The sequence below is a fragment of the Sinorhizobium americanum genome (assembly GCF_001651855.1).
In the GTDB taxonomy this organism is placed as follows: domain Bacteria; phylum Pseudomonadota; class Alphaproteobacteria; order Rhizobiales; family Rhizobiaceae; genus Sinorhizobium; species Sinorhizobium americanum.
Genome location: NZ_LNQC01000052.1, coordinates 1 through 112,194 on the forward strand (window position 1 = coordinate 1; position 112,194 = coordinate 112,194).

Annotated in this window: 99 protein-coding genes, 1 tRNA gene, 3 pseudogenes and 1 riboswitch; of the genes and pseudogenes, 53 read left to right on the top strand and 50 right to left on the bottom strand. The window is 62.3% G+C overall.

Annotated elements, in window-relative coordinates:
• The first annotated feature begins 161 nt into the window (after positions 1–161).
• From ATC00_RS13470 to ATC00_RS13480, 3 genes and pseudogenes are all read left to right on the top strand, one after another.
• Positions 162–1,172 (top strand): IS30 family transposase, encoded by a 1,011-nt coding sequence (locus ATC00_RS13470; RefSeq protein WP_064253182.1) that lies wholly within the window; start codon positions 162–164, stop codon positions 1,170–1,172.
• Between the two features lie 116 nt (positions 1,173–1,288).
• On the top strand, positions 1,289–2,662 hold the full coding sequence (locus tag ATC00_RS13475; RefSeq protein WP_064253183.1) for an ISNCY family transposase: 1,374 nt from the start codon (positions 1,289–1,291) through the stop codon (positions 2,660–2,662).
• A gap of 362 nt (positions 2,663–3,024) precedes the next feature.
• Positions 3,025–4,450 (top strand): annotated as a pseudogene (locus ATC00_RS13480) (ISNCY family transposase).
• Positions 4,451–4,784: 334 nt separating this feature from the next.
• Here the strand turns inward: ATC00_RS13480 and ATC00_RS13485 are convergent.
• From ATC00_RS13485 to ATC00_RS13495, 3 genes are all read right to left on the bottom strand, one after another.
• A complete protein-coding gene (locus tag ATC00_RS13485; protein ID WP_037383386.1) occupies positions 4,785–5,291 on the bottom strand; it encodes a GrpB family protein in 507 nt (168 codons plus the stop codon).
• A 114-nt stretch (positions 5,292–5,405) separates the two neighbouring features.
• The gene (locus ATC00_RS13490; RefSeq protein WP_037383388.1) at positions 5,406–5,594 is read right to left on the bottom strand and encodes a DUF6494 family protein; all 189 of its coding nucleotides are present in this window, start codon (positions 5,592–5,594) and stop codon (positions 5,406–5,408) included.
• Between the two features lie 83 nt (positions 5,595–5,677).
• On the bottom strand, positions 5,678–6,433 hold the full coding sequence (locus tag ATC00_RS13495) for an SDR family NAD(P)-dependent oxidoreductase (RefSeq protein ID WP_037383390.1): 756 nt from the start codon (positions 6,431–6,433) through the stop codon (positions 5,678–5,680).
• Positions 6,434–6,781: 348 nt separating this feature from the next.
• Here ATC00_RS13495 and ATC00_RS13500 point away from each other — a divergent pair, with 348 nt between their 5' ends.
• From ATC00_RS13500 to ATC00_RS13530, 7 genes are all read left to right on the top strand, one after another.
• Entirely contained in the window at positions 6,782–7,366 is a 585-nt protein-coding gene (locus ATC00_RS13500; RefSeq protein WP_037383392.1) for a L,D-transpeptidase, read from the top strand.
• A gap of 190 nt (positions 7,367–7,556) precedes the next feature.
• Positions 7,557–7,700, top strand: a complete 144-nt coding sequence (locus tag ATC00_RS13505) for a hypothetical protein (RefSeq protein WP_037383394.1) — start codon at positions 7,557–7,559, stop codon at positions 7,698–7,700.
• A 156-nt stretch (positions 7,701–7,856) separates the two neighbouring features.
• On the top strand, positions 7,857–8,444 hold the full coding sequence (locus ATC00_RS13510) for a hypothetical protein (protein WP_037383396.1): 588 nt from the start codon (positions 7,857–7,859) through the stop codon (positions 8,442–8,444).
• A 77-nt stretch (positions 8,445–8,521) separates the two neighbouring features.
• Positions 8,522–9,109: a protein-S-isoprenylcysteine O-methyltransferase gene (locus ATC00_RS13515; protein ID WP_064253184.1), complete on the top strand. Its 588-nt coding sequence runs from the start codon at positions 8,522–8,524 to the stop codon at positions 9,107–9,109.
• A 10-nt stretch (positions 9,110–9,119) separates the two neighbouring features.
• A complete protein-coding gene (locus tag ATC00_RS13520; protein WP_037383400.1) occupies positions 9,120–9,902 on the top strand; it encodes a hypothetical protein in 783 nt (260 codons plus the stop codon).
• Positions 9,899–10,783: an SDR family NAD(P)-dependent oxidoreductase gene (locus ATC00_RS13525; protein ID WP_064253185.1), complete on the top strand. Its 885-nt coding sequence runs from the start codon at positions 9,899–9,901 to the stop codon at positions 10,781–10,783. Before ATC00_RS13520 ends, ATC00_RS13525 begins: the two co-directional genes overlap by 4 nt.
• A gap of 241 nt (positions 10,784–11,024) precedes the next feature.
• Positions 11,025–11,441, top strand: coding sequence for a DUF4864 domain-containing protein (locus tag ATC00_RS13530; protein WP_064253230.1), 417 nt, complete (start codon positions 11,025–11,027; stop codon positions 11,439–11,441).
• 18 nt (positions 11,442–11,459) lie between these two features.
• Here ATC00_RS13530 and tgt read toward each other — a convergent pair whose 3' ends face one another.
• The 5 genes from tgt to coaD form a co-directional block, all read right to left on the bottom strand.
• Positions 11,460–12,590 carry a tRNA guanosine(34) transglycosylase Tgt gene (tgt, locus tag ATC00_RS13535; protein WP_037383405.1) on the bottom strand — a complete coding sequence of 377 codons (1,131 nt, stop codon included), beginning with the start codon at positions 12,588–12,590 and terminating at the stop codon, positions 11,460–11,462.
• Positions 12,587–13,672: a tRNA preQ1(34) S-adenosylmethionine ribosyltransferase-isomerase QueA gene (queA, locus tag ATC00_RS13540; protein WP_064253231.1), complete on the bottom strand. Its 1,086-nt coding sequence runs from the start codon at positions 13,670–13,672 to the stop codon at positions 12,587–12,589. Before queA ends, tgt begins: the two co-directional genes overlap by 4 nt.
• Positions 13,673–13,748: 76 nt before the next feature.
• A complete protein-coding gene (locus tag ATC00_RS13545) occupies positions 13,749–14,258 on the bottom strand; it encodes a peptidylprolyl isomerase (protein WP_037383408.1) in 510 nt (169 codons plus the stop codon).
• A 23-nt stretch (positions 14,259–14,281) separates the two neighbouring features.
• Complete coding sequence (locus ATC00_RS13550; RefSeq protein ID WP_064253186.1) at positions 14,282–14,854, bottom strand: peptidylprolyl isomerase; 573 nt, start codon at positions 14,852–14,854, stop codon at positions 14,282–14,284.
• A gap of 24 nt (positions 14,855–14,878) precedes the next feature.
• Positions 14,879–15,373: a pantetheine-phosphate adenylyltransferase gene (gene coaD / locus ATC00_RS13555; RefSeq protein WP_037383413.1), complete on the bottom strand. Its 495-nt coding sequence runs from the start codon at positions 15,371–15,373 to the stop codon at positions 14,879–14,881.
• A 226-nt stretch (positions 15,374–15,599) separates the two neighbouring features.
• Here coaD and ATC00_RS33830 point away from each other — a divergent pair, with 226 nt between their 5' ends.
• A complete protein-coding gene (locus tag ATC00_RS33830; protein WP_037383416.1) occupies positions 15,600–15,731 on the top strand; it encodes a hypothetical protein in 132 nt (43 codons plus the stop codon).
• 179 nt (positions 15,732–15,910) lie between these two features.
• On the opposite strand, the gene ATC00_RS13560 is transcribed toward ATC00_RS33830, so the two are convergent.
• The 3 genes from ATC00_RS13560 to ATC00_RS13570 form a co-directional block, all read right to left on the bottom strand.
• A complete protein-coding gene (locus tag ATC00_RS13560) occupies positions 15,911–17,311 on the bottom strand; it encodes an MATE family efflux transporter (protein WP_064253187.1) in 1,401 nt (466 codons plus the stop codon).
• Positions 17,312–17,446: 135 nt separating this feature from the next.
• Positions 17,447–18,748 carry a TCR/Tet family MFS transporter gene (locus ATC00_RS13565; protein WP_064253188.1) on the bottom strand — a complete coding sequence of 434 codons (1,302 nt, stop codon included), beginning with the start codon at positions 18,746–18,748 and terminating at the stop codon, positions 17,447–17,449.
• 166 nt (positions 18,749–18,914) lie between these two features.
• Entirely contained in the window at positions 18,915–19,817 is a 903-nt protein-coding gene (locus tag ATC00_RS13570) for a LysR family transcriptional regulator (RefSeq protein WP_037383420.1), read from the bottom strand.
• Positions 19,818–19,931: 114 nt separating this feature from the next.
• On the opposite strand from ATC00_RS13570, the gene ATC00_RS13575 reads away from it, so the two are divergent.
• The gene (locus ATC00_RS13575; RefSeq protein WP_064253189.1) at positions 19,932–20,924 is read left to right on the top strand and encodes an aldo/keto reductase; all 993 of its coding nucleotides are present in this window, start codon (positions 19,932–19,934) and stop codon (positions 20,922–20,924) included.
• A 40-nt stretch (positions 20,925–20,964) separates the two neighbouring features.
• Here ATC00_RS13575 and ypfJ read toward each other — a convergent pair whose 3' ends face one another.
• Positions 20,965–21,900, bottom strand: coding sequence for a KPN_02809 family neutral zinc metallopeptidase (ypfJ, locus tag ATC00_RS13580; protein ID WP_037383425.1), 936 nt, complete (start codon positions 21,898–21,900; stop codon positions 20,965–20,967).
• 207 nt (positions 21,901–22,107) lie between these two features.
• Between ypfJ and ATC00_RS32570 the strand changes: the two genes are divergently transcribed.
• The 3 genes from ATC00_RS32570 (at position 22,108) to ATC00_RS13590 (ending at position 26,341) form a co-directional block, all read left to right on the top strand.
• Positions 22,108–22,254: a hypothetical protein gene (locus ATC00_RS32570; protein WP_156877932.1), complete on the top strand. Its 147-nt coding sequence runs from the start codon at positions 22,108–22,110 to the stop codon at positions 22,252–22,254.
• Between the two features lie 81 nt (positions 22,255–22,335).
• A complete protein-coding gene (gene carB, locus ATC00_RS13585; protein WP_037383427.1) occupies positions 22,336–25,827 on the top strand; it encodes a carbamoyl-phosphate synthase large subunit in 3,492 nt (1,163 codons plus the stop codon).
• 163 nt (positions 25,828–25,990) lie between these two features.
• Positions 25,991–26,341 carry a DUF6894 family protein gene (locus ATC00_RS13590; RefSeq protein ID WP_037383430.1) on the top strand — a complete coding sequence of 117 codons (351 nt, stop codon included), beginning with the start codon at positions 25,991–25,993 and terminating at the stop codon, positions 26,339–26,341.
• Here the strand turns inward: ATC00_RS13590 and ATC00_RS13595 are convergent.
• The gene (locus ATC00_RS13595) at positions 26,295–27,752 is read right to left on the bottom strand and encodes an MFS transporter (protein ID WP_064253190.1); all 1,458 of its coding nucleotides are present in this window, start codon (positions 27,750–27,752) and stop codon (positions 26,295–26,297) included. The two genes, ATC00_RS13590 and ATC00_RS13595, sit on opposite strands and share 47 nt — an antisense overlap.
• Before the next feature lie 292 nt (positions 27,753–28,044).
• Here ATC00_RS13595 and greA point away from each other — a divergent pair, with 292 nt between their 5' ends.
• Both greA and ATC00_RS13605 read left to right on the top strand, forming a co-directional pair.
• A complete protein-coding gene (greA, locus tag ATC00_RS13600) occupies positions 28,045–28,521 on the top strand; it encodes a transcription elongation factor GreA (RefSeq protein WP_014764680.1) in 477 nt (158 codons plus the stop codon).
• A gap of 137 nt (positions 28,522–28,658) precedes the next feature.
• On the top strand, positions 28,659–29,714 hold the full coding sequence (locus ATC00_RS13605; protein ID WP_064253191.1) for a glycosyltransferase family 4 protein: 1,056 nt from the start codon (positions 28,659–28,661) through the stop codon (positions 29,712–29,714).
• Positions 29,715–29,717: 3 nt separating this feature from the next.
• Here ATC00_RS13605 and ATC00_RS13610 read toward each other — a convergent pair whose 3' ends face one another.
• The 4 genes from ATC00_RS13610 to ATC00_RS13625 form a co-directional block, all read right to left on the bottom strand.
• Positions 29,718–30,740 (bottom strand): glycosyltransferase, encoded by a 1,023-nt coding sequence (locus ATC00_RS13610; RefSeq protein ID WP_037383439.1) that lies wholly within the window; start codon positions 30,738–30,740, stop codon positions 29,718–29,720.
• A complete protein-coding gene (locus ATC00_RS13615; RefSeq protein ID WP_064253192.1) occupies positions 30,737–31,768 on the bottom strand; it encodes a glycosyltransferase in 1,032 nt (343 codons plus the stop codon). The genes ATC00_RS13610 and ATC00_RS13615 overlap by 4 nt, the downstream gene beginning before the upstream one ends.
• Before the next feature lie 19 nt (positions 31,769–31,787).
• Positions 31,788–32,600, bottom strand: coding sequence for a glycosyltransferase family 2 protein (locus ATC00_RS13620; protein ID WP_064253232.1), 813 nt, complete (start codon positions 32,598–32,600; stop codon positions 31,788–31,790).
• Positions 32,601–32,698: 98 nt separating this feature from the next.
• Positions 32,699–33,169: an Lrp/AsnC family transcriptional regulator gene (locus tag ATC00_RS13625; RefSeq protein WP_012708105.1), complete on the bottom strand. Its 471-nt coding sequence runs from the start codon at positions 33,167–33,169 to the stop codon at positions 32,699–32,701.
• Positions 33,170–33,573: 404 nt separating this feature from the next.
• Between ATC00_RS13625 and trxB the strand changes: the two genes are divergently transcribed.
• The 3 genes from trxB (at position 33,574) to ATC00_RS13640 (ending at position 37,179) form a co-directional block, all read left to right on the top strand.
• Positions 33,574–34,548: a thioredoxin-disulfide reductase gene (gene trxB / locus ATC00_RS13630; RefSeq protein WP_037383446.1), complete on the top strand. Its 975-nt coding sequence runs from the start codon at positions 33,574–33,576 to the stop codon at positions 34,546–34,548.
• Positions 34,549–34,662: 114 nt separating this feature from the next.
• Positions 34,663–35,559: a LysR family transcriptional regulator VtlR gene (locus ATC00_RS13635; RefSeq protein WP_064253233.1), complete on the top strand. Its 897-nt coding sequence runs from the start codon at positions 34,663–34,665 to the stop codon at positions 35,557–35,559.
• Between the two features lie 684 nt (positions 35,560–36,243).
• On the top strand, positions 36,244–37,179 hold the full coding sequence (locus ATC00_RS13640; protein ID WP_082912321.1) for a transglycosylase SLT domain-containing protein: 936 nt from the start codon (positions 36,244–36,246) through the stop codon (positions 37,177–37,179).
• An 81-nt stretch (positions 37,180–37,260) separates the two neighbouring features.
• Here the strand turns inward: ATC00_RS13640 and gyrA are convergent, their stop codons facing one another.
• Positions 37,261–40,044 carry a DNA gyrase subunit A gene (gyrA, locus tag ATC00_RS13645; RefSeq protein ID WP_064253194.1) on the bottom strand — a complete coding sequence of 928 codons (2,784 nt, stop codon included), beginning with the start codon at positions 40,042–40,044 and terminating at the stop codon, positions 37,261–37,263.
• A 306-nt stretch (positions 40,045–40,350) separates the two neighbouring features.
• Here gyrA and ATC00_RS13655 point away from each other — a divergent pair, with 306 nt between their 5' ends.
• A complete protein-coding gene (locus tag ATC00_RS13655; RefSeq protein WP_037383455.1) occupies positions 40,351–40,998 on the top strand; it encodes a MarC family protein in 648 nt (215 codons plus the stop codon).
• 151 nt (positions 40,999–41,149) lie between these two features.
• On the opposite strand, the gene ATC00_RS13660 is transcribed toward ATC00_RS13655, so the two are convergent.
• Positions 41,150–41,665 carry a single-stranded DNA-binding protein gene (locus tag ATC00_RS13660; RefSeq protein ID WP_037383458.1) on the bottom strand — a complete coding sequence of 172 codons (516 nt, stop codon included), beginning with the start codon at positions 41,663–41,665 and terminating at the stop codon, positions 41,150–41,152.
• Between the two features lie 283 nt (positions 41,666–41,948).
• Between ATC00_RS13660 and uvrA the strand changes: the two genes are divergently transcribed.
• The 3 genes from uvrA to ATC00_RS13675 all read left to right on the top strand — a co-directional run bounded on the left by uvrA (position 41,949) and on the right by ATC00_RS13675 (position 50,318).
• Positions 41,949–44,870, top strand: a complete 2,922-nt coding sequence (gene uvrA / locus ATC00_RS13665; RefSeq protein WP_064253234.1) for an excinuclease ABC subunit UvrA — start codon at positions 41,949–41,951, stop codon at positions 44,868–44,870.
• A gap of 167 nt (positions 44,871–45,037) precedes the next feature.
• The gene (locus ATC00_RS13670) at positions 45,038–45,841 is read left to right on the top strand and encodes a DUF72 domain-containing protein (RefSeq protein ID WP_064253235.1); all 804 of its coding nucleotides are present in this window, start codon (positions 45,038–45,040) and stop codon (positions 45,839–45,841) included.
• Between the two features lie 691 nt (positions 45,842–46,532).
• On the top strand, positions 46,533–50,318 hold the full coding sequence (locus tag ATC00_RS13675) for a vitamin B12-dependent ribonucleotide reductase (RefSeq protein ID WP_064253195.1): 3,786 nt from the start codon (positions 46,533–46,535) through the stop codon (positions 50,316–50,318).
• A gap of 134 nt (positions 50,319–50,452) precedes the next feature.
• Here the strand turns inward: ATC00_RS13675 and ATC00_RS13680 are convergent, their stop codons facing one another.
• Positions 50,453–51,907 carry an amidase gene (locus ATC00_RS13680; RefSeq protein WP_234782309.1) on the bottom strand — a complete coding sequence of 485 codons (1,455 nt, stop codon included), beginning with the start codon at positions 51,905–51,907 and terminating at the stop codon, positions 50,453–50,455.
• 178 nt (positions 51,908–52,085) lie between these two features.
• Between ATC00_RS13680 and ATC00_RS32945 the strand changes: the two genes are divergently transcribed.
• Positions 52,086–52,250, top strand: a complete 165-nt coding sequence (locus ATC00_RS32945; protein ID WP_132076056.1) for a hypothetical protein — start codon at positions 52,086–52,088, stop codon at positions 52,248–52,250.
• A gap of 83 nt (positions 52,251–52,333) precedes the next feature.
• The gene (locus ATC00_RS13685; protein WP_064253197.1) at positions 52,334–52,762 is read left to right on the top strand and encodes a GNAT family N-acetyltransferase; all 429 of its coding nucleotides are present in this window, start codon (positions 52,334–52,336) and stop codon (positions 52,760–52,762) included.
• Positions 52,763–53,530: 768 nt separating this feature from the next.
• On the opposite strand, the gene ATC00_RS13690 is transcribed toward ATC00_RS13685, so the two are convergent.
• Positions 53,531–54,478: an alpha/beta fold hydrolase gene (locus ATC00_RS13690; RefSeq protein WP_064253198.1), complete on the bottom strand. Its 948-nt coding sequence runs from the start codon at positions 54,476–54,478 to the stop codon at positions 53,531–53,533.
• A 226-nt stretch (positions 54,479–54,704) separates the two neighbouring features.
• Between ATC00_RS13690 and ATC00_RS13695 the strand changes: the two genes are divergently transcribed.
• Positions 54,705–55,076: a hypothetical protein gene (locus ATC00_RS13695; protein WP_064253199.1), complete on the top strand. Its 372-nt coding sequence runs from the start codon at positions 54,705–54,707 to the stop codon at positions 55,074–55,076.
• Positions 55,077–55,128: 52 nt separating this feature from the next.
• Here the strand turns inward: ATC00_RS13695 and ATC00_RS13700 are convergent, their stop codons facing one another.
• Together ATC00_RS13700 and ATC00_RS13705 are read right to left on the bottom strand one after the other, a co-directional pair.
• Positions 55,129–56,106 carry a DUF1775 domain-containing protein gene (locus tag ATC00_RS13700; protein WP_064253200.1) on the bottom strand — a complete coding sequence of 326 codons (978 nt, stop codon included), beginning with the start codon at positions 56,104–56,106 and terminating at the stop codon, positions 55,129–55,131.
• A 92-nt stretch (positions 56,107–56,198) separates the two neighbouring features.
• Positions 56,199–56,588 carry a hypothetical protein gene (locus tag ATC00_RS13705; protein ID WP_064253236.1) on the bottom strand — a complete coding sequence of 130 codons (390 nt, stop codon included), beginning with the start codon at positions 56,586–56,588 and terminating at the stop codon, positions 56,199–56,201.
• A gap of 162 nt (positions 56,589–56,750) precedes the next feature.
• Positions 56,751–56,838: riboswitch (glycine riboswitch) on the top strand.
• A 141-nt stretch (positions 56,839–56,979) separates the two neighbouring features.
• Between ATC00_RS13705 and gcvT the strand changes: the two genes are divergently transcribed.
• Genes gcvT through gcvP form a run of 3 tightly spaced genes read left to right on the top strand, consistent with a single transcriptional unit; the run spans position 56,980 to position 61,362 of the window.
• A complete protein-coding gene (gene gcvT / locus ATC00_RS13710) occupies positions 56,980–58,119 on the top strand; it encodes a glycine cleavage system aminomethyltransferase GcvT (protein WP_064253201.1) in 1,140 nt (379 codons plus the stop codon).
• A gap of 16 nt (positions 58,120–58,135) precedes the next feature.
• Positions 58,136–58,498, top strand: a complete 363-nt coding sequence (gene gcvH / locus ATC00_RS13715) for a glycine cleavage system protein GcvH (RefSeq protein ID WP_064253202.1) — start codon at positions 58,136–58,138, stop codon at positions 58,496–58,498.
• On the top strand, positions 58,498–61,362 hold the full coding sequence (gene gcvP, locus ATC00_RS13720; RefSeq protein WP_064253203.1) for an aminomethyl-transferring glycine dehydrogenase: 2,865 nt from the start codon (positions 58,498–58,500) through the stop codon (positions 61,360–61,362). The genes gcvH and gcvP overlap by 1 nt, the downstream gene beginning before the upstream one ends.
• 98 nt (positions 61,363–61,460) lie before the next feature.
• On the opposite strand, the gene sufA is transcribed toward gcvP, so the two are convergent.
• The 7 genes from sufA to ATC00_RS13755 form a co-directional block, all read right to left on the bottom strand.
• Entirely contained in the window at positions 61,461–61,853 is a 393-nt protein-coding gene (gene sufA / locus ATC00_RS13725; protein ID WP_064253204.1) for a Fe-S cluster assembly scaffold SufA, read from the bottom strand.
• 155 nt (positions 61,854–62,008) lie between these two features.
• A complete protein-coding gene (locus ATC00_RS13730; protein WP_064253205.1) occupies positions 62,009–62,389 on the bottom strand; it encodes an SUF system Fe-S cluster assembly protein in 381 nt (126 codons plus the stop codon).
• Positions 62,390–62,399: 10 nt separating this feature from the next.
• Positions 62,400–63,641 (bottom strand): cysteine desulfurase, encoded by a 1,242-nt coding sequence (locus ATC00_RS13735; protein WP_037383486.1) that lies wholly within the window; start codon positions 63,639–63,641, stop codon positions 62,400–62,402.
• Positions 63,642–63,653: 12 nt separating this feature from the next.
• Positions 63,654–64,931 (bottom strand): Fe-S cluster assembly protein SufD, encoded by a 1,278-nt coding sequence (sufD, locus tag ATC00_RS13740; RefSeq protein ID WP_064253206.1) that lies wholly within the window; start codon positions 64,929–64,931, stop codon positions 63,654–63,656.
• A gap of 22 nt (positions 64,932–64,953) precedes the next feature.
• Positions 64,954–65,709 carry a Fe-S cluster assembly ATPase SufC gene (gene sufC / locus ATC00_RS13745; protein ID WP_064253207.1) on the bottom strand — a complete coding sequence of 252 codons (756 nt, stop codon included), beginning with the start codon at positions 65,707–65,709 and terminating at the stop codon, positions 64,954–64,956.
• 77 nt (positions 65,710–65,786) lie between these two features.
• A complete protein-coding gene (gene sufB, locus ATC00_RS13750; RefSeq protein WP_064253208.1) occupies positions 65,787–67,256 on the bottom strand; it encodes a Fe-S cluster assembly protein SufB in 1,470 nt (489 codons plus the stop codon).
• A 154-nt stretch (positions 67,257–67,410) separates the two neighbouring features.
• Positions 67,411–68,577, bottom strand: coding sequence for a cysteine desulfurase family protein (locus ATC00_RS13755; RefSeq protein WP_064253209.1), 1,167 nt, complete (start codon positions 68,575–68,577; stop codon positions 67,411–67,413).
• A gap of 226 nt (positions 68,578–68,803) precedes the next feature.
• On the opposite strand from ATC00_RS13755, the gene ATC00_RS13760 reads away from it, so the two are divergent.
• Positions 68,804–69,481 (top strand): alpha/beta hydrolase, encoded by a 678-nt coding sequence (locus tag ATC00_RS13760; protein WP_037383496.1) that lies wholly within the window; start codon positions 68,804–68,806, stop codon positions 69,479–69,481.
• Between the two features lie 59 nt (positions 69,482–69,540).
• On the opposite strand, the gene ATC00_RS13765 is transcribed toward ATC00_RS13760, so the two are convergent.
• Positions 69,541–70,737, bottom strand: a complete 1,197-nt coding sequence (locus ATC00_RS13765) for a GGDEF domain-containing protein (RefSeq protein ID WP_037383498.1) — start codon at positions 70,735–70,737, stop codon at positions 69,541–69,543.
• 96 nt (positions 70,738–70,833) lie between these two features.
• Positions 70,834–71,997, bottom strand: a complete 1,164-nt coding sequence (locus ATC00_RS13770) for an anhydro-N-acetylmuramic acid kinase (RefSeq protein WP_037383500.1) — start codon at positions 71,995–71,997, stop codon at positions 70,834–70,836.
• 128 nt (positions 71,998–72,125) lie between these two features.
• On the opposite strand from ATC00_RS13770, the gene tyrS reads away from it, so the two are divergent.
• Positions 72,126–73,379 (top strand): tyrosine--tRNA ligase, encoded by a 1,254-nt coding sequence (gene tyrS, locus ATC00_RS13775; protein WP_037383503.1) that lies wholly within the window; start codon positions 72,126–72,128, stop codon positions 73,377–73,379.
• Positions 73,380–73,428: 49 nt separating this feature from the next.
• Here the strand turns inward: tyrS and ATC00_RS13780 are convergent, their stop codons facing one another.
• Entirely contained in the window at positions 73,429–76,815 is a 3,387-nt protein-coding gene (locus tag ATC00_RS13780; protein ID WP_037385015.1) for a YhdP family protein, read from the bottom strand.
• A 344-nt stretch (positions 76,816–77,159) separates the two neighbouring features.
• Here ATC00_RS13780 and ATC00_RS13785 point away from each other — a divergent pair, with 344 nt between their 5' ends.
• The 5 genes and pseudogenes from ATC00_RS13785 (at position 77,160) to ATC00_RS13805 (ending at position 82,011) form a co-directional block, all read left to right on the top strand.
• Complete coding sequence (locus ATC00_RS13785; protein WP_037383506.1) at positions 77,160–77,636, top strand: peroxiredoxin; 477 nt, start codon at positions 77,160–77,162, stop codon at positions 77,634–77,636.
• Between the two features lie 4 nt (positions 77,637–77,640).
• Positions 77,641–78,466: pseudogene (locus ATC00_RS13790) on the top strand (ferritin-like domain-containing protein).
• Positions 78,467–78,557: 91 nt separating this feature from the next.
• Positions 78,558–79,892: a M23 family metallopeptidase gene (locus tag ATC00_RS13795; protein WP_064253210.1), complete on the top strand. Its 1,335-nt coding sequence runs from the start codon at positions 78,558–78,560 to the stop codon at positions 79,890–79,892.
• Positions 79,893–80,087: 195 nt separating this feature from the next.
• A complete protein-coding gene (locus ATC00_RS13800) occupies positions 80,088–81,593 on the top strand; it encodes a DEAD/DEAH box helicase (protein WP_037383515.1) in 1,506 nt (501 codons plus the stop codon).
• A gap of 10 nt (positions 81,594–81,603) precedes the next feature.
• Entirely contained in the window at positions 81,604–82,011 is a 408-nt protein-coding gene (locus ATC00_RS13805) for an NUDIX hydrolase (protein ID WP_037383516.1), read from the top strand.
• A 10-nt stretch (positions 82,012–82,021) separates the two neighbouring features.
• On the opposite strand, the gene ATC00_RS13810 is transcribed toward ATC00_RS13805, so the two are convergent.
• Genes ATC00_RS13810 through ATC00_RS13840 form a run of 7 tightly spaced genes read right to left on the bottom strand, consistent with a single transcriptional unit; the run spans position 82,022 to position 87,833 of the window.
• Positions 82,022–82,339 (bottom strand): TfoX/Sxy family protein, encoded by a 318-nt coding sequence (locus tag ATC00_RS13810; RefSeq protein ID WP_037383518.1) that lies wholly within the window; start codon positions 82,337–82,339, stop codon positions 82,022–82,024.
• A 3-nt stretch (positions 82,340–82,342) separates the two neighbouring features.
• Positions 82,343–83,959: an NTP transferase domain-containing protein gene (locus ATC00_RS13815; RefSeq protein WP_064253211.1), complete on the bottom strand. Its 1,617-nt coding sequence runs from the start codon at positions 83,957–83,959 to the stop codon at positions 82,343–82,345.
• Entirely contained in the window at positions 83,956–84,660 is a 705-nt protein-coding gene (locus tag ATC00_RS13820) for an XdhC family protein (protein WP_064253212.1), read from the bottom strand. The genes ATC00_RS13815 and ATC00_RS13820 overlap by 4 nt, the downstream gene beginning before the upstream one ends.
• A gap of 4 nt (positions 84,661–84,664) precedes the next feature.
• Complete coding sequence (locus ATC00_RS13825; protein WP_064253213.1) at positions 84,665–84,997, bottom strand: XdhC family protein; 333 nt, start codon at positions 84,995–84,997, stop codon at positions 84,665–84,667.
• A 52-nt stretch (positions 84,998–85,049) separates the two neighbouring features.
• A complete protein-coding gene (locus ATC00_RS13830) occupies positions 85,050–86,348 on the bottom strand; it encodes a vWA domain-containing protein (RefSeq protein ID WP_064253214.1) in 1,299 nt (432 codons plus the stop codon).
• A 4-nt stretch (positions 86,349–86,352) separates the two neighbouring features.
• On the bottom strand, positions 86,353–87,282 hold the full coding sequence (locus tag ATC00_RS13835) for an AAA family ATPase (RefSeq protein WP_064253215.1): 930 nt from the start codon (positions 87,280–87,282) through the stop codon (positions 86,353–86,355).
• Positions 87,283–87,305: 23 nt separating this feature from the next.
• Complete coding sequence (locus tag ATC00_RS13840) at positions 87,306–87,833, bottom strand: flavin reductase family protein (RefSeq protein ID WP_064253216.1); 528 nt, start codon at positions 87,831–87,833, stop codon at positions 87,306–87,308.
• A gap of 159 nt (positions 87,834–87,992) precedes the next feature.
• On the opposite strand from ATC00_RS13840, the gene ATC00_RS13845 reads away from it, so the two are divergent.
• The 7 genes from ATC00_RS13845 (at position 87,993) to ATC00_RS13875 (ending at position 93,936) form a co-directional block, all read left to right on the top strand.
• Complete coding sequence (locus ATC00_RS13845; RefSeq protein ID WP_064253217.1) at positions 87,993–89,081, top strand: branched-chain amino acid ABC transporter substrate-binding protein; 1,089 nt, start codon at positions 87,993–87,995, stop codon at positions 89,079–89,081.
• Positions 89,078–90,082 carry a P1 family peptidase gene (locus tag ATC00_RS13850; protein WP_064253218.1) on the top strand — a complete coding sequence of 335 codons (1,005 nt, stop codon included), beginning with the start codon at positions 89,078–89,080 and terminating at the stop codon, positions 90,080–90,082. The genes ATC00_RS13845 and ATC00_RS13850 overlap by 4 nt, the downstream gene beginning before the upstream one ends.
• A 73-nt stretch (positions 90,083–90,155) precedes the next feature.
• Positions 90,156–90,833: a ribulose-phosphate 3-epimerase gene (gene rpe, locus ATC00_RS13855; protein WP_064253219.1), complete on the top strand. Its 678-nt coding sequence runs from the start codon at positions 90,156–90,158 to the stop codon at positions 90,831–90,833.
• Positions 90,834–90,835: 2 nt separating this feature from the next.
• Positions 90,836–91,573 (top strand): DUF2259 domain-containing protein, encoded by a 738-nt coding sequence (locus tag ATC00_RS13860; RefSeq protein WP_052035514.1) that lies wholly within the window; start codon positions 90,836–90,838, stop codon positions 91,571–91,573.
• Positions 91,570–92,109, top strand: a complete 540-nt coding sequence (locus ATC00_RS13865; RefSeq protein ID WP_064253220.1) for a hypothetical protein — start codon at positions 91,570–91,572, stop codon at positions 92,107–92,109. The genes ATC00_RS13860 and ATC00_RS13865 overlap by 4 nt, the downstream gene beginning before the upstream one ends.
• Positions 92,110–92,178: 69 nt before the next feature.
• Positions 92,179–93,486 carry an adenylosuccinate lyase gene (purB, locus tag ATC00_RS13870; RefSeq protein ID WP_037383544.1) on the top strand — a complete coding sequence of 436 codons (1,308 nt, stop codon included), beginning with the start codon at positions 92,179–92,181 and terminating at the stop codon, positions 93,484–93,486.
• A gap of 144 nt (positions 93,487–93,630) precedes the next feature.
• Entirely contained in the window at positions 93,631–93,936 is a 306-nt protein-coding gene (locus ATC00_RS13875) for a PilZ domain-containing protein (protein ID WP_037385019.1), read from the top strand.
• 39 nt (positions 93,937–93,975) lie between these two features.
• Here the strand turns inward: ATC00_RS13875 and ATC00_RS13880 are convergent, their stop codons facing one another.
• Positions 93,976–94,785, bottom strand: coding sequence for a DUF2189 domain-containing protein (locus tag ATC00_RS13880; RefSeq protein WP_037383546.1), 810 nt, complete (start codon positions 94,783–94,785; stop codon positions 93,976–93,978).
• Positions 94,786–94,945: 160 nt separating this feature from the next.
• Here ATC00_RS13880 and ATC00_RS13885 point away from each other — a divergent pair, with 160 nt between their 5' ends.
• Positions 94,946–95,500, top strand: a complete 555-nt coding sequence (locus ATC00_RS13885) for an RBBP9/YdeN family alpha/beta hydrolase (RefSeq protein WP_037422273.1) — start codon at positions 94,946–94,948, stop codon at positions 95,498–95,500.
• A gap of 22 nt (positions 95,501–95,522) precedes the next feature.
• Here ATC00_RS13885 and ATC00_RS13890 read toward each other — a convergent pair whose 3' ends face one another.
• The 5 genes and pseudogenes from ATC00_RS13890 to ATC00_RS13910 form a co-directional block, all read right to left on the bottom strand.
• Positions 95,523–96,329, bottom strand: coding sequence for an ABC transporter ATP-binding protein (locus ATC00_RS13890; protein WP_064253221.1), 807 nt, complete (start codon positions 96,327–96,329; stop codon positions 95,523–95,525).
• An 8-nt stretch (positions 96,330–96,337) separates the two neighbouring features.
• Positions 96,338–97,374 (bottom strand): annotated as a pseudogene (locus ATC00_RS13895) (FecCD family ABC transporter permease).
• Positions 97,371–98,381 carry a FecCD family ABC transporter permease gene (locus ATC00_RS13900; protein ID WP_064253222.1) on the bottom strand — a complete coding sequence of 337 codons (1,011 nt, stop codon included), beginning with the start codon at positions 98,379–98,381 and terminating at the stop codon, positions 97,371–97,373. The pseudogene ATC00_RS13895 and the gene ATC00_RS13900 overlap by 4 nt, the downstream one beginning before the upstream one ends.
• Positions 98,378–99,736 (bottom strand): MATE family efflux transporter, encoded by a 1,359-nt coding sequence (locus tag ATC00_RS13905; RefSeq protein WP_064253237.1) that lies wholly within the window; start codon positions 99,734–99,736, stop codon positions 98,378–98,380. Before ATC00_RS13905 ends, ATC00_RS13900 begins: the two co-directional genes overlap by 4 nt.
• 37 nt (positions 99,737–99,773) lie before the next feature.
• Positions 99,774–100,772 carry an ABC transporter substrate-binding protein gene (locus ATC00_RS13910; protein WP_064253223.1) on the bottom strand — a complete coding sequence of 333 codons (999 nt, stop codon included), beginning with the start codon at positions 100,770–100,772 and terminating at the stop codon, positions 99,774–99,776.
• Between the two features lie 230 nt (positions 100,773–101,002).
• Between ATC00_RS13910 and ATC00_RS13915 the strand changes: the two genes are divergently transcribed.
• Positions 101,003–101,896: a LysR substrate-binding domain-containing protein gene (locus tag ATC00_RS13915; protein WP_064253238.1), complete on the top strand. Its 894-nt coding sequence runs from the start codon at positions 101,003–101,005 to the stop codon at positions 101,894–101,896.
• A 68-nt stretch (positions 101,897–101,964) separates the two neighbouring features.
• Here ATC00_RS13915 and ATC00_RS13920 read toward each other — a convergent pair whose 3' ends face one another.
• Positions 101,965–103,251 (bottom strand): ABC transporter substrate-binding protein, encoded by a 1,287-nt coding sequence (locus tag ATC00_RS13920; protein ID WP_064253224.1) that lies wholly within the window; start codon positions 103,249–103,251, stop codon positions 101,965–101,967.
• A gap of 143 nt (positions 103,252–103,394) precedes the next feature.
• Here ATC00_RS13920 and ATC00_RS13925 point away from each other — a divergent pair, with 143 nt between their 5' ends.
• The 7 genes from ATC00_RS13925 to lexA all read left to right on the top strand — a co-directional run bounded on the left by ATC00_RS13925 (position 103,395) and on the right by lexA (position 109,601).
• Positions 103,395–104,420 (top strand): LacI family DNA-binding transcriptional regulator, encoded by a 1,026-nt coding sequence (locus tag ATC00_RS13925; protein ID WP_064253225.1) that lies wholly within the window; start codon positions 103,395–103,397, stop codon positions 104,418–104,420.
• The gene (locus tag ATC00_RS13930; protein WP_064253226.1) at positions 104,417–106,270 is read left to right on the top strand and encodes a DUF2264 domain-containing protein; all 1,854 of its coding nucleotides are present in this window, start codon (positions 104,417–104,419) and stop codon (positions 106,268–106,270) included. Before ATC00_RS13925 ends, ATC00_RS13930 begins: the two co-directional genes overlap by 4 nt.
• Positions 106,267–107,277, top strand: a complete 1,011-nt coding sequence (locus tag ATC00_RS13935) for a hydroxyacid dehydrogenase (protein WP_064253227.1) — start codon at positions 106,267–106,269, stop codon at positions 107,275–107,277. The genes ATC00_RS13930 and ATC00_RS13935 overlap by 4 nt, the downstream gene beginning before the upstream one ends.
• Positions 107,274–108,044, top strand: coding sequence for a sugar phosphate isomerase/epimerase family protein (locus tag ATC00_RS13940; RefSeq protein ID WP_037383571.1), 771 nt, complete (start codon positions 107,274–107,276; stop codon positions 108,042–108,044). The genes ATC00_RS13935 and ATC00_RS13940 overlap by 4 nt, the downstream gene beginning before the upstream one ends.
• A gap of 84 nt (positions 108,045–108,128) precedes the next feature.
• Positions 108,129–108,204, top strand: a tRNA-Ala gene (locus ATC00_RS13945).
• A gap of 276 nt (positions 108,205–108,480) precedes the next feature.
• Positions 108,481–108,648 (top strand): hypothetical protein, encoded by a 168-nt coding sequence (locus ATC00_RS32950; protein ID WP_162843165.1) that lies wholly within the window; start codon positions 108,481–108,483, stop codon positions 108,646–108,648.
• A gap of 239 nt (positions 108,649–108,887) precedes the next feature.
• Entirely contained in the window at positions 108,888–109,601 is a 714-nt protein-coding gene (lexA, locus tag ATC00_RS13950) for a transcriptional repressor LexA (protein ID WP_037383574.1), read from the top strand.
• A gap of 436 nt (positions 109,602–110,037) precedes the next feature.
• On the opposite strand, the gene ligD is transcribed toward lexA, so the two are convergent.
• From ligD to ATC00_RS30575, 3 genes are read right to left on the bottom strand one after another with little or no spacing between them, the layout of a single operon-like run.
• A complete protein-coding gene (gene ligD / locus ATC00_RS13955; RefSeq protein WP_064253228.1) occupies positions 110,038–111,012 on the bottom strand; it encodes a non-homologous end-joining DNA ligase in 975 nt (324 codons plus the stop codon).
• A 57-nt stretch (positions 111,013–111,069) separates the two neighbouring features.
• Complete coding sequence (locus ATC00_RS32575) at positions 111,070–111,648, bottom strand: hypothetical protein (RefSeq protein WP_161951908.1); 579 nt, start codon at positions 111,646–111,648, stop codon at positions 111,070–111,072.
• Between the two features lie 56 nt (positions 111,649–111,704).
• Positions 111,705–111,881 carry a DUF3606 domain-containing protein gene (locus ATC00_RS30575; protein WP_064506641.1) on the bottom strand — a complete coding sequence of 59 codons (177 nt, stop codon included), beginning with the start codon at positions 111,879–111,881 and terminating at the stop codon, positions 111,705–111,707.
• Positions 111,882–112,194: the final 313 nt, after the last annotated feature.

A 112,194-nucleotide genomic window follows, 5' to 3' on the forward strand; every position in this document is an offset into this window, starting at 1 on the left:
TGCAAATGGAGTAATAATGAATAGGATGATGTCGCGTTTCTAAGTTGATTACTTTGTCTCAGCTTTAAATAGCTGTGACATGATCTGTAGCCGGGTGGGTTCAAGGATGAAGTGCGACTTGCGATAGATACCAATGGGTTATCACACGCAAGGAATGGCTCATGAGACGCACCTACTCCCAGATCGATATGGATGAACGTCGCAGGATCGCTCGCTGGCGAGCGGCCGGCCTCAGCGCCACCGTCATCGCCGAGAAGCTCGGCCGGCACCGGTCGACGATTTTCCGTGAGCTCAAGCGGAATGCTTTTGACGATCCGCAGATGCCGGATCTGAGCGGCTACTATTGCGTGACCGCCAACGAGATGGCACGTGAGCGCAGAGCCAAGCTGCGCAAGCTCGCCCGGTTCTCAAATGTGCGCCAATCGGTGATCGAGCGGATTATGCATGGCTGGTCGCCACAGCAGATCGCCGGCCGCATGCGGCTGGAGCGCCATCCGATCTGCGTCAGTTATGAGACGATCTACAAGTTTGCCTATTCCGCAGACGGCCAGGCGATCAAGCTGTGGCGGCACCTGCCTGAGCGTCGTGCGAGACGCAGACCGCGGCATGCCCGGCGGCGCCACGGTCGCCGCTTCAGCCCGGAACTCAACATCCTTCACCGTCCTGACGCTGTCGCCGAACGCAAGCAGTTCGGGCACTGGGAGTGCGATCTCATCCAGTTTCGCAAGAAGTTCGGCAAGGCCAACGTGACCTCACTGGTCGAGCGGGTCAGCCGCTTTGCGGTCTTCCTGCGCAACAACGACCGGCAATCGAAGCCGATCATGGACGGGCTGATCGAGGTGCTCCAACCCCTGCCCCACGCTGCTCGACGCTCGATCACCTTCGACCGCGGCACCGAGTTCAGCGAATGGCCGTATCTGCAAGCCGGCATCGGAACGCAGACATGGTTCTGCGACCCGCAGTCGCCCTGGCAGAAAGGCACGGTCGAGAACACCAATGGCCGGGTTCGCAAATGGCTTTCGAGAGAGGTGGATCCCCTGTCGATCACCGACGGTGAGCTGAAGGAGATCTGCGACCGGCTCAACTCGACACCGCGGAAGTGCTTGGGCTACCGAACGCCCGCGGAAGTCTTCCGCAAGAAACTGCTCGCGCAAATGCGACGTGTCGGTTAGCGTTACACGCGCAAGTCGCAGTTCGGCATGAACTTACACCGCAAAGTTAAAGTGTCCTGTTCCTGCAAAGTTGGAATGTCACTCTCCCCGGGTTTTGATGACCTGGGAGATTGCGGATGGGATTGATTGCGATGAGCGAGCGCGACCTGCAGCGGATCGAGATTTTGTCGAAGGTGATCGCCGGGCGTATGACGTTGGTGTCGGCGGCACATGTGCTGGACCTGAGTACCCGCCAGGTGCGTCGTCTGTTGAATCGGATCAGGGCTGGCGGTGCGGCGTCGATCCGGCACAAGGCGATCGGCCGGCCATCGAACAATCGGATTTGTGACGGCGTGCGCGATTATGCCGTGACGCTCGTACGCGAGTGCTATGCGGACTTCGGACCGACATTAGCCGCTGAGAAGCTCGCCGAGCGCGACGGCCTGACGGTGTCGCGCGAGACCTTGCGCCAATGGATGTCGGAGGCCGGCCTGTGGCTGTCGCGCAAGCAGCGGCGGACCTTTCATCAGCCGCGGTTGCGGCGCGAGGCCTATGGCGAACTGGTGCAGATCGACGGATCCGAGCATCGTTGGTTTGAGGATCGCGGGCCGCCATGTTCGCTGCTGGTGTTCATCGACGATGCGACCGGCAAGCTGATGCAGCTGCGGTTCGTACGATCGGAAAGTGCGTTCACGTATTTCGAGGCACTGGAACTCTATCTGAAGGCGCATGGTGCTCCGGTCGCCTTCTATTCCGACAAGCATTCGGTGTTCCGGGTGGCGAAGAAGGATGCCAAGGGCGGCCAGGGCATGACCCAGTTCGGCCGCGCGCTTTCTGAGCTAAACATCGAGATTCTTTGCGCAAACTCGAGCCAGGCCAAGGGTCGCGTCGAACGGATGAACCGGACGCTGCAGGACCGCTTGATCAAGGATCTGCGTCTGGAGGGCATCTGCGGTATGGACGACGGCAACGCTTTCCTGCCTCAGTTCATGGAGCGCTATAACCGCCAGTTTGCCATTCCCCCTGCCCGATCTGACGACCTGCACCGGCCGCTGAACCTTGCCCCGGATCGGCTGCGCGACGTCCTGTGCAAACGTGAGCAGCGTTATGTCGGCACGCAACTGACGTTCTCCTACGAGCGCCAGCGGATCATGCTGGAGGAGACCGAGGTGACGCGCGGGCTGGTCGGTCGCTATGTCGAGACCTATGCCTATGCGGACGGCCGGCTGGATGTGCGCTGGAAGGGGCATTCCCTGCCCTACCAGGTGTTCGACAAAAACCAGCGGGTGACGCATGCAGCGATCACCGAGAACAAAAGGCTCGGTGATGTCCTGGCCTACATCAAGGAACGTCAGGAGCAGCAGAGGAAGCCGGCCGTGAAGACGAACAGCGAGAAGAACGGCTATGTTCGACGCGCGCGCGGCCCGGGACGTCGGAAGGATTTCATGAACGATCCAGCGGTCATTGCCCGACGGCGACAGGCGCTCTCTGACCTCGATGCGGCGGAATGACTGGCTCTCCAACTGTCCAAGCTAGCCGAAGGGGTGCCCTTCAGCCGCCCCCTCCCTTCCCTTGCAACCCGGCCCAGCCGGTCCGGTCGGGGGCTTGCCCAGCGCAAGTGGAGATGCCGAGTGTCGTATTTCTAAGTGGCTGAAGACGTATCCAAAGTGACATTTTAACTTTGCGCCCCGGCGGACAGTTCAACCTGGCCACCACATCGCGTGTAGCAGCATTTTAGAGATGCGACATATGAGCCAGTTAGAGATGCTGCGGCGACAGTCGTCGCCTCTCGGGATGCTGGTCAAACGTCAACGTTTGGAAGGAAGACTGGCGACGTGAAGCGTGGTTGAGACCATGAGCGTTCGGAGTCGTCATGTCTTGTTTGATCACCATGTCGCAGAAGGAATTGCATCGTCTTGAACTGATCCAGCGGATTCGCGGTGGCAGCCTGAGCGTCGTCGAGGCGGCCGCCTTGCTTCGTCTTAGCCGCAGTCAGGTGCACCGGCTGTTGCAGGCCTATGATCTGGCCGGCGCCGATGGTCTCGTCTCGAAGAAGCGCGGCCGTCCGAGCAACCGGCGTTACAGCGAGAATTTCCGCAACCTAGTGCTCGACCTGGTGCGTGAGCATTACGTGGATTTTGGACCAACCTTGGCGGCCGAGAAGCTGCTCGAACGCCACCGGATTGCCGTCAGCAAGGAGACGCTGCGGCAGTGGAGGATCGAAGCCGGCACCTGGGTGTCGCGACGCGAGCGCAAGAAGCGGGTCTCCAGCCGCGCGGCCGGCGCGATTGTTTCGGCGAACTCGTTCAGATCGACGGCTCGCTGCATGGTGGTTCGAGAACCGCGGACCCAAATGCGCCCTGCTCGTCTATATCGACGATGCCATCGGCAAGCTCTTGCATCTGCGCTTCGCCGTATCGGAGAACACCTTCGACTATCTGCACGCGACGAAGGCCTACCTGCAGCACTGGGGCAAGCCGATCGCCTTCTACAGCGACAAGCATGGCATCTTCCGCACCACCCATGCGTCGAAGAAGGACAGGACCAGTGGCCTGACGCAGTTCGGGCGGGCCCTTTATGAACTCAACATCGACATCATCTGCGCCAACACCCCGCAGGCCAAGGGGCGCGTCGAGCGCGCCAGCCAGACGCTGCAGGATCGGCTCGTCAAGGAACTGCGGCTGCGCGGCATCGACACGATCGCGGCGGCCAATGCCTATGCGCCGGAGTTCATGGCCGACTTCAATCGCCGCTTTGGCAAGGCGCCGCGCAATCCGAAGGACATGCACCGGCCGTTTGCCGCGCATGAGAACCTCGATGGCGCCATGTGCCGCAAGGATATCCGCAAGCTGTCGAATTCGCTGACGCTGCGCTATGACAAGGTGATGTTCATCCTCGATCCGACGGATTTCGCCACGGCGCTCGCCGGCAAGAAGCTCATTGTCTGCGACTATCCCGATGGTCGCCTCGAGGTCACCCATGAGGGGACCTCCCTGCCCTACAGGACCTTCGACACGCTGCGCTCGGTGCACCGCTGCGAAGTGGTTGAGAACAAGCGCCTGGACGACATGCTTTCGATTGTGGCCGAGAGGCAGGCCGGACGAGAGCAACAGCGCAGCAAGGGCGGACCGCGCCGCACCGGCCAGACGGACCATATGTTCGGCATTCGCGACGGCAGCCAGAGCAATGGCTATCAGAAGCGTGGCACCAAGCCTGGCCGGAAGACGGATTTCACCAAGGATCCGGTCGTCATCGCCAAGCGCCAGCAAGCCCTTGCGCAGCTGAAGGCGGCGGAGTGATCGGGGTGTCAAAGCCAAAGTTTATTCTGCAGCTGGAGCCATCCGCCGCCGACCGGCCTGCGCAACCCTGACCAGCTCCACCCGGCCGGCGGCTTGCGTCTACGTACTTTGTAAATATAGCAACTTGCAAACGCAGTAATCAGGAATAGGATGATGTCGCATTTCTAAGTTGACGACTTTGTCTCATCTTTAAATAGCTTTGACATGATCTGTAGCGGGGTACATTCTATTTCCAAGTGCGACATGCCATAAAAGCAAGGCTTCGCCTTGGAAATCATTGCACATCGTTTCGCTATTCGCCGCTGACCTCCCCCCCAACTTGCTGCCATTCGCGCTAGCCAGATGCCCGCTGCACGATCTTCGCGACGAAGTCCGATTTGCCGCCGGTGTAGAATTTCCAGTCGCCGTTTGCCTCCGCTGCCAGCTTACGCTTAAGAGCGGCGTACTCGGCAGCGTCGTCCGGATGCCTGCGGAGCCAATCTCGAAACAGCACGCGCCTGACATGCGTTGCGTTCCCTGGGGCGCAGAGGTAGAGCCGAGTGCCATGAGAGCCGCGCCCTGAGGTGAAGGTCCACATGCCATCACCATAGGGATCGCCGTGGAATCTGAAGTTGTCCAGCGATTTCGCGCGCTTAACCGCCTCGACAACCAGCGCATCGCTGCGAAGCACTGCGTCGATGTCAATCTTGGGCTTCGCACAAAGCCCGACGACCGAGGTGCTGCCGACATGGTGAATGTCATCCACCATGTCACTGCCGATCAGCTCCGATATGCGGCGCTTTTCCTCCTCGAACAGGTCGGGCCATGTCGGATCGTAATCGACAACCTCTATCGCGCCCATGCGTGCAATATCCGGTTTTGATTCTCAGCTGAAAGTGCGGTCGGGGATGGTGGACCTCCGAGCTATTCCGCCGGCAGTGCCCCAAGAGGCTCACCCTGCCTTCAAATTCACCGGCTATGGGAGCTCAATTTCGCCGTCCACCACGTGGTTGAGACTTGTGCCTTCCGCCGTCAGCGTCATGCGGACCTTCAGCTTCTTGCCGGTCTGCCCTTCGCGCACCGTCTCCTCGATCTTTCGCTGCGAAGTGACACCGACTTCTTTCAGGAACTTGCGGATCGACATGTTGAAGGCGTCTTCGCTCATCACCGAACTCCTCTGTGTCCGGATAGCATTGTAGGAGAAGGCGAGCAGTCAAGGAAGCCGGGCGTGCTTAGCGGGGGGACCCCTCAGTGAGCCGTGTAGGCGCCGTCCACGAGATGGTAGCTGCCGGTGATGAAACTTGCCTGATCGGACAAGAGAAAGCAGACAAGGGCTGCCACTTCTTCGGGCGTGCCGCGCCGGCCCATCGGCTGCAGGGCTTCCAGCCTTCGGGTCTTCGCCAGCTCGGCATATTCCGATAGAAGCGGCGTTTCGATCCAGCCGGGGCCGACGGCGTTGATTCGGATGCCCATACGAGCATACTCGATCGCTGCAGTCTTCGTCAGCCCGATGACACCATGCTTGGCCGCGGTATAGGCAGATGCGGTGGGCAAGGCGACGGAAGCGAGAATCGACGTCACATTGACGATCGCGCCGCCTCCCCGTCCCAGCATGGCCGCGATCTCGTATTTCATGCAATGGAAGGTGCCGTTCAGATTGACGTCGATGACGCGCTGCCAATTGTCGAGCGGATAATCCCCCGTCGGCTTTCGGACGCCTTCGATGCCGGCATTGTTGACGGCCAGATTTAGACCTCCGCATTCCTTGAGAGTGAAATCGACCAGTTGCTCGACGGCGCCAGCGTCGGCGATATCGACGGTGAAGGGGCGGGCTCGACCTCCATTCCCGCGAATCTCGTCGACAATCTCTTGGGCAGCCGTGGGATTGAGATCGGCAACGACGACTTCCGCCCCCTCGCCGCTCAATTGCCGCGAGATGGCCGCGCCGATTCCCGAACCGCCGCCGGTAACGATGGCGATCTTGCCCTCGAAGCCCAGTTTCATGCTCTCAATCCTTCCTGCCTCTTCCCACTCACAGTCGAGCAGACACGGCTGGCTGCCGCAAGGGTTTAATCTATCCGCCAAGCTGGCGGCCCGATGGCTCGAACACGTCAGCCGGTCGTGGTTCGCGACTCGGATCTGCTGCCGCAGGATTGGCGCAATCGAAAGGGATAACGACAGCGAATCGGGGCATCTGCCCCTTCGTACCGTCCCAAATTGAGTACGCAATCCCCTGATTTCGAAGGCTAAATTCACCTCGTTGTGCCCGCCTGAGATGCGAGGCTTGGCCAGCACGCGCAGCAGTGTTAAACACGCAGTCTGGGGACTCACGAATTTTCTCAGCAGGTGAAGATGGACAAGAAGCACGTTACGCGTCGCATGCTCGTATTGGGTAGTCTGGCCTTGCTGGCCACCGGATGTAGTTCGATCGTTCGACCAATCGAGAGCCCAATCGCTTCTAGGACGCGTATCGACCCGCGCTACCGCAGGCAGGAAGTAGCCTATGACGGGGGCGAGGCACCGGGAACGATCGTCGTCAACACCGAAGAACGTTATCTCTACTACGTCGAAGGCGGGGGCATGGCGATTCGCTATGGCATCGGTGTCGGAGAGGAAGGCCGTACCCTCAAGGGCAGGGCCAGAATCGGCCGAAAGGCGGAGTGGCCGTCCTGGACACCCACCGAAAACATGATGCAACGCAAACCTCACCTGCGTCAGTATGCGGGGGGCGTCTCCGGCGGCTTACACAATCCGCTCGGTGCATCCGCCCTCTACCTCTATCGAGGCGGTGAGGACACGATGTTCCGCCTGCACGGCACGAACGAACCGTGGACGATCGGACAGGCGGTATCGAGCGGTTGCATCCGCTTGACGAACGACGACATCGTCGATCTCTACAGCCGGACCCCGGTTGGAACCACCGTATTGATCATCTGATGGTGTTTGCGCGCGTATTTGGTATAAATAATTAAGCCAGGTGTTTTGAAGTGCCCGTTGAACAGTTCCGCACCGACAAAGCTGATGCCAACTGTGTCCTTCTTGCACTAGGCCTAGGCGCCAATCGCCACTATTACTTGGAGTGTTGCCTTCGATAAACCATTCCGACTATTGAGGAAAGGACTACTTGATGAGCAGAATTCTAATCGTGATGATTGCGTTGCTTTCTGTCGCCGGCCTGACCGCTTGCGACACGATCGGCAAGGGCAAAGGGAAAGCTCCGCCGCCGGTGGCAGCAGAGCCGGCAGTAGAGCCTGCTCCCGTTTACAAGTAAAAGCTGAATTTGCTCCGTGGGAGACTCCAAGAGCCCTCCCACGGGGCGCCTTTAGACCGAATCAGCCCAAGGCAGACGGTCAAACAACGCCACTGGTTGATACAAGCCGGCTCAAATTTTGCTAAAATGAAGTCGGCGACAGAGCGAAGTGACGTGATGACATTTGCAGCAAGCCGTATCTTCCCTGTGTTTCTGGTCGCATTCGCTGCAACGGCGTGCCAGACGCAAGACGAGAAGCCGCAACCCGCCTACGTGTCGAGCAGCCAGACTGGCGGGTCAACCAAGCTCCTCTCTCAGACCCGAGAACAAGGGTATTTCATCGAATTCCGCTCCCGCTATGCGCTGAGCTACGGCCATACTTACGCGGTATTCGGCCGGACCAATGCTTCGGGAGCAATGATCAACCCCGAGGTGGCGGGTCTTGCTCCCGCTACGAACGACACGGCGCCCTATGTTCTGGGACATTTTTTCCCCGTGCCGGCAGAGACGGGAGCAAGCGACGGCGACCTCGAAGAGGAATACAGGTCGGCAAGCTGGCGCATCATGCTGAACGAGGCGGAATACAACAAGGTCGTCGCCTTCATACGAAAGCTGAAGGAAAAGTCGCGCGTCTGGCACGCGTCGGTCTATAACTGCAATGCCTTCGTGGCGGAGATTGCGCGCTCCATGGGGTATCAGACGCCAGGCATCTGGCTAAGGCCGCAAGAATTCATTACAAGGCTCCGTGAAATGAATGGCGGCTGACGCGGTCGGCTCGAGCCCTCCCCCGCTCGCCATTGGCACAATCGAAAATCAAAAGAGCCTTGTACGCTAGGGTGAGCATGTCGATCGCTTCCATAGGCCAAATTATTTGGGTGCTTGGCATCGTCGCCTGGTACTTCATTCGCCGTCCCTACGAGCGCCGTGCGAAGCGGGTCGAGGTCGTCAGCAACCGTCGCTCCCGCTCGGAGACGATCGGCCTTTTTGCGGCCCTGCTTGGCCTCGGAATCATACCGGGTTTTTATGTGGTGACGGGCATCCCCGAGGCGGCCGACTATCCGGCGAGCGCGTGGGCCGTGGCCGTAGGGGCGGCCGTCTTCACCCTCGCCATGTGGGTATTTCGCAGGACGCACAAGGAACTTGGCCGCAACTGGTCCATCACTCTGGAGATCCGCGACCGACATGAGCTGATCAGCCGCGGGCCCTACGCCCTCGTGCGCCATCCAATGTACACTTCCTTCATGCTCATGGGCGTTGGACAGGCCTTTCTGCTGGCGAACTGGCTCATGGGGCTTGCCGGCCTGGTCGGCTTCGCGATCCTGTTTTTTCTGAGGGTGGACGAGGAGGAGCGTATGATGCTGGAGACATTCGGCCCGCAATACAGCGCCTACATGGAAAAGACCAAGCGAATCATCCCCTATCTTTACTAGAGGTGCCCTGATGCGAGGCCGAGCTCTCAAGCTTTCGGCGCCGCGGCGCCTCGTCGGCGATCTGATGCGCTTTTCGATTCGTGTGCCGAGGGTCACCGTGCAGCGGCAGATGAATCTCGGTCCGTTGCTGAAAGCCAGGATGGCACAGCAAGGCAGGCCCTCCTGGACGGTGCTTTTCCTCAAGGGATACGCACTTCTTTCGCTAGAAACGCCGGAGCTGCGGCGGGCTTATGTCAAGCTGCCGAGACCACAACTCTACGAATATCCGGGAAGCATCGCGTCGGTCGCCCACGAGCGCGAGCTCGATGGCGAGCGGGCTGTGCTTCTCAGCCTGATCAAGAACCCGGAGCGTCGGCCGATCACCGAACTCGCCGCCCTGATCGAGGCGGCGCGGACACGTCCCGTCAGGGACGTCAAGGAGTTCCGGCGCGCCCTGAAGATCGCCAAGCTGCCGGCGCCGATTCGCTGGCTGCTCATGTGGTTGGGGCTCAATCTCGGCCGCCCTCGCGGCCGTCATTTCGGAACCTTCCAGTTGTCCGTTTATTCGGGGCTGGGCGCCGAGTCGCTCAATCCCATGACGCCTCTGACGACGATCTTCAACTACGGCCAGATCGACGATCAGGGCTTGGTTACCGTCCGCATCCACTACGATCACCGTGTGATGGATGGCGCCAATGTGGCGCGGGCGCTGGAGCGATTCGAAAGAATTCTGAATGGCGAAATCGCCGCGGAAGTGGCCGGTCAAACAGTAGCAGCCACCGTCGCGGGCGCTGCCGCCTCGGGTGCGGCATGACGGAGCAACTGGAGCTCCGACCGGCCGTCGTCGTGGTGGGCGGCTCGCGCGGAATTGGCAAGGCAATGGCAGGCGCTGCCGCAAGCGACGGCGCAACCGTGGTGTTGGTGGCGCGTTCGCCGGACGGTCTCGCGGCGGCGGCCGCCGATATCAAGGCCGGCGGCGAGGTGTTCACCGTCTCCTTGGATCTCTCGGGAGACGACGCGGCGCGCCAGCTCGAAACGTTTCTCTCGGCCAATGGCCTCTACTGCGATGTCCTGGTCAACAGCGCCGGCTATGGGCTCCGCGGCAGTGCGACGGTGTTGCCGGCCGGTGATCAGCTCGGCATTGTCGATCTCAACATACGCGCGCTGACCGATCTCACCCTTCGCTTCCTGCCTGGCATGGTGTCGCGCGGCCGTGGCGGCGTCATCAATCTCGGCTCCGTCGCAAGCTTCACGCCTGGCCCGTACATGGCTCTTTACTATGCCAGCAAGGGCTTCGTGCGGTCGTTCTCCGAGGCTCTTCACCAGGAACTTCACCGCACCGGCGTAACCGTAACCTGCGTCGCCCCCGGACCGGTATCGACCGAGTTCCTCGAGCGGTCGGGCGCCAACCGCGCGGCGCTGTTCAAGGTCTTGCCGAAGGTCGATTCGCAATATGTCGCCGCATGCGCCTGGCGCGGTTTCAGGTCCGGCCGTCGCCTCGTGATACCGGGTTTCTCGGCCAAGCTCGCGATTCTCATCACCTCGCTTATTCCTTCCGCGCTATTGCTGCCCCTGATCGGCCGCCTGCAGCGCCGGAGCAATGATCCCTGCCCTTGCGGATCCGGCAAGAAATACACCGCGTGTCACGGTGCGCGTCATCGTAGCGCAGAGCGGATAGCCGCGAGGCGGGGATAAGTTTGCGATACTGCGCTCGCGTGGCCCCGCGTTACACGACCGTAGCGTCGAGGCAGTGACGGAGATCACGAAATAGTGACTTCCTCTCAAGCGAGTCGAGATCTCGCCGCTAACGAACTCTAGGCACTGTCTTTTCTGCAGATCTCTCCTATCCCGAAACCACGCCCTCCGCCGAAGGTGGTTGCTTACAATGGGACCGCGGAGCCTATGCTTCGATGACGAAATTCTAATGGAGGCTCCCATGACGCGAGCTTTCTCCATTGCTCTCTGTCTGGTGCTCGCACTCGGTATGGAATGCGCGCACGCAGACCCTGTCGACACAGCAAAATCGGTCATCCGCCAGCAGATCCAGGCCTTTGTCGAGGACGACGCGGAAGCTGCCTATTCCTTCGCCTCCCCCGGCATCCGCGCGAAATTTCCGGATCGGGCGGTCTTCTTCGAGATGGTCAAGAAGAGCTATCAGCACCTGTATCGCCCAGGCAATTTCGCCTTCGGACGGTCGAAGCTGATCGGCGACGAAGTGATCCAGGAGGTGCTCATTTCCGGAGCCGACGGCAAGGACTGGACGGCAATTTACGAGCTCGTGCCGCAACCGGACGGCAGCTATAAGATCAACGGCGTGATGATGGTGCAGACCGCGCCCGGCCCGGCGCTCTGACGCGTTCGGCGTGCCAGCTCATACCGGCGGAAGATCGCCGCGCTGCCAGCCTTCCTGGGTCTCTACCATGAAATCGGCATAACGCCCCTCCTCGATCGCCTTGCGGATGCCGGCCATCAGTTCCTGGTAGTAGGCAAGATTGTTCCAGCTTAGAAGCATGCCGCCGAGAGACTCGTTCGAACGGATCAGATGGTGCAGGTAGGCGCGCGAATAGTCCCGCGTCGCCGGGCACGAGGATTGTTCGTCGAGCGGCCGCAGGTCTTCGGCATGGCGCGCATTGCGCAGATTGATACGGCCGTAGCGCGTGAAGGCCAGTCCATGGCGACCGGAGCGGGTCGGCATCACGCAATCGAACATGTCGATCCCGTGCGCCACCGATTTCAGAATATCGTCCGGCGTTCCGACGCCCATCAGATAGCGCGGTTTTTCCGCCGGCAGGATGGGACAAGTGACGTCGAGCATCTCGAGCATTACCTCCTGCGGCTCGCCGACGGCAAGACCGCCAACCGCATAACCCTTGAGATCAAGCTCCTTGAGAGCGAGGGCCGAACGTTCGCGCAGTTTCGGAAGGTCGCCGCCCTGCACGATTGCGAACATCGCCTTGCCCGGCTGATCGCCAAAGGCAACCTTGCAGCGCTCCGCCCAGCGAATCGACATTTCCATGGCGCGCTCGATTTCGCCGGGCTCGGCCGGCAGCGCGACGCATTCGTCGAGCTGCATCTGTATGTCGCTGTCGAGGAGACCCTGGATCTCGATCGAGCGTTCCGGCGACATCTGGTAGAGCGCGCCGTCGACGTGGCTCTTGAAGGTCACGCCCTGCTCGTTGAGCTTGCGCAGGCTCGAGAGAGACATCACCTGGAAGCCGCCGCTATCCGTCAGGATCGGCCGCTCCCAGCGAATGAAGTTGTGCAGGCCGCCGAGCCGCGCGACGCGTTCGGCGCCCGGACGCAGCATCAGATGATAGGTATTGCCGAGGATGATGTCGGCGCCAAGTTCGCGCACCTGATCGAGATACATCGCCTTGACCGTGCCGACGGTTCCGACCGGCATGAAGGCCGGCGTGCGGATCGTTCCGCGCGGCATCGAAACCTCGCCTCGGCGCGCTTTGCCGTCAGTCGCAAGCAGCTTGAATTGAAACGTCTCGGTCATTGGTCTTTCCGGAAAAGCAGGCTGGCATCGCCGTAGGAGTAGAATCGGTAGCCGGCTGCGATCGCATGGGCATAGGCGGCCCGCATCGTGTCCAACCCGGCAAAGGCAGACACCAGCATGAACAAGGTCGATTTCGGCAGGTGGAAATTGGTCATCAGCATATCGACGGCGCGGAAGCGGTAGCCCGGGGTGATGAAGATGCCAGTCGGCCCCGACCAGGGACGGATCTGGCCTTCCTCTGTGGCGGCGCTTTCGATCAGCCGGAGCGACGTCGTTCCGACGCAGACGATGCGTCCGTCGCGGGCCCGAACCGCACTGAGCCGTGCGGCGGTCGCAGCGTCCACATGGCCGATCTCCTCGTGCATCACATGATCGTCGGTGTCGTCGGCCTTGACCGGAAGGAAGGTTCCTGCCCCCACATGCAGCGTGACGAAGTGGCGCTCGATTCCTGCCTCGTCGAGCTTGCCAAACAGCCGATCGGTGAAGTGCAGGCCCGCCGTCGGCGCGGCGACAGCGCCTTCCTCACGGGCATAGAGCGTCTGATAGTCGGCACGGTCACGTGCATCTTCGGGGCGCTTGGAAGCGATATACGGCGGCAGCGGAATGTGCCCTACCGACATGATCGCTTCGTCGAGCACCGGACCGGAAAGATCGAAGCGAAGGGTGACCTCGCCCGCCCCGCCCTTCTCCTCAACCGTTGCATCGAGCGAACCGAGCAGGCAGGCATTGCCGCCGTGGCCGAAACTGATCCGGTCACCCGGCTTCAGCCGTCGCGCCGGCCGCGCAAAGGCCTTCCAGCGGTCGGGCCCGACGCGCATGTGCAGCGTCAGCGAGACCTGGGTTGCGACGTCCTCTCCGCGTCGGCGAATGCCTTCAAGTTGTGCCGGTATGACCTTCGTATCGTTGAACACAAGCGCATCGCCGGGCCGCAGGAACGAAGTGAGATCGAGCACGCCGTGGTCGGAGAGAACCGGCTCCGCTTCGGGCCGCACGACGAGCATGCGCGCGCTGTCACGGGGGCTTGCGGGCCTCAGCGCAATGGAAGTCTCCGGCAGGTCGAAATCGAACAGGTCTACGCGCATCTGAATGTCGAATAAAAGCAAACCCGCCCCGGCGGGCTCGTGGCCAGACCGGGACGGGTCCGTGCATTAGCGCAAATCAGGCGTCGGCGGCAACCCGCATCGAGACGATCGAGTCGGGATCGCGCACCGGCTCGCCGCGCTTGATCTGGTCGATGTTTTCCATGCCTTCGATGACCTGGCCCCAGACGGAATATTGCTTGTTGAGCCAGGGAGCATCGGTAAAGCAGATGAAGAACTGGGAGTTTGCCGAGTTCGGCATCTGGCTGCGGGCCATCGAGCAAGTGCCGCGCACATGCGAGATGTCGGAGAACTCGGCCTTGAGGTCCGGTTTGGATGAACCGCCCATGCCGGCGCGGCTCGGATTGAAGTGCTCGCCGCCGGTCTTGCCATACTGGACGTCGCCGGTCTGCGCCATGAAGTCTTCGATCACGCGATGGAAGACGACGCCGTCATAGGCGCCCTCGCGCGACAATTCCTTGATGCGGGCGACGTGGCCCGGAGCGACGTCCGGCCGAAGCTCGATCACCACCCTGCCCTTGGTGGTTTCCATGATGATCGTGTTTTCCGGATCCTTGATCTCGGCCATGGTCTTTCTCCTTCTGTCTGATCTTATTTGCCGACCTTGACGCTGATCATGCGGTCAGGGTCCGTGACGGCGCCGTTGTTGGCGTCGTCGCCAAGCTTGATCTTGTCGACTTTCTCCATGCCTTCGACGACCTTGCCGACAACCGTGTACTGCCCATTGAGGAAGTCGCCGGCAGCGAACATGATGAAGAACTGCGAATTGGCGCTGTTCGGGTCCTGCGAGCGCGCCATGCCGACGGTACCGCGCTCGAAGGGAACATCCGAGAACTCTGCCGGCAGGTCCGGCTTCGAAGAGCCGCCGGTGCCGGCGAGCTGCGGCTGAAAGCCGTCTTTCATGTCGCCATACTGCACGTCACCGGTCTGGGCCATGAAACCCTTGATCACCCGGTGGAAGGCAACGTTGTCATACTCGCCCGCGGCGGCGAGGTCCTTGATCTGCTGCACGTGCTTCGGCGCGATGTCAGGGCGCAGCTCGATGACGACGGGGCCGTCCTTGAGCTCGATCGTCACGATATTGTCGCTCGACTGCGCCTGGGCGCCTCCCGTGATGGTGGCGAGCGCCAGAGCGCCTGCAAAAGCGAGTTGGAGGATTTTCATGCGTTCTCCTTGCGTGGTGAAAGCTCAGGCCTTGTGCTTCGCCTGCAGCGCCTGAAAGACCGCTCTGGGCACAAAGGCGCTGACGTCGCCCCCCATGGATGCGATCTGGCGGACCAATGTGGCTGTAATGGGCCGGGATGCTGTCCCCGCAGGCAGAAACAGGGTCTGAATATCCGGCGCCATTTGCCGATTCATCCCGGCCATTTGCATCTCATAGTCGAGATCGGTGCCGTCCCGCAATCCCCGCACAAGAAGGCTAGCGCCATGCTGGCGGGCCGCATCCACGACCAGATTGTCAAAGGAAACGACGGCAATGTCCCCTGCCCTTTCCGGCAGGAATTCGCTCAGCGACCGGCGGATCAGATCGGCGCGTTCCTCGAACGAAAAGAGCGGCGTTTTCCCGGGATGAATGCCGATCGCGACGATCACTTTCGACGCTACGTTGAGTGCTTGGACGAGCACGTCAAGATGGCCGTTTGTCATCGGATCGAAGGAACCGGGATAGAAAGCCGTGGTCATCGCGCCTGTTTCCGTTGGTGAAGCCTTTTGTCACGGACGGCGTCTGATCGCAAGGGCGGGCCGATCCGACTCTCCTAGTTCCACCGGAAACAGCAGCGATCGGAGAATGAATGCTAGATGAATGCGACGTTCAAACTGGTTTCACACCGCAAGTTGTAGCGTGAAACAACAAGTGAACGGAACTTTTCTATGGGGCGCGCCGTTTAGCAGACGAAAGGAGACGGCCATGGGACTTGCTCTGTTTTCGATGGCGATGTTTTTCGCGATGATTTTAGCGACGATCAATGCGCTTCGCAGCGAGGCTCGTGACCGCGTGACGGTCTTGTCGGCAGCAACGGATGGGCTGAGGAGAAAATAACGGCGACTGCGGCGTGATGGTGTCGCCGCTTTGAGATGAAATGCCTCCAGGAAACTTCTGCCAGGAAGTTTCACATTAAGCGGTCTCGTTTCTCCCCTGATGAGGCCGCTCATTCAGAGCCGGACGGCATCCCCTGCCCGTCCGGCTATTCTTTTTGCCGAATGCCTACACCTTGCCATTCAAGCTGCAATTGGAGCGCGCAGCGACTGGATAAGTCGGAAGAAGCGCCAGTTGAGCAGCAAGGCGGCAGCCGCTAGCCCCAACACAAAGCCGAACCACACCCCGACGCCACCGAAGTTCAGCGGAAAGGCGAAAGCCCAGGCGCAGACGAAGCCGATCGGCCAATAGGAAATCATCGCCATGATCATCGGCACCGTCGTGTCCTTGAGGCCGCGCAACATGCCGGCGGCGATCGCCTGGAGCCCGTCCACGAGCTGGAAAGCCCCGGCGATGACGATCAGCGGACCGGCGAAGGCCAGCACCTCGGCAGCATCGGGACGGCCGGTGTCGAGATAGAGCGTCGCAAGCTGATATGGAAGCAGCGCGAAGATGGTGCTGCCGATGGCCGCGAACCCGGAGCCGAGGGCGAGCACGGCGACGGCAGCGCGCCGAACGCCGACCAGATCGCCGCTGCCATAGGCGAGGCCGACGCGCACGGTACCGGCCTGGGCGAGACCGAGCGGGATCATGAAGGCGATCGAGGCGAACTGAAGCGCGATGCCGTGCGCGGCGAGCTCAATGGTGCCGATCGTTCCCATGAGCAGAGAAGCGACCGTGAAGAGGCTCACTTCCGCAAGGATCGTCATCGAAATCGGAACGCCGAGATAGATGACCTCGCGGAAAGCCGGCCAATCTGGCCTCCAGAAGCGCACGAACAGCTCGAAGCGATTGAGTTCAGGCTGGCCGCCTATGTAGCCGATCGTCAGCGCTGCACCGAGCAGCGCCACGCCCAGCGCCGCGACCGCAGCACCGAAAATGCCAAGCGCCGGAAAGCCGAAATGGCCATAGATCAGCACATAGCAGAGCACGGCGTTGAGAACCAAGGTCGCAAGCGTCACGTAAAGAATGATGCCGGCCCGCTCTAGGCCGGCGAGGAACGCCCGCAGCACCATGAAGATTAGGCTGGGAAAGATCGCCCATTGGGCGATGCGGAGATACTCCGCAGCAAGAGCCGAGACCTCCGGCTTCTGGCCGGCGAGAAGCAGGATCGGCTCGGCCATCCAGAGGACCGGCGCGGTGATGAGCCCGTAGAGCAAAACCACCCACATGCCCATGCGCACGGAGCGGCGAACCGAGATCCGGTCTCCTCGGCCCTGGGCTTGCGCGACCATCGGCACAACGGCATTTGCGAAGCCGCTGCCGAAGATGAAGACCGTGAAGAAGAACTGGGTGGCAAGGATGATTGCGGCAAGCTGAACCGCCCCGAGCCTGCCGACCATCAAGACATCAGTGGTATTGATGGCAAGCTGTGCGAGCTGGGCACCGATGAAGGGAACGCCGAGATAGATGCTGGCGCGAAAGTGCGTGCCCCAGGAGTTGTCGGTTTGCGCAGGCACAAGTTCTCGGGTCGCGGTCAGCATGGAACAATCCTCGCTCTGCGGCGCAGCGGGCACAGATCAATTCTAGGAATATGCCGAATTACAGCACCACCGGGACGGGCGCCAGCAACAAGGGCGAAGCTGCTCAATTTTTCATCGGTCTATCAAGAAAATTGATCAATCCGCAGGCGCTTCGGATCGCCGTGCCGACCGCTCCTGCGGAGCATCGGTCGTACTCCGCGCCGCATGCTCGAACGCACCGCCCGGTACGGGCCGCACCCGCAGCAGGAACACGGACAGGCTCGCGACGATCAGGCCTGCCGCCACCGCATAGGGCGCGCCGGAGAACGAATAAACCACTTCCGGCTTGGTGAAGAGCGCGAAGATCTGCGTGAAGAGAAGCGGACCGAGGATCGTGGTTATGCTCGATATGCTGGTGAGAGCGCCCTGCAACTCGCCCTGCGCTGAGGGCGGCACATGGGCCGAAGCGATGCTGCGCAACGGCGGGTCGGCCAAGCTCTCGAGCGCCGTTGCGACGATCACGACATACACCATCCAACCCTGCCAGGCAGCCGCGTAGCCGAGCATGCCAAGCGCCGTGAAGGTGAGGCCAAGCGTAGCCGTCCTCCGCTCGCCGAGCTTCGACACGACCGGCGGCAAGACGAGTGCCATAACGAGCGCGCCGCCGACGCCGAAAATGCCAAGGGACAGTCCGATCTGACCCTCGCTCCAGCCGTAGCGGTAGGACGAAACGAAGGACCAGACGGCCGGATAGACGGCATGAGCGAGCCAGTAGAGAAAGAAGACGAGGCCTACCCAGCCGATCCCCGGATAGTTGCGCATCTGCTTCAGCGCGCCGAGCGGGTTGGCCCGGTGCCACTCGAAGCGGCGCCGGTTTGCCGGGTCGAGCGTTTCTGGAAGAAGGAACAGGCCGACAGCGAAATTGACGAAGGACAACGCTGCCGCGCCATAAAAAGGAACGCGCGGGCCGAGTTCCCCGAGGAAGCCGCCAATAACCGGCCCTAGGGCGAAGCCGGTGCCGAACGCGATGCCGATCAGCCCGAAGTTCCTGGCGCGGTTGGAATCGTCGCTTACGTCGGCGATGAAGGCGGAAGCGGTTCCAAAGCTCGCGCCGCTGATCCCGGCGAGGATTCGCCCGACGAAGAGCGTCCAGTAGCTCGTTGCCACTGCGCAGATCAGGTTGTCGATCGCAAAGGTCAACACCGAGGCGAGCAGGATCGGCCGGCGTCCAAACCGATCGCTCAAATTGCCGATCAAGGGCGCAAAAAGAAACTGCATCCCCGAATAGACGAGCAGCAGCCAACCACCCTCGATGGCCGCCTCGCCGACGCTCGCCCCGGTCAATTCCTGAAGATAGCTGGGCAGCACCGGCACGATGATGGCGATGCCCATGATGTCGAGAAGCAGGATCAGAAAGACGAGGAACAGGCCACGTCGCACAAAGATCTTGTCGAGCATCAAGCTCCTCCCCGCTGTCCGCCGAAACGGAGACAGAACATGAACGATCTCACCAAATAAGGTTTATCGCATCGCTTGCAGTGAAACAATCCAAGAACATTTCAAAGGTTCTTATCGGAATGATCACAGGAACAGATGAGTCTTCGGCTTCTGCGTGTATTCATTGCTATGACTGCCGTTGCCGTGCCCTCAGGAAATCGACAAAGGCACGTAGCGGCGTCGGCAGGTGCTGACGCCCCGCGTAATAGAGGTATGGTCCGGGGAAACCGGTCACCCAGTCTTCGAGGATCGGCACCAGCCGGCCGGCTCTAATTTCGGGCATCACCAATTCTTCAAAGGTCCGGATGATTCCGTGACCGGCAACAGCAGCACTGATCTCGAGATCGATCGAATTGGCGAGGACGGCAGCCGGCGGCGCCACGGTGATTGCCACCTCGCCCTCCCCGAACTCCCAAGGCAGCGCAATCCCGTTCTGGAAGCGGTGACGGATCGTGGCATGGTCGAGGATATCGCGCGGATGCTGTGGCACGCCGTGCCGGGCCAGATAGGCCGGAGCGGCCGCCGTGACGTAGCGCTGCACACGCGGTCCAATAGGGATCGCGATCATGTCCTTCTCCAGACGTTCCTCGTAACGCACGCCCGCATCGAAACCAGCGGCCAGAACGTCAACGAATCCATCCTCGGCGGTGACCTCCAAGGCGATCGCCGGATGCGCTGCGAGAAATGGACAGACGATCGGGGGCAGAATTTCACGCGCAACGATCGTCGGGACGTTGAGGCGCAGCGTTCCGGCCGGGTTGTCGCGTTCGCTCGCCACCTGGTCGAGAGCCCCGGCGATCTCGCCAAGCGCCGGCGCCAGCCGCTCGAGGAGGCGGCTGCCCGCTTCCGTCACGGTGACACTGCGCGTCGTGCGGTTGAGCAGCCTGACCCCCAGCCGGGATTCAAGGCGCCGCAGGGCTTCGCTGAGAGCCGACGCCGACACGCCGCGCTTCTTGGCCGCAGTCCGAAAACTGCGTTCGTGCGCGACGGCGGCGAAGGCGTCGAGATCGGCCAGGGGAAGATCATTCATTGTACTAAATTCCGTACAAGCTGTGTTGTGAATGCCGGATTATCGCACAGATCGAAACGGAGTAAACCTTGCGGCGAAGGAAACGGCAGCAAGGTTTCACCAAGGAGAACTCAGATGCAGATGGTTTCCCTAGGCAAGTCCGGACCCGACGTTTCGGCGATCGGTCTTGGATGCATGGCAATGTCGGGAATGTACGGTCCCGCGGATCGCGCCGAAAGCATGGCGACAATTCATGCCGCTCTCGATGCGGCTGTCACCCTGCTCGACACCGGCGATTTCTACGGTATGGGACACAACGAGATGCTGATTCGCGAGGCGCTCGCCGGCCGGGACCGCGATCAAGTGCAGCTCAGTGTCAAGTTTGGCGCGCTGCGCGATGCGGCGGGCGGCTGGTCCGGCTATGACGGACGGCCGAAGGCGGTGCGGAATTTCCTGGCTTACAGCCTTCAGCGGCTGGGGGTCGACTACATCGATATCTACCGCCCCTCCCGCCTCGACCCGGATGTGCCGATCGAAGAGACGATCGGTGCGATCGCGGATATGGTGAAGGCGGGCTATGTTCGCCACATCGGCCTATCCGAAGTCGGCGCCGAGACGATCCGCCGCGCCGCCGCCGTCCACCCGATCAGCGATCTGCAGATCGAATATTCGCTGATCTCCCGAGGGATCGAGGACCAGATACTCCCCACCTGCCGCGAGCTTGGCATCGGCATCACCGCCTATGGCGTGCTTTCGCGCGGGCTGATCAGCGGGCATTGGCAGAAGGATGCCGCCAAGACCGGCGACTTCCGGGCCATGAGTCCGCGTTTTCAGGAAGGCAACGTCGATCAGAACCTTGCCTTGGTCGAAGCGCTGAGGCGCGTGGCGGCTGGAAAGGACGCGACGGTGGCGCAGATCGCCATTGCCTGGGTCGCCGCTCGGGGTCGCGATATCGTCCCGCTCGTCGGCGCCCGGCGGCGCGACCGCCTCTCAGAGGCGCTTGGCTCGCAGGCTGTTCAACTGAACGCCGATGATCTCGCGGCGATCGAACATGCAATCCCGAAGGACGCCGCAGCCGGCGCACGCTATCCCGAGACGCAGCTGGTCCATATGGATAGCGAACGATGACGGAGGGCCGGGAGCCGGGTCTTGCCCGACTCCGGAACTATCAAACCGAACCGGAGAAGGTATCGCAGTCCGACATCCTGCCGCTGTCGAAGCCGCGCCTGAACCACTTCATCCGCTGCTCCGAGGTTCCGTGGTTGAAGCTCTCCGGCACGACATAGCCTTGCATGCGCTTCTGCAGCGTGTCGTCACCGATCTGGGTCGCGGCGTTGAGGGCCTCTTCGAGGTCGCCGCGCTCCAGCAAGCCCTTCTGCTCGGTGTATTTGCCCCAGATTCCGGCAAAGCAATCCGCCTGCAGTTCGACGCGGATCGACATCTGGTTCGCCTCGGCCTCGCTCATGCGCTGACGCATCTGGTTGAATTTCGGAAGGACGCCGAGCAGGTTCTGGACGTGATGGCCGACCTCGTGCGCCAGCACATAGGCTTGCGCGAAGTCGCCCGCCGCATCGAATTTCTGCGCCAGTTCCTCGAAGAAGGTCATGTCCAGATAGACCTTGCGGTCACCCGGGCAATAGAATGGCCCCGAGGCAGCGGAGGCAAACCCGCAGGCAGACTGGACGGCGCTGCTGAAAAGCACCAGCTTCGGCTCTTCGTATTGTTGGCCGCCAGCCTGGAAGATGCCGTTCCAGGTATCCTCCGTCTCCGCCAGCACCGTCGCCATGAAGGCCTTCATCTCCTCTTCTTCCGCCGAGCCGCGCGGCGCCTGCGAACCATCGCTCTGCTCGAAGCCCGGCATGTTAACCGGCCCGCCCTCGATGACCTGGAGCATGTCGATGCCCATGGCCTTCAGCAGGAAATAGAGAATGACCAGGAAGATGATCGTGCCGAAGCTCAAGCCCCCGCCGGCGCGGCGCATGCCGCCGCCTGTCGGAATGCGGAACCCGCCGCCGCGGCCGAAGGGGCCGCCTCCAAGGCCGCCGGGGCTCGCGCCCCGCTGATCCTCGACGTTGCTGGACTGGCGGCGGCCCTTCCATTCCATGATCTTTCCTCCGGAGACGTCGCTTCTACTTTGGCGCGTTGAACATTTATATGCCTGCGCGGCGATCCATGTAAAACGCAATCGCCGCAGAGGCGGTTTCATCGGCCGGTCTTTTTCCGTAATGTCGCCTATTCATCCTTGGCGATGGTTGACGTCTCTTCGCTTTCAGGTTCCCGTCGCACCGGGGCGCGGCACGGAGGTGCATCGATGAAGACGGTGCTTCCGAAAGTGGTGGGCGATACTCCAAGGCGGTCTTTGATCGAGCACGCAAATATCCTGCGCTTTATTGTCGATTCCGGAATTTTCGGGGTTTCGCTGGCAAGGACATTTGCCTATAAGCCGCTTCTAGCCTGAAAAGACCATTCATTGTGCACCCGGCCGGTGATCTCCCACCTCGGCCGGTTTTTCGCGCAACCAGAAAAGCGGATGAGAACCATGCCGAAGCGCCAAGATATCAAATCGATCCTCATCATCGGCGCGGGGCCGATCGTGATCGGCCAGGCATGTGAATTCGATTATTCCGGCACCCAGGCTTGCAAGGCTCTCAAGGAGGAAGGCTACCGCGTCATTCTCGTCAACTCCAACCCGGCGACGATCATGACCGATCCGGGGCTGGCCGATGCGACCTATGTCGAGCCGATCACCCCTGAAGTGGTCGCCAAGATCATCGCCAAGGAGCGCCCGGACGCGCTGTTGCCGACAATGGGCGGCCAGACGGCCTTGAACACGGCGCTTTCCCTCCGCCGGATGGGCGTTCTCGATCGCTACAATGTCGAGATGATTGGTGCCAAGCCCGATGCGATCGACAAGGCCGAGGACCGCGCGCTGTTCCGCGAAGCGATGGCCAAGATCGGGCTCGAGACGCCGAAGTCGCGGCTGGCGAACGCCACCGACATCAAGGACCAGGACCGGAAGGCGCATGAGGCGGAGCGCGCGGCGCTCAAGGCCAAGTTTTCCGGCGGCGAACTCGACACCGCCCTCGACGAGCTCGAGAACCAGTGGAACCTCGGCGAAGGCGATCGCAAGGCGCGCTATGTCAACCATGCCATGGCGATCGCGGCTCAAGCGCTCGACGACGTCGGCTTGCCGGCGATCATCCGGCCCTCCTTCACGCTCGGCGGCACTGGTGGCGGCATTGCCTACAACCGTTCGGAGTTCTTCGAGATCGTCGGCAGCGGCCTCGATGCGTCGCCGACGACGGAAGTCCTGATCGAGGAGTCGGTCCTCGGCTGGAAGGAATATGAAATGGAAGTCGTCCGCGACAAGGCGGACAATTGCATCATCATCTGCTCGATCGAAAACATCGACCCGATGGGCGTCCACACGGGCGATTCGATCACCGTCGCGCCGGCGCTGACGCTGACTGACAAGGAATACCAGATCATGCGTAACGCCTCGATCGCGGTGCTGCGCGAGATCGGCGTCGAGACCGGCGGATCGAACGTGCAGTTCGCGGTCAATCCCGAAAACGGTCGCCTGGTCGTCATCGAGATGAACCCGCGCGTCTCGCGCTCCTCGGCGCTCGCCTCCAAGGCGACCGGCTTCCCGATCGCCAAGATCGCCGCCAAGCTTGCCATCGGCTATACGCTCGACGAGCTGGAGAACGACATAACCGGCGGCGCGACGCCGGCGTCCTTCGAACCGTCGATCGACTATGTCGTCACCAAGATCCCGCGCTTCGCCTTCGAAAAATTCCCCGGCGCCGAACCGACGCTGACCACCGCAATGAAATCGGTCGGCGAAGTCATGGCGATTGGCCGCACCTTCGCGGAATCGCTGCAGAAGGCGCTGCGCGGGCTTGAAACCGGGCTTACCGGTCTCGACGAGATCGAAGTTCCCGATTTCGACGACGACGGCGATGGTCGCAACGCCATCCGCGCTGCGCTCGGCACGCCGACCCCTGACCGCCTGCGCATGGTCGCCCAGGCGCTGCGCCTCGGCATGACCGAAGCGGAAGTCCACGAGGCCTGCAAGATCGACCCATGGTTCATCGCCCAGTTCAAGGCGATCGTCGACATGGAGGCGCGCATCCGCGAACATGGCCTGCCACAGGATCCCGAAAACCTCAGGATGCTGAAGGCGATGGGCTTCTCCGATGCGCGGCTCGCGACGCTCACCGGCAAGCGCCCGAAGGAAGTGGCGGAACTGCGCAACGCGCTGAATGTCCGCCCGGTCTATAAGCGCATCGACACCTGCGCGGCGGAATTCGCTTCGCCGACCGCCTACATGTATTCGACCTATGAGACGCCGTTCGTCGGCGCCGCCCGCTCCGAGGCACAGGTTTCCGATCGCAAGAAGGTCGTCATCCTGGGTGGCGGCCCGAACCGGATCGGCCAGGGGATCGAATTCGACTATTGCTGCTGCCATGCGGCCTTCGCGCTCAAGGACGCCGGCTATGAATCGATCATGATCAACTGCAATCCGGAAACCGTGTCGACCGACTACGACACCTCCGACCGCCTCTATTTCGAGCCGCTGACGGCGGAAGACGTGATCGAGATCATGCGCGCCGAGCAGGAAAACGGCACGCTGCACGGCGTCATCGTTCAGTTCGGCGGCCAGACGCCGCTGAAGCTTGCCGAGGCGCTTGAGAAGAACGGCATTCCGATCCTCGGGACGGCACCCGACGCGATCGATCTGGCCGAAGACCGCGACCGATTCCAGAAGCTTCTGATGAAGCTCGACCTGAACCAGCCGCGCAACGGCATCGCCTACTCCGTCGAGCAGGCCCGCCTCGTCGCCGCCGAAATCGGGTTCCCGCTGGTCGTGCGCCCGTCCTATGTTCTCGGCGGCCGGGCGATGCAGATCATCCATTCGGAAAGCATGCTGCAGAGCTACCTGCTCGACACGGTTCCGGGCCTCGTGCCGGAAGACATCAAGCAGCGTTATCCGAACGACAAGACGGGCCAGATCAACACGCTGCTCGGCAAGAACCCGCTGCTCTTCGACAGCTATCTGACCAATGCCATCGAAGTCGACGTCGATTGCCTGTGCGACGGCAAGGATGTGTTTGTTTCCGGTATCATGGAGCATATCGAGGAAGCGGGCATTCACTCCGGCGACTCCGCGTGCTCGCTGCCGGTGCACTCGCTCGACATGAACCTCGTCGACGAGCTCGAGCGGCAGACGGCGGCGCTTGCCAAGGCACTCAACGTCGGCGGCTTGATGAACGTGCAGTTCGCCATCAAGGACGGCACGATCTACGTGCTCGAAGTCAATCCGCGCGCGTCGCGGACTGTTCCCTTCGTCGCCAAGACGATCGGCGCGCCGATTGCGAAGATCGCCGCGCGCGTGATGGCCGGGGAAACGCTGGATGATGCGATCGCCGCCTATGGCAAGAAGCCGGATCCGCGCAATCTGAAGCATATCGCCGTCAAGGAAGCCGTGTTCCCGTTCGCCCGCTTCCCGGGCGTCGACACGCTGCTCGGCCCGGAAATGCGCTCGACCGGTGAAGTGATCGGCCTCGACACCGACTATGCGTTGGCTTTCGCCAAGTCCCAGCTCGGCGCCGGCGTCGACCTGCCGCGTGACGGAACGGTGTTCGTCTCGGTTCGCGACGAGGACAAGGCACGGGTGCTGCCGGCCATCCGCGTGCTCGCGGATATCGGTTTCAAGGTGATGGCGACCGGCGGCACGGCCCGGTTCCTGGGCGAAAACGGTATCACCGCCATCAAGGTCAACAAGGTGCTCGAGGGGCGGCCGCACGTCGAGGATGCCATCCGCAACCGCCAGATCCAGCTCGTCATCAACACTACGGATGGTAACAAGGCAATCTCCGACTCGAAGTCGCTGCGTCGTGCAACCCTGATGCAGAAGGTCCCCTATTACACGACCATGGCCGGAGCCGAAGCCGCGGCGCAAGCCATCAAGGCGCTGAAGGCGGGCAACCTCGAAGTGCGTCCGCTGCAGAGCTATTTCGACGCTTGACGAATGCCCCGGGGCGCCGATTGGGTGCGCCGAGGCTCAACTACGCTTCTGAATGCAACCTGAACGTTTTGTTCAGGCTACATTCGGGCGCGGCGTGGTTTGCTTGTCCCCATTGCGAGCGAAGCCGAACTCAACCGGCAACGCATGAGCCCGGGGCAACGACGTGCGGCTGTATTTCTTCGATCTTCACTGGGGCGAGGAACAATTCCTCGATGAGGAGGGAATTGCCCATTTCGACGAGGGGTCGGCCCTTTATTATGCCCAGCGCATTGCCGACAGGATCGGCCGTGACGTCGACTATGGATCACTGCAAGTGAAGGTGCGATCGAGTGAAGGCAAACTGCTGGCGACCGTTTCGGCATCCGCAGGCCGCGGCCGCGAGCAGTTTGCCTTGATGGGCAGACGCAGTCCGGACGTGCTCCGCCATCACCCTCGGAGTGCCGTTCCCTCTGCTGGGCTCGAAACTCTCAATTGCAGCCTGCGGCTCCCGGGCGCGCCAGGCGCAGCGTCCTGAGGGCGAAGAAGACTGATGCGACGGCAATGACGCAAGCCAGTGCAAATACGGCAAGCAGCGACAACGCCAGCACATGATCGCTGGCCCCTTCATCGAAGCCGAAAGCATTGGCCGTTACGCCGAAAAGTGCGGCACCGATCGCATAACCGGCCGATTGCAGCGTCGGGAGCAGAGCCGAGGTCTTGTCGCGTTCCTCTTTGCTCGAAATGTCCATCAGAAACTGGCTGAGCGTTCCCCAACTGATGCCGAAACCCGTGCCGATGGCCGCCTGTCCGATGAACACAAGTCGGTGCTCGTCGCTCCAGACGGCGAGTGTCAGTCCGATGAGACCAAGGCAGAGGATCAGCGGCCCCGTCCACATCAGCCGAACGCGAACAGCGTGCGATGGCAGGCTGGCGACCAGAATTGCCGTTACGCTCCAGGACATCGCCATCAAGGCGCTCGAAAAGCCGGCGGCAGTCGGTCGGAAATCCCAAAGCTGCTGCAGGGAATAGACGAGATAAACCGAGCCGGACGCCTGGGCCAGCGGCATCAACAGGATCACCCAGAGACCGCTGCCAAGCGCGCTTCGGTTCGCGAAAGCGCAGGACGGCAGAATGGAATGTGGCGACCGGCGGTCGGATCGAATCGCGGTGATGAAAACGGAGAGTGCGATCACGAGCAGGGCCGCCGTTCCATAGGCATTGCCTGCCGTGTTCGAGAGCGAGATCAGCACAATGCCGAGGCCGAATGCGAAGAGTCGCAGCAAGGGCACCGCGCCGACAGCGCCGGCGCCTCGCTTCGGCTGACCGACGCTTGCAATGACGAGCGCTATGAAGACGGCCACGGCAGGTATGTTGACGAAGAAAGCGGCGCGCCACGACCAGTATTCCGTGAGCAGTCCGGAAATTAGCGGACCGGCAAAGGCAGCCGACGCCCAGACGATCGCTTCCGCCCCGAACACCTTCGGAACGAGGCGCGGCGGGAAAAGCTCAGGGATTAACGCATAGCAAACCCCGGCAATGATGCCCTCGCCCAGCCCCTGCAGCAACCTGCCGGCGAGCACTTGCGGCATGCCGGTCGCGAGCGTCGCGATAATCGTGCCGGCGGCAAAGACGAGCGCCGCAGCGATCAGCGTATTGCGCGCGCCGAACCTGGCTTTCTGGTTGGCCGTCAAGGCGCCGCCGATGATGGCGAAGACGAGATAGAGCGTGAAGGCCCAGGACAACAGGGCTGCCCCGCCGAATTCCTTGACGGCCGTAGGCAGCGCCGTCGAAATAAAGAATTCATTGAATGCAAACAGCGCGACACCAAGGCACAGGGTCACAGTTGCAGCAAAGTGATCTCTCTTTAGCAACTCGCTCCAGCGTCCCTCGCCTGGCCTGTGCTTCGTCACGCTGGAGGTCCTTGGGCTCTCTTCGAGTAGACTCATCGTGGGTTCCGATCGCTTGTTTATGGAACCCGGACTGATACAACCTCAAGTGCTGTTGAGGTAAAGGGGCTTTTTGCACGGATGGCCAATTTTTTGAAGATCTCGAGGTTGGACGGAGCCTTGGGCCCCGGCGCGGACCGTCGCGAAAAATCTGGCTTTCGCGCTTCCGTTTCTGTTATAAGAACGGTTCGGATGTTTTCGGACGGTTCCGGTGCTTCGGCTCCGGGGACCGTTTTCTTTTGCGTCGGCGCCGCCGGGAGGCGGCGCCGCGTGCTTGATAAAGGACGATGAAATGGTCGACAAAGTTCCGATGACCCAGGGTGGATTCGCCAATCTGCAGGAGGAGCTGCGCTGGCGCCAGCAGGAAGAACGCCCGCGAATCATCGAGGCAATCGCCGAAGCGCGTGCCCATGGGGACCTGTCGGAAAATGCCGAATACCATGCCGCCAAGGAGGCGCAGAGCCATAACGAGGGCCGTGTTTCCGAGCTCGAGGATCTCATCGCCCGGGCGGAGGTCATCGACCTTTCGAAAATGTCGGGCTCGAAAATCAAATTCGGCGCGCGCGTGAAACTCGTCGACGAGGACACCGAGGAAGAAAAGACCTATCAGATCGTTGGCGACCAGGAAGCCGACGTCAAGGCCGGCCGCATTTCTATCTCCTCTCCGATCGCCCGAGCATTGATCGGCAAGGAGGTTGGCGATTCCATCGAAGTGAACGCCCCGGGTGGTTCCAAGGCCTACGAAATCCTCGCCGTTCAGTGGGGCTGATCGCCCGAATCCAGCAGCCAAAACACAGAGAGGCGGCGGGGCATGACCAGGGTCTCGCCCATCTCGGTCGGGGCGTGGCATTCGTTCGGCCCCTCTTCCCCACACCTGATTGCTAGCGGCGCAAGGAGAGCGCTCACGTGGCCAATATCCGGGACATCGAGGTTATTGCGCCCAACCTCAAGCGTCGTCTCTCCGGCGTCACTTCGACGATCATCCAGCTCGTTCCCGTGCAGCGCAATCTTGGACAGAAGATCGCGATCCTCGGGCCCGGGCTCCCCAAGAGTTTGCCGTCGGTCCGGTATCGCGACCTGATCCACCTGTGGCAGAAGCCGCCGGGCCGCCGCTTCCGCGTTTGGCATGCGCGCCGGAATGTCGAGATGCTACCGGCAATCCTCCTGCGCGACCTGTTGCGGATGAAGCTCCGCATCGTCTTCACCTCCGCCTCGCAGCGGCGGCATACCGGATGGAGCAAGTTCCTGATCCGCCGGATGGACGCGGTGATCGCCACAAGCGCCAAAACAGCCGCCTACCTGGAGGTTCCGAGCACGGTAATCCTGCACGGGATCGACACGAAACGCTTCCACCCGCCGGTCGACAAGGCGGCTGCGAAAAAAGCGCTTCGCCTCGACCCGTCGCGGAAATATGTCGGCTGCTTCGGCCGTGTCCGCCATCAGAAGGGGACCGATCTTTTCGTCGACAGCATGATCGCGCTTCTGCCCGGCCGCCCCGAATGGGGCGCGATCGTCGCCGGGCGCGCCACCGGCCCTCACCTTGCCTTCGAGGCTGAATTGAAGGAGCGCGTTGCCAAGGCAGGGCTCGCAGACCGTATTTTGTTCGTCGGCGAGCACACCAACATTCCCGATTGGTACCGCGCGCTCGACCTCTTTGTCGCACCGCAGCGCTGGGAAGGCTTCGGTCTGACGCCGCTCGAGGCGATGGCGAGCGGCGTGCCGGTCGTGGCGAGCGACGTCGGCGCCTTTTCCGAATTGGTTGCGGAAGGACCGGACGAGACCGGACTGATCATTCCGGCCGGGAACCTCGAGGCGATGGTCGATGGAGCCGCCGCCTTCATGGACGATCCAGGGCGGCTTGCGGCTGCCGGCGCAAACGGCCTGGCGCGGAGTTCCAGGGATTTCGCCATCGAGGGCGAAGCTCGGGCGATCGGTGCAGTCTACGACGGCCTGATGCGCTGAAGCTCACCGCTTCGAGGTAAACAGCCTCAGATAGGCGTCGGTGATCGCCTCCTTGGAGAACCGACCGACCAGCGTCTCGTGTCCTCGTTCTGCGAGCGCGGTACCCAAACTGCGGTCGTTGGCAATCCGCTCGATCGCGCGCGCGAAGCCGTCGGCGTCGCCGATGTCGACCAGCAGACCATTCTCGCCGTCGCGCATGAACCATTGCGGCCCCTCCGATCGGCTCGAAACAACCGGCGTTCCCTGCGCCCAGGCCTCCAGAATGACGTTGCCGAGCGGCTCGTGGCTGGAAGCCATGACGAAGATGTCGGCTGCCGCCAGGAACGGTCTCGTGTCCTTCTGCCAGCCGGCGAAGCGGACTTTCTGGATGACGCCGAGATCCGTGGCAAGTTTCCGAAGGTTGTCCGCTTCCTCGCCGTCGCCGAGCAGCCAGAGGTAGGCGCCGGGCACTTTGGCGATCGCTTCGATCAGCGTATGAAAGCCCTTTCGTTCCACAAAACGGCCCATCGACATGACGACGGGCGCGTCCTCCGGCGTGTCGAGCACTGCCCGGCCGACAGGCTGCACCCGTTCGGAGCTGGTGAAGTTCGAGATGATCTCGACATCGCGCTTCCACCCGAGCGAGCGGACATGCTCGGCAATTCCCGGCGTATTGCAGACGAGGCAGTCCGTGTTGCGGAAATAATCGAGGCGTGGCGGATAGTCGCCCAGCCGGGAAATCTTGATGCAGCCCCTGTAGGCCGGCATCAGTTGGCTGGCGCGCGGAGCCCAGGCCATCAGAGCGTCCGGCCTGTCGCGCCTCGCCATCTGCATCACCCTGCGCGGCAGCAGCAGCCGATCCAGCGAAAGGTTGCGGAAATGGCTTTCCGTTATCCTCGCTGCGCCTTCGATCTCCGGACGCCACAGGCGCTGTGGCCGGATGACCGCTGTCTGCTCGACGCCGCGTTCGGCCAGGGCGTTGACGAGGTGGACGAAAAATCGCTCGGCGCCGCCATCCTTGCCGAAGTGAAAGTGCATGACCTTCATCGCTGCGCTGCACCTCTTGCAAAGAGCTCGAGATAGGCGTCGGTGATCGCCTTCTCGGAAAAGCGCGTCTGCAACGTCTCGCGGCCGCCCTCACTTAGTCTTTCGCGCAACTCGGGATCATCGCGCAGCCTGCGGATCGCGTTTGCAAGGCCCTCGTCGTCGCCGCAGTCCACCATCAAGGCATCGCGCTCATGGGTCATCACCCAGGAAGGCCCTTCGGCCCGTGCGGCTATGGTCGGCTTGCCGGCGCCCCAACCCTCAAAGCAAACATTGCCAAGAGGCTCGTGCGAGGAATTGATCCCGAAGACGTCACCCGCGGCGAGATAACCATAGGCATTCGTCTGCCAGCCGGGAAAACGGACGCGCTCGCCTATGCCGAGCGTATCGGTCAACCGCTGCAGCTCGTCCCGTTCGGGCCCGTCTCCGAGCAGCCAAAGATACACGCCCTCGACCTTCTGGACGGCGCGAAGCAGCCCGTCGAACCCCTTGCGCTTGACGAAGCGCCCCATGCCGACGACGACGAAGGCGTCGGCGGGCGTCCGCAACTCAGACCGGGAGATCGGTGCGACGGGCATTGCTCGCGTGAAATTGGCGATCACTTCGATATCGCGGCGCCAGCCGAATTCGCGCACCTTGGCGGCGATGTCCGGGGTGATGCAGACCAATGTCTCGACATTGGTGTAGTAGCCGAGATGCTCCGGATAATCACCGAGACGCGCAATGCGGAAGGCCTTCTTGTAGGAAGGCATGAAGCGGCTGGCGCGCAACTGCCAGGCCATGATGACATCTGGCCGGAACTCGCGGAGAATGCGCGACATCCGCCACTGCAGGAAGAACCGCGACACCGAAATCCGGCGGAAGACACCTTCGTAGATCTTGGCGCTGCCTTCGAGTTCGCCGCGCCAGCTGCGCCCCGGGCGGATCAGCACGCGCTGCTCGACGCCCCGGTCATGCAGGGCGTTGACCAGATTCACGAAGAACCGTTCCGCGCCGCCTTCCTTGCCGAAATGAATATGCATGACTTTCATGGGTCACCTGTCCGGGGGATTAGCGGGAAAGCGCGTCGTCGACATTGGACCGGGCTCTCAGGGCATGCCGCTGATAAATCTTGGCCGCGGTCAGGAACGCGTAGACCGCGCCGGTCATCGCTTCGATGAAGCCTGGAAAGCCGCAGCGCCACAGGCCGTTGCGAAAATAGAGCCGGTAGAAATAGAGCGGCGGGCCGAACAGCATCTTGTAGGGCCGCACCACCCTGCCCTCCGCAAACTGCTGATCCGCCTTGAGCGTTGAATACTTGTTCTCCTTGAGGATCTGTTCGTCGAGGATCAGCGGCCGATAATGCAGCAGGCTGCCGGAACGGGCAGCGCCCACCTGGCCGTCCGGGACGATCCCTTCATGCACCTTCTGGTCCAGGTCGTAGCGACCGCGGCCGCGGCGGATCAGGCGAAGATTGCGTCGTTCGTGCACCTTTTCCGGGGTATAGCCGTAGCCGATCAGATAAGGCCGTCGCGCCACGCGCCAGCCGACGATGTCGTCGGATGCGTTCAGGAGCGACGGCAACAAAGCCTTCAACGCTTCGTCGAACCGCTCGTCCGCATCGATATTGAAGCACCAGGACTGGCCGCACTGCTCCAGGGCGAATTGCTTCTGCCCGGCATAACCTCGCCATGGTTCGTACATGAAGCGGATAGGCCAGCCCTTGTCGATATAGGATTGCACCAGCGCGGCTGTCCCGTCGGTCGAGCCTGAATCGACAATGACGATCTCGGCGCATTGCTCGAGGCTCTCGATGCAATTGCCGAGATAGGCCTCCTCGTTCAAGCAGATGATGAAAGCGGAGAGCGGAAGCTTTGACGTCATGGGGATCTTCTGACCGGCGCCTGCGTGACGCGAAAGGCTCATGTATCGAGATTCTGCTGCCGAGCTCGCCCTGACGAATTGGCTGCGGCGACGCTTCGCTAGATCTCCACCTGGCAGGCGTCCTTCACCTGGCGGATCGTCAGCATCGTGCGTACCGTATCGACGTTGTCGGTTGCGGTGAGTTCCTCAATAACGAAATCCTGAAAGGCCGCAAGGTTTTCGGCCACGCATTGAAGCAGAAAGTCCGATTCACCCGAGACCATCCAGGCCTCGCGGACGAGCGGCCATGAGGCGGTGCGGGCGGCAAAGGCCTTGAGATTGGCGTCCGACTGGTGCTTCAGCCCGACCATGCAAAAGGCGACGAGATCGTAGCCGAGGGCGGAGGCATTCAGGAGCGCCCGGTAGCCTCGGATGACTCCGGCCTCCTCGAGTTTGCGAACGCGGCGCAGACATGGCGGCGCCGAGATGCCCACGCGCTCGGCCAGTTCCACATTCGTCATGCGGCCATTGCCCTGCAACTCGCGCAGGATTTTCATGTCGATTGCATCGAGGTCGACGCGTAGGACCATTTGCCAACATCCCCGTTTCCATGGACCCCGGTGCACGAGGTTCCTGTCGTCCGCCGCAGCCGGTCTCGCCGAGGCGATATTTCTTAGCCTGTGGGTAGCACGTAACCGCATCCCTGAACGAGAGTGCTGCGCCCTGCGTGCACAAAAACCTTTCTGCCGCCGAGGGTGCCCGTGCGATCTGGCCGGTTGCCGGGACATGGAATTGTGTGCGTTTCGGCAAAAGCGATGCAAAAATGCCCGATCTGGTGTCAAATTCATGGTGCGGACGCAAGCACTTGTGTGTATCAGCAGCAGTGGCCTTGAAAGAGCGCGCTGTGAATACCTAAACTAAGGCGATATTTTCCAGCATCGAACCCGAGCCTGACTTCGACCAGCCGTCTCTCCGGCAAATTAAGGACCAAAGCATGACCGCCCGCCACACCAAAGTGCTGATCATCGGCTCCGGCCCTGCCGGCTACACCGCAGCGATCTATACGGCCCGCGCCATGCTTTCGCCAGTTCTCATCGCCGGCATGGAGCAAGGCGGCCAGCTGATGATCACCACCGATGTGGAGAACTATCCGGGCTATGCCGATCCGGTCCAGGGCCCCTGGATGATGGAACAGATGCTGAAGCAGGCGACGCATGTCGGCGCGGAGATCGTCAGCGACATCGTCACCGATGTCGATCTTTCCGTGCGGCCGTTCCGCATCAAAACGGACAGCGGCACCGAATGGACGACCGATGCCCTGATCATCGCGACCGGCGCCAAGGCGAAGTGGCTCGGCATCGAGACCGAACCGACTTTCATGGGCTTCGGCGTTTCGGCCTGCGCCACCTGCGACGGCTTCTTCTATCGCAACAAGGACGTGATCGTCGTCGGCGGCGGCAACTCCGCTGTCGAGGAGGCGCTTTACCTCTCGAATCTGGCCAAGACGGTCACCGTCGTCCACCGCCGGGACGCCTTCCGGGCCGAAAAGATCCTGCAGGAACGCCTGTTCGCCAAGCCGAACGTCAAGATCGTCTGGGACCATGAGGTGGTCGAGTATCTCGGCACGCCGGCAAAGCCGCCTATGCCCGCCTCGGTCAACGGCGTGAAGCTCCGCAACACCAAGACAGGGGCCATTTCGGATATAGCAACGGACGGTGTCTTCGTGGCCATTGGCCATGCGCCGGCCGTCGAACTCTTCAAGGGCAAGCTGCGCCAGAAGCCCAACGGCTATCTCTGGACGGCGCCGGACTCGACTGCGACCGATGTGGCCGGGGTCTTTGCTGCCGGGGACGTGACCGACGACATCTATCGTCAGGCCGTCACCGCCGCCGGCATGGGCTGCATGGCAGCACTCGAGGCGGAGAAATATCTGGCGGGTCATATGCCCGTCGCAATTGCAGCCGAATAGAAGCTGCAAAACGGGGCTAGTGTCGGGAGGCCGGCCCCGTGTGGGAACAGACGCATCGGTGACGCGCGGAGGACTCTACCCTGTTCCTCCGAACGGTCCTTTATGGGGGATTTCATGTCGCTAGACTGGGACAAACTGCGCATATTTCATGCGGCGGCAGAGGCCGGCTCGTTCACGCATGCGGCAGACAAACTCCACCTCTCGCAATCCGCCATCAGCCGGCAGGTCAGCGCGCTCGAACAGGATGTCGGAATCAAGCTGTTTCACCGCCACGCACGCGGACTGATTCTGACCGAACAGGGCGAGATGCTCTACCGGACGGCGCACGAAGTGCTGATGAAGCTCGAGAGCGTCAAGGCGCAGCTCAGCGAAACGACCGACAAGCCTAGCGGCAAGCTGCGCATCACCACGACCGTCGGCCTCGGCCAGGGCTGGCTGACCGACAAAGTCCAGGAATTCATGGCCCTCTACCCGGACGTCCAGGTCCAGCTCATCCTCGACAATGAAGAGCTCGACGTGAACATGCGGCATGCCGACTGCGCCATACGTTTGCGCCAGCCGCAGCAATCGGACCTGATCCAGCGCAAGCTGTTCACGGTGCATATGCACATCTATGCCGCGCCCTCCTATATCAACAAAAACGGCGAGCCGCAGTCGATCCAGGATCTCGACAACCACCGGATCATCACGTTCGGCGAACCGGCACCAAACTATCTGCTGGACGTGAACTGGCTGGAGATTGCCGGCCGAGATCCGGACAATCCGCGCGTTTCGCACCTGCAAATCAACAGTCAAACCTCGATCAAGCGTGCCTGCCTGCTCGGAATCGGCATTGCCATGCTCCCCGACTATATCGTCGGGCGGGATCCCGGCTTGATCCAGCTGCCGATCAGCGCGGCTATCCCCTCCTTCGATACCTATTTCTGCTATCCGGACGAAATGAAGAACGCCGCGAAGCTGAAGGTCTTCCGCGACTTTATTGTCGCCAAGGCGCGCAACTGGAACTTTTGAGTCTCCGAGCGATTGCTCAGTTTCTGGGCAGTCGCCGCGTTACGCCTTCAACTATTTGTTTCCTCTTATAATTTTTCCAATCAACCTAAGAGATGTCCGACGCAAGCATTACTGTGCGATGCAAAAGTATGCAGGGATGCGCAGGCGGCATGGCTGTCATGCATATTAAATGATTGCTCCTCGCCCAAAAAAACAGCATACCAACCCCAGCTGATGCATTTTTGGTGGCTTCTCCTCCCAGTGCCACCGCAGCAGCTGTTCCCCTCTGGAGGTTTTAATTACCTTCACAACTACAAGGGCCCAAGTTTTCTTGTGGCCCTCTTTTTTTGCTCGCAAACTCGCACAGCCATCAGTTGCGAAAATCTGCGGCGGTGCCATTGAACGCCCGCAAGGCACTCCCCATATAGTTTTCAGTTGGTGCATCTGGCGGCTTCCTCCTCCCCGGCCGCCGCATCAGCTGTTCCCCTCTGGAGGTTATGAAACCTTCACAACTGACAGGGCCCAAGTTCGCTTGCGGCCCTCTTTTTTTGCCGCCGCCATGAGAAAGTTGCCCTAGGTCGTCTGGCGCGTCTGAGCAGTTTCTTGCCTTCGGCGAAAATGCTATTGATGGCCACTCGTTCATCGCCGAGGAGCCATATGGTCAGACCGAGCAGAGCGGGCCGGTGCCACATCTGGGGTAACCGAATGGGACGTCTGGCGCGTGCTGCCGGGGCCGGCTTGGCGCTGTACCTGTCCGCAGCCGCCTTGGCCGATGTGACCGAGGCTCGGACCGACGCGCCGGTCACCGCGCGAAAGTGCCTTTACTCCGGCGTCTCTGCGGCAAATCCATCAATCCCGCTCTGTATCACCCGTGAGAACTTCGCGCGGGACGTCTGCAGCATCATCGAGCATTTTGCGGATGCGAACGCCCTGCCGGCGCCGTTTTTCGCTCGGCTGATCTGGCGCGAAAGCCTGTTCCAGCCGGACGCCGTCAGCCCGAAAGGCGCCGAGGGCATTGCGCAATTCATGCCGGGAACGGCGAAGCTGCGCGGTCTCACCAACAGTTTCGACGCCGTCGCTGCGCTCGCCAAATCCGCCGAATATTTGAGCGAACTCAAGCTCCGCTACGGCAATCTCGGTTTCGCGGCCGCCGCCTACAATGCCGGAGAGGCGGGCCTCGAACGGTTTCTCGAGATCGACTGGCTGCCCTATGAGACGCGCGAGTACGTCCTGGCGATCACCGCCCACGCGGTGGAGGACTGGCGCGACAACCCGCCGAAATCGCTCGATCTCGCGCTCGACAAGGACAAGAGCTTCCTGGACGGCTGTGTCGCGCTCGCCAACAGCCGCCGGCTACGGGAAATCGTCGTTGTGGACGAGGCTCCCTGGGCGCCCTGGGGCGTTCAACTCGCTGCCCACCAGAGGAAAACCATTGCGCACCGCTTGTTCCTGAACGCCGTCAAAAGACTGCCGGCGCCGATCAACGGCGAAAAGGCGCTCCTGATGCGCGAGCGCAACGGCAGCTTCGGAGGCAGAACGCGTTATGCAGCCCGCATCGGCCGCCAGACGCGAAGCGAGGCGGACAAGCTCTGCACGACGATACGCCGCAGCGGCGGCGCCTGCATCGTCTTCAAGAACTGACGCCGCGCTGTCGTCCAGACCATGTCTCAACGACAAAGAGCCCGCCATATGGCGGGCTCTTTTCTGTGTAGCGAGAGAGGCTCACTCGTCGGCGTTGGCCGGCGGCTCGGCGACGATGGCCTCGCCGGCCGTGACGATCTCCTCGATCTCATCGTCGCCTTCCGGCTCGCTGATCCGTTCGACTGACACAACCTTCTCGTCCTTGGCGGTCGAAAAGATCGTAACGCCCTTGGTCGCCCGGCTTGCCAGCCGGATGCCGTCAACCGGCACGCGGATGAGCTGTCCGCCGTCGGAGACCAGCATGATCTGGTCGTTGTGCTGGACCGGGAAGGCCGCAACGAGTTCGCCGATTTCCGCAGTCTTGGAGGTATCGGTGGCACGGATGCCCTTGCCGCCCCGGCCGGAGGTGCGGAAGTCGTAGGACGAGGAGCGTTTGCCGAAGCCTCTTTCCGATACCGTCAATACGAATTGCTCGCGCCCCTTCAGTTCTTCGTAGCGCTCGTTGGAGAGTTCGCCGCCATTGGTGACCTCCTCGCCGACCAGCACGATCTCCTCGTCCTCGCCGGTTGCGGCGCGGCGTTCGGCCGCCGACCGTCTCAGATAGGCCGCCCGCTCCCACGGCTCGGCTTCGACGTGAGCGAGGATCGCCATAGAGATGATCCGGTCGCCGTCGGCGAGCGAAATGCCGCGAACGCCGATCGAGTTGCGGCCTGCGAAGACACGGACATCGGAGACCGCGAAACGAATGCATTGCCCGCAGGCCGTCGTCAGCACCACGTCGTCGAATTCCGTGCAGGTATCGACGGAGAGGATCTCGTCACCCTCCTCCTCGAGCTTCATCGCGATCTTGCCGTTGCGGTTGACCTGGACGAAGTCGGAAAGTTTGTTGCGGCGAACGGTGCCCCGTGTCGTCGAGAACATTACGTCCAGGTTCTCCCAGGTCGTTTCGTCCTCGGGCAGCGGCATGATCGTCGTGATTCGTTCGCCGGGTTCGAGCGGCAGCATGTTGATCAGCGCCTTGCCGCGGGACTGCGGCGTGCCGATCGGCAAGCGCCAGACCTTTTCCTTGTAGACGATGCCGCGCGAGGAGAAGAACAGCACCGGCGTGTGGGTGTTCGCGACGAATAGCCGGGTAACGAAATCTTCGTCGCGAGTCGCCATGCCGGAGCGGCCCTTGCCGCCACGGCGCTGTGCCCGGTAGGTCGTCAGCGGCACGCGCTTGATGTAGCCAAGGTGGGAGACGGTGACGACCATGTCCTCCCGGGCGATCAGATCCTCATCGTCCATATCCGGACCGCCATCGGCGATCTCGGTGCGGCGCGGTGTGCCGAACTCGTCGCGGACTGCCGCGAGCTCGTCCTTGACGATCTGCATGATGCGCAGCCGCGAAGAGAGGATTTCCAGATAGTCGCGGATCTCCTCGCCTATCTTGTTGAGTTCGTCGCCGATTTCGTCGCGACCAAGTGCGGTCAGGCGCTGCAGGCGCAGATCGAGAATCGCACGGGCCTGCTCTTCCGAGAGGTTGTAGGTGCCGTCGTCGTTGATGCGGTGGCGGGGATCGTCGATCAGCCGGATCAGCGCATCGACGTCATGGGCCGGCCAGCGGCGCTCCATCAATTGTTCGCGGGCGGTCTGCGGATCCGGCGCGTGGCGGATGAGCTTGATCACCTCGTCGATGTTGGCCACGGCGATGGCAAGGCCGACCAAGACATGCGCGCGCTCGCGGGCTTTGCGCAACAGGAACTTCGTTCTCCGGCTAACGACCTCCTCGCGGAAGGAGACGAAAGCGCGCAGCATGTCGAGCAGCGTCAGCTGCTCGGGCTTGCCGCCGTTCAGCGCCACCATGTTGCAGCCGAAGGAGGTCTGCAGCGGCGTGTAGCGATAGAGCTGGTTGAGGATCACCTCGGCATTGGCATCGCGCTTCAACTCGATGACGACGCGATATCCCTGGCGGTCCGACTCGTCGCGGAGATCGGAAATGCCCTCGATGCGCTTGTCGCGCACCAGTTCGGCCATCTTCTCGATCATCGTCGCCTTGTTCACCTGATAGGGAATCTCGGTGATAATGATCTGCTCGCGATCGCCGCGCATCGGCTCGACATGGGCGCGGCCGCGCATGATGACCGAGCCGCGACCCGTCTCATAGGCCTGGCGAATGCCGGCGCGACCGAGGATCAGCGCCCCGGTCGGAAAGTCGGGGCCTGGAATGATCTGCATCAGTTCCGGCAGTTCGAGTGCCGGGTCGTCGATCAGCGCGATGCAGCCATTGATGACTTCGCTCAGATTGTGCGGCGGAATGTTGGTCGCCATGCCGACGGCGATGCCGCCCGCGCCGTTGACGAGCAGGTTCGGAAATTTCGCCGGAACGACGACCGGCTCCTGCAAGGTGCCGTCGTAATTGTCGCGGAAATCGACAGTTTCCTTGTCGAGGTCATCGAGCAGCGAATGGGCCGCCTTCTGCAGCCGGCATTCGGTATAGCGCTCGGCCGCCGGCGGATCGCCGTCCACCGAACCGAAATTGCCCTGGCCGTCGATCAGCGGCAGGCGGAGCGACCAGTCTTGCGCCATGCGCGCCAGCGCGTCGTAGATCGCCATGTTGCCGTGCGGATGGTATTTACCCATCACGTCACCGGTGACGCGGGCGCATTTGACGTATTTCTTGTTCCAATCGATGCCGAGTTCGCTCATCCCGTAGAGGATGCGGCGGTGAACGGGTTTCAGGCCGTCACGCACATCGGGCAGCGCGCGGGAAACGATCACGCTCATGGCGTAATCGAGATAGGACCGCTGCATTTCCTCTATGATGGAAATCGGCTCGATGCCTGGCGGAGTTTTTCCGCCGCCGGGAGTGCTTTGCTCAGTCAATGTCGATCACGATCTTTGTTCAGAATCAGTCAGTTCTTATAGCCGAATGCAGCTTCAAGCGCCAATTTTGGCCAATGGTTTTGAACAGTCTTTTGCCGCCGGAACGGGCTTTTCTAGGGCAGGCATCGATAATTCGGAAGGCCTTCTCCGCAAGCCTCGAATGCATCCGGCTTTCCTTCGCGTGAAGCCGGTTTAGGCTATCGCGTAGCGCTTGGCTAGCCGGCCCTTCCCAAGCGGTCATCGGTTGCCTAAGAATGCAGCGCCGTACCGGGAAAAGACCCGGAGGGCGATCCGGAGGGGGAACGGATGTTCAATGTCGATCTGTTGATCAATGCGCTGACGACGCTGCTCGTCACGCTCGACCCGCCGGGTCTTGCGCCCATTTTCCTGAGCCTGACGGTCGGCCTGAGCCGGCAGGAGCGTTTTCAGGTCGCGACCCGCGGCTCGTTGATCGCCTTTTTCATCCTCGCCGCCTTTGCCCTCTTCGGTGATGGCATTCTCGGCCTGCTCGGCATCTCGATCGGCGCTTTCCGCATCGCGGGCGGCCTGCTGCTCTTCTGGATTTCCTTCGAGATGATCTTCGAACGACGCCAGGAGAGAAAGGAAAAGACCGGAGAAACGGCGGTGACCAAAGACCACATCCACAATATCGCTGTCTTCCCCCTCGCCCTGCCGCTGATCGCCGGGCCCGGGGCGATTTCGGCGACGATCCTGCTCGGCAGTTCCTTTCCCTCGGTCCTCGAGCGCGTCCAACTTCTCGTCGTCATCGCCGCCTCGATGGCATCGCTCTTCCTGGCGCTGGTGATCGCCGACCGGATCGACCGTTTCCTGGGAGTCACCGGTCGGGCGATTCTCACCCGCCTTCTCGGCGTAATCCTGGCGGCGCTCGCCGTTCAGTTCGTCATCGACGGCGTGCGCTCCGCCTTTCAAATTCCGGTTCAGAGCCTGGGCTGAAAACACAACGGCCCGCAACTGCAAATCGACTTCGATTTCAGGACAAAGACATGCAGCATTTCAAAGTGCTACAGCGACCTTTGCGCGTCTGATAAGACGCGCGGCGCTGTAGAGGCGGGCCGGACCTGTTTCGATCGAGGACGCTGACCGATCAGAACGGAATGTCGTCGTCGAGATCGCGTGAGAAATTGCCGCCGCCCTGGTTCGGCTGGCCGCCGGAGCGGCCGCCGCCCGACGATTGGCGTGGCTGGTCGTAATCCTCGTAACCGCCGCCGCCGTAATCGCTGCCGCCGCGACCGGCCCCACCGCCTTCACCGCGGCCATCGAGCATCGTCAGCGTCGCGTTGAAGCCCTGCAGCACGATCTCGGTCGTGTAGCGGTCGTTGCCGTTCTGGTCCTGCCATTTGCGGGTCTGCAACTGGCCTTCGATGTAGAGCTTGGCGCCCTTCTTTACATATTGCTCGACCACCTTGCAGAGGCCTTCGCTGAAGACGACGACATTGTGCCATTCCGTCTTCTCGCGGCGCTCGCCCGAATTCCGGTCGCGCCAGGTCTCCGATGTCGCAATCCGGAGGTTGGCGATCGGCCGGCCGTCCTGCGTGCGCCGGATTTCCGGGTCGGCCCCGACATTTCCGATCAAGATCACCTTGTTGACGCTACCAGCCATATCGCTTTTCCCGTGTTTTCACCGAACCGCCGGCCCGGCTTTCAAATGCCTCAAGAGCGCGCATCTTAGCGGTGAGCCGCCGCCGATACGCCCCGCATCCTACATAATCCACAGCTCATTTGGCAGGCCGCGGCTCATGTTTGTTCTTTTTTTGTTCTAATATTCCCGTATTATCCTGTCAACCGAATCGCAATTGAGCCGCCTCTTTGCCGATTGCGCCTCGACATGGGCGTTCTCGTCATTACATAGGAGGCTTTCAACCGACATGCAAAACTGGCTTCCGATGAGCGAACTCAAGACCCTCTCCATTCGCGGCGCGCGCGAGCATAATCTCAAGGGCATCGACCTTGACCTGCCGCGCAACAAGCTGATCGTGATGACCGGCCTCTCGGGCTCCGGAAAATCCTCGCTCGCCTTCGACACCATCTATGCCGAGGGCCAGCGCCGCTATGTCGAGAGCCTGTCGGCCTATGCTCGGCAGTTCCTGGAAATGATGCAGAAGCCGGATGTAGACCAGATCGACGGACTGTCGCCGGCAATCTCGATCGAACAGAAGACGACATCCCGCAATCCGCGTTCGACGGTCGGCACGGTCACCGAGATCTATGACTATCTGCGCCTGCTCTTCGCACGCGTCGGCGTCCCGTATTCGCCAGCGACGGGCCTGCCGATCGAGAGCCAGACGGTCAGCCAGATGGTCGATCGCGTCCTGGAATTCGGCGAAGGCACGCGGCTCTACATCCTCGCGCCGCTCGTGCGCGGCCGCAAGGGCGAGTACAAGAAGGAACTCGCCGACCTGATGAAGAAGGGCTTCCAGCGCGTCAAGGTCGATGGCCAGTTCTACGAAATCGCCGACGTGCCGGCACTCGACAAGAAATACAAGCATGACATTGACGTCGTCGTCGACCGCGTCGTCGTGCGTCCCGACCTCGGCACCCGACTGGCCGACAGCCTCGAAACCTGCCTGACGCTCGCAGACGGCCTGGCGATCGCCGAATTCGCCGACAGGCCGCTGCCGCCGGAAGAGACGGCCGCCGGCGGTTCGGCCAACAAGTCGCTCAACGAGACGCATGAGCGCGTGCTGTTCTCGGAAAAATTCGCCTGCCCGGTCTCCGGCTTCACCATTCCGGAAGTTGAACCGCGGCTGTTCTCCTTCAACAATCCCTTCGGCGCCTGCACGACCTGTGACGGTCTCGGCAGCCAGCAGAAGATCGACGAGGCGCTGATCGTTCCCGAGCCGAACCGCACCCTGCGGGACGGCGCCATCGCCCCCTGGGCGAAATCGACCTCTCCCTATTACAACCAGACGCTCGAGGCGCTCGGCAAGGTCTTCGACTTCAAGCTCGGCAGTCGCTGGAGCGAGCTCTCCGAGGCTGCGCAAAAGGCGATCCTGCACGGCACCGACGAGAAGATCACCTTCCACTACCAGGACGGCGCCCGCTCCTACAACACGACGAAGACCTTCGAAGGCATCGTGCCGAACCTCGAGCGGCGCTGGAAGGAGACCGACAGTGCCTGGGCGCGTGAGGAGATCGAGCGCTTCATGTCGGCGGCCCCCTGCCCCGCCTGCGCCGGCTACCGGCTGAAACCGGAGGCGCTGGCGGTCAAGATCGACAGGCTTCATATCGGCGAGCTCACCGAGATGTCGATCCGCGCTGCCCGCGACTGGTTCGAAACGCTTCCTGAGCGGCTCAGCACCAAGCAGAACGAGATCGCCGTGCGCATCCTCAAGGAAATTCGCGAGCGGCTGCGCTTCCTGAACGATGTCGGCCTCGAATATCTGAGTCTCTCCCGCAATTCCGGCACGCTTTCCGGCGGCGAAAGCCAGCGCATCCGGCTTGCTTCGCAGATCGGCTCGGGGCTGACCGGCGTGCTCTACGTGCTCGACGAGCCGTCGATCGGCCTTCACCAGCGCGACAATGCCCGGCTGCTCGAGACGCTCCGGCATCTGCGCGACATCGGCAACACGGTCATCGTCGTCGAGCATGACGAGGATGCTATCCTGACGGCCGATCATGTGGTCGACATCGGCCCGGCGGCAGGCATTCACGGCGGCGAGATCGTCGCCGAGGGCGCGCCCGCCGATATCATGGCCAACCCGAAGTCGCTGACCGGCAAGTATCTTTCCGGCGAACTCTGCGTCGCGGTTCCGAGCGAACGGCGGAAGCCGAAAAAGAAGAAGGAAATCACCGTCGTAGGAGCGCGGGCTAACAATCTGAAGAATGTGACGGCATCGATCCCGCTCGGCGTCTTCACCGCCGTCACCGGCGTTTCGGGAGGCGGCAAGTCCACCTTCCTGATCGAGACGCTCTACAAGGCGGCCGCCCGCCGCGTCATGGGGGCGCGCGAAAATCCCGCTGATCACGACCGGATCGATGGCTTCGAGCATATCGACAAGGTGATCGATATCGACCAGTCGCCGATCGGCCGGACGCCGCGCTCCAACCCGGCTACCTATACCGGTGCCTTCACGCCGATTCGCGACTGGTTCGCCGGACTGCCGGAGGCGAAGACGCGCGGCTACCAGCCGGGCCGCTTCTCCTTCAACGTCAAGGGTGGGCGCTGCGAGGCCTGCCAGGGCGACGGCGTCATCAAGATCGAGATGCACTTCCTGCCCGACGTCTATGTCACCTGCGACGTCTGCCACGGCAAGCGCTACAACCGCGAAACGCTCGACGTGCATTTCAAGGGCAAGTCGATCGCCGACGTTCTCGACATGACGGTGGAGGAAGGCGTCGAATTCTTCGCGGCCGTTCCCGCCGTGCGTGACAAGCTGGTGACGCTGAACCAGGTCGGGCTCGGCTATATCAAGATCGGCCAGCAGGCGAACACGCTGTCGGGCGGCGAAGCGCAGCGCGTCAAGTTGGCCAAGGAACTGTCGAAGCGCTCGACCGGGCGCACGCTCTACATCCTTGACGAACCGACAACCGGCTTGCATTTCCATGACGTAGCCAAGCTTCTTGAAGTTCTGCACGAACTCGTCAACCAGGGCAATTCGGTGGTCGTGATCGAACACAACCTCGAGGTCATCAAGACCGCCGACTGGGTCATCGACTTCGGCCCGGAGGGCGGCGACGGCGGCGGCGAGGTTATCGCCAAGGGAACGCCGGAAGACGTGGTGAAGGAACCGCGCTCCTATACCGGGCAGTTCCTGAAGGAGCTGCTGGAGCGCCGGCCGGTGAGGAAGGTTGTGGCGGCTGAGTAATCGGCGGCGCGGATCCGGCCAGCGACGGTGGGCGGGCTGACCTGTTGGTCCTGACAACGGGTGGCGCTGCTTGTTCGCAGCCGCCATGGTTTGCGTGCCGGTTGCCGCGCGGGATCGGCTTATGGGGATGAGAAGCACGGGTGCGTTCGCGCCGCGAGGAGGAATTGATGGCAGAAACCGGAAAAATCCGCGTCGGCATTGGCGGCTGGAATTTCGAACCCTGGGAGGAGAGCTTCTATCCCTCCGACCTGCCGAAGAAGCGGCAGCTCGAATTCGCCGGCAAGGAACTGCGTGCCATCGAGGTCAACGGCACCTATTACAGCTCGCAGAAACCGGCGACCTTCGCCAAATGGGCATCGGAGGTTCCGGACGGTTTCATCTTCTCGCTGAAGGCCAGCCGCTATGTGACGAATCGCAAGGTCTTGGCTGAGGCCGGCGAATCCATGGAGCGTTTTCTGACGCAGGGTTTGACGGAGCTCGGCGACCGGCTCGGTCCCATACTGTGGCAGTTCGCGCCGACTAAAAAGTTCGATCCGGATGACTTCGAGGGCTTTCTGAAGCTGCTCCCGGAAAAGCAGGACGGCCTCAGGCTCCGCCACGTCGTCGAAGTCCGTCATCCTTCCTTCCAGGTGCCGGAATTTGTCGAGCTCCTCGATAAACACAAAGTGGCGGCGGTCCTCGCCGAGCACGAGGACTATCCGATGATCGCCGACGTCACCGCGGACTTCGTCTATACGCGGCTGCAGAAGGGCAGTGACGATATCCGGACCTGCTATGCGCCCGCCGGACTTGATCTCTGGGCAGAGAGGCTCAAGACCTTTGCCGCCGGCGGCGAGCCGGACGGACTGGAGAAGAGCGCGCCGGATCGAAAGGCCGACAAGGCGGCGCGCGACGTCTTTGCCTTCTTCATCAGCTCGGGCAAGGTGAATGCGCCGAATGGGGCGCGGGAACTGCAGAAGCGGGTGGACTGACGCGCCCGCAAGAGTGCCGGCGTCGCGCCCGCAGTGCCGCATTCAAGCGGTCCTACCGGACTTCGGACCCCAATTCGCGGCCACAACATGTAGTCAGCCGAATCACGAAGGCGTGCGCATCACATTCCACCACGATGCGCAATTGCTAGTAGCACCGCGGAGCGCAACCCACCTGTTTTTTTACCCGTGAAAACTTCGATTTTTTTGTCGCGTCGGCCAGCTGTTGCAAGCCGGCCACCCGAAGTCCCTGATTTTCAACGGATTGGTTGATGTCCCCGTTTTCCACAGTCGATCCACACAAGATATAGCGCTCAAAATTCCGTCACAAACCACCCCTTGACGCCCCAAGGCGATTCACGGTTAATGGATTTCACGTTGCGACGGCGGCGAACCGGAAATGAGAAGCCGGTTCATCTCCCTAAATCGTCGGTTCTGGCATGTGGTTGAAGCGGATGATGCCGCGCGGCCGCAGCGGGAATTCCTGCGCGATTTTTAGGGCGTCGAGACAGCATTAAGTCTGGCGTAAAGAACCTGTTAATACTATATTTAGTGTTTGCGGCCAGCATCACCACAAGATACTGGAGACCCAATTTGGGTTTCCTCTAGAGAACGGAAGCTGAAGCTGGCTGCGAGAGCTCGCGGCCGGGCGGGACAATTGCGCTCGGGGCGCATGGCAACAAAGGACGGGACAATGAAGATCGAACGTCGGTTCACGAAGGCAGGGCAGTCCGCCTATGCCGAGATAGAATTCCGCAAGGCGACGAGCGAGATCAAGAATCCGGACGGGTCGATCGTCTTCCGCCTCGCGGATATCGACGTGCCGGCGCAATTCTCCCAGGTCGCCGCCGACATTCTCGCGCAGAAATATTTCCGCAAGGCCGGCGTGCCCGCCAAGCTGAAGCGCGTCGAGGAGAACGACGTCCCCTCCTTCCTGTGGCGCTCGGTTCCCGACATGGAGGCTCTGAAGGCGCTGCCGAAGGACGAGCAGTACGGTTCCGAAACGGATGCCCGCCAGGTCTTCGATCGCCTCGCCGGCACCTGGGCCTATTGGGGCTGGAAGGGCGGCTACTTCGAAACGGAAGAAGACGCCAGCGCCTTCCGTGACGAGCTCGCCTACATGCTCGCCACCCAGCGCGTCGCGCCGAACTCGCCGCAATGGTTCAACACCGGCCTGCACTGGGCCTATGGCATCGACGGTCCCGGCCAGGGCCATTTCTATGTCGACCCCTTCACCGGCAAGCTGACGAAGTCGAAGTCGGCCTATGAGCACCCGCAGCCGCATGCCTGCTTCATCCAGTCGGTCGGCGACGACCTCGTCAACGAGGGTGGCATCATGGACCTCTGGGTGCGCGAGGCGCGCCTGTTCAAATATGGCTCCGGAACCGGCTCCAACTTCTCGCACCTGCGCGCGGAAGGCGAAAAGCTCTCCGGCGGCGGCAAGTCCTCGGGCCTGATGAGCTTCCTGAAGATCGGCGACCGCGCCGCCGGCGCCATCAAGTCGGGCGGCACGACGCGGCGCGCCGCCAAGATGGTGGTCGTCGATATCGACCATCCCGATATCGAGGAATACATCAACTGGAAGGTCAAGGAAGAGCAGAAGGTCGCGGCCCTCGTCACCGGCTCGAAAATCGTCGCCAAGCACCTGAAGGCGATCATGAAGGCCTGCGTCAATTGCGACGGCAGCGATGACGCCTGCTTCGATCCGAAGCAGAACCCGGCGCTGAAGCGTGAGATCCGCGCCGCCAAGCAGGCGCTGGTGCCGGAAAACTACGTCAAGCGCGTCATCCAGTTCGCCCGCCAGGGCTACAAGGACATCCAGTTCAAGACCTATGACACGGACTGGGATTCGGAAGCCTATCTGACCGTCTCCGGCCAGAACTCCAACAATTCCGTCTCGATCAAGGACGACTTCCTGCGCGCCGTCGAAGCCGATGGCGAATGGCAGCTGACGGCCCGCAAGGACGGCCGGGTGATGAAGACGCTGAAGGCCCGCGATCTCTGGGAGTCGATCTCCTACGCGGCCTGGGCCTCGGCCGATCCGGGCCTGCACTTCAACACGACGATGAACGACTGGCACACCTGCCCGGCGGCCGGCCCGATCCGCGCCTCCAACCCGTGCTCGGAATACATGTTCCTCGACGACACGGCCTGCAACCTCGCATCGCTCAACCTGATGCAGTTCAAGGATGCCGCCAGCAAGCGGATCAACATCGCCGACTACGAGCATGCCGTCCGCCTGTGGACGGTCGTTCTCGAAGTCTCGGTGATGATGGCGCAGTTCCCGTCGCGCGAAATTGCCGAGCTCTCCTATGAGTACCGGACGCTCGGCCTCGGCTATGCCAATATCGGCGGCCTGTTGATGTCCTCCGGCATCCCCTATGATTCGGCCGAAGGCCGCGCCATCGCCGGCGCGCTGACCGCCATCATGACTGGTGTCGCCTATGCGACCTCAGCGGAAATCTCGGCCAAGCTCGGCCCCTTCCCCGGCTTTGGGCCGAACCGCGACAACATGCTGCGCGTCATGCGCAACCACCGCCGCGCCGCCCATGGCGAGACCACGGGCTATGAAGGCCTGTCGGTCAACCCGGTCGCCCTCATCCACACCGATTGCCCGGACCAGGAGCTGATTGCGCACGCCAAGAGCGCCTGGGACAACGCCGTCGAACTCGGCGAAAAGCATGGCTACCGCAATGCCCAGGCGACCGTGATCGCGCCGACCGGCACGATCGGGCTCGTCATGGATTGCGACACCACCGGCATCGAACCCGATTTCGCGCTGGTCAAGTTCAAGAAGCTCGCCGGCGGCGGCTATTTCAAGATCATCAACCGTGCGGTGCCCGAGGCGCTGCGCACGCTTGGCTATTCGGAAAGCCAGATCGCCGAGATCGAGGCCTACGCGGTCGGCCACGGCAATCTCAACCAGGCGCCCGCCATCAACCCGGCGACGCTGAAGGCCAAGGGCTTCACCGACGAGAAGGTCGATGCCGTCAATGCGGCGCTGAAGTCGGCCTTCGACATCAAGTTCGTCTTCAACCAGTGGACGCTCGGCGCCGACTTTCTCAGGGGCACGCTGAAGGTCACCGACGAGCAGCTCGCCGCGATGGACTTCAACCTGCTCGAGCATCTCGGCTTTTCGAAGAAGGACATTGAAGCGGCGAACATCCATGTCTGCGGCGCGATGACGCTCGAGGGCGCGCCGTTCCTCAAGGCCGAGCACCTGCCGGTGTTCGATTGCGCCAATCCCTGCGGCAAGATCGGCAAGCGCTACCTTTCGGTCGAGAGCCATATCCGCATGATGGCGGCCGCCCAGCCGTTCATCTCGGGCGCGATCTCCAAGACGATCAACATGCCGAACGAGGCGACCGTCGAGGATTGCAAGAACGCCTACATGCTCTCCTGGAAGCTGGCACTGAAGGCCAACGCGCTCTACCGCGACGGCTCGAAGCTGTCGCAGCCGCTGAACGCCTCGCTAATCGAGGACGAGGAGGACGAAGAGGCGATCGAGGAGCTGCTGCAGGCGCCGGCCGCTGCGCAAGCGGTCGCCGTCACCGAGAAGATCGTCGAGCGGGTCATCGAAAAGGTGGTGCGCGCCCGCGAGAAACTGCCGAACCGCCGCCAGGGCTATACCCAGAAGGCGATCGTCGGCGGCCACAAGGTGTATCTCCGCACCGGCGAATTCGGCGACGGCCGCCTCGGCGAGATCTTCATCGACATGCACAAGGAAGGTGCTGCCTTCCGCGCGATGATGAACAACTTCGCCATCGCCATCTCGCTCGGCCTGCAATATGGCGTGCCGCTCGAGGAGTATGTGGAGGCCTTCACCTTCACTAAGTTCGAGCCGGCCGGCATGGTCCAGGGCAATGACGCGATCAAGAACGCCACGTCGATCCTCGACTACGTGTTCCGCGAACTCGCCGTCTCCTATCTCGGCCGTCACGACCTTGCCCATGTCGATACCTCCGACTTCAGCAACACGGCGCTCGGCCGCGGCATTCAGGAAGGCAAGACCAACCTCGTCTCGACCGGCTGGACCCGCGGCTACAAGCCGACGATCGTCGGCGGCTCCGGCGACCGCTCGGAGCCGAAGGGTGCCTCGACCGGCGCTCCCGCCCGCGCCTCAAGCGGCGCCACGGTGACCTCGATCAGCGGCAATGCCGTCCGCAAGCTGGAGCCGGCAACCGCCACCTCGGAAGTCGTCGCCTTCAAGCGCGACTATGAGGAGCGCGCCGCCGAGCTTGCCGAGGAGATCGCCGAGGAAGTCGAGCAGGAAGTGACCGCCCTCTTCTCCGACAAGGCCGCGGCGGAAGCCGCCTCCGCCAAGTCGGAAGCCAAGAAGGTCGAAGCCGAACGCCGCGCCCGGTCGATCATGCAGGGCTACACCGGCAACATGTGCTCCGAGTGCCAGAACTTCACGATGGTGCGGAATGGGACGTGCGAAAAGTGCGACACCTGCGGTGCGACGAGCGGGTGCAGCTAATAACGGTTAGTTGCTGCTACTACCACTACCACCACCACTAAAGGTGCACAAAAAGGGTCCCGAACAAAGTCGCGGGACCCTTTTTACGAGATGGGGGCGACAGCGGCCGCCATCACCGAAATGGACCTCCCACGCTACGGAGAGACAGGTTTGCAGAGCGGCGGCTTACGATGGGCCCATGGCCTCGCTCTTTCGAGCTGGCCGGCCAGGCGGAACAACGTCTCCTCGTCGGCAAAGCGTCCCACGAAATGCATGCCGATCGGCAGGTCGTGGTCCGACCAGCAGAGTGGCACCGACATTGCCGGCTGGCCCGTGACATTGAAAACGGGAGTCCAAGGGATGAAGCTGAATGTCTCGGCCGCGAGGCGCTTCGCGATGCCTATCCTTTTTAGGAGCCAGCCCGCCTTCACCCGACCCACAGCGCGAATAATTTTCTTCTCGGCAGCAGACGGCTGAAGCGATCCTATCGGCGGCGGAACCCGCGCCAGCACCGGTGTCATCAGGATGTCGTGTGTTTCGAAGAATTGCGAAATGCCTCTCGCCGCGAGCTTTAGATAGCGTAGCGCAGCCGCAAGTTCGCCTGCCGAAAGTGTCTCTCCAAGCAGACCCATCCCGAGTGTCGAGGGATCGAAGTCCTGAACACGTACCGGAACACCGGCCGCCCTCGCCGCCTCTTCGATGTCGACTTGCAGTTCCGCGGCGATGACGGTCAGAAACGAAAGGGAGAACGCCTCGGCATCGATAGACGGTGCTGCCTCAACAATGTCGTGACCAAGTTCTTCCAGCAGTTTTGCAGTGGCGGAAAAAGCTTGCAGGATCTCCGGTTCTACTTTCCCGCCAAGCATCGGAGCCGCCGATACGGCAATTTTCAGTTTCCCCGGCGGACGTCCCGCCGCTTCGAGAAAGAACCCTGGCGGTGAGGGCAGGTAATGGGGCGTACCGACATCCGGTCCTTGGACAAGGTCGAGCAGAGCGGCCGAATCCCGGACCGAGCGCGTCAGAACATGTTCCACGGCGAAGCCCGCCCAAGGCTCCCCCGCGAACGGCCCGGCGGGCGTGCGGCCGCGAGTCGGCTTCAGGCCGAAGAGCCCGCATGCAGAAGCCGGGATCCGGATGGAGCCGCCACCGTCGCCGCCCGAGGCAAGTGGTACCATGCGTGCGGCGACTGCTGCCGCCGAACCACCGCTCGAACCGCCAGGAGTTCGGTCAAGACCCCAAGGGTTCCGAGTCGGCCCGAAGGCGCTGGGTTCTGTGTAGGGAGTGAGACCGAATTCCGGAGTGTTGGTCTTGCCCAGGACGATCAGTCCCGCCTTTTTCCATCGAGCAACCAGTTCGGAGTCGCCGGTCGCCGGCAACTTCACCAGCAGGCGGTTCCCTTGCGAGGTCGGGATTCCTTCCACTGTTGCGAGCAGATCCTTGAGAAGAAATGGGACCCCTGCAAAGACGGCGCCCGCGTCAACTTCGCCTGCCGCTTTCCGCGCTTCGTCGAACATGGTCAGGATGACCGCATTGAGGGGCGGATTTCGCAAGACGATCCTGTCTATGGCCGTTTCCACGAGTTCCAATGGCGATACCGCGCCTCGCTTCACCAGGTCGGCGAGGCCGAGGCCATCGAGTTCGTCGTATTCAGCGATCAATGAACCACCTTCCAGCTTGAAATCCGATCATTGCAGAGCGGAACACCTGTCAGCCGATGTGAATCCGATGGACTGCCACGTGAGGATACCTCAAGTTGTCCTCGCTCAACGAATCAGAATCGGAGATCTCATGCCCCTCAAACGTCTGATCGCTGCGGCATTGGTGGCCGTGGCCCTATCGGGATGCGCAAGTACCGGCGGTGCCGGCAATACGACCTATGCGCAATGGTACGGACCGAACCCGGTTCCGGATTTCAGCGCCGCGACGCCCGGCGGTGTGCGCATGGCCTACTGACCGAGCTTGTCATCGGACACCCGCGGGGTGTCTGGTGATCGCCGGATCTGCCGCCCTCTCCAGAAAGTCGAGATTGAATCGCCTTGTCCGCTCCCATCCTCGACATCATTCCCGACAACCCCGACCCTGACGACATCCGCGCCATCGTCGCGACGCTCGACGCCTATAACAACGCCAATAGCGGCATGGCCGATCTGCCGGGCTTTGCCGTCATCCTTCGCGATCCGCAAACGCGCGCCGCCGTCGGCGGGCTCTATGCGACCGACGGCTATGGTTGGGCGTTCGTCAGGTATCTTGCCGTCCCCGACCAATATCGCGGCCAGGGGCTCGGCCGTCGGCTGATGGGTGAGGCGGAGAAGATCGCCAAGGCGCGTGGCTATATCGGCCTGTGGCTGGACACGTTCGAGTTCCAGGCCCGCCCCTTCTACGAGAAGCTCGGCTTCGAGTTGTTCGGCGAACTCGAAGGCGGACCGCGCGCCATTCCCCGCTATTTCCTGAAGAAGCGTTTTTGAGGCTTTTGGCGGGCGCTGCCGGCGGGATCCCTTGAAATCCCGCTGGTCGTTCCCATCTATCGGTCACCACCCGTATCGAGGACCGTGCGCCGGCATGCTTGTCGAGCGCCTTCGCGTCTTCCGGGTTTGAAGGGCGCTCCCCGGAAGGGTCGAGCGCCCTTCTTGTTTTCCCGCGCTGTGGTCGGTTCACCCCGGAGACGTTCCCGCGATCAGCGCGGCGGAACGATGCCCTGGTAATACTCGCCTTCACCGCCGACATGCACGGTTTGCGAGCAGGCGGCGAGTGTTGCGAGCGCGAGCAACAATATGATCCTGCGCATCAATCTCGGTCCCTTTCTAAAGGATTGATGGCCATTGATATTCCGGCCTTCGCCAAGGATCAATTCCCTTGTCTGTCCTCTCCCCCACGTTTCGAACAGCAGGCCTCAATCGGCGGAAAGCCGTCTCTTCTCCGCCACGCTCCGTGTCGCGGGCCCTGCGCCTAGAACTGCGTCGGCGGAACGATGCCTGGATAGTAGTCCCCTGATCCGGGCGTATAGGGGGAAACGGTGGGTCTTCCTGTCTGAGAGCACGCGCTGAGAATAGAAAGTGCTATGAGCAGCAGCAAAGCACGCATGGCCCGTCCTTCCTGACTGAGTTCCTGTTGCTCTTAGATTGGCGCGGCATCCGCGCCGGCCTTCTTCGATAAGCTGTGATTGTACATGTCGCTCAACCGTCGGCATAGACCGCCGAAAGACGACGTTGCGCCTGCTGTCGTGCTCACTTGCACTACTTCGCATCCACCTCTTCCGCCCAGCTCTTCGAGCCACTTTCGCCGTTGAGGAAGGGCAGAACAGTCTCGATCAGCTTCGGCGAGACGAAGATGTCGTAGTGGGTCAGATCGGGCAGGATCGCCAGGCGGTTCTTCGACATGTGCTCCCGCATCCAGCCGGCGTCCTTCAGTCCGCCACCGAGCCTGTGATAGAAATCGACGATATGCTCAAGGCGGATCATGTCGCCGTCGCCGTAGACCAGCATGATCGGCATGGTGAGCTTGGCAACGGCGGCGGAGGCGTCATAGTCGCGCCGCATCAGGTCGCCCATCGCGTCCAGCAGTTTCGGGAACTCCGAGGCGTCCGGCGCAACGGCGACATAGGACTTGTACATCGGCGTGTCCTTCATCATCGCGGCCATGCCGGCGCCGACCTGGGCCTGGGCCGCGATCATCTCGGGATAGAAGCCGTCCTTGGCAAACGGAGCGGAGACGATCACCAGTCGACGCACCGTCTCCGGTGCCTGAGCCGCCATATGCAGGCCGACGCCGCCGCCCATCGAGTAGCCGAGCACGTCGACCTGTCTATAGCCGAGTTGCCGCACAAGCACGCCCATGTCTGCCCCAATCGCGGCAAGGTCGATCGGCCGATTTCCGAGCGGCGTGCGCCCATGTCCGTGGAGGTCGACGCCGATCACCTGGCGGCCCTCGGCCAATCTCGCAAGATTCGGTCCCAGCATCTCGATGATGCCGAGACCACCGTGGAGAAGCAGCACCGGCTCGCCCTCACCATAGACCTGATAGTAGTAATTGATGCCGTTGACCGCGAGATGGCCGGTCTTCTTCGGCGTCGGCATGGATTTTTGTCCCGCCACCTTCTGCACCGGTTCCGCGCCATTCGTCGCCGGCGCATATGCGAGGCTCAACACCGTTGCGAATATCGTAAGCAGCGCCGTTTTCAACATCTGTGATCCTCCTGTCAGTCGGTGACCGCCGCCCGGGTGCGAGCGTGTTCATGCCTCAAGGACGATCCCGCCAAGCGTGAACCGACAGCACGAGCAAAATAACTCCCGACTGGATCTCCGAGGCGGGAGAACGCTCGCATTCAAATAAAATCCGACCGCCAGGCTTCACCGGACCGCAAACGGAGTCTGGCAAAAGGAAAGGAGGACGTATTTCAAGGCGAGCAAAGTGACCCAGGTCGTTTCCGTTTCCGCGACGACGGCCGCCTACGCGGCCGAGGCCGTCAAGCCGTCGGGGCCTGTGCGCGGCGACGGCCCGGCCGATGAAGCCATCACCTTGCTCGCGGCACGGCCGCCGGATCAAGCCGCTCGTGCGCCAGCAATCCCCAGGACGAAGGGTGCCCTGTCCTTGGCGCTGATGCTGATCAGCGCCGGAATGCGCCCGCCTCAGGAGAGCGAGGCGGAGACTTTGCGCCGCTACCTTGAATTCATGCAGGACGAAGAAAGCGGCGAGGACCAGCAGGACGACGCGGCCGCCGAAGAGGAGAAGACGGGCGACGAAATCGCCGCCATGCTCGACCAGTTCATCCAAGGGGCCTGACGGCTGGAGCGGGTTCTTACAACCCGCTCCCGAATTCTCAAGCCGAAAAGGCTTACTTATGCTTGTGGCCGGCCGCGGCACCGCCGGCAGCCCCGACCGGCAGGCCATAATTGATCGTTCCGGCCTTCTCAAAGGTGAGCGAGACGGGCACGGTGTCGCCCTCGGCGAAGGGCTTCCCCACCTCCATGAACATCAGGTGCAGTGCGCCGCTTTTCAATTCCACGCTCTTGCCCGCCGGAATGACGATGCCGCCGTCGATCTTGCGCATCTTCATGACGTCGTTTTCCATCGCCATTTCATGCAGTTCGACGCGGCCGGCTGAGGGGCTTTCGACAGCGATGAGCCGGTCGTCAGTGCTGCCGGTGTTCTTGATGACAAAGCCGCCGCCGCCGACCTTGGCGCCCGGCAGCATCGCCTTCACCGCACCGTCCGAGATTTCGAGAGCCCCGACTTCGACCGGACCGGATGCGGCCTGCTGGCCGCCATGCCCGCCATGGGCATGCTCTGCGCTTGCCGGTGTCACGGTAACTGTCGGTGCCGGATGTTCGAGGGCGTGGGCGTCCTCTCCGTCGGCCGGCACCTGGTCCCAGACGACCTTTGCCTCAGCGCCGCAAAGCTGCGTCGTCGGAAAGGCGAGCACCGTTTCATTGTCGAAGCCCGAGACCTTTCCGCGGATGACGAAGGTATCGTAGAATTCATCCGGCAGGCTGCCGCCCTTCCAGCGGATTTCGACCGGGCCCGAGGAAACCTTGGTTCCGTGATTGTCGTAGGTCTTCTGGTAATCGCCCTTGATGATTTCAAGCTCCCAGCCGGGCTTCGGCTGCGGCTTGGCGAAGACGAATCCTTCCGGCAACTTCACCTGCACCTCGGTTGTTGGCTTGCCGTCGCAGCCATGCGGCACCTGCAGGATCGCCTTGAACGTCTTCTCGTTGGACGTGCTGTCGACCTCTAAGGTCGCATGCGCGTGAGCCATGGCGGTGGCTGCGAACGTGAGGCCGGCGGCCACAACGGTCAATCTGATCTTGGTCATATCGTAATCTCCGGACCACATACCCCGAGATGCGGGCGTCGTGGTGAGTACCGCTTCAGCGGCGTGATGAACTTCAAATTCCTGGGAGAGCGTTACGACAGGATTGGCGGCCCGCGCGGGGGCGGTAACAGACGCAAGGGCGTCAGTGCGACCTGTGTTTCGGTGACCGGTGATACGGCGAGCCAGTTGCCTTTGTCGGCCGGCACGCTCGCCTGCGGCGGCTCGGGCAGAAGCACCGAGGCTGCGAGCCTGCATGCCTCGCAAATCGGCGCGAGTGCCGGCGCTTTGCCGTCTTCGTGATCGACGCCCTCGGTGCCGAAGCAGATCTCCGCAAAGGATCCGTCGGGCAGACGATACTCGGCAGCGAGCGCCGCGTTCGTTCCGATGACGAGGGAGGGCCTGTGGGCGAAGGACAGGAAAACGAGCGCGACGGCGGCAAGCAGCCGCACCGCAATTCGCCATTTTTCCCGCTGCCCGATCATCATCGCCTCTCGTCATCTCTTCGTTAGCCACAAGCAGTGGTAAATGCAAAGGCCGATTTGCCGCAGGCGCGCTCGCGAGCGACGATGAAGCCACGGCGACAAAAATATGTTCCAACGCGACATTCGCCCTTGCCAAATTCCGGCCTTCGCCGTTATCTGGAGATGATCTTGTTGGGAGAAACCGGTTCAATCCGGTGCCGAAGGAGCAACCGCCCCGGAAACTCTCAGGCCAAAGGACCAGCAAGGTACCGGTAGGACTCTGGAGAGAAGCGGTTACGCTCGCCGAAGGGATAACAATCTCAGGCAAACGGACAGAGGGGGCTCGAATTTGTCGGCGTTAGACGCCGGTAGTGTGAGCCGGCGCGCCCAGCGCCAGACCTGGAGGCCGGATTTGGAACCTATTTCCCACTTGAATCATACGCCTTTGCACCCCCTGCATCTGTCGCTCGGCGCGCGCATGGTGCCTTTCGCCGGCTATGAGATGCCGGTGCAATATCCCGAAGGCGTGCTCAAGGAACACCTGCACACGCGTTCTGCCGCCGGCCTCTTCGACGTGTCGCATATGGGCCAGGTCGTCATCCGCCCGAAGTCCGGCCGGGTGGCCGATGCCGCCCTGGCGCTGGAAAAGCTGGTGCCGGTGGACGTATTGGCTCTGGCCGAAGGGCGCCAGCGCTACGGGCTCTTCACCAATCCGGAAGGCGGGATTCTCGACGACCTGATGATTGCCAATCGCGGCGACCATCTCTTCCTCGTCGTCAACGCCGCCTGCAAGGAGGCGGATTTTGCGCATTTGAAAGACGGGCTCGGCGATAGCTGCGACGTCACCATGCTCGACGACCGCGCCCTCGTCGCGCTTCAGGGCCCTCGTGCGGAGGCGGTGCTTTGCGAGCTATGGGCGGATGTCGCCTCGATGCGCTTTATGGACGTGGCGGAGGCGGATCTCCACGACGTCACCTGCATCATTTCCCGCTCCGGTTACACGGGCGAGGACGGCTTCGAGATCTCCATCCCCGCCGCCTCGGCGGTGGACGTGACGGAGCGCCTGCTTGAGCACCCGGACGTGCTGGCGATCGGCCTCGGCGCGCGTGATTCGCTCCGCCTCGAAGCCGGCCTGTGTCTCTATGGCAACGATATCGACACCGGCACGACGCCGATCGAGGCGGCGCTCGAATGGGCAATCCAGAAGAGCCGCCGCACCGGCGGCGAGCGTGCCGGCAGCTTTCCCGGCGCCGACCGCATCCTTGCGGAACTTGCCGGCGGAACCAAACGGCGCCGCGTCGGCCTGAAGCCCGAAGGTCGCGCGCCCGTCCGTGGCGGCGTGCAGCTCTTCGCCGATGCGAACGGCGCAGTGCCTGTCGGTTCGGTGACCTCCGGCGGCTTCGGACCGAGCGTCGATTGTCCGGTCGCCATGGGCTACGTCGATGCCGCCAAGGCCGAGAACGGCACACAACTTTTTGCAGAGGTGCGGGGCAAGTACCTGCCTGTCGCGGTTGCCGCCCTGCCCTTCGTCAAACAGACCTACAAACGCTGATCAGGAGAGAGCGCGCATGCTGAAATTTACCGAAGAACACGAGTGGCTGAAGGTCGAGGACGGCGTTGCGACAGTCGGCATCACCGAACACGCAGCCGGCCAGCTTGGCGATCTCGTCTTCGTGGAACTGCCGGAAGCCGGCGCGACCTTCGCCAAGGGCGATTCGGCTGCGACCGTCGAATCGGTGAAGGCAGCGTCCGACGTCTATTGTCCACTCGACGGCGAAATCATCGAGGTCAATCAGGCGATCGTCGACGATCCGTCGCTCGTCAACGGCGATCCGCACGGGGCAGCCTGGTTCTTCAAGCTGAAGCTTGCCGATCCGCGCTCTGCCGATGGTCTGCTCGATGAAGCGGCCTACAAGGAGCTTGTCGGCTGATGAGCATGCCCAAGGATTTTACCTTTACCGACTACAAGCCTTACGATTTCGCCAATCGGCGCCATATCGGCCCCTCGCCCTCCGAGATGGAGGAGATGCTGAAGGTGGTCGGCTATCCGAGCCTCGATGCGCTGATCGACGACACCGTTCCGGCCTCCATCCGCCAGAGGACGCCGCTGTCCTGGGGCGCGCCGATGACCGAGCGGGAAGCGCTCGACAAGCTGCGCGAGACCGCCAATCGCAACGAGAAACTCGTTTCGCTGATCGGCCAGGGCTACTACGGCACGATCACGCCGCCGGTGATCCAGCGCAACATCCTGGAAAACCCGGCCTGGTACACGGCCTATACGCCCTATCAGCCGGAAATCAGCCAGGGCCGGCTCGAAGCGCTGCTGAACTACCAGACGATGGTCTGCGACCTGACCGGGCTCGACGTCGCCAACGCGTCGCTGCTCGACGAAGCGACGGCCGCGGCCGAAGCGATGGCGATGGCCGAGCGCGTCGCCAAGTCCAAGGCAAAGGCCTTCTTCGTCGACGAGAATTGCCATCCGCAGACAATCGCGCTCTTGCAGACCCGTGCCGAGCCGCTCGGCTGGCAGTTGGTCATCGGCGACCCCTTCGCTGATCTCGATGCCGCCAGCGTCTTCGGGGCGATCTTCCAGTATCCGGGCACCTACGGTCATGTCCGCGATTTCTCCCAACTGATCGGCAAGTTGCATGAACAGGGCGCCATCGCGGCCGTAGCCGCCGATCCGCTGGCGCTTGCCCTGTTGAAATCGCCGGGAGAAATGGGCGCCGACATCGCCATCGGTTCGACGCAGCGCTTCGGCGTTCCGGTCGGCTATGGCGGGCCGCACGCCGCCTATATGGCCGTCAAGGATGCCCACAAAAGGTCGATGCCCGGCCGTCTGGTCGGCGTTTCGGTGGACGCACGCGGCAACCGGGCCTACCGGCTTTCGCTGCAGACGCGCGAGCAGCATATCCGCCGCGAAAAGGCCACCTCGAATATCTGCACCGCCCAGGTGTTGCTCGCCGTGATGGCGTCGATGTACGCGGTTTTCCACGGCCCGAAGGGCATCAAGGCGATTGCCCAGAGTGTCCATCAGAAGACGGTGCGCCTGGCGATGGGCCTCGAGAAGCTTGGCTATACGGTCGAGCCTGATGTCTTCTTCGACACGATCACCGTCGAGGTCGGCAAGCTGCAGGGCATCATCCTGAAGACCGCGGTCGCCGAGGAAGTGAACCTTCGCAAGATCGGTGCGACCAAGATCGGCATCAGCCTCGACGAGCGTTCGCGGCCGGTGACACTCGAGGCCGTCTGGCGGGCCTTCGGCGGTGACTTCAAGGTGGAGGAGTTCGAACCGGACTACCGGCTGCCGGAAGAGCTCTTGCGCACCAGCGATTACCTCACCCACCCGATCTTCCATATGAACCGCGCCGAAAGCGAGATGACGCGCTACATCCGTCGCCTGGCCGACCGGGACCTGGCGCTCGACCGGGCGATGATTCCGCTCGGTTCCTGCACGATGAAGCTCAATGCGACGGCGGAAATGCTGCCGATCACCTGGCCGGAATTCTCAGAGATCCATCCCTTCGTCCCGGCCGACCAGGCGCGCGGCTATCAGCACCTGATCGAAGATCTGTCGGACAAGCTCTGCGCCATCACCGGCTATGACGCGATTTCCATGCAGCCGAATTCGGGCGCGCAGGGCGAGTATGCCGGGCTCCTGGTGATCCGCGCCTATCACATCGCCAATGGCAACGGCCATCGCGACGTCTGCCTGATCCCGACCTCGGCACACGGCACCAACCCGGCCTCGGCGCACATGGCCGGTATGAAGGTCGTGGTGGTCAAGGTGAGCGACATCGGCGAAATCGATATGAACGATTTCCGCGCCAAGGCCGAGCAATATGCGGACACGCTCTCGTGCTGCATGATCACCTACCCCTCGACGCATGGCGTGTTCGAGGAGAACGTGCGCGAGGTCTGCGAGATCGTCCACAAGAATGGCGGCCAGGTCTATCTGGATGGCGCCAACATGAACGCCATGGTCGGCCTCTCGCGCCCCGGCGACATCGGCTCGGACGTCAGCCACCTGAACCTGCACAAGACCTTCTGCATCCCGCATGGCGGCGGCGGCCCCGGCATGGGGCCGATCGGCGTCAAGGCGCATCTCGCTCCGTTCCTGCCTGGCCACCCGGAAACGGACGGGAATGACGGCGCCGTCTCCGCTGCTCCCTTCGGCTCGGCTTCGATCCTGCCGATCTCCTGGAGCTACTGCCTGATGATGGGTGGCGAAGGCCTGACCCAGGCGACCAAGGTGGCGATCCTCAACGCCAACTATGTCGCCGCACGACTGAAGGGCGCCTATGACGTGCTCTACAAATCCGCCAAGGGACGGGTTGCGCATGAGTGCATCGTCGACACGCGGCCGCTCGCTGAAAGCGCCGGCGTCACGGTCGACGACATCGCCAAACGGCTGATCGATTGCGGCTTCCACGCGCCGACGATGAGCTGGCCGGTGGCGGGTACGCTGATGACCGAGCCGACCGAATCGGAGACCAAGGCCGAACTCGACCGCTTCTGCGATGCTATGCTGGCAATCCGCGAGGAGGCCCGCGCCATCGAGGAAGGCCGGATGGACAAGGTCAACAATCCGCTGAAGAACGCACCGCACACGGTCGAAGACCTCGTCGGCGACTGGGATCGGCCCTATTCGCGCGAGCAGGCCTGCTTCCCGCCCGGCGCTTTCCGCGTCGACAAGTACTGGTCGCCGGTCAACCGCGTCGACAATGTCTATGGCGACCGCAACCTCATCTGCACCTGCCCGCCGCTCGAGGCCTACGCGGAAGCGGCGGAGTGAAGCAGTGGGGCGTGCCTTGGGCACGCCCACACAAACTGTTCAAAAACAAAGGCCCGGCGAAAACCGGGCCTTTGTTGTTGTTTGGAGGGCGTGCGCAGTCAGTTCGCGCGCACCACTGGATTGCCCTCTGCGGCGAGCGCCGCCAGGTCGGCGGGCTTCAGCTCGACCGATTCGCCGCAGCCGCAGGCGGATGTCTGGTTTGGGTTCCTGAAAGTGAAGCCGGAGCGCAGGGCGGTCACCTCAAAATCCATTTGCGTGCCGAGCAGGTAGAGCACCGCCTCGGGCGCGACCCAGACCTTAGCACCTTGATGTTCGATGAGATCATCCCTGGCATTCGCCTCGGTGACGAGGTCGACGGCATATTCCATGCCGGCGCAGCCGCCTTTCTTGATGCTCAGGCGGATGCCCTTGGCGTCGCCGCCGGCATTCTCGACGATCGACCGGACGCGGCCGGCGGCGGCATCGGTCAGGCTCATTACGGCAAAGCCCATAGGCTCCATCTCCTTCATATCACCGGGTTAAAGGCCCGGTGCTTTCCAGAATCAAATGTAGTGCCCGTATGTTAACGGATCAATATGGGGGTTCGGGCGTGAATCATGGAGCGGGATGCAGGTGGAAAACCGCGAACACTTTTCCTCATCCCGCTCTAATACCAGCCGAGCGCCACCTGCGCTTCTTCCGACATGCGGTCCGGCGTCCACGGCGGATCGAAGGTCATGGTCACCTCGACGCCGGAAACACCCTCTACGGCGCCGACGGCGTTTTCCACCCAGCCCGGCATCTCGCCGGCAACGGGGCAGCCGGGGGCCGTCAGGGTCATGTCGATCTTCACCATCCGGTCGTCTTCGATATCGATCTTGTAAATGAGACCCAGTTCGAAGATGTCGGCCGGAATCTCCGGATCATAGACCGTCTTCAGCGCCGCGATGATGTCGTCGCTGAGGCGCGCCAATTCTTCGGCGGGTATGCCCGAGTGCACGATGCCTTCACGTACATCGACCTTTTCTTGCGCTTCCCCGAGACTCATGTCTGCCTCCTTAGGCAAAGAACTTGCGCGCGTGTTCGAGCGCGTCCGCCAGAGCGTCGACCTCGGCCCGGGTATTGTAGAGGCCGAAGGACGCACGGCATGTGGAGGTGACGCCGAAACGTTTCAAGAGCGGCTGCGCACAATGGGTGCCCGCCCTAACGGCGATGCCGGCCCGGTCGATCACCATCGAGACGTCATGGGCATGAATGCCGGCGATCTCGAACGCAAAGATGCTGCCCTTGCCCGGCGCATCGCCGAAGACGCGCAGCGAATTCACCGAGGACAGGCGCTCGCGGGCATAGGCCGTCAGGTCCGCCTCGTGTGCCCTGATCGCTTCCCGGCCGACCTTTTCCATGTAGTCCAACGCATAGCCGAGCCCGATCGCCTGGACGATCGGCGGGGTGCCAGCTTCGAACCGGTGCGGCGGATCGTTGTAGGTGACGCGGTCCTCGGTCACTTCCTCGATCATCTCGCCGCCACCCATGAAGGGCCGCATCGCCTTGAGCCGTTCGGTCTTGCCGTAAAGCACGCCGACGCCGGACGGGCCGTAGAGCTTGTGGCCGGTCATCACGTACCAGTCGCAGTCGATGTCCTGGACGTCGACCGGCATGTGCACGGCGCCCTGGCTGCCATCGACGAGCACCGGGATGCCGCGTTCGCGGGCAATGCGGCAGATCTCCTTGACGGGAACGACCGTGCCCAGCGCATTCGACATATGCGTGATGGCAATGAGCTTCGTCCGCTCGGTCAGGCAGTTGACGAAATCCTCGATATGGAATGCGCCATCATCATCGACGGGCGCCCAGACGAGCTTCGCCCCTTGTCGCTCCCGGATGAAGTGCCACGGCACAATGTTGGAGTGGTGCTCCATGATCGAGATGACGATCTCATCGCCCTCGCCGAGATGCGGCATGCCGTAGCCATAGGCGACCGTGTTGATCGCCTCCGTCGAGGACTTGGTGAAGACGATGTTGTCGACCGACGGCGCGTTCAGAAAGCGACGCACCTTTTCACGCGCGCCCTCATAGGCGTCCGTCGCGGCATTCGAGAGGAAATGCAGACCGCGATGAACATTGGCATATTCATTGGCATAGGCATGGGCAACCGCGTCGATGACGAGCTGCGGCTTCTGCGCCGATGCGCCGTTGTCGAGATAAACGAGCGGCTTGCCATAGACCGTCCGCGAAAGGATCGGGAAATCCTTTCTTACGGCATCAACGTCATAGGCCGGCACCGGCACAGTATGTTCCATGGTCCTGTCCAATCAGGCGTGTTTTTCGAGCCAGGCCGAGATCACCCCTTCGAGCGCCTCGACCAGCGCCTCGTCGTCTTCCAACTCCTCGACGATCTCGGCGACGAAGGCGTTGACGAGCATGGCGCGGGCCTTGTTCTCCGGAATACCGCGAGAGAGCAGGTAGAAGAGTTGCGTATGATCGATATCGATGACCGTCGCACCGTGACCGCACTGAACGTCGTCGGCGAAGATTTCGAGCTCCGGCTTTGCCGAGAAGTCCGCATCGTCCGACAACAGCAAGGTATTGCACGACATCTTCGCGTCGGTCTTCTGCGCGTCCTGGGCGACCAGAATCTTGCCCTGAAAGACGCCCTTCGCCCGATCGAAGATGACGTTGCGGATGATCTCGCTCGACGTCGTGTGCGGCACGTCGTGGCTGAGCGTGAAGGTCACGTCCGTGTGGCTCTCGCCGCCGAGCAGGTTGATGCCGCGCAGCGTCAGGTCGGATCCCTCGCCGCTCGCCCTGCCGTGCAGTTCCTGGCGCACCAGCTTGCCGCCGGCATTGATGACGAAGACATGCAGCTTCGCGTCCTTGCCGAGATCGAAACGGATCTGGCCGAGATGGGTGTCGGACGCGCCCTGCTGCTGCAGGATGATCCAGATGACGTCTGCCCCTTCGGCAAGCGTCAGATCGGTCACCGAGGAAACGAAGCTCGCATCGCCGTTGGTCGACAGATGCCGCTCAAGCACCGTGGCCTTGGACCCGGGACCGAAAGATACCGGGAAACGGGTATGCGCCTGGCCGTGGCTTTGCGCGACCTGGATTTCGAGCGGCGCTTCAAGCTCGACGCCTTCCGCAACTGCGATCTCCAGACCGCCGCGGACAAGACCGCCATTGATGCGGCCGATGGCGTCGTCGGAGCCGAGGACCGCAAGACCGGCGACAGCAGAACCGTCGAGGAGGCTTTCCGTGTAGGAGCGTGCCGTTAGGCCCTCGGGAAGGCTCTTGAGATCGGCCTCGCCATTGCGCACCGAAAGTACCGTCGCGCCTGCGACAATCGGCTCGACCCGGTCGGCAAAGGCGGACGGATCGGCGGAGGGCACTGCGCGGAGCAGCGTCCTCAAGTCCGTATAGTGCCAGGACTCGACGCGCCGCGTCGGCAGGCCGGCCGTCTTCAGCTCGTGAACCAGCGTGTCGCGCAGCGACAGCACCGCCCCGTCACCCGGCAGATCGCCGATCTGGGCGGTATAGGCGTCGACGAGCGCCGTTTCGGCTGCCGTCATTTTGATGGCCTGTTGCATATTCATTCGAACACTCCTTCAACAGGCGTCAGGCTGCCGCCTCGATGATGTCGGCATAGCCCTTGGCTTCGAGCTCATGCGCCAGCGTCTTGTCGCCCGACTTGACGACCTGGCCCTTGTAGAGAACGTGGACCGTATCCGGGACGATGTAGTCGAGCAGGCGCTGGTAGTGGGTGATGACGACGACGGCGCGATCCGGCGAGCGCAGTGCGTTGACGCCGTCGGCGACGATCTTCAGGGCGTCGATGTCGAGCCCCGAGTCGGTCTCGTCGAGCACGCAGAGCTTCGGCTGAAGCAGCGCCATCTGCAGGATTTCCGCGCGCTTCTTTTCACCGCCGGAGAAGCCGACATTCAGCGGTCGACGCAGCATTTCCGGCGCGATCTTCAGCTCGGCAGCGGCCTCCTTGACGCGGCGCATGAATTCCGGCGTCGTCAACTCGTCTTCGCCGCGATACTTGCGCTGCTCGTTCATCGCCACCTTGAGGAACTGCCTGGTAGCGACACCGGGGATCTCGACCGGATATTGGAAAGCGAGGAAAATGCCCTTGGCCGCACGCTCCGAAGCGTCGAGCTCCAGGATGCTTTCGCCGTTGTAAAGAATATCGCCCTCGGTCACTTCGTAGTCTTCGCGCCCCGAAAGGATGTAGGACAGCGTCGACTTGCCGGAGCCGTTCGGTCCCATGATGGCAGCGACCTCGCCGGCCTTCACGGTCAGGTCCAGGCCGCGGATGATCTCGGTGCCGTCTTCGGCGATGCGGGCGTGCAGGTTCTTGATTTCAAGCATTTCAAATCGTCCTCTTGGGAAACGAATAGTTTTCGCGCGTAGGTCCAGCGCGCCGGTTCAATTGTCAGTCCCAGGCCTCAGCCCACCGAGCCTTCCAGCGAGATGCCGATCAGCTTCTGCGCCTCGACGGCGAATTCCATCGGCAGTTCCTGGATCACTTCCTTGACGAAGCCGTTGACGATCAGCGCGATCGCCGCCTCTTCCGGAATGCCCCGCTGCAGGCAGTAGAACAGCTGATCCTCGGAAATCTTCGAGGTCGTCGCCTCGTGCTCGAACTGTGCGGTCGAGTTCTTCGCCTCGATATAGGGCACCGTATGGGCGCCGCACTTGTCGCCGATCAAGAGCGAGTCGCACTGCGTGAAGTTACGGGCGTTCTCCGCCTTGCGATGCGCCGAGACCTGACCGCGATAGGTGTTGTCCGAAACACCGGCGGCGATGCCCTTGGAAATGATACGGCTCGACGTGTTCTTGCCGAGGTGGATCATCTTGGTGCCGGAATCCACCTGCTGGTGGCCGTTCGACACGGCGATTGAGTAGAACTCGCCGCGCGAACAGTCGCCGCGCAGGATGCAGGACGGATACTTCCAGGTGATCGCCGAACCGGTCTCGACCTGCGTCCAGGAGATCTTCGAGTTCTTGCCCCGGCAATCGCCACGCTTGGTCACGAAATTGTAGATGCCGCCCTTGCCGTGCTTGTCGCCCGGATACCAGTTCTGCACGGTCGAATACTTGATCTCGGCGTCATCGAGCGCGATCAGCTCGACGACCGCGGCGTGAAGCTGGTTCTCGTCGCGCTGCGGCGCCGTGCAGCCTTCGAGGTAGGAGACATAGGCGCCTTCGTCGGCAATGATCAGCGTGCGCTCGAACTGGCCGGTGTTCTTCTCGTTGATGCGGAAATAGGTCGACAGCTCCATCGGGCAACGAACGCCCTTCGGCACATAAACGAAGGAACCATCGGTGAAGACCGCGGAGTTCAACGTCGCATAGAAGTTATCCGACTGCGGCACGACGGTGCCGAGATACTTCCGCACGAGATCCGGATGCTCCCGCATCGCCTCAGAGATCGACATGAAGATTACGCCGGCCTTCTTCAACTCTTCCTTGAAGGTGGTGACCACCGAAACGGAATCGAACACCGCATCGACGGCGATCTTCGTCTTTTCGACACCGGCGAGAATTTCCTGTTCCTTCAGCGGGATGCCGAGCTTCTCATAAACCTTGAGAAGCTCCGGATCGACCTCGTCGAGCGACTTCGGCCCGGTCGTGCCCTTCGGCGCGGCATAATAGTGGATCTCGTTGAAGTCGATCTTCGGATACTTGACACGCGCCCAGCTCGGCTCGTCCATGGTGAGCCAACGCTGATAGGCCTCGAGGCGCCATTCGAGCATCCATTCCGGTTCGTTCTTCTTCTCGGAGATCAGGCGGATGATATCCTCGGACAGGCCCTTCGGCGCCTTGTCCATCTCGATCTTCGTCTCGAAGCCGTATTTGTACTGGTCCACGTCGATCTGGCGGACCTGATCAATGGTCTCCTGCACGGCAGGCATGTCGCTCTCCAATCTCGCCGGATCCAAGGTCCGACGGCTTGTCAATGCGGTGCAATATGTGCGCACCGCTTATGTAATGGCTAAAAGGCGGTTTTCACCCCGTTTGCCAAGCGGAAAATTGCTTTTCCGCAATTTCATTCAAGGCATTCCGCATTCACGCGGCCTGTCCCGTCGAGCGGCGTCGCGACGCCACTTTCACGAAAACTGCCGCACAGCGTTCGATCTCCGCTTGCGTCGTCGACGCACCGATCGACAGACGCAGGGCGCCTTGCCGCGGATCATAGCCCATCGCAGTCAGCACATGACTCTGTCCAACCTTGCCGGAAGAGCATGCAGAACCTGCCGAGAGGGCCACGCCCTCCAAATCAAAGGCAATCTGGCCTGTCTCCGCCTTCAGCCCGGGAAGCGTGAAGAAGGAGGTATTGGCGATCCGCGGCGCATCGCGGCCGTGGATCACCACATCCGGTGCGCTTTCCAGCATCTCAGCCTCGAGCCGATCGCGCAGAGCGGCGATTGCGGTCGTGCGCGCCTCGAGGTTTTCGGCAGCCACCCGCGCAGCCGCCCCGAAACCCACCAGCGCCGGAGCATTCTCGGTACCGGAGCGATGCCCCTTCTCCTGGCCGCCGCCGCGGATCAAGGGCGCCGGCATCATCACCTCGCCGCGGGCGACGACGGCGCCGGCCCCCTTCGGCCCGCCGATCTTGTGCGACGAGACGATGAGGAAATCGGCACCCAGGTTCTCGATCGACAGCGGCAGCCGGCCCGCTGCCTGAACGGCATCGACGACCAACAGCCCGCCATGGGCGCGTACGATCGCGGAAACTTCGGCGATCGGCTGGACGATACCCGTCTCGTTGTTGGCGAGCATGACGGCTACCATGGGCAGGCCCTGCTGGCGATCATGTGCCGAAAGCAACGTCTCGAGCGCAACGCAGTCGACGACGCCGCCGCTTGTGACCGGCACTTCACAGACATCCTCCCGCGCGAAACGTCCGCCCACGCGGACCGCCGGATGCTCGATCGCAGAAACATAGAGCTTGCCAAGCTTCAGCGGCGTACGTCCCATCCGAAAGTCCGGCGTCAGCACCATATTGGCAGCTTCCGTGGCGCCGCTGGTGAATGTCACCGAGGACGGCTGCGCGCCGCAGAGCGCGGCAACGTCACGCCGCGCGCTCTCGATCATGCCGCGAACCGCCCGCCCCTCGCCATGGACGGATGAGGGATTGCCAACCGCATCAAGCGCGGACAGGAATGCCTCGCGCGCTTCGGGCAGAAGCGGCGCCGTCGCATTCCAGTCCATATATATGCGCGGTCCCGGCATTGCTTCCCTCGCTAGAGCGGAGCGGTTCAATCCGTGCAATCGATGCCGTTGCATTTTTCTTGAATTTTCCGCGCCGCTTGTCCTATGAGACGGACGAACGGGGCGGAGTGCCCGCATCGAAGTTTTGAACGGTTCTAAAGTGCGTTCTAGAAAAGCTGACTGCTTTCGTCAAGACAGATTGGTGTCAAGAACGACTATTTGAGCCAAAAACGTTCCCGGAGAACCAATGCCCGAAATCATCTTCAACGGACCGGCCGGCCGCCTCGAAGGTCGCTATCAGCCTTCGAAGCAGAAGAGCGCACCGATCGCGATCATCCTGCATCCGCATCCGCAGTTCGGCGGGACGATGAACAACCAGATCGTCTACCAGCTCTTCTATATGTTCCAGAAGCGCGGCTTCACCACTCTGCGGTTCAATTTCCGCGGCATCGGCCGCAGCCAGGGCGAGTTCGATCATGGTGCGGGCGAGCTTTCCGATGCTGCCTCGGCGCTCGACTGGGTGCAGAGCCTGCATCCCGATTCCAAGAGTTGCTGGGTGGCCGGCTATTCGTTCGGTGCCTGGATCGGCATGCAGCTTCTGATGCGCCGTCCGGAAATCGAAGGTTTCATGGCGGTTGCGCCGCAACCGAACATCTATGATTTCTCGTTCCTGGCGCCCTGCCCGTCGTCGGGTCTCATCATCAATGGCGACTCCGACAAGGTCGCGCCGGAGAAGGACGTTAACGGCCTCGTCGAAAAGCTGAAGGCGCAGAAGGGTATCCTGATCACCCACAGGACGGTTACCGGAGCGAACCACTTCTTCAATGGCCAGATCGAGACGCTGATGACGGAATGCGAGGACTATCTCGATCGTCGTCTCAACGGAGAGCTGGTGCCGGAGCCCGCAGCCAAGCGCATCCGCTGAGCCGCGCCAAACTCATCCCTTCAATCGGCCCGGAGATCGCAATCGGTTTCCGGGCCGTTTTATTTTCGCCCCACTCGAAGGGAACCGACCGGCACGCCGGTTGCCGGCTGTTCGGCACATTCCACCCGGTTCCGGCCGCTGGCCTTGGCAGCGTAGAGCGCCTTGTCGGCACGCTGCATGGCCGCTTCCAGCGACTCTCCGGGACCAATGGAGGCCACGCCGAAGCTCGCTGTTATCGTGACGCTTTCAGGTAATCCGTCGATCCGTGTCGATGCGAGCGCCGCGCGCATCCCATGCGCAAGCAGGCGGGCTTCCACGAGGCCGAGGCGCGGAAGAAATACGGCAAATTCTTCACCGCCCAACCGCGCCGCGACTGCTCGGCTCGGCATCAGCTCCACAAGCACACGGGAGAACTGTCGGATCACGCCATCGCCAGCATGGTGGCCATAGGTGTCGTTCACCAGCTTGAAGCGATCGAGGTCGGCAAGAATGAGGGTACCGGGACCGTCGGCGCCAGCGGTTTCGAGAACAGGCATCAGGCGATCGACGAAGCCACGGCGGTTGTAGAGTCCCGAAAGAGCGTCGAGCTCCGAACTGGCGCGGGCCTCGTCGATGATTTCCTTGACCATTACCCCGAGCATGGCGATGCCGGTCGCAACGATCAGCATGGCTCCGAGGGCCTGCGAAATCAGCGCAAACGGGGTTCCGAGATAGTCCGCCGCCGTCGTGCCCGCCCCGGCGGCAATAGCGGCGTAGATTTTCACCAGATAGTAGACCGAGGTCAGACCCAGAAGACCGCACAGAATCCAGTCGGCCGGGAACCTGCGCTTCGACCTGACGATCGTCGAAGCGGACCATATCTGGATGAGGAAGAACGGCAACTGATAGAAGAAGGCGTGCTTAAGCGTTCCGCGCGGCAGGTCATAGATCAGCAGATCAAGGATCACCGAAGCGAGGAAGAAACCCGCCAACAGAGGCAGGCGCGTCGGCACCCGGTAGAAGAGCCCGAGTGCGACGCGGATCAGAATGAAGCCGGCGAGCACGCTCGCAAAGGCGCCGAAAGCAAATAGCTTCGGCACGACCGAAAAGGGCAAGACGGTCTCGAACACGGCCGAGAGCGAAGCGACAGTGAAGCCGGCGGCGCACCAGATCGCCGGCTTTTTTTCACGGCTCTTCGCCGCGATGATGAGGAAGGCCACCACGAAGATCTGGGCGATGATGAAATTCACCGCCAGCAGGGAAATCGCTCCACCCATCAACAAAATCCGAACAACATCAGGAGCCGACCATATGCTGCGCAATTAAACCGGTCAGAAATGCGCGCAGATTAGCGGCATCGCACGAAGAAATCATTAAACAGACCTGGCGCTTGTGCCCGTCGACGCGGGCGCCGGCCTCGCCAACCGTCCGCCGCTTACCGGCCGGATGACGCCCGTGGTGCCGGGATAGCTCAGCGGCAGCCCGCGCAATGATCTTACGGCCAGGTAGGCCCAGGCTTCGGCTTCCATCGAATCGCCATTCAGACCCAGTGCCTCAGCGGCAAGCACGCGTCCGCCCGCCGCTTCTGTAAGCGAGGCCAGGTCCTTCATGATGACAGGATTGAGGCGGCCGCCGCCGCAGACGATATAAGTCGCCGGCATTTGCGGAAGATGACGTGCGGATCGCAAGATGGCGGCCGCCGTCACATGGGCCAAGGTGCGCGCCCCGTCTTCGAGGCTCGCCTCTGCGGCGGCTGGCGGCAAAAAATCGTTGCGGTCGAGCGAGCGGCGTTTTTCCGACGAGAAGAAGGGATGAGCGAGGTAGCGGTCGGCAAGCTCCGGCAAAACCGATCCTTCGGCTGCAACCATGCCGCCCTGGTCATAGGGAATTCCGGCATGGGCCTCCACCCACTGGTCGATCAATGTGTTTCCCGGTCCACTGTCAAAGGCAATGATCGACTCGCCAGCACCGATATAGGTGATGTTCGAAATGCCGCCGATATTGACGAAGGCGGCGGGCGCGTCGATGTCCGAACCGTCCGACAGACCTTGGGCAAGAGCGGCATGATAGGCCGGGATCAGCGGCGCCCCCTGGCCGCCATGCGCCATGTCGTTCGCCCGCATGTCGTAGACCACGTCCGTCAGGGTTTCCCGCGCCAGCAGGTCCCCATCGCCGATCTGCACGGTCAGGGCCTCATCGGGACGATGGAGGACCGTCTGTCCATGAAAACCTATTACATCAACATTGCCGGCCAATAGGTTGTTTTCCTGAAGGAATGCCTTAACCGCCTGCGCGTGCAGAAACGTCAGGTCCCGCTCAAGTTCCGCCAGCACACCTGGGCGTTCATCCCTCTTGCGGATCAACTTGGCATCCTCGAGTCCCAGCTTCAGCCGGTCCCGGAAGCGCGGCTCATAGGCATATCCTGCTGACGGCCCCCTGCGAACGATCGTTTCACCGTCGGTCTCGACCAAAGCGACGTCGATACCATCCATGCTCGTGCCGCTCATCAGGCCGATCGCTGTCAACACCTTGCCCACGCAGGTCCTCCGCACTTTTCCGTTCCCCCGTTCATAACAAAACGCTGCCCAAGCAAAAACGTGCACTTTCGACAAAACAGTGATAAACGCCCGCCGCAGACCTCCAAACAAGCCGAAAGAGACAGCTTATGTCCGAGTTCAAGTCCGATTTTCTGCGCACGCTTCACGAACGCGGTTTCATCCATACCACATCGGATGATGCCGGCCTCGATGAGCTGTTCCGAAAGGAAATCGTGACTGCTTATATCGGCTTCGACCCGACGGCCCCGAGCCTGCATGCGGGCGGACTTATCCAGATCATGATGCTGCACTGGCTTCAGGCGACGGGTCATCGCCCGATCTCGCTCATGGGCGGAGGCACCGGCATGGTCGGCGACCCGTCTTTCAAGGACGAGGCACGGCAGTTGATGACCCCGGAAACGATCGCTGCCAATATCGCAAGTATCAAGACCGTCTTCTCCAACTATCTTCGCTATGGCGACGGCCCCACTGACGCATTGATGATCAACAACGCCGAATGGCTGCTGGGTATCAACTACCTCGAGTTCTTGCGCGACGTTGGCCGCCACTTCTCAGTTAACCGCATGCTTTCCTTCGACAGTGTCAAAACGCGCCTCGATCGCGAGCAGTCGCTGTCGTTCCTCGAGTTCAACTACATGATCCTGCAAGCCTACGATTTCGTGGAGCTTTACAAGCGGACCGGCTGCCGCCTGCAGATGGGCGGCTCGGACCAATGGGGCAATATTATCAATGGCATCGATCTCGGCCATCGCATGGGCACGCCGCAGCTCTACGCGCTGACTTCGCCGCTTCTGACGACCGCCTCGGGGGCGAAGATGGGCAAGTCGGTCAATGGCGCCATCTGGCTCAATCCCGACATGCTCGGCTCCTATGATTTCTGGCAATACTGGCGCAACACCGAGGACGCCGACGTCACGCGCTTCCTGAAGCTCTACACGACGTTGCCGATGCCGGAAATCGAGCGACTGTCCAGGCTCGGCGGCTCCGAAATCAATGAGGTGAAAAAGATCCTGGCGACGGAAATCACCGCCATGCTGCATGGTCGGGCAGCCGCGGAGCAGGCTGCGGAAACGGCCCGCAAGACCTTCGAGGAAGGTGGGCTTGCGGAAAACCTGCCGTCGATCGAGGTCCCCGCCCCCGAGCTCGAAACCGGTCTCGGCCTGCTGACGCTGGTGGTGCGCGCCGGTCTCGCGGCATCGAACGGCGAGGCTCGCCGTCACGTCCAGGGCGGGGCAGTCCGCATCAACGACGAGCAGATCAATGACGAGCGCCGCCTCATCGGAAGCGGCGACATCACCGGCGACGGTGTCGTCAAGCTGTCGCTCGGCAAGAAGAAACACATTCTGGTGCGGCCCGTCTGAACGGCCCACCAGCGTCAATCGATGAAGGCCGGCCGCTGCGCCGGCCTTTTCATTGAAACTCAAAAATGCTGCGGAACACGCCCGGGGCGATGAGCGACAGCGGGTTGATCGTCAGATTCGGCTGGTTGAAGGGTCCGGTCAGTTTGAAGGTGATGCCGAGAAGGCCGCGGTCGCGACCGTTACCGAGCAGAACGCCGATCAGCGGCAATTCGCCGAACAACCGGTTGATGCCATAGGCCGGCATGAAGGTTCCGGTCATGTCCATGAGGCCGTTGTTGTCGCGGATCGTGCCCTGGAAGGTGGCACCGACATCGAGCCCGCGCAACACGCCGCTGTCGACCCGGATGACGCCACGATCGAGGAGAAGCTGGGCGAAGCCTCGCTCGAACCGAGCCGTGCTCACGTCGATATCCCTGCGCACCGCCTGATTGAGGCTGCGGCCGTCCTGGCCGGCCGGGGTCGAAACCATCGACTGCAGCTTCTGCTCGCCGACGAGCGAAAATTTCCGCAAATCGACAGTGCCGCGCCATGACCTGGCACCGCGGTCCCGCAGCCGCAGGTTCAACAGGCCGCCGCGCATGTTGCGATAAATATCGGTGAAGCGCGCCAGCGCGCCGGCGTCGCTCGTCGTCAGCTCGAGCGTGTTGTCCGGCCCCTCCTTCACCAGTCTGGCGACCACCGCCTGCCCGTTCGCGGTGAGCGCCGACAGATCAATATTGTCGATTTCTTGACCGCGGGCAGAGTGGGCGAAACGCACATTGGAGAAGACCTCGCCATTGAAGCCGACCACACGGTCGAGACGGGCGCTGATCCTTACATTGCCATCGTCGCCCGAGCCGGATTCGCTCTTCGCGCGCGCCAGGGGCAGTCTGATATCCGCAGACGAACCGGTGAGTGCGACTACATGGCCACCTTTGGCGCGTTCGACCGTCACGGCGAAATCGTCGCCTGTCGCCAGGCGAACGTCATGCAACCGGGCCGATGCGAGGCCATCGTCGTCGACACGGAGATCGCCGGCCGCACCGAAGCCGTCGCCCTTTATGCTGAAATCACTTATCTCCGTGAGGGCTTCGCTTTTTCTCACTGTGAATTCCGCTTTGGCCGCAATGCCGGCGCCTTTGTTCCAGCCGATCCACGGCAGCGACAGAGCCGCCTTTCCGAGATCGGCTTTCACAGACTGGCTGCCGTCATCCGAAAGCGACACCTCCACGCCGACCGGCCCGCTGACAATGCCGGACAAGGCAGGGGCGATCTTGCGCCGCGCCGCGTCGTCGAGGGTTCCGGAGATCTCGCGTGTGCGGGTCACATTCGCCTTGGCATCCACCGGTTCGGTCAGCGCGATGCGCATTTCTGCGCCGTCGATCAGGGCATCGGCATCGAGAACCGCCTTGGTGTTGTCGATCCGCATGGTTCCGGACAGATCGGCGATTTCGCGGCCGGAAACCGGCCGGTTGATCGTCACCTTCTGCAACTGCATCTCCGCCTGCCACAAGGGCGGCGGTGGCTTCTGATTCGAAATCAGTCCGAAGCGGGCTCCGACCAATGCCGTCATCGGTCCGCCAAAATCTTCGGGCACGAAGGGCGTCTTCTGTAGCGCCCGGATTGGCTTGTAGCTGACAAGTTCGGCAATGGAGTCGGCCTCGCCACCCACCTCGATCTTCATTTCCGCCATCAGCGGCTTGCTGTAGACATCCTGAATGACGAAGTCGCCGCCGTTCAGCGCCACGGACCGGCCGGAAGGGAAAAAGGCCGCGCCGCGGGCAACCTGGACCGTCATGCGCTCGCCGCGCAATTCGAAGTGCCCGGTGGTGTCGCGCAGCGGCGGAATTTCGCCAGTGATGTTGATTCGCGTGTCATCGATCGCGAAGTTGATATTGAGCTCGTTTTCGTTGAGCTTCAATTCGCCATCGCTGCCGGCAATTCTGCCCTCCGGGATCGAGACTTCTATCCGCGCATCCGACACGGTCCCGCCGAAGAGATTGCCGATCGCCCATCGCCGCGCGCCCTTGGCCACCCACCAGGGCCATAATTGCTTGACCGCCGTTGGCTGCATCCGGTCGCTCACCGCGGCGAAATTGATCTGGGGCGATGTGTCGCCAAAGGCGACCGCGAGCGACCCTGCCATGGATCCAAGCGGGCTGGAGATCAGCAACTCGTCGAAGATAAGCCGGTGGCTACCGGTCTCGAATCGGCCATTCGCCTTGGCGTCGAAGGAGAGCGGCCGCTCCTGCATGTCTTCCGGAGCGGAGCTCGCGTCTTTCAGCAGCAGGTCTACGGCGAAGCCTGGCTGGCTTCCTTCGGAAACCTTGTCGAGGTCAATCAGGGCGCCGGTAAAAGGAAAAACCGAGCGTCCGATCTTGACCGCTGACGGTAGGATCTCCACCGAAGCGCGCTCGAAATCGTACGAGGCGTTCAGTTCCGACGGCCTGAGGACCGAGACGAGTCCTCCGGCGTGAAATGCCCCTTCAGAGGTCCTGATGCCGACCGCCAAAGCCGGATTGGCACCCTCCGCGGCGCGGGTAGCCCTCAAGCTGACCTCGGCCGAAGCGTCGATTCCAAAGGCCTCTTCGCTGCCGGACTTGCCGTGATAGAGAAACGGAGAGAGCGGCAGGGAGGTGAAGACCGCCTCGATGCCGGCGATGCTGTCGCCCTGGCCGAAGGCCCTCGCCTCGAGCTGCGCCTCCTTCCCGTCTATGGCAACGGAGCCGTCGACGTGGATGGAGCCGTCGTCATCGCGAGAGAAGGCCAGCGTCCGGACTTCAACCGGAACGATCCGACCGCGGGCCCCTGCCATCGACAGACTCAGGTCCGAAAGCTGAACGGTTCTCGTCGAACTTCGCGCGGTCAGGCGCGACATCGCGTCGATATGGGTGAACAGCTTTTCGAGAGCCGTGCGGGTGTCCGCGATGCGAATCGCCGTGAGATCTATAGGCTCGCCGCGCGGCAAGAGCCCGGTATCGAGCTCGCCGCCCTCCGCCTCCAGCCGCGACACGGCGATGCGGCCGGTCATCAGCGCAAGGGGATCGAGCGCGATCGAGACTGCCGCCAACTTGGCGACCGGGCGTCCCGAGGCTTTGTCGTTCAACGTGACGCCGCGCGCCTTCAGCGCCAGCGCCCCACGACCGGTGACACGGACAACCGTGCTTTCGACATCCGCATTGTAGTTGGCCCCAAGGGCGGCGTTGAGCGCGGTGCGCGCCCGGGCATTCAGGGGACCGTCGACCAGGCCGCTCTCGATCACGGCGACAAGCGAGGCAACTCCGACGAAGATGACAAGCAACGAGCAGAGCAGCAGCTTGCCGAAGAGACGCAGCACGCCCCCCGACACATGCGTGTGCACGAGGACCGGGTCATGGGCCTGGGCCGAGGGAAGCGCGTCCAGTGCGACGATGTCTTCCTTGCGAAAGCAAACCCTTTCGCCGCGGATGTCACTCATCGGCGTGGGTTTCTCCACCTGCTTGCTGCATTGCATTCTTCCTGTCCGGGCAGACATCATGTGCGCCCGGTCGTTCCTATCCTGTAGATCACAAATCGCCGGACCAAGTCACCACACTTCGCCGTGGTTGCTGTGGAAAGCGCGACGGCCATCCTTGGCATCCGAAGATGCTCGATCCAGGAGCGGCCTTAGTCTTGCGACATGGCATTCATTATGGCTCGTAGCCACAAGAGCCGTCGGACAGCTGTCAAAGCAGTCGCAAACGCACTGGACGGACCCTGACGATCTTAGGTATCCCCTATGTGCGAAATGTCGATAAAACTTGGCTTAAGAAAGGCTTAAACATGGCACCTTTGCGGCCCGGCGATCCTGCACCGGATTTCAAGCTCGCCCGCGACGGCGGCGGCTCGATTTCATTGTCCGCGCTTCGCGGCAAGCCGGTGGTGTTGTTCTTCTATCCCAAGGACGACACCAAGACCTGCACCGTGGAAGCGATATCGTTTTCGGGTCTCTCGGAGGACTTCGCGTCGGCCGGTGTGGCGCTGATCGGCATCTCGCCCGACTCGGTCAAGAGCCATGACCGTTTTGCCAAGAAGCACGACCTCGCCGTCCCGCTCGCGGCGGACGACGACAAGGCTGTCGTCAACGCCTATGGCGTCTGGGCGGAGAAAAGCATGTATGGCCGGAAATATATGGGTGTCGAACGAACAACCTATCTGATCGATGCCGCCGGCATCATCAGCCGCGTCTGGGAAAAGGTTAAAGTTGCGGGACACGCCGAGGAAGTTCTCGCCGCGGCGAAAATTCTCCGCACTGCCTGAGCTGATGGCTGTGCTCCCGCAATTCACAAGCCTGCGCGGTGCCGCTGTCGAAGCGATCCGTGCAAGCGACCTGACCGTCAAAACGGACCTCGCGCAGGAGGCCGCACGCCGCTGGCAGGCACGAACGCTCTCCTTGCGCTCGCCGCTCGATCGGCCGATGCCCGCAAGGCCCGGGCGGCCAGAGAGGCCCGTCCTCACGCCGCCGACGCGTGTCAAGCGGCGTTCCCTTGGCTCATTAAAGGGCCGAATCGCCCTCCTTCACGCCATTGCCCATATCGAACTGAATGCCGTCGATCTCGCACTCGATATCGTCGCGCGCTTCGCCACGGAACCTGTGCCGCAATCCTTTTTCGACGGATGGATGCAGGTCGCCTTCGAGGAGGCCAAGCATTTTCGGCTGGTGCGGCAGAGGCTTAACGATCTGGGAGCGGACTATGGCGACCTGCCCGCCCACGACGGACTGTGGCAGGCGGCCCACGACACGCGCCGATCTGACCGCGCGGCTGGCCGTCGTGCCGCTCATCCTCGAGGCGCGCGGCTTGGACGTCACTCCGGCGCTGCAGGTGAAGATGCGCGAGACCGGCGATCATCAAAGCGCTGCCGTTCTCGACGTCATCTATGAGGACGAGAAGGGCCACGTCGCCGTCGGCGCCAAATGGTTCCGCTTCCTCTGCGCCAGGCAGAAGAAGGACCCGGCCGCCACGTTCCAGGCACTGGTGCGTGCGAATTTCCGCGGGCCGCTGAAGGCGCCCTTCAACGACGTGGCGCGCGCCGAGGCCGGCCTGACGCCATCGTTCTACCGATCGATGACGGCCTCCACCAACATCTAACGAAAAACACCAACGCTTTATTAACCCTAATAAAGTGTAATCGCCCCCGGGGCAAAACGCGAGTTTGGGTCGCATCTGGCGGGGGTGAGCGGTGTCTATTCGTCCGGAAAACCGGGGGTTCGGCAAACGCCGGGAAAGTCACGTTCTGATTCTCGCAAGCGGAGACAGGGTTCGTCACATGACGGTCCGTCCCTGGATGGCTGCCGGCGTCACGTCGCTCATCGGCATCTTCGGCATCGGCTATCTCGCCGCGACCACCTATCTCGTGCTGCGCGATGATCTGATCGGCGGCACGATCGCACGTCAAGCGCGCATGCAGCATGAATACGAAGACCGAATCACGGCGCTTCGTGCACAGATCGACCGAGTGACGAGCCGGCAATTGCTGGACCAGCAGATCGTCGAGGAAAAGGTCGATAAGCTCCTGCATCAGCAATTGGAGCTTGCCTCCCGCAGTGGCAGGCTTGGCACATTGGCAGAGAACGCCGAACCGCCGACGGGCGGAGAAGCGGCGGCACTGCCGGAGCCCGAACCGCTCGCCTACGGGGAACGCGCCGACGCCCAAGACGGCATCGAGGCGATCGAAGAGATCATGGGCATGGCAGCAGAGAAGGCTGCGGTGCCAGGGCCGGCCCCGGCGCTCGGCTATGCGCCGCAACCGCAGTTGAACGACCACAGGGAGACCATTTCGGATCGAACGGATCGTATCTTTTCCAAGGTGACCCTCTCGCTGAAAGACGTCGAACGCGACCAGATGGCGCATGTGCTGCAATTGACGAGCAAGGCACAGAGCACCTCCGAAGCGATCCGCTCGATCGTCGAGCGTACAGGTGTCGTTCTCCCGGAGCCGAAGACGACCGACACTTCCGCTGCTGCGGTTTCGGCCGAGCGGACGGCGGTCGGTGGCCCCTACGTCGAACCGCAGAGCCAGGACGAATTCGAGCGGTCGCTCGCCGCACTCGACAGCGCCCTTGTCGGCCTTGAGGAGACCCGAAACGCCGCGCGAAGGCTGCCCCTCGAAAGCCCGGCGCCGGCCAGCGACGTGACCAGCAGTTTCGGAAATCGTCTGGATCCCTTTCTCGGACGATTGGCGCTTCACGCCGGCATCGACTTCCGTGCCGCGACCGGCACGCGCATTCGCTCGACCGCAGCGGGAACCGTGACAACAGCCCGGCATGCGGGCGGATACGGCAATATGATCGAAATCGACCATGGTAACGGTGTCTCGACCCGCTATGCACACCTCGCCGTTGTCCTCGTGCATGTTGGCGATCGGGTCGAAGCCGATCAGGTGATCGCCCAATCAGGCAGCACGGGACGCTCCACCGGACCACATCTGCATTACGAAGTTCGATTGAATGGCCTGGCGGTCGATCCGATGCGCTTCCTCAGCGCCGGTACAAAGCTCGCCGGCTATTTGAACTGACCCATAAACCGCCCTCCACGCAGTCGGCAGTCGGCAAGAAAAGCAAAAGAATCGCATCTATTTACCGTCCCAAGCGTCAACGTGCTGGATTTCTTGACTTTCGGCGCCTTTCGTCTTAAGAGCGCCGCCACAGGATGGTGATTTTCCATCGATCGATCAGTGTTCTATTGAACCGGAACGGAAACAGTTTCCCCTTTGACCAATTTTGCTGACCTTGGCCTGAGCCAAAAAGTTCTCTCCGCAGTTACCGACGCGGGCTATGCAACGCCGACACCGATCCAAGCGGGCGCCATACCCCCGGCCCTCCAGCGTCGCGACATCCTGGGCATCGCGCAGACCGGCACGGGCAAGACGGCGTCCTTCGTCTTGCCGATGCTGACGCTCCTTGAAAAGGGGCGCGCGCGTGCACGCATGCCGCGCACCTTGATTTTGGAGCCGACCCGTGAGCTTGCGGCGCAGGTGGCGGAGAACTTCGACAAGTACGGCAAGAATCACAAGCTCAACATCGCGCTTCTGATCGGCGGCGTCTCCTTCGAGGATCAGGACCGCAAGCTCGAGCGCGGCGCCGACGTCCTGATCTGCACGCCAGGCCGCCTGCTCGATCATTTCGAGCGTGGCAAGCTGCTGATGACCGGCGTGGAAATTCTCGTCATCGACGAGGCCGATCGCATGCTCGACATGGGCTTCATCCCGGATATCGAGCGGATCGCCAAGCTCATCCCCTTCACCCGGCAGACGCTGTTCTTCTCGGCGACCATGCCGCCGGAAATCCAGAAACTCGCCGACCGGTTCCTGCAGAACCCCGAGCGGATCGAAGTCGCCCGCCCGGCCTCGACGGCAACGACGGTGACGCAGCGCTTCGTCGCCGCGCACGCCAAGGATTACGAGAAGCGCGCCGTCTTGCGGGATCTCATCCGCGCCCAGGATGAGTTGAAGAACGCGATCATCTTCTGCAACCGCAAGAAGGATGTCGCCGATCTCTTCCGCTCGCTCGACCGGCACGGCTTCTCGGTCGGCGCGCTGCACGGCGACATGGACCAGCGCTCGCGCATGACGATGCTGGCCAACTTCAAGGACGGCAACATCAAGCTGCTCGTGGCCTCCGACGTCGCTGCACGCGGGCTCGACATTCCGGACGTCAGCCACGTCTTCAATTTCGACGTGCCGATCCATGCGGAAGACTATGTTCACCGGATCGGCCGTACGGGCCGGGCCGGACGCTCCGGCGCCTCCTTCACGATCGTGACGAAGCGTGACACGAAGTTTTCGGATGCCATCGAGAAGCTGATCGGCCAGAAGGTCGACTGGCTGAACGGAGATCTCTCCGAACTCCCCGAGCCGATGGAAAGCCATGACAGCCGGCGCGAGCGCGGCCGCGATGGGCGCAAGGATCGCAAAAAAGATGTGGAACGCTCCGGTCGGGTGCGTGGCGATCATAAATCCGATACGACCCGTCTCGATAATGTGACCGAATTCGAACCAGTCGCGGAAAGGGCAGAAGCGGTGAAATCGGAACGTAGTGCCGACAACAGGCAGAGCCATGCGAGCCGCCACGATCGTCCCAGCCGTTCGCAGAACGCCGCCAATGACGACAATCGCGACCGTCGCAACCGCAACCGCCGCGATCATGACGATGGCCCGACGCCCGTCGGCTTCGGCGACGAAATTCCAGCCTTCATGCTGATCGCCGGCAAGGCATGACCGCCACTCCATGGCTTTCCCCGGCATCGATTTTCCCGGCCTCGGCTGCGGCCTGGCGATCCTGCGGGACGGCAAGATCCTTCTCTGCCGGCGCCTGAAGGCGCCGGAGGCCGGCCACTGGAGCATTGTCGGCGGCAAGGTCGACCACATGGAGCGCGCCGAGGATGCCGCACGCCGGGAAGCGGAAGAGGAAAGCGGCCTCTCGATCCATTCGACGCGGTTTCTCTGCATCAGCGAGCAGATGATCGAGGCCGACCGGCAGCACTGGATCTCGCTGATCTATGCGACGGATGATTTTTCCGGCGAGCCCCGCCTCACCGAACCGGACAAGCTTTCTCACATAGGCTGGTTCGATCTTAGCGCCCTGCCCCAGCCACTGTCGCGCTTCGCGGCGGATGCCGTGCGCGCACTCGGCTAAGGCCGCACACTCACTTCTTCGCCCTGAGCGCGGCTGAATAGGCCAGCTTCACCCAGCGGGCCATCTCGTCCGGATCGTCATAGGCCGAATCAGGAATGCTCCAATAGGGCATTTTCACCGGCTTGCCTTTGCCGTCATAGGCCCATTGCCGGGCGCCGGCCTCCTCCAGCTGCAGAGCGGTTTCGGCGTCACCCTTCAGAAGGATCTCCCCGTCGACCTCGACGGCAAGAATGACGCCATCGCAATAGATGCCCTTGCCCCCGAACATGCGGCGAATGCTGATCGGCCCCAATGCCTGAAACATTTCTTCGATCGCACCATTGTCCATCGCTCACTCCTTCAATGTGCCGCCGGCGGCCAGGACTGCTTCGGGCGTATCGACATCGAGGCGCGCGGCGGCACCCAGTTCGACATCGAGCACCGGAAGACCGCAGCGTTCGATTATGTCCCTCGCGCCCACATCGCCTAGGAGTTGCCGCACGGAAGCAAAGGTGGATCGCGGCAGGATGACCGGGTTTCCGCGCTGCCCCTCGGAAACCGCTCGCACGACTGCTCCGCCGGATTCGGCGTCGAAAGCCGCAATCATCTTTGCCAGATGCTCGGACGTGACACCCGGCATGTCCGCCAGCATCACCAGCATGCCGACCGCTTCCGCTCCCGCGGCCGACAGACCTGCAATAAGCGACGACGCCATCCCGCTCTCGTAATCCGGGTTCGAGGCAAACGTCACCGGCAGGCCGGAGAGTGCTGCCCGGATCTCTTGCTCGCGGTACCCGGTGACCACGACGACCTTGCCTTTGCCGCCGGCCAGTGCCGTCTCGACGGAGCGGCGAACGAGCGGGATGCCATCGAACTCGGCAAGAAGTTTGTGCCGCCCCGCGGGTCCCATCCGGCTTGCCCGGCCCGCCGCCAGCACGACGATCGCGACCGGCCCGGGCCGCGGTCTGACGGCTGTTTCCCGCGGCTGCGGCCGCGCTGGAATTTCCTTCAGCAGGCCACCGACGCCGAGACCGGTGATGTCGGCCGGGCTCGGCCACTCGCCGGCGAGCAGCCGGTCGAGGATCCAATCGAAGCCATTTTCCCTGGGGCTGCGGGCGCAGCCGGGTGCACCGATGACGGGGATTTCGCCCAGGCGACCAAGAACGAGCAGGTTGCCTGGGTCGACGGGCATGCCGACATGCTCGACGGTGCCGCCGGCGCGCCGGATCGCCTCGGGCACCACATCGTCAGGGTCGGCAACGGCGGAAGCGCCGAAGACGATCAGCAGGTCATGTGAAGCTGTAAGTTCGGCAATCGCCCCGGCGACGGCCGTCTCGCTGTGAGGGACGCGACGCTCCGTATCCAGGCTGCTGCCGGATTGGGCGAGCCGCGCCGCTAGCACAGCACGCGTCTTGTCCATCACCTGGCGCTTCAGCGACGGCAATTCGGTTGCGATCAAGGCCGCACGCCGCGGCACAAAGGGTTTCACTTCAAAGGCGGGCCCAGCGCGAAGCGCGGCAGCTGCTTGCTCGACGAAATGTTCCGGCACGGCCAACGGGATGATCTTAATGGTGGCCACCATGTCACCCGCACTGATGGCGACATGGTCGGCAAGACAGGCAAGCGTGATCGCCGGATCGATGCGGTTCACTTGATCGACAATGGTATCATTTGCGACGAAAAGCCCCGGCACTGTCGCGTACACATTGACGCGGCCGGTCGCGGCTGGCGAGAAACGTAGATGGTCGGGGGCGATGGCGGCGGCAATCCGAGCCGCGGCCTCATCTTCCGGCAGGTCGCCGGGATCGAGTCGGGCAACGATGACTTCCTGGATATTGGCGTCGCTAAGCATGGCGAGATCACCCGGGCTCAGGCGATGGCCTTTCGCCAGCTTGCCTGCCTCGCTCTTCACCGCATGCGCCAAAATAGCGCCTTCCGCTTGCGCAAGCGGCACAGGACCAAACCTCATGTTGCATGCCCCTGCTCTGCGGGATCACGATGGCGGAGCGCTTCGATGATTTCCGCAAGGACGGCGACGGCGATCTCGGCGGGGCTCGCGGCGCCGATATCAATGCCGATCGGCGCCCTGATGCGGCCGATTGCCTCTTGTGACACGCCCGCCGACCGCAATCTTTCGACGCGCGACGCATGGGTCTTGCGGCTGCCGAGCGCGCCGACATAGAAGCAGCCCGCCTCGAGGGCGGCCCGGATCGGATAGTCGTCGATTTTTGGGTCGTGGGTGACAGCCGCCAGGGCCGTATAGCGGTCGAGCGGGCGCGTCGGCAGAACATCTTCCGGCCAATCCGCCAGAAGCTCGATGGCCTGGAACCGCTCGGCCGTCGCGAAGGCGGTGCGCGGGTCTATGATCGTCATATCGAAGCCGGCGACCGGCGCCAGCCGCGCCAGCGCCTGGGAGATGTGGACGGCACCGATGACGACCAACCGCGGCGGCGGCAGGTAGACGTTGATGAAGATGGATCGTTCATCGAGCGCCGAAAGTTTGGGACGACCCGACCGAAGCGTTTCAGAGATTGCAGCCTCCCATTCGGCCGGGAATGCTTCGCCCTCGATGAAGGCCTGCGCGCGGCCGCTCGAAGTATCATTGACGACCACGGCGGCCCGCCGTGCCGACCGCGCCTCATTCAGCTTCTCAAGAGTGGACAGTTGCATGGTCTCAGCCGTCTATCCGCTCAACATAGACCCGGATTCGACCGCCGCAGGACAGGCCGACCCGCCATGCCGTTTCGTCAGCGACGCCGAATTCCAGGACGGTCGGGAGGCCCGATGCGATCACGTCGGCCGCTTCGCCGACGACGGCGCCTTCAACGCAACCGCCCGACACAGAGCCCTCAAAGTTGCCCTCGCCGTCAATGACCAGATGACTGCCGACTGGGCGGGGTGCGGAGCCCCAAGTCTCGATGACCGTCGCCAAGGCCACGGCGCGGCCTTGCCCGTGCCATGCCTCGGCGATCTCCAACGGGTCGAGCATCTTCGCGTCGTTCGTCATATTCTTGGCACTCCCGTTCTTCCCTCTTAGATCATGGCGATGCAGGCACAGTTCAACCCACATCGCCGTTGCCGCTAAAAATGGCGCGAGCCGGAGTCGCGGCGGCGCGCCGTGAATCAAGGAAGCGCCGTGGATCGGCGTCGCGGCTCCGCTCACCCGACAGGGACTTCACCAGTTCGGCGACGGATTCGAGATTGTGCACGCTCCGAAATTCATCGACATGCGGCAGCATGGCCCTGACACCGCGGGCCCGCGCCTCGAAACCCTCGAAGCGCAGCAGCGGATTGAGCCAGATCAGCCGGCGGCAGGAGCGATGCAGGCGATCCATCTCGATCTCGAGCTGCACCGTGTCGTCACGCTCGAGGCCGTCGGTCATCAAGAGGACGATAGCGCCCTGCCCCAGCACACGCCGAGACCAACGACGGTTGAACTCGTGCAGCGTTTCGCCGATGCGCGTACCGCCTGACCAGTCCTTGACCGCAGCGACGCACTCGTCGAGCGCCTCGTCGGGATCACGGTTGCGCATTTGGCGGGTGACGTTCGTCAGCCTGGTGCCGAAGAGAAAGGTCTCAACGCGGTGGCGCTCTTCTGTCAGTGCATGCAGGAAATGCAGGAAAACCCTCGTGTACTGCGTCATCGAGCCCGAGATATCCGCAAGCACGACGAGCGGCGGATGCCTGAGACGCGGCTCCCGGAAGCGAGGCTGGATGAACTCGCCGCCGAGCCGCATGGCATCGCGCATGGTCGCGCGCGGATCGATCCGGGCCGGCCGATGAGACGGGCGGAAGCGCCGTGTCTTGACCCGATCGAAGGGCAAGAGCAGCGACGACATCGCCCTGCGCGCCTCGGCGATTTCTGCGGCTGTCATCTGCGCAAAATCCGCCTTGCGAAAGAGCTCGCGGCCCGAGGCGGTGAAGCGCGCGTCGATTTCGATCTGCTCCTCCTCACGAGCCTGTCGAGTGTCGTCCCGGCCGCTGAGGAGCGCTTCGCTAAGACGTGCCTCGCCGATGCGCCGCCTCCGATCATCCCTTACGCGTGCGGGGGCGACGGGCGACAATAGCGCGATCATCTTGCGGACGAGATCGCGCTTGCGCCAGAACAGGCGGAACGCTTCATCAAAAAGCGGCTGGTCCTCATGTCTCTTCACCAGCGTGCATTGGAGCGCGGTATAGAACTCTGGGCGCGACCCGATGCCGATTGCGCCGACCGCCTCGATGGCGTCCGCAATCGCGCCCGGTCCGATCCGCATGCCTGCCCGCCGCAGCGCCCGGGCGAAGAAGACAATGTTGTCGGCAAACTGCCCGTGGTCCCGGCGATGGCTTACTCCCGCGGCATCCGGCGCGCCCGTCATGGTGTCAGTCCTCAGCCGAAAGTTCGCGCTTGACTTCTTCAAGCAGCTTACGCCCTTCGGCGCCCTCGATCCGGGCGATGTCATCCTGATATTTGAGCAGCGTCCCGAGCGTATCGGCGAGGGTCTCGGGATCGAGCGCCAGCGCGTCGAGCTCGGTCAGCGCCGTCGCCCAGTCGATCGTCTCCGCGACGCCGGGATTCTTGAAGAGATCGACTGTACGGAGCTTCTGGACATAAGCGACGATCTCCCGGGAAAGCGTCGCATTGCAGCCGGGTACCTTACGCCGGATGATCTCCAGCTCCTGTGACGCGCCGGGATAGTCGACCCAATGATAGAGGCAGCGGCGCTTCAAGGCATCGTGGATTTCGCGCGTCCGGTTGGTGGTGATAATGACGATCGGCGGCTCATCGGCCCGGATCGTTCCAAGCTCGGGAATGGTCACCTGGAAATCGGAAAGCACCTCGAGGAGGAAAGCCTCGAAGGCTTCGTCGGTGCGGTCGAGCTCGTCGATCAGAAACACTGGCGCACGGCCGGCATTCGCAGAGATCGCCTGAAGCACCGGACGGCGAATGAGGAAACGTTCCGAAAAAATGTCGCTTTCCACCCTTTGCCGGTCGACCATGCCGGCGGCCTCCGAAAGGCGGATTTCCAGCATCTGCGCCGGGTAGTTCCATTCATAGACGGCGGATGCGACGTCGAGTCCTTCATAGCATTGCAGCCGGATCAGCGGTCGATCGAGCGAGCGCGAGAGCACCTTGGCGATTTCCGTCTTGCCGACCCCGGCCTCTCCTTCGAGAAAGAGCGGGCGCTTCATCCGGAGTGCCAGGAAAAGAACGGTGGCGAGAGCGGGTCCGGCGAGATAGTTCTCCGATTCCAGCAGCGCCATCGTCTCATCGATGGACTGCGGCATTCTGCCTGTCTCGTGTTTCGCCATGTTCGCTCCTCTGCCGAGGAAAATTATAGCGTGCGGTATCCCCGGTCCACATAAATGAGCGGTGGTGCCTTTTCGCCGATTTGCACGTCGACCACCTCGCCGAAGAGTATCGCGTGAGTGGCCATGATCTTCACTTCGATCAGACGGCAATCGAAGGCGGCGATGGCGTCGACGAGGATTGGCGCCCCGGTCGCAAGCTGCGTCCAGCGGCCGAGCGCAAAGCGGCGCTCCATCTCGAGCTGGTCGCGACCGGAAAAGGCGTGCGCCAAGGCGAGATGCTGCCGGCCTAGGACGTTCAGTGCAAAACTGTCGTTGCGGAAGAAGATGTCGTTGCGGGGATTTGCTGCATTGAGGCAGGCGAGAATCATCGGAGGTTCGTCCGAAACCGAGCAGGAGGCGGTGATGGTAACGCCGCGCCGCTCGCCACTATCCGCTGCGGTGATCAACTGCACGTGATGAGACAGGCGGCTCATCGTATCGCGATAGCTTATCGGGTCCAGCCGGGTCTTCTCCAACACATCACGCTCCGGATCGGTATTTCGCACATACATAGACTGTCGCAAGGAATATGAAACTAGGCCGACAGAGAATCTTGCCGATCAGCGCATACGCATGACGCAGATCGGGCGATCCCCGTTCCTACCAGCATCTTTTCCTTTGACGAGTTGAGCCACTTCCTTAAAACATGACGTGCGATAGCGGGAAAAAACATGCTGAAATCAATTGGTACGACCCTTTTCGTCGCCGCGCTGACGCTGACCTCTCCCGCGCTTGCCGCCGGTCTGAAGATTGCCGTCGTCGCTCCCGCCGACGGACCCTTCGCTGCGCTCGGCAAGCAGATCACCGATGGCGCTGCCTTCCAGGCCGGCGACCGGGGAAGCGAGATCGTTCCTGTCGCGGAAAGCTGCGATCCTGCAGGCGGCGAGGCGTTGACGAAGGCTCTGCTCGCCAGCGGTGCCGAGGCGGCGATCGGCTTCCTCTGCACCGAGAGCCTGGAAGCTGCGCTGCCGGCGCTGGCCGAGGGCGGGATACCCGCCATCACGCTCAGCGTGCGCTCGGACATTCTGATGGAGGACGCCCTCAAGAAGAAATGGCCGCTCTTCCGCCTGGCACCGAGCGGCAAGGCCGAGGCCGCGGCGATCACCGATGCGATCGTGACGAATTGGAGGGACAAGCCACTGGCCCTCATCGACGACGGAACGATCCACAGCCGCGAACTTGTCGAAAGCGTCCGCAACGCTCTTGCGGAGATCGGCATGACGCCCGTCTTCACCGACACCTACCGGCCGGCACAGGAACAGCAGGTCAGCCTCGTTCGGCGCCTGGCGAAAAGCGGCGCAACGCATGTGTTCACCGGCGGCGACCGCAACGACACGGCCGTCATCGCCCGCGACGCGAAGGCGGAGAATGTTCCGATAACCTTGCTCGGCGGCGATACGCTGAACGCCGCGGATCTTGACGTGCCGTTGGAAAATGGCGTGCTGGCAGTCACCATTCCGGATCCCGCCCGGTCGAGCGAAGCGGCGCCGGTCGTTGCCGCAATGCGCGCCGCGGGAATTGAACCGGATGGTTACATCCTCCCCGCCCTTGCAGCGGTCTCGCTTCTCGAGCATGCGAAGGATCAAGCGGAGAAGGATGACAAGGCTATCCTGGACGCACTTTCGAAGGGCCCCTACGCAACAGTCCTCGGGCCGATCGGCTTCAACGGCAGCCATGAACGGGCCGAAAGCCCCTACCGGCTGATGCAGTGGCGGGACGGCCGCTTCGTGGGCGCACCCGATCCGGGCAAGGCCGAGTGATGCGGAAGGGACCGACCAATCTGATTACCGACGTCGCTGGGATCCTGGTCGGCAATGCCGAGGATCACCGGCTGAAATCCGGCGTCACGGCGGTGCTTTGCGACCCGCCGGCCGCCGCCGCGGTTCAGGTTCTGGGCGGCGCGCCGGGAACGCGTGAGACCGATCTCCTCGCCCCGCACAATACGGTCCAGACGGTCGACGCAATCGTATTGTCCGGCGGTTCGGCCTTCGGCCTGGACGCGGCCTCCGGCGCTCAGGCGGCCTTGCGGGAAATGGGACGCGGCTTTCCCGTCGGCCCGCATCGGATCCCGATCGTTCCAGCGGCAATCCTCTTCGACCTGATGAATGGCGGCGAGAAGGATTGGGGGCAGTTCTCACCCTATCGCGAACTCGGTTATGACGCGGCACGCGCTGCCGCCGGAGCCTTCACGACCGGCAGTGCCGGCGCCGGAACGGGTGCACTCACGGCCACTTTCAAAGGCGGCCTCGGCTCCGCCTCGACGGTTCTTGCAAACGGCATCACCGTCGGCGCCCTTGTCGCGGTCAACGCGCTCGGCTCGGCAACGATCGGCGACACGCGCCATTTCTGGGCCGCCCCCTTTGAACTGGATGGCGAATTCGGCGGGCTCGGGATGCCGTCTCCCTGGCCACGGGACGCGGCGCGGCCGCGGCTAAAGTTCCGCGAGCCGGCAGCCGCCAACACGACCATTGCCGTCGTCGCCACCGACGCGGCTCTCTCGAAGGCCGAGGCGAAACGCCTGGCGATTGCCGCCCATGACGGTTTCTCCCGAGCGCTGTGGCCGTCCCATACGCCGCTCGACGGCGACCTCGTGTTCGCGCTCGCCACTGGCACCAGCGGCACGACGCTCCTCCTGGAGGATTTCATCTACCTTGGCGCCGCGGCGGCGGCGACCATGGCCCGGGCGATCGCGCGGGGCGTGCACGATGCCGCAGCGGCCGCGGGCGATATCAAACCGGCCTGGTCGGCATTGGCAGGATGACGAGGGCTCGCCCTCGCATGTTGTTCGGCCGGTCGCGGAATGCTATGGGCGCGGGAAAGACCGGAGGCTGTTCATGACCCACCCCATTCGCATCGCCCCATCGATCCTGGCGGCCAACTTTTCCAAACTTGGCCAGGAGGTCCGCGACGTCGTCGATGCCGGGGCCGATTGGATCCACCTCGACGTCATGGACGGGCATTTCGTGCCGAACATCACCTTCGGTCCCGACGTCATCAAGTCGCTGCGCCCCTACACGGACGCGACCTTCGATTGCCATCTGATGATCGCTCCGGCCGATCCATTTCTCGAAGGCTTTGCCAAGGCCGGGTGCGATATCCTGACTGTCCATGCCGAGGCGGGCCCGCATCTGCACCGTTCCTTGCAGACCATCAAGGCGCTTGGCAAGAAGGCAGGCGTCTCGCTCAACCCCGCGACGCCCGACAGCGCACTCGAATACATCCTCGATACGGTCGATCTCATCCTGGTGATGACGGTCAATCCGGGCTTCGGCGGCCAGAAGTTCATCGCCGCGATGGAAGAGAAGATCCGCCGCATCAAGAAAATGGTCGGCAATCGGCCGATCGAAATCGAGGTGGATGGCGGCATCACGCCCGAAACCGCCGGCATCGTCACAAGGGCCGGCGCCAACGTACTGGTCGCCGGCTCGGCGATCTTCAAGGGCGACTCCGTCGACGCCTACCGCGCCGCCATCGAGGCGATCCGCACGCCGGCCGAGAAGGGTCGGCGATGAGCTTGCGGGCAGCGATCGCGACGGCAGTTCTGATTGCTGCGGCGATTGCCGCTCCACCCGCGATCGCCGGCGACTATGCCAATTTTCAGCCAATCGGCTTCTCTTCGGACGGCAAGGTCTTCGGCTTCGAGGAATATGGCATACAGGACGGCTCCGGCTTTCCCTATTCGTCTATCTACGTCCTCGACACTCAGACCGACACGTTCCTGCCCGGCGCGCCTGTACGCGCCCATGTGGAGGAGGATAACGGAGCCCTTCCCCGCGCTCGCCGAGACGCGCACCGGCGCGCGGCGCCGCTGATCGACGCCTATCGCCTTCTCGACACGCCAGGGCTACTCGCCGCCTACAATCCAGTTACGGAGTCGGACGCGGCGGACCACAGGCTGCGCTACGATGCTTTCCCAGCCGATCCGCCGTTCCGCAAGACCTACGAGTTGCAGCTTGAAGAAAAGAGCTTGGCAGCCGAGGGCATCTGCAAGGACCTCCTGAAAGACGTCAAAGGCTTCCGCCTCGTCATGACGGAGAAAGCCGGAAAGCCCGTATCCGAGGTGCTGCAGGATGACAGCCGCATCCCGGAAAGCCGCCGCTGCCCGACCGGCTACCGGATCGGCGGGGTGGTAACTCACGTCGATGACGACGGCGTGCAGGTGCATGTCGTCATGGTCCTCGTCAAATCCCTTGGCTTCGAAGGCACGACCGATGGGCGCTGGATCGCGGTGCCGTTCTGGCCCGCGCGATGAACGAGCAGCCGGCCGCCCGGCGGAATGTCGCCGGTCCTGGCAGCCGCTCGAAACGTGGGCGTATCCATCGTGCCATCCCGTCCTGGCGGGAAACCTTCCTCGGCGCTCCCGCCTGGGGTCTGGCGATGGCATTCTCCGCCTGGTATGCGCTTTGGCTGCGCGAGAATGACGCGACGTTCCACCTGCAAAGCATCCTGCTGCTCTACGCCCTGGGCGGCCTCGTCGCCTGGCCGCTTTCGCTTTTCGGTGGCCGCTGCATGGCAGAGGGCCGTTCGATCGAAACGCGCTTTGCTGCCTATCTCCTGTGCCTGATCGCCGGAACCATCGGACTGACCGGGCTGCTCTTTGCCCTTGATTACCGGCTCTTCTACTCGCAATGGCATGCGACGACTGGATCCCGCATCTGGTTCTATCAGGTGCTGTTCACGTCGGCCTCAGCTTTCTACCAATTTCTGGTGCTGGGGATCAGGCTATACCTGCCCCTCGGGGCGCTCGCCCTCGTGCTGGCGAGCCTCGGACTTGCTCGACGGCAATAGCGTTGAGCTTCTGTCCCATCTTTGATAGAGGCACAGCCATCCTCCACTGACGATGAAAGCATAGAGCCCATGATCCCCCGTTACTCCCGGCCGGAAATGGTGGCCATCTGGTCGCCGGAAACGAAGTTCCGCATCTGGTTCGAGATCGAGGCGCATGCCTGCGACGCGCTCGCCGAAATTGGCGTGATCCCCAAGGAAGCGGCCAAGACCATCTGGGAAAAGGGCGGCGCGGCTAAGTTCGATGTGGCGCGCATCGATGAAATCGAAGCCGTCACCAAGCACGACGTCATCGCCTTCCTCACTCATCTTGCCGAATTCGTCGGCCCGGACAGCCGCTTCGTCCACCAGGGCATGACCTCCTCCGACGTGCTCGACACCTGCTTCAACGTGCAGCTCGTCCGTGCCACGGACCTCCTGCTCGCCGACCTCGACAGGCTGCTCGAGGCGCTGAAGCGCCGCGCCTTCGAACACAAGGACACGGTGACCATTGGCCGCTCGCATGGCATTCATGCGGAGCCGACGACCTTCGGCGTCAAGCTGGCGCTCGCCTATGCGGAGTTCGACCGCTGCAAGGAGCGCCTTCTCGCCGCCCGTGAAGAGATTGCGACCTGCGCGATTTCCGGTGCCGTCGGCACCTTCGCCAATATCGATCCGCGCGTCGAGGAACATGTCGCAAAGGCCCTCGGCCTGAAGCCCGAGCCGGTCTCCACGCAGGTTATCCCGCGCGACCGCCACGCCATGTACTTCGCGACGCTTGGGGTCATCGCCTCGTCGATCGAGCGCCTCGCCACGGAAATCCGTCACCTGCAGCGCACCGAAGTGCTGGAGGCGGAGGAGTATTTCTCGCCCGGCCAGAAGGGCTCCTCGGCCATGCCGCACAAGCGTAATCCGGTGCTGACGGAGAATCTCACCGGCCTTGCCCGCATGGTCCGCGCCTTCGTCGTTCCGGCCATGGAAAACGTGGCGCTCTGGCATGAGCGCGATATCTCGCATTCCTCGGTTGAACGGATGATCGGACCAGACGCCACGGTGACGCTCGATTTCGCACTGGCGCGGCTGACCGGCGTCGTCGACAAGCTCCTCGTCTATCCGGACAACATGATGAAGAACATGAACAAGTTCCGCGGACTTGTTCATTCGCAGCGGGTACTTCTCGCCCTCACCCAAGCCGGCGTCTCTCGCGAGGACGCCTATCGCCTTGTCCAGCGGAACGCCATGAAGGTGTGGGAAGAAGGCAAGGATTTCCTGGAGGAGCTGCTGGCCGACCAGGAAGTGCGTGCGGCGCTCTCCGAAGAGGACATCCGCGAGAAGTTCGATCTCGGCTATCACACCAAGCACGTCGACACGATCTTCCGCCGGGTCTTCGGCACGGTCTGAGCCCATTCTCGAGGCACCAATCGAAGGTCAGGAATGAAATTGGCCCGCATTTGAGCGCTTGCTTCAAATGCGGGCTATTTTATTAGCCCGTCCTTCAACGCTCTCGTGGAATCTGAACCTCAAACAATGAGGTTCGAGGAAGTCATGGCGTTTAGGGAGAGCGTTCAGCGCGCATCCGCGCGCAACGAGACGAAGATCACCGGCATGGTCACCTGCAAGACCGGCTCGAGCAACGGTGTCGTGAAGGATCTTTCCGACGAAGGTATCTGTTTTCAGCTGCTGTTCGATATTGGCGCCCGAATGGGCCAGGAAGTGACGATCCGCAGCGAGGAGCTCGGCTTCCTCACCGGGATCGTGCGCTGGTCGCGCGGCGACAGGATCGGCATCAAGCTCAAGCTGTCATCGAATACGGCTGCGCAAATCTCGTCCTATTACAAGTTTTTCCGGTAGCCGACGGCCGACCAAACGGCCGACCGTCGGTTTTGCGGCTTAACGGATCGGCTGGGCCGGCTCCACCAGTTTTCGATAGAGATGCCAGGTGGCGTGACCAAAAATCGGCATGATCACCGCGAGACCGACGAAAACCGGGATTGATCCGATCACCAGGCCCGCGGCAATGATCAATCCCCAGAGGGCGACCGGCACCGGGTTGGCGAGCGTCGCTCGGACCGAGGTCTCGATTGCCGTAAAGGCGCCGACGTCCCTGTCGAGCAGCAGCGGAAAGCTGATGACGCTGATCGACAGCACGATCACCGCGAAGACGAACCCGATAGCGTTGCCGACGAGGATCAGGTTCCAGCCCTGCTCCGTACCGATCACGCCATTCCAGAATTCGGCGATGGAGTTCGGCGGGGTTGCGCCGAACATCGTTACGTAGAGCCCCTGGGCGACCAGAAGCCAGACGACGAAAATCACGAACAACAGGGCCGCCACCGCCAGGATCGACGGAATTGCCGGATTGCGGTGCAGCCGCAGCGCATGCGGCCATGACGCGTCCATGCCGAGTTCGCGGCGCCGGCTGATCTCGTAGAGGCCGATTGCCGCGACAGGCCCGATGAGGGCAAAGCCGGATGCGAGCGGATAGAGCAACGGCAGCATGTTCGCCCCCGCGCTCCAGGTCATCAGCACGACACCGGCAATTGGATAAATGAGACACAGAAAAACATAATGCGACGGCTTCTCGCGGAAATCGTCGAACCCGCGACGCAGCGCATCGAACACATCTGCAATGCCAATCTTTCGTATCTCGGGATGAACGGCGCTTTCGTTCGCTCCCGAGAGGACATGGAAGGTTGTCATGGCTCACACTCCTCAACGAACCAGAGCAGCCATGGATTCGCAACGGCGGCGAAAAATGGCCGTTGCGAACCGCGACCGCCATCTCGGATTATACAGAAAATGCAACCCTTGTCGCCTCCGCCTTGACTTCGGCTCTTTTCGTCGCCAAATCGCGGCGATCATGAAGGTTTCAGAAGCACATATCCTGATCGTCCCGGGCTATACCAACTCCGGTCCGGACCATTGGCAAAGCCGCTGGGAGCGCAAGCTGTCAACGGCGCGCCGAGTCGTGCAGGCGGAGTGGTCGAAACCTGTGCGCGAGGATTGGGTGGCGCGGATGATCGAAGAGGTCAATGCGGCGACCAAGCCGGTGGTGATCGTCGCCCATTCGCTGGGCATCGCCACCGCCGTTCATGCAATTCCGCATTGCAAGAAGAAGATCGCGGGCGGCTTTCTTGTCGCCCCACCCGACGTCGCAAACCCGAATGTCCGTCCGAAACATCTGATGACCTTCGGTCCGTATCCGCGCGACCCGCTGCCGTTTCCATCGCTGGTGATCGCCAGCCGCAACGATCCGTTCGGCTCCTACGAGCAGGCGGGCGACATTGCCAATGCCTGGGGATCGCTGCTCATCGATGCCGGCGAGGCCGGCCACATTAACGCCGAGTCCGGCCACGGGCCGTGGCCGGAAGGCACGATGGTCTTCGCCCAATTTTTGACGCGCCTTCAGGCCTGACCGAGCCGGACAACGGAACCCTTCATGCAGCCGCGGCTGGCTCATTCCGGGCCGCGATCCGCACCTGGAAATGAGGTGGGCTACCGTCAGCGGGCGCAAGCATGAATTCACCTTCGACCTGGAAGGCGTTTTCGACCAACCCGCTTCGTGCAAGTGCGACGGCATCGCCGCTGTAGCGAATTTCGCCACCGGTCATGAGCACGATCCGATCGGCGATCGCCATCGCGTGGTTGAGATCGTGAATGGAGAGGACAACCGCAACCTTGCGTTCCCTCGCGAGTCGGCAAAGCAGTTCGAGCACCTCGACCTGATGACCGATGTCGAGGAAGGAAGTCGGCTCATCTAGAAGGAGTATCCGCGCTTCCTGGGCCAGCGCCGCCGCGATCCAGGCACGCTGCCGTTCGCCGCCGGATAGCGCATCGAGGCGCCGCTCGGCAAGCTCGCCCAACCCCGTCTGCTTCAGTGCCCACGAAACTGCCTGCTGATCTCGCGAGGAGAAGCCGGCGAAGAGGCCGAGATGGGCAAAGCGTCCCTGGCGCGCGAGTTGTTCCACGGTCATGTTCTCGGGTGACAGCGGCGCCTGCGGCAGGAAGGACAATCTTTTCGCCAATTCCCGTCTCGTCCACTGGGCGACGGTGCGGCCCTCGATCATCGTGCTTCCCGCCGACGGCCGGTTGAGGCCGGCAAGGGCATGGAGCGCCGTGCTCTTGCCGGATCCGTTCGGGCCGATGAGCGCGATGATCTCGCCCGGAGCGACATCGATGGAAAAGTCGCTGAGCGCGGTCAGCTCGCCATATCGAACCGTGATCTTTCTTGCGGACAGGAGCATCGGAGTCCTCACAGGTGGCGTCGCAGCAGGATAAGGAGAATGGGGGCACCGGCAAAGGCGGTGACGACGCCGATCGGAATTTCCTCGGGGCCACCGATCAGGCGCCCGGCAAGATCGGCCGCCGTTACCAGCGACGCACCGATGAGGGCGGCAAGCGGCAGGACGAGATGGAAATGCCGGCCCGCAACGAAGCGTGCCATGTGCGGCACCACGAGTCCGACGAAGATCAGCGGCCCGACCGCGCCGACCGCACTTGCCGCCAACACGCTGGCGATCGCCAACACGAGGCTGAACCACAGGCGGTAGGACAGGCCGAAGGAGCGGGCGGCATCTTCCTCGAACCGCAGCATCGCCAGTGGGCGCAGCACGAACGGGAGAGCCAGGAATCCGGCGATCGTGAATGGCAGGAGAAACAATACATGCTCCCAGCCTCGGGCGTAGAGACTGCCCGCAAGCCATTGCATGACGATCTCGATCCGCGCGCTGCCCCAGCCAACGACGATCCCCATGGCGATCGCATGCAGGAAGGCTCCGATCGCAATTCCGCATAGCGTCAGCCGCAATGCACTCAAGCCCTTACCGAGCGCCAGGACATAGATCAGCGCGCCGCCGAAGAGCCCGCCGCCGCATCCCACTAGTGGCAGCCAGCCGACAGGTAAAGCGTAAAGCGTGTTGGAATCCGAGTTCAGACGGTAAACGGCGAAGAACAGGAAGACCGTCACGGCGAGGGTCGCACCCTGTGAGATTCCCATGATCGTCGGGTCTGCAAGCGGGTTGCGGGTGATCGATTGCAGCAACACGCCGGCAACGGCGAAATGCATGCCCGCGAGTATCCGGTTGCGATCCTCGGTATGCGGATCGTGGCGATGATGAGGTTGCCCTGGTCCGATCCATGGCCGGTCAGGACCGCCATGATCTCCGCCGCGGGCAAGTCCACGACACCAAAGAAGACCGAAAGAAGGATGAGGCCGATTGCTCCGAGGGTCAGGCCGGCAATCTGTTTGCCGGTGAAAGGCCTTGCAGCGGAGGCGGTAGCGAGGGTCATGCGAGCGCTCCCCTGCTCATGGAGGTCTCACGGCGCTGCGCCAAATAGATGAAAATCGGACCGCCGATCATCGCAGTGAATATGCTGACCGGGATCTCACGCGGCGCCGCAACCGAGCGTGCCAGCACATCGGCCGTCAGGAGCAAGCCGCCGCCGATCGCGATGTTGAGCATGAGCGACCAGACGCAATCTTTTGGACGCAGGAGCCTCACGAGATGCGGCGCCGCCAGCCCGATGAAGGCGACAGGCCCCGCGACCGGGGTGACCCCGGCCACAAGGCCGATCGCCGCGAGCAACAGGAGCGGCTTCCAGACCGAGAGATTGACGCCCATGCCTGCGGCGACCTCGTCTCCGAGCGCCAACACGCCAATGACCCGGTGACTGGCGAGCGCCACCGCCAAGCCGGAAATTATCCAGGGCAGCATGTACATGATCTGCGGCCAGGACCTGCCCTGAAAACCTCCCGACAACCAGAACAGCACCGAGGGCGATTGCGGACCGCCCCTCAGGAGCACATAGGTCGTGATCGCGTTGAGAAACAAGGCGACGGTGATGCCGCCGAGCGCCGTGTGGAGGGTCGAGGCCCGACCGCCACGCGCAACCCAGATCGTCATCGAGGCTCCAGCTAGCCCTCCGGCCATACCGATCGCCGGGTAATAGAACGACGATATGGCCGGCAGGAAGACGAAGGTGCTGACGATCGCCGCGACGGCGCCGGACGAAACACCGGTCAGGTCGGGTGCTGCCAGCGGGTTCCTGGTGATCGACTGCAGAAGAAACCCGGAAACCGCCAGCGCGCCGCCGGCTAGAAAGGCGGCAATGCTGCGCGGCATGCGGAGGGTCCAGACGATGATGCCGTCAGTCCCCCGGTTGGGCGAGGCGAGTGCCGCCAAAGCCTCTGCCAGCGTCATCGGCTTTGCGCCGATCAGGAGGCCCAGCACCGCAACAGCAAAGGCAGCTACCGAGATGATTACAGTCAAAAAGGCCGAGCGAGAAGAAGGATTCATCGCGCCGGCTCCGCCACAGCAGCGGGAGCGACGCCCCGTTCGAACAGCAGCACCATGCCCGTGGCTGCCGCGGCCAGCCCCGCACCCATGCCGCTCCAGACGCCGAGCACGCCCGGGTAGAGGTGGAAGCCCACCAGCCATGCAGTCGGGGCTCCAACGATCCAGTAGCTACCGATCGTGATCCAGAACCCCTGCCCGGCGCGGCCGATGCCCCGCACCGCGCCGATGCCGATGTTCTGCAGGAAATCGAGGATCTGAAAAAGCGCTGCTGCGAAAAGAAGCCCGGTTGCGATTTCATGCAGACCAGCCTCGCCGTCGGGCTTTATGGAAAAGAGAGCCAAAACCTCGGATGGGAAAAGCAGCAACAGGAACGAAAAGGCCGAAACCACCGCAAATCCGAGACAGAGGCCGCTGCGGCCGGCTCCGAGCGCGGCCGCGCCGTTGTGCGTACCGATGGCCTCGCTGACCCCGATAGATGTGGCATGCGAAAGGCCGATCGACAGCATGAATATGACATAGATGATCTGGTTGACGGCCGCATGCGCCGCGAGCGCGGCCGCCCCGTAGGTCCCTGCCATGAGGGCAATCAGCGTGGTGAATCCCGCCTCGGAGGCGTAAGAGCCCGCAGTTGGCACGCCGATCTTCAAAATGCGCCTCAACGCCGATCCGATCTCGGCTGCGGATTTCTCCCGGACGAAACGCGTCGTACCGTGGGTGACCGACGCGATGGCGACGAATTGCAACAGATAGGAAATCGAGCTCGACGCGGCGACACCAGGAACACCGAGAGCGGGCAAGCCGAATGCGCCGAACAGAAAGCCGTAGTCAAGCACGGCGTTCACCACAACCGTGCCGAGGGTGATCAGAAGCAGCAGATTGGCGCGCCGGCCACCGACGACGAGTCCGCGGTAAGCGTAGAACCAGAACAAGGGGAACAGCCCCGGCGCCACGAACAGAAGGTAGCGCGAGGCAAATTCCGTAACTTCCTCGTCCTGCCCGAACCAGGGAAGAAGAAGGCCGCCGAAAGCCAGAACCAACGCACCTATGGCGGCGGCACCCGTCGCAATGGCAAGCCCCGCGAGAAGATGTGCTCGGAAGATGCCAGCGCGGCTGTTCTCCGCAACAAGATTGGACGTGCCGACGACGAGGCCGAAGCCCATCGTCCGCAGCAGATTGAACAGGGTGAAGCCGAGCGCGCCGGCCGCCAGCGCCGTGCCGCCCACCCAGCCCAGCATGATCATGTCCGTGGTGGAAATGGCGACCTGGGCCAGTTGCACGGCGGACAATGGCATGGCGAGCGCGCCGATGCGGCGCGCCTGGGCGAAGGTGGGATAAGAAAGCGACACGGCGGGCATATCCGGTTTGACGGCCGCTTTGGCGGCCACCGACTGATCAGTTGACGCTCGCGGGGATCATCTTGCGCGCCTCGGCCTTGACGTCGATGGCCGGGAAGACATCCGGATAAAGAAGATGCGCTGCCTCGCGCAGAACCATCTCGCGGGCAATCGGTCCATGCGCCTCGACCCAGTGATCGCCGACATAGTGGACTCGCCCATTCTTGACGGCCGAGAGCTGCTGCCAGATCGGATTGTTTTCATGCGGACGATCCGGACCGTAGTCATAGACGAAAATGACTTCCGGATCCTTTTCCAGCATGGTTTCGAGACTCATCTCCATACCCCAATTGTCTGGAACCGACGGAGTCGGGTTCTGTCCGGCAATGTTTTCCGCGCCGAGAGCGACGAGAATGGCGGCCGTCATGTTTTCTGAACGGAAGACCCATGGCGTGTCGCCGCCCCACATCACGACGAAGCGCGGGTGCTTGTCCTTCGGCGCCTTTTCAGCAAAGGCCGCCAGATCTGCCTTAAATTGAGCGTTCAATTCCTGCCCGCGCTTGGTTTCGCCAAGAATGGTCGCGAGCTGGCCGATGGTCCGGTCGCTATCGGCAAAGAGCTCGAGGCTGTAGCCAAGATAGGGGGCGATCTTCTGATACTGGTCGGCATTGCCTTCCGTATAGCGGCGGATCGCGACCGTGACGTCCGGCTTTGCCTCCGCAAGCAGTTCAAGATTGGGCGTCGCCCGCTGACCGATCTGCCTCACCCCGTCGAGATGGCCGCCGAGGAAATCGGGGCTCCTGCCTTCGACCATGTAGGTGGCGGCGACCGGCTTGAGGCCCAGCGCAAGCGCCACGTCCGCGGCAAAATAAGAGACAGACGCGATCCGCTTCGGCTTCGCCGGAACCGAGACGGCAACCCCGCGGTCGTCAATGACGTTGAAGGTCGCATCTTCGGCACGCGATTGACTTGCGATACATGCCGACAGCGCAAGGCTTGCGGCAAGAAACCGACCGAGAACGGCGCGATTCTTGATTTTGGCAGGGCTCGGGAACATGAACGGTCACTCCGGATGGGAATTCTTAAAATCAGTGGATTGCTCGGTCTGACGGGCCGCGCTTGCGTGACGCGCAATCGGCCCCTGCGGCTCGCACGCGGCGGCCGCGGGAACAGGCGATATCCGGTACGAGCTTCAAAGCAGACGAGTTCCAGTTATCAGTTGCTGTCGGGCTGGAATCTGGATAGTCATGGTCAACTTATTTGCAAGCGAAAGATTTTCAGGCCGGCATGAGAAATACTCAAACGCAGCGTTTCAAATTGCCTCCGCTTTCGACCCTGCCGGCTTTCGCGAGCACCGCGCGCACCGGCAGCCTGACGCTCACGGCCCGCGAGATGAACCTCACGCCCGGCGCAATCAGCAGACAGATCAAGTCGCTGGAGGATGCAATTGGCGTCTCGCTCTTTCATCGGAGCCACAATGCGATCTCGCTGACGGACGCCGGGCGGCAATATCTGGCACATGTCAGCGCCGCTCTCGCAACAATCGAAAACGGTACACGTGCGCTGCAGCCCGACCGGGCAACTCTGGTCATACAGGCGCCGATCACGTTGGCGCGGCGCTGGCTCATTCCGCGGCTCGGTTCGTACCGCCAGGAAAACCCGAATGTCGATCTCAGCATCCAGTCGCTGGCGCTCGGAGCGACCGGCGTGCCCGATGTCGTCATCACCTATAGGCGCGGCACGATCGAAGCCGACTTCCCGGCCGCCTTCCTGCTCGACAGGTCGATCGCCGTCTGCTCGCCACTGCTCGCCGGTGGTTCAGGGCCTCACGTCCAACCGCAGGATCTCCTCGACCTGCCGCTCCTGCTCGACACGGCGGATGCGTGGTCGTGGCAACGCTGGTGCAGTGCGGCGCAGATGCCATTCAAAGCGCGCGGTGGCAGCATCGCCTTCGACACCGACGAGGCGTCGATCGACGCCTGCATCTCCGGCCTCGGCATCGGCCAGGCGAGTCCCTCGCTGATCGAGCGGGAACTGCGGGAGGGTCAGTTGATCGCCCTGTGCCCGGGCATCAATCCGATCGTCGGGGCCTATGAGATTTCCATTTCGACGGGAACGCCGTCTGCACTTGCCTTCAACGACTGGCTGTCCGCCTGGAGGGAAACCGGCGGCGAACAGTGATCGGACGGCGGCCGGAGCGACCTGCCCGTCCGCCGTCAACTCTCGATGAGACAATGTGCTGGCAGGCGTCAGCCGGCGCGAACCGTCGCCTTGCCCTCCTCGACCAGACGCGTCGCCGCATCGGCGATCGAAATGCGTTCGAAGGCCAGTTCGTCGGCGATCGGGCGCAGCACCCGCTGGTCGAACTCCGTCGATCCGAGCGGCGCGGGCGCCGGATAGCTGCCCACCTGGACCTTGAGTGCGTTGATGTATTTCACCGTCTCGGCTTCCGTCGGATTGAGCGACGGCAGGATCGCCTCGCGCACCTTGGGCGACATCGGCACGCCGCGCTCGACGCCGAGTATCTTGCCGGCTTCCGGGTCGTTGACGAAGAAATTGATGAACTTCGCGGCCTGTTCGCCATGCTTGGTGGTCGCGCCGATGCTCCAGATCAAGGCCGGCCGGTAATAGTGCCCGGAGGCGCCGCCCTTCTCCGCGCGCGGCAGCATGCCGATGCCGAGCTTGCTCTTCATGATCAGCTGATAGCCGACCATCTGGTTCGAATATGCCATGCCCATGGCCGAATAGCCGAGTGAGAGGCAGTTCGTATCGATCGTGTTCTGGTCGAGCGTCTGGATATCGGCGCCGACCGTGCCGCCGCGCTTGCGCAGGTCCTCCCAATAGGCATACCACTCTTTCGCTTCCTCTACGCCAAAGCCGAGGCCGCTTTCGGTATAGAGGCTGCTGCCGCGCTGCCTCAGCCACGCATCGAAGACATAGGCGTAGCGGGCCCCGTATGGCCCGCCCCAGACGTTCTTCTTGCCGGCCGCCTTGGTCATCTCGGTCGCGATGTCGGCATATTCCTTCCAGGTGGTGTCGACCCCGGGAGGCGTAATGCCGGCCTTCGCAAAGGCATCGGCGTCATAGAAGAGTGCGAAGGAATTGAGGCCGAGCCCGACGCCCCAGAGTTTCCCATCCACTGTCGTCAGCTTCAGCACATCCTTGCCGAACGCGCCCACATCCAATGTCGATGGGATGAACGGATCAAGGGCTAGGCAGGCGCCGCGCTTGGAGTAATCGGAGATCGTGCTCGGCTCGAGCTGGAAGACGTCCGCGATCGCACGGCCGGCCATCTGGGTCGCGAGCTTCGTCCAGTATCCGTCGCCGCTCAGGGTCTCGCCGACGATCGATATGTCCGCGTTTTTCTCCTGGAAGAGCTTGGCGACACTCAAGGTCCGCTTCGAGCGATCGTTGGATCCCCACCACATGGCGCGGAGCTGCACGTTTTCGGCAGCGAAGGGTGAGTTCGCGCCGAGCGCAAGGCCGGCGACCGTGCCGGCCGAGCCGAGCAGGAATGTGCGTCGATTGAGTAGCATGCCGTTCCTCCTGTCGTTGTCTGCCTCGCGCTCTCCTCCAGCGCCCGGCGAAGCCATTCTGCGAAAGCTTATGCAAGAAAATGAATTTTGCAAGAATTTGTTTTGTGCTTGCAAAATTGCATAAATTGTGCAATCTTTGCGCCATGAGTGACATATCTTCCAAACGGCTGCGGCAGGCCGACATCGCCACTCGGGCCGGAGTCTCCGTTTCCACCGTCTCGCGCGTCCTTGCCAACGAGCCGGGCATAAGCGACGACGTTCGCCGTCAGATCCTCCAGGTTGCGTCCGAGATCGGCTATCCTATCAAGGCCACGCCCCCGGCCAGTCCCGGCGCCTTGGCCCTCATCGCAAGCCATGGCGTGACGGGCGGGCTCAGCGTCTTTTACGAGGGCATCGTCGAGGGCCTGCGGTCCGAGGCAGCCAAACTGGGCATGCCTTTCGATATCCGCCTTGCCCGGGAGGCAAGGGCAACGCCGGAAGCGGTCCGCGAACACCTGGAGTCCGTCGGCGCGGAAGGGCTCTTCCTGGTCGGGATCGACCCCGCTGCCCCCCTTTGCAAATGGCTCGAAGAAAGCCGGACGCCCGTCATTCTGGTCAATGGCACCGATCCGCAGATGCGCTTCGACGGCATTTCACCCTCGAACTTCCACGGCGCCTATGCCGCGACCAATCGATTGCTGGAGGCAGGCCATCGCCGCATCCTTCACCTGACCGGATCGCATCGGCATACGATCCGTGAGCGTGTTCGTGGCTTCGAGGCGGCAATCGCTTCGGCGGACGGCGAAGGGCGCGTCATTCGCCTGCCCTTTGAGGGCAATTCCAGCGTCGAGGCGCATGCGGCGACGCTCGCCGCCCTTGCCGAGGACGGCGGCTTCACGGCAGCGTTCTGTATGAACGACTTTATCGCTGTCGGCGTGCTCGAAGCGGTCACCGAGCTCGGCCGGCGCGTTCCCGAGGATTTCGCCATCGTCGGTTTCGACGATCTGCCCTGCGCGGAAATGGCAAATCCACGGCTCGCGACGATGCGCGTCGACCGCGTGGCGCTCGGCCGCGACGCGATCGGTATGATGCACTTCCGTCTCCATCATCGCGACACGCCCGCGCGGCACGTGTCGCACGCGGTGTTCCCCGTCGCCGGCGGAAGCTTGGAGGCGAGACGGCACCCATGACCTATGATCCCGCCTGTGCCAACCCGCTCGTCGGCAATCCGCTCGAAACGCGCAGCGACATGCAGCACGCGCTGCTGGACCTCTTCGATCCGCTGCTGCCGTATTTCTCAAAAGGGAATGCGCGCGTCCGCCTCGATGCCGCCGCCGCCCACTTCGACCGGGCCGCAGCAGATCTCGAGGGTTTCGCGCGGCCGCTTTGGGGCCTTGCGCCGTTTGCCGCCGGCGGCGGCGATTTCCCCCATTGGCGCCGTTACGCCGAGGGCATCGCAAACGGCACCGACCCCAGCCATCCGGAATTCTGGGGCAATGTCGGCAACCGCGACCAGCGCATGGTCGAACTTGCAGCCCTCGGCTTCGCCCTTGCCCTGATTCCTGAAAAACTGTGGGACCCGCAGAGCGGCCGAGCAAGGGACAACCTCGTCACCTATCTGCTCCAGGCGCGAAAGTTCGACTATGCTGAAAACAATTGGAAGTTCTTCCGCATCCTCGTCGACATCGCACTCGATCGCCTCGGCGTAGAATTCGACCGCAGCCTGACCGATGCCTATCTCTCGGAACTCGACGGCTTCTACATTGCGGACGGATGGTATCGGGACGGCAATGTGCGGCGTGTCGACCACTACATCCCGTTTGCGATGCACTTCTACGGGCTCATCTATTCGCGCCTCGTCGAGGACGACCATGCCAAGCGCTATCGCGAGCGTGCACTCGCCTTTGCTGAGGATTTTCGCCACTGGTTCGCCGAGGACGGAGCGACCGTTCCCTTCGGCCGCAGCCTCACCTATCGTTTCGCCTGCGCAGGCTTCTGGTCGGCGCTCGCCTTTGCCGATCTCGAGGCGTTACCCTGGGGCGAGATCAAGGGCCTTTGCCTTCGCCATCTCAGATGGTGGGCGGACAAACCGATCACCCATCGGGACGGTGTGCTGTCGGTCGGTTACGGCTATCCGAACCTGTTGATGTCGGAAAACTACAATTCAGCGGGCTCTCCCTACTGGGCGTTCAAGGCCTTCCTGCCGCTCGCCGCCTCCAAGGATCATCCGTTCTGGACTTCCCGGGAATCGTCGCCGAGGCCCTCGTCCGACCCGGTAGCGCTTTCACACCCTGGCATGGTGATGATGCCCGCCAGGGGTGACGTCGTGGCGCTTTCCTCCGGGCAGGAGAACCGGCAAATGCGGTTCGGCTCGGAAAAGTACGCGAAATTCGCCTATTCGGCGCGCTACGGATTCAGCGTCGAGAGCGACGAGCGGGCCTTCGGCGGAGGCGCCTTCGATTCGATGCTGGCCTTCAGTGACGACGGCATTCACTACCGTGTACGTGAGGCGAATGAGGAAGCACGGCTTGTCGGTAACGTGCTCTTTTCCAGGTGGTCTCCCTGGCCGGACGTCACCGTCGAAACCTGGCTGCTGCCGGGCTCGCCCTGGCATCTGCGGGTGCACAGGATCACGACTCCGCGGCCACTTGAAACGGCCGAGGGCGGCTTTGCCATCACCAGACGGGACTTCGAGGCCGATACGCTTTCCGCGCAGACGGGTTGGGCCTATGCCATCGGCAAACAGGACTTCAGCGGAATCCGCGACCTCTGCTCGACAGTCACGCGCCAAGGTCTGGCGCAGAAGGCGCCGCCCAATACCAACCTCATCACCGCAAAGACTCTGGTGCCGCAATTGCGGGGCACGATCCCCGCCGGTGAGACTATTCTCCGCTGCGCCGTGCTGGCCGTTCGCGACATCTCGGCCGTATCGGGCGACTGGGACGTTCCGCCCGCCGTCCCCGAAATCGCCGAACTGCGCGGCCTCGCCGAACAAGGCGTCAGGGTCAGCGCCATGCAAGCGCCAGGACGCATGCCATGACCCAGCCGGCGATTGCCTTTGCGATGCAGCCCGGAAGGACGGAACATGTGCTCACGCCGGAACTTTTCGGGCGCATAGACAGTCTCGCTCGCATACTCGATCCACAACCGATGACGGTTTTCAGCGACGGCCGGGCAAACCGGTTGCTCGCCGAAGCCGAAATCCTGGTGACCGGCTGGGGCGCCCCGAGCTTCGATGCGGACGCCCTTCGATCGGCCCCTCGCCTTCGGCTCATCGTTCATGCGGCCGGAACGATCAAGGACCTGATCGATACGTCCGTATTCGATGCAGGGATTGCCGTCAGCCATGCGGCCGAAGCCAACGCCGTGCCGGTCGCGGAGTTCACGCTGGCGGCAATCATTTTCGCCGGCAAGCACGTCTTTCGCTTCCGCGACCTCTATGCCGCCGACAGAGGGCGCCAGCGCACCCAGCTGCTGCAGGGACAGGCCATTGGCAACTACCGCCGCACAATCGGTATCGTCGGCGCCTCGCGGATCGGAAGGCGGGTGATCGACCTTCTTCGCCCTTTCGACTATCGGGTGCTGCTTTACGATCCCCTGGTCGGGCAGGAAAGCGCTTCGGCACTTGGTGTCGAAAAAGCCGATCTCGACACGCTGATGACGCATTCGGACATCGTCTCGCTGCATGCGCCTTACCTGCCCGAGACCCAGCACATGATCGACCGGCGGCGGCTGTCCCTGATGAAGAACGGTGCGACACTGATCAATACGGCGCGGGGGGCGCTCGTCGACGAGGCCGCACTGATAGACAGGCTGAAGACGGGCGCAATCAATGCCGTCATCGACGTGACGGATCCCGAGGTGCCGGAAGAAACGTCGCCTTTCTATGATCTGCCGAACGTCTTCCTGACGCCGCACATTGCCGGCGCCATCGGGCTTGAAAGGACGCGGTTAGGGGAAATGGCCGTCGACGAAATCGAGCGCTTTCTGGACGGCCGGTCGCTGCTGTTCGAGATCCGCAAGCACGACCTGGAGCGCATGGCATGAGCGAGTTCGAACCGGCGCTCTGCACCGTCACCTTCCGGAGCTTGCCTCCGGAGAAAATCGTCGATCTGGCCCGGAACGCCGGCCTTGCGGCGATCGAATGGGCGGGCGATGCTCATGTTTCTCCAGGCGACACCCTCGTCGCCCGGATCGTCGGGCTCCTCAGCGCAAGGGCTGAACTGACGACATCCTACGGATCCTATGTCGCGCCACCGACCGACGACCTCATGGAATTCGGGCGTGCGCTCGAGAGCGCGATTGCACTCGGTGCCTCGAATATCCGCATCTGGCCCGGTACCCGCCGGCGCGATTCAAAGGACTACAGCGCCGGCGAAAGACGTGATGCCGCAGAGGCGATCCGCGACATGGGCGCCGAAGCCGCGCGTCACCGCGTGACCGTCTCGCTGGAATATCACCCGCAATCGCTGACAGACACGACCGACTCGGCGAGCCGCCTGATCGACGCGATCGCCCACGACAATGTCTATCTCTATTGGCAGCCGCGGCCCGGGCTGGAGCTCGGCGAGGCTCTGGCTGAAGTCGCCCGCATCGGCCAGCATGTGTCCCATGTCCATGTCTTCGCCTGGGATCGGGACCGCAACCGCTTCCCCCTGGCATCGGCAGCCGACTACTGGCGAACCGTCCTCTCGGCGCTTGCGGCAACGCGCTGGACCGGGCGGCGATTCGCTATGCTGGAATTCGTCGCCAATGACGCTCCCGCGGCCTTTATCGAGGACGCCGAGACGCTCAAGCAAATCCTCCTTGAGTGACATGGACGACGGCCCCATCCTCCCCGCCAGGCGCCGGGAGGGACTGGCGCGGGCGCTGAAATCCGCCTATATAGGTGAGCGGCTGGGGTCGTAGCTCAGTTGGGAGAGCGCCGCAATCGCACTGCGGAGGTCGAGGGTTCGACTCCCTTCGACTCCACCAAATTGCCAGTGTCCATCCCGGAGACACAGGTAACAGATACTCCCTCAGATGGGGGTGACATCTCGCAACCACCACCACTTCAGACTGTATTCGCATCAGACCCATTGCGTACGCAAATTCCGCGAGAAGGCGAGCGATCCGAGGTCGGAGGGACTGTGGTTCTAGCAAATGTGCCGTCTTCCCGCATTGCCCCTCGCTTGCCAAAGAGCGTGATTTGCGAGAGACTTAGCGCCTGGCATCATTGCATATCGGCAACTCCCGCAAGTGGGGACTACCATGCCTCTCAAATCTCTGATCGCCGCCACCGCAATCGCTCTTCTCACGCTTTCAGGATGTGCCACGACAGGCGCGACGGGCAACACGACCTACACCCAGTGGTACGGGCCCTACCCTGAACCTGATTTCGACGTTCTTAGCCCCGGCGGGCTGCGCCTCGCCTACTAGGACGGCTTGTCAAGACGATACACAGCGTCGTCAAAGGTGAGCAAACGCTCGCTAATGTGTGGCTCTGTGCCGCAAGGAAGTCTTCACCACCGTCGAAAGCCCGCAGACCGTCTGTGCCCGCTCTGATATCGCGCCGCGACGCCCTGGCTAAAGTTCACCGAATATTAAGTGCTTGCGGAACACATATGGAACGGATAGTTTCTGTTCTTGATTTGTTTCGCGATTCTGGAGTGACGCGCATGCTGACCCGCAAGCAACAGGAATTGCTTCTGTTCATTCATGAACGGATGAAGGAATCCGGGGTCCCGCCCTCCTTCGACGAGATGAAGGATGCGCTCGATCTTGCGTCGAAATCGGGCATCCACCGGCTGATCACTGCGCTGGAAGAACGCGGTTTCATTCGCCGGCTACCCAACCGGGCCCGAGCGCTCGAGGTCATCAAGCTGCCGGAAGCCTATTCGAGCCCAGCCCAGCCCCGGCGCGGCTTCTCGCCGAGCGTCATCGAGGGCAGCCTCGGCAAGCCCCCGGCGCCACCGAAGCCGGCGCCAACGCCGCCGGTCGAGAGCGCGTCCATGACAGTGCCGGTCATGGGCCGGATCGCCGCCGGCGTGCCGATCTCGGCCATCCAGAACAATACGCACGAAATTTCCGTGCCGGTCGAGATGATCGGCAGTGGCGAGCACTACGCGCTGGAAATCAAGGGCGATTCGATGATCGAGGCGGGCATTCTCGATGGCGACACCGTGATCATCCGCAACGCCAGCACCGCCAGCCCCGGCGATATCGTCGTCGCCCTGATCGACGACGAGGAAGCAACGTTGAAACGCTTCCGCCGCAAGGGGGCATCGATCGCACTGGAAGCGGCGAATCCAGCTTACGAAACGCGCATCTTCGGACCCGACCGCGTCAAGATCCAGGGCAAACTCGTCGGCCTGATCCGGCGCTACCACTAGCCCATTTTGGCCGCCCGTGCCGAGCCTTTGGGTGGTCGTTTCGCGTAGTCGCCGAGCACAGAACTGTTTTCATCGGCTTCCGTGTCTGCTCATGCCAGCCCGTTTTTTTTGGTGTCGGCGTCCGCCATGCCACCGGCACGAAGCGCTCTCGCATTCCGGCATGTTCAAAGCTGTTCGTGGGGCGTCTTTTTAAACTTCTCCCTCTTGCGCTCCACATGGATTCGTTTTAAACGCCCGCCATCGCTCGATTTTCCGAGCACGAGAGGCCTCGTGGCGGAGTGGTGACGCAGAGGACTGCAAATCCCCTCTACTTCCAATAAAATCAATATCGTTTCTGAAAAAGCCGCCGAAAACACCTCGTTTTCCGCAGTTTTTCGCGCATTGATTTTTCAGAGGAATTCAGAGTTTTCAGAAATGCAGTTGGCCCGGTTTCGGGTCAGGAAGTAAGCTCGAACACCGTCGCATCGTCCGCTCGTTCCCTGATGCCTTTGAACGCCGCATGCCGCAGCTTCCCGTCATCGGTCCAAGCGCGGTACTCGACCTCGGCGACGAGAACCGCCTCGGTGAAGACGGCGCCCTTCCGCTTGAGGTTCACCGCCGGAGAATATGTGCGTATCCCGTCGAGCAGGTCGCGCAGCTTCGCGGACTCAGCGTATGTCCAGCCCGTTCCGCAGCCGCCAACATAGACAAGCTCGCCGCCCTTCCGAGCTGCCAGCAGCAGCCGCCCGATTGCGCCAGGCACCGTAGAGGGCTCATAACCGACGATCACGAAACTGTCCCGGCGCCTGCAGGTGATCTTGAGCCAGTCGGGGCGCCGGCCTGAGCGGTAGGGACAATCGCGCCGCTTAGCAATGATGCCCTCAAGTCCATGCTCGCACGCAGCGCGATAGACCTCCGCCCCTTCGGCTTGTACCTCTTCCGATAGGCGAATAGCCCCTTCCCGCCCGCCGACGATCGGCTCCAACAGCTTGCGACGCTCGCGTAGCGGCAGCCGGCGTAGATCGTGGCCATCGAGGTAGAGGATATCGAAGGCGTAAAGGACGATGGCGCCCGCCTCATGCGCCGACGGCCGCCGGCCGAGGGCGCGCTGCAGCATGCCGAAATCCGATCGGCCCGTATCGTCGAGCACAACGGCCTCGCCATCGAGGATGGCCGTTTTCACGGCAAGCCGTCGCGCATCGGCCGCGATCGACGGGAATCGATCGGTCCAGTCGTATCCGCCACGCGTGAGGATCCGCACGCCGGAGAGCTCGATGTGAAGGGCGAGCCGGTACCCATCCCATTTCACTTCGAAGGCCCAGTCAGGTCCGGAAGGAGGCTTTTCGACGAGCGTTGCAAGACAGGGGTCGACGCGCACCGGCATAGGATCGGTCGGCGGTGTTTCGGGCGGTCTCTTTGTTGCTCTGGCCATGCGCCCATTAACGCACGGACCAGCCAAACCGTCGCATTGACTTTCCGGCGTAAGCGCTCATATCAGCAGCACCAGGCGCTGGCGGGCGCTCTTCACGACATGCGGGATATCGACAACCTCGACCGAGGAGGAAACCGCATGCCAGCGCCAGAATACGATATCGAACGCGCAATCTTCATTCGCTTCGCAATGGTCGGCCGCCCTGTCCTGAATGGACTCGCTGCGAAAGGCCAGCGGCGACGGCGTGATCCGCAGTGCTCCACCCTGTTTGCCCGCGACATTGTAAGTGCTTTGAGGGCGCAGATCGGCTTTAAACGCCACGGCAAAACTGTGGACGATGCGACCGTGCAGGAATTCCTGCGCGCCGCCATTTGGGAAATAGCTGTCGAGGATTGCGCCGTGCTCGTCGGCATTGACGCCACGCCAAGGGACGCGGCGAAGCGGGAGATCTCGAAGCGGTTGGCCGAGCGGCTCAAAGCCGAATTCGAGATTGTTTACGACCCGGCCTTCTATCACGGCCGCAGCGGAACAGGGCCGCTCGGGCCGAGGAGATAATTTCAAGGCCGGCTGCGGGGAATCGGAACAATGACGCCCCCGCTGGATTATCTTAGTGCCGCATAATTGTCTCAGCGGCACAGGTCCCCCAACCTGTTAATGAGTGCCCGTCCTGTCCCCCGGTGCGGGCACTCGCATTATTTGGCTTTCGCCAGATAGGCCATCACCTTATCCCGGTTCGGTCCCGCCTCGCGGATCGCCTCGAGCGCCTTCTGCCGCGTCACCTTCGCCGTCCGCATCAAATACGCGACCTCGTGTTCCTGCGTGGAAACTAGTTCGCGGTCGCGGCCCTGCTTCTTCGGATTGTCAGCCATATTCTCCTCCCTCGGTAACGAAAGATAGGATAGGCCATGGGCGGGGCAAGAGCGGGCGGGGATGCGGCATCGGTGCAACGCTAACGTTGCACAAACGTTGCAACGAAAAGGGGCCCCGCTTTCGCAAGGCCCCACTTTGCAACCAGCCAAAAATGCAAGTCATCAAACAGAGGGATACTACGCGGCACACGCTGTCAAACGCCTGTCGAGCCTCGCCAGATATGCGTTGCATATCGCTCACGTCCCCCATTTGGGTGAATGACACTTTGCCCGATCTGGTGTAACGCAACGGCAAGGCACAATTTCCACTCGC

Excerpts from the sequence above, each read along its gene's own strand:
- ATC00_RS13930 (WP_064253226.1), top strand. The coding sequence starts at position 104,417 with ATGACCTATGATCCCGCCTGTGCCAACCCGCTCGTCGGCAATCCGCTC.
- ATC00_RS13655 (WP_037383455.1), top strand. The coding sequence starts at position 40,351 with ATGTTCAATGTCGATCTGTTGATCAATGCGCTGACGACGCTGCTCGTC.
- ATC00_RS13670 (WP_064253235.1), top strand. The coding sequence starts at position 45,038 with ATGGCAGAAACCGGAAAAATCCGCGTCGGCATTGGCGGCTGGAATTTC.
- ATC00_RS13810 (WP_037383518.1), bottom strand. The coding sequence starts at position 82,339 with ATGGACAATGGTGCGATCGAAGAAATGTTTCAGGCATTGGGGCCGATC.
- ATC00_RS13550 (WP_064253186.1), bottom strand. The coding sequence starts at position 14,854 with ATGAAAATCCTCCAACTCGCTTTTGCAGGCGCTCTGGCGCTCGCCACC.
- ATC00_RS13675 (WP_064253195.1), top strand. The coding sequence starts at position 46,533 with ATGAAGATCGAACGTCGGTTCACGAAGGCAGGGCAGTCCGCCTATGCC.
- ATC00_RS13470 (WP_064253182.1), top strand. The coding sequence starts at position 162 with ATGAGACGCACCTACTCCCAGATCGATATGGATGAACGTCGCAGGATC.
- ATC00_RS13510 (WP_037383396.1), top strand. The coding sequence starts at position 7,857 with ATGACATTTGCAGCAAGCCGTATCTTCCCTGTGTTTCTGGTCGCATTC.
- ATC00_RS13840 (WP_064253216.1), bottom strand. The coding sequence starts at position 87,833 with ATGTATGTGCGAAATACCGATCCGGAGCGTGATGTGTTGGAGAAGACC.
- ATC00_RS13880 (WP_037383546.1), bottom strand. The coding sequence starts at position 94,785 with ATGACAACCTTCCATGTCCTCTCGGGAGCGAACGAAAGCGCCGTTCAT.
- greA (WP_014764680.1), top strand. The coding sequence starts at position 28,045 with ATGGTCGACAAAGTTCCGATGACCCAGGGTGGATTCGCCAATCTGCAG.
- uvrA (WP_064253234.1), top strand. The coding sequence starts at position 41,949 with ATGAGCGAACTCAAGACCCTCTCCATTCGCGGCGCGCGCGAGCATAAT.
- ATC00_RS13760 (WP_037383496.1), top strand. The coding sequence starts at position 68,804 with ATGCCCGAAATCATCTTCAACGGACCGGCCGGCCGCCTCGAAGGTCGC.
- ATC00_RS13485 (WP_037383386.1), bottom strand. The coding sequence starts at position 5,291 with ATGGGCGCGATAGAGGTTGTCGATTACGATCCGACATGGCCCGACCTG.
- ATC00_RS13920 (WP_064253224.1), bottom strand. The coding sequence starts at position 103,251 with ATGCTACTCAATCGACGCACATTCCTGCTCGGCTCGGCCGGCACGGTC.
- ATC00_RS13890 (WP_064253221.1), bottom strand. The coding sequence starts at position 96,329 with ATGCTCCTGTCCGCAAGAAAGATCACGGTTCGATATGGCGAGCTGACC.
- ATC00_RS13560 (WP_064253187.1), bottom strand. The coding sequence starts at position 17,311 with ATGCTGACCGCGACCCGAGAACTTGTGCCTGCGCAAACCGACAACTCC.
- purB (WP_037383544.1), top strand. The coding sequence starts at position 92,179 with ATGATCCCCCGTTACTCCCGGCCGGAAATGGTGGCCATCTGGTCGCCG.
- ATC00_RS13875 (WP_037385019.1), top strand. The coding sequence starts at position 93,631 with ATGGCGTTTAGGGAGAGCGTTCAGCGCGCATCCGCGCGCAACGAGACG.
- ATC00_RS13780 (WP_037385015.1), bottom strand. The coding sequence starts at position 76,815 with ATGAGTGACATCCGCGGCGAAAGGGTTTGCTTTCGCAAGGAAGACATC.
- ATC00_RS13910 (WP_064253223.1), bottom strand. The coding sequence starts at position 100,772 with ATGTTCCCGAGCCCTGCCAAAATCAAGAATCGCGCCGTTCTCGGTCGG.
- sufB (WP_064253208.1), bottom strand. The coding sequence starts at position 67,256 with ATGCCTGCCGTGCAGGAGACCATTGATCAGGTCCGCCAGATCGACGTG.
- ATC00_RS33830 (WP_037383416.1), top strand. The coding sequence starts at position 15,600 with ATGGGACTTGCTCTGTTTTCGATGGCGATGTTTTTCGCGATGATTTTA.
- ATC00_RS13515 (WP_064253184.1), top strand. The coding sequence starts at position 8,522 with ATGTCGATCGCTTCCATAGGCCAAATTATTTGGGTGCTTGGCATCGTC.
- ATC00_RS13905 (WP_064253237.1), bottom strand. The coding sequence starts at position 99,736 with ATGCCCGCCGTGTCGCTTTCTTATCCCACCTTCGCCCAGGCGCGCCGC.
- ATC00_RS13915 (WP_064253238.1), top strand. The coding sequence starts at position 101,003 with ATGAGAAATACTCAAACGCAGCGTTTCAAATTGCCTCCGCTTTCGACC.
- ATC00_RS13525 (WP_064253185.1), top strand. The coding sequence starts at position 9,899 with ATGACGGAGCAACTGGAGCTCCGACCGGCCGTCGTCGTGGTGGGCGGC.
- ATC00_RS13820 (WP_064253212.1), bottom strand. The coding sequence starts at position 84,660 with ATGCAACTGTCCACTCTTGAGAAGCTGAATGAGGCGCGGTCGGCACGG.
- ATC00_RS13735 (WP_037383486.1), bottom strand. The coding sequence starts at position 63,641 with ATGGAACATACTGTGCCGGTGCCGGCCTATGACGTTGATGCCGTAAGA.
- tyrS (WP_037383503.1), top strand. The coding sequence starts at position 72,126 with ATGTCCGAGTTCAAGTCCGATTTTCTGCGCACGCTTCACGAACGCGGT.
- coaD (WP_037383413.1), bottom strand. The coding sequence starts at position 15,373 with ATGACCACGGCTTTCTATCCCGGTTCCTTCGATCCGATGACAAACGGC.
- gcvP (WP_064253203.1), top strand. The coding sequence starts at position 58,498 with ATGAGCATGCCCAAGGATTTTACCTTTACCGACTACAAGCCTTACGAT.
- ATC00_RS13835 (WP_064253215.1), bottom strand. The coding sequence starts at position 87,282 with ATGGCGAAACACGAGACAGGCAGAATGCCGCAGTCCATCGATGAGACG.
- ATC00_RS13570 (WP_037383420.1), bottom strand. The coding sequence starts at position 19,817 with ATGAATGATCTTCCCCTGGCCGATCTCGACGCCTTCGCCGCCGTCGCG.
- ATC00_RS13830 (WP_064253214.1), bottom strand. The coding sequence starts at position 86,348 with ATGACGGGCGCGCCGGATGCCGCGGGAGTAAGCCATCGCCGGGACCAC.
- rpe (WP_064253219.1), top strand. The coding sequence starts at position 90,156 with ATGACCCACCCCATTCGCATCGCCCCATCGATCCTGGCGGCCAACTTT.
- sufA (WP_064253204.1), bottom strand. The coding sequence starts at position 61,853 with ATGGGCTTTGCCGTAATGAGCCTGACCGATGCCGCCGCCGGCCGCGTC.
- ATC00_RS13815 (WP_064253211.1), bottom strand. The coding sequence starts at position 83,959 with ATGAGGTTTGGTCCTGTGCCGCTTGCGCAAGCGGAAGGCGCTATTTTG.
- ATC00_RS13765 (WP_037383498.1), bottom strand. The coding sequence starts at position 70,737 with ATGGGTGGAGCGATTTCCCTGCTGGCGGTGAATTTCATCATCGCCCAG.
- ATC00_RS13690 (WP_064253198.1), bottom strand. The coding sequence starts at position 54,478 with ATGTTGAAAACGGCGCTGCTTACGATATTCGCAACGGTGTTGAGCCTC.
- ATC00_RS13475 (WP_064253183.1), top strand. The coding sequence starts at position 1,289 with ATGGGATTGATTGCGATGAGCGAGCGCGACCTGCAGCGGATCGAGATT.
- ATC00_RS30575 (WP_064506641.1), bottom strand. The coding sequence starts at position 111,881 with ATGGCTGACAATCCGAAGAAGCAGGGCCGCGACCGCGAACTAGTTTCC.
- ATC00_RS13845 (WP_064253217.1), top strand. The coding sequence starts at position 87,993 with ATGCTGAAATCAATTGGTACGACCCTTTTCGTCGCCGCGCTGACGCTG.
- lexA (WP_037383574.1), top strand. The coding sequence starts at position 108,888 with ATGCTGACCCGCAAGCAACAGGAATTGCTTCTGTTCATTCATGAACGG.
- ATC00_RS13900 (WP_064253222.1), bottom strand. The coding sequence starts at position 98,381 with ATGAATCCTTCTTCTCGCTCGGCCTTTTTGACTGTAATCATCTCGGTA.
- ATC00_RS13640 (WP_082912321.1), top strand. The coding sequence starts at position 36,244 with ATGGGACGTCTGGCGCGTGCTGCCGGGGCCGGCTTGGCGCTGTACCTG.
- ATC00_RS13530 (WP_064253230.1), top strand. The coding sequence starts at position 11,025 with ATGACGCGAGCTTTCTCCATTGCTCTCTGTCTGGTGCTCGCACTCGGT.
- ATC00_RS13545 (WP_037383408.1), bottom strand. The coding sequence starts at position 14,258 with ATGGCCGAGATCAAGGATCCGGAAAACACGATCATCATGGAAACCACC.
- ATC00_RS13805 (WP_037383516.1), top strand. The coding sequence starts at position 81,604 with ATGGCTTTCCCCGGCATCGATTTTCCCGGCCTCGGCTGCGGCCTGGCG.
- queA (WP_064253231.1), bottom strand. The coding sequence starts at position 13,672 with ATGCGCGTAGACCTGTTCGATTTCGACCTGCCGGAGACTTCCATTGCG.
- sufD (WP_064253206.1), bottom strand. The coding sequence starts at position 64,931 with ATGAATATGCAACAGGCCATCAAAATGACGGCAGCCGAAACGGCGCTC.
- ATC00_RS13565 (WP_064253188.1), bottom strand. The coding sequence starts at position 18,748 with ATGCTCGACAAGATCTTTGTGCGACGTGGCCTGTTCCTCGTCTTTCTG.
- ATC00_RS13755 (WP_064253209.1), bottom strand. The coding sequence starts at position 68,577 with ATGCCGGGACCGCGCATATATATGGACTGGAATGCGACGGCGCCGCTT.
- ATC00_RS13625 (WP_012708105.1), bottom strand. The coding sequence starts at position 33,169 with ATGGTCCTACGCGTCGACCTCGATGCAATCGACATGAAAATCCTGCGC.
- ATC00_RS13635 (WP_064253233.1), top strand. The coding sequence starts at position 34,663 with ATGTCGCTAGACTGGGACAAACTGCGCATATTTCATGCGGCGGCAGAG.
- ATC00_RS13500 (WP_037383392.1), top strand. The coding sequence starts at position 6,782 with ATGGACAAGAAGCACGTTACGCGTCGCATGCTCGTATTGGGTAGTCTG.
- ATC00_RS13700 (WP_064253200.1), bottom strand. The coding sequence starts at position 56,106 with ATGACCAAGATCAGATTGACCGTTGTGGCCGCCGGCCTCACGTTCGCA.
- ATC00_RS32570 (WP_156877932.1), top strand. The coding sequence starts at position 22,108 with ATGAAGACGGTGCTTCCGAAAGTGGTGGGCGATACTCCAAGGCGGTCT.
- ATC00_RS13595 (WP_064253190.1), bottom strand. The coding sequence starts at position 27,752 with ATGAGTCTACTCGAAGAGAGCCCAAGGACCTCCAGCGTGACGAAGCAC.
- ATC00_RS13490 (WP_037383388.1), bottom strand. The coding sequence starts at position 5,594 with ATGAGCGAAGACGCCTTCAACATGTCGATCCGCAAGTTCCTGAAAGAA.
- ligD (WP_064253228.1), bottom strand. The coding sequence starts at position 111,012 with ATGGCCAGAGCAACAAAGAGACCGCCCGAAACACCGCCGACCGATCCT.
- ATC00_RS13705 (WP_064253236.1), bottom strand. The coding sequence starts at position 56,588 with ATGATCGGGCAGCGGGAAAAATGGCGAATTGCGGTGCGGCTGCTTGCC.
- ATC00_RS13825 (WP_064253213.1), bottom strand. The coding sequence starts at position 84,997 with ATGACGAACGACGCGAAGATGCTCGACCCGTTGGAGATCGCCGAGGCA.
- sufC (WP_064253207.1), bottom strand. The coding sequence starts at position 65,709 with ATGCTTGAAATCAAGAACCTGCACGCCCGCATCGCCGAAGACGGCACC.
- ATC00_RS13885 (WP_037422273.1), top strand. The coding sequence starts at position 94,946 with ATGAAGGTTTCAGAAGCACATATCCTGATCGTCCCGGGCTATACCAAC.
- trxB (WP_037383446.1), top strand. The coding sequence starts at position 33,574 with ATGACCGCCCGCCACACCAAAGTGCTGATCATCGGCTCCGGCCCTGCC.
- gcvH (WP_064253202.1), top strand. The coding sequence starts at position 58,136 with ATGCTGAAATTTACCGAAGAACACGAGTGGCTGAAGGTCGAGGACGGC.
- ATC00_RS13615 (WP_064253192.1), bottom strand. The coding sequence starts at position 31,768 with ATGAAAGTCATGCATATTCATTTCGGCAAGGAAGGCGGCGCGGAACGG.
- ATC00_RS13935 (WP_064253227.1), top strand. The coding sequence starts at position 106,267 with ATGACCCAGCCGGCGATTGCCTTTGCGATGCAGCCCGGAAGGACGGAA.
- ATC00_RS13575 (WP_064253189.1), top strand. The coding sequence starts at position 19,932 with ATGCAGATGGTTTCCCTAGGCAAGTCCGGACCCGACGTTTCGGCGATC.
- ATC00_RS13925 (WP_064253225.1), top strand. The coding sequence starts at position 103,395 with ATGAGTGACATATCTTCCAAACGGCTGCGGCAGGCCGACATCGCCACT.
- ATC00_RS13730 (WP_064253205.1), bottom strand. The coding sequence starts at position 62,389 with ATGAGTCTCGGGGAAGCGCAAGAAAAGGTCGATGTACGTGAAGGCATC.
- ATC00_RS13785 (WP_037383506.1), top strand. The coding sequence starts at position 77,160 with ATGGCACCTTTGCGGCCCGGCGATCCTGCACCGGATTTCAAGCTCGCC.
- ATC00_RS32945 (WP_132076056.1), top strand. The coding sequence starts at position 52,086 with ATGCCCCTCAAACGTCTGATCGCTGCGGCATTGGTGGCCGTGGCCCTA.
- ATC00_RS13865 (WP_064253220.1), top strand. The coding sequence starts at position 91,570 with ATGAACGAGCAGCCGGCCGCCCGGCGGAATGTCGCCGGTCCTGGCAGC.
- tgt (WP_037383405.1), bottom strand. The coding sequence starts at position 12,590 with ATGACCGAGACGTTTCAATTCAAGCTGCTTGCGACTGACGGCAAAGCG.
- carB (WP_037383427.1), top strand. The coding sequence starts at position 22,336 with ATGCCGAAGCGCCAAGATATCAAATCGATCCTCATCATCGGCGCGGGG.
- ATC00_RS13610 (WP_037383439.1), bottom strand. The coding sequence starts at position 30,740 with ATGAAGGTCATGCACTTTCACTTCGGCAAGGATGGCGGCGCCGAGCGA.
- ATC00_RS13620 (WP_064253232.1), bottom strand. The coding sequence starts at position 32,600 with ATGACGTCAAAGCTTCCGCTCTCCGCTTTCATCATCTGCTTGAACGAG.
- ATC00_RS13520 (WP_037383400.1), top strand. The coding sequence starts at position 9,120 with ATGCGAGGCCGAGCTCTCAAGCTTTCGGCGCCGCGGCGCCTCGTCGGC.
- ATC00_RS13940 (WP_037383571.1), top strand. The coding sequence starts at position 107,274 with ATGAGCGAGTTCGAACCGGCGCTCTGCACCGTCACCTTCCGGAGCTTG.
- ATC00_RS13505 (WP_037383394.1), top strand. The coding sequence starts at position 7,557 with ATGAGCAGAATTCTAATCGTGATGATTGCGTTGCTTTCTGTCGCCGGC.
- ypfJ (WP_037383425.1), bottom strand. The coding sequence starts at position 21,900 with ATGGAATGGAAGGGCCGCCGCCAGTCCAGCAACGTCGAGGATCAGCGG.
- ATC00_RS32950 (WP_162843165.1), top strand. The coding sequence starts at position 108,481 with ATGCCTCTCAAATCTCTGATCGCCGCCACCGCAATCGCTCTTCTCACG.
- ATC00_RS13495 (WP_037383390.1), bottom strand. The coding sequence starts at position 6,433 with ATGAAACTGGGCTTCGAGGGCAAGATCGCCATCGTTACCGGCGGCGGT.
- ATC00_RS13660 (WP_037383458.1), bottom strand. The coding sequence starts at position 41,665 with ATGGCTGGTAGCGTCAACAAGGTGATCTTGATCGGAAATGTCGGGGCC.